The 93,140-nt window shown below is 60.5% G+C and carries 86 protein-coding genes, 8 tRNA genes and 1 pseudogene (1 of these 95 only partly in view); 55 read left to right on the top strand and 40 right to left on the bottom strand.

Features of this window, described 5'->3' with window-relative positions; all coding sequences use genetic code 11:
* The 5 genes from A7D21_RS36045 to A7D21_RS10465 all read left to right on the top strand — a co-directional run.
* A partial coding sequence (locus tag A7D21_RS36045) for a hypothetical protein (protein WP_218188678.1) occupies nucleotides 1-229 on the top strand: 229 nt, incomplete at its 5' end.
* 19 nt (nucleotides 230-248) lie between these two features.
* The gene (gene rhtA, locus A7D21_RS10480) at nucleotides 249-1,136 is read left to right on the top strand and encodes a threonine/homoserine exporter RhtA (protein WP_069551663.1); all 888 of its coding nucleotides are present in this window, start codon (nucleotides 249-251) and stop codon (nucleotides 1,134-1,136) included.
* Nucleotides 1,137-1,301: 165 nt separating this feature from the next.
* Complete coding sequence (locus tag A7D21_RS10475; protein WP_053255332.1) at nucleotides 1,302-1,583, top strand: hypothetical protein; 282 nt, start codon at nucleotides 1,302-1,304, stop codon at nucleotides 1,581-1,583.
* Between the two features lie 114 nt (nucleotides 1,584-1,697).
* The gene (locus tag A7D21_RS10470; protein ID WP_069551662.1) at nucleotides 1,698-2,429 is read left to right on the top strand and encodes an SDR family oxidoreductase; all 732 of its coding nucleotides are present in this window, start codon (nucleotides 1,698-1,700) and stop codon (nucleotides 2,427-2,429) included.
* Nucleotides 2,430-2,465: 36 nt separating this feature from the next.
* Complete coding sequence (locus A7D21_RS10465) at nucleotides 2,466-3,056, top strand: 2-hydroxychromene-2-carboxylate isomerase (RefSeq protein ID WP_069551661.1); 591 nt, start codon at nucleotides 2,466-2,468, stop codon at nucleotides 3,054-3,056.
* A gap of 62 nt (nucleotides 3,057-3,118) precedes the next feature.
* Here the strand turns inward: A7D21_RS10465 and A7D21_RS10460 are convergent, their stop codons facing one another.
* From A7D21_RS10460 to A7D21_RS10450, 3 genes are all read right to left on the bottom strand, one after another.
* Entirely contained in the window at nucleotides 3,119-4,927 is a 1,809-nt protein-coding gene (locus A7D21_RS10460; RefSeq protein ID WP_053255329.1) for an aminopeptidase P family protein, read from the bottom strand.
* 49 nt (nucleotides 4,928-4,976) lie between these two features.
* The gene (locus A7D21_RS10455; protein ID WP_053255328.1) at nucleotides 4,977-6,137 is read right to left on the bottom strand and encodes a cysteine desulfurase family protein; all 1,161 of its coding nucleotides are present in this window, start codon (nucleotides 6,135-6,137) and stop codon (nucleotides 4,977-4,979) included.
* 233 nt (nucleotides 6,138-6,370) lie between these two features.
* Nucleotides 6,371-6,640: a hypothetical protein gene (locus A7D21_RS10450; RefSeq protein WP_053255327.1), complete on the bottom strand. Its 270-nt coding sequence runs from the start codon at nucleotides 6,638-6,640 to the stop codon at nucleotides 6,371-6,373.
* Between the two features lie 398 nt (nucleotides 6,641-7,038).
* On the opposite strand from A7D21_RS10450, the gene msuE reads away from it, so the two are divergent.
* From msuE to A7D21_RS10430, 4 genes are all read left to right on the top strand, one after another.
* Nucleotides 7,039-7,602: an FMN reductase gene (msuE, locus tag A7D21_RS10445; RefSeq protein ID WP_053255368.1), complete on the top strand. Its 564-nt coding sequence runs from the start codon at nucleotides 7,039-7,041 to the stop codon at nucleotides 7,600-7,602.
* A gap of 9 nt (nucleotides 7,603-7,611) precedes the next feature.
* Nucleotides 7,612-8,754, top strand: a complete 1,143-nt coding sequence (gene ssuD, locus A7D21_RS10440) for an FMNH2-dependent alkanesulfonate monooxygenase (RefSeq protein ID WP_069551660.1) — start codon at nucleotides 7,612-7,614, stop codon at nucleotides 8,752-8,754.
* Nucleotides 8,755-8,902: 148 nt separating this feature from the next.
* Nucleotides 8,903-10,090: an acyl-CoA dehydrogenase family protein gene (locus A7D21_RS10435; RefSeq protein WP_053255325.1), complete on the top strand. Its 1,188-nt coding sequence runs from the start codon at nucleotides 8,903-8,905 to the stop codon at nucleotides 10,088-10,090.
* An 11-nt stretch (nucleotides 10,091-10,101) separates the two neighbouring features.
* On the top strand, nucleotides 10,102-11,205 hold the full coding sequence (locus A7D21_RS10430) for a sigma-54-dependent Fis family transcriptional regulator (RefSeq protein ID WP_053255324.1): 1,104 nt from the start codon (nucleotides 10,102-10,104) through the stop codon (nucleotides 11,203-11,205).
* On the opposite strand, the gene A7D21_RS10425 is transcribed toward A7D21_RS10430, so the two are convergent.
* Entirely contained in the window at nucleotides 11,194-11,559 is a 366-nt protein-coding gene (locus A7D21_RS10425) for an antibiotic biosynthesis monooxygenase (RefSeq protein WP_053255323.1), read from the bottom strand. The two genes, A7D21_RS10430 and A7D21_RS10425, sit on opposite strands and share 12 nt — an antisense overlap.
* 100 nt (nucleotides 11,560-11,659) lie before the next feature.
* Here A7D21_RS10425 and soxR point away from each other — a divergent pair, with 100 nt between their 5' ends.
* On the top strand, nucleotides 11,660-12,109 hold the full coding sequence (gene soxR, locus A7D21_RS10420) for a redox-sensitive transcriptional activator SoxR (RefSeq protein WP_069551659.1): 450 nt from the start codon (nucleotides 11,660-11,662) through the stop codon (nucleotides 12,107-12,109).
* Between the two features lie 124 nt (nucleotides 12,110-12,233).
* Here soxR and A7D21_RS10415 read toward each other — a convergent pair whose 3' ends face one another.
* From A7D21_RS10415 to A7D21_RS10405, 3 genes are read right to left on the bottom strand one after another with little or no spacing between them, the layout of a single operon-like run.
* Entirely contained in the window at nucleotides 12,234-13,004 is a 771-nt protein-coding gene (locus A7D21_RS10415; protein WP_069551658.1) for a MetQ/NlpA family ABC transporter substrate-binding protein, read from the bottom strand.
* A 28-nt stretch (nucleotides 13,005-13,032) separates the two neighbouring features.
* Complete coding sequence (locus A7D21_RS10410) at nucleotides 13,033-13,698, bottom strand: methionine ABC transporter permease (RefSeq protein WP_064451693.1); 666 nt, start codon at nucleotides 13,696-13,698, stop codon at nucleotides 13,033-13,035.
* A gap of 3 nt (nucleotides 13,699-13,701) precedes the next feature.
* Nucleotides 13,702-14,925 carry an SfnB family sulfur acquisition oxidoreductase gene (locus tag A7D21_RS10405; protein WP_069551657.1) on the bottom strand — a complete coding sequence of 408 codons (1,224 nt, stop codon included), beginning with the start codon at nucleotides 14,923-14,925 and terminating at the stop codon, nucleotides 13,702-13,704.
* Between the two features lie 225 nt (nucleotides 14,926-15,150).
* Between A7D21_RS10405 and A7D21_RS10400 the strand changes: the two genes are divergently transcribed.
* From A7D21_RS10400 to A7D21_RS10385, 4 genes are all read left to right on the top strand, one after another.
* A complete protein-coding gene (locus tag A7D21_RS10400; RefSeq protein ID WP_053255321.1) occupies nucleotides 15,151-15,609 on the top strand; it encodes a VOC family protein in 459 nt (152 codons plus the stop codon).
* Nucleotides 15,610-15,845: 236 nt separating this feature from the next.
* Nucleotides 15,846-16,721 carry an alpha/beta fold hydrolase gene (locus A7D21_RS10395; RefSeq protein ID WP_069551656.1) on the top strand — a complete coding sequence of 292 codons (876 nt, stop codon included), beginning with the start codon at nucleotides 15,846-15,848 and terminating at the stop codon, nucleotides 16,719-16,721.
* Between the two features lie 97 nt (nucleotides 16,722-16,818).
* Nucleotides 16,819-18,120, top strand: coding sequence for a dicarboxylate/amino acid:cation symporter (locus A7D21_RS10390; protein WP_053255319.1), 1,302 nt, complete (start codon nucleotides 16,819-16,821; stop codon nucleotides 18,118-18,120).
* Nucleotides 18,121-18,199: 79 nt separating this feature from the next.
* A complete protein-coding gene (locus tag A7D21_RS10385) occupies nucleotides 18,200-19,114 on the top strand; it encodes a LysR substrate-binding domain-containing protein (RefSeq protein WP_053255318.1) in 915 nt (304 codons plus the stop codon).
* Here A7D21_RS10385 and A7D21_RS10380 read toward each other — a convergent pair.
* The 3 genes from A7D21_RS10380 to leuC form a co-directional block, all read right to left on the bottom strand.
* Nucleotides 19,095-20,336 (bottom strand): MFS transporter, encoded by a 1,242-nt coding sequence (locus tag A7D21_RS10380; RefSeq protein WP_069551655.1) that lies wholly within the window; start codon nucleotides 20,334-20,336, stop codon nucleotides 19,095-19,097. The genes A7D21_RS10385 and A7D21_RS10380 overlap by 20 nt on opposite strands.
* Before the next feature lie 73 nt (nucleotides 20,337-20,409).
* Nucleotides 20,410-21,024: a 3-isopropylmalate dehydratase small subunit gene (leuD, locus tag A7D21_RS10375; RefSeq protein ID WP_053255316.1), complete on the bottom strand. Its 615-nt coding sequence runs from the start codon at nucleotides 21,022-21,024 to the stop codon at nucleotides 20,410-20,412.
* Nucleotides 21,021-22,439 (bottom strand): 3-isopropylmalate dehydratase large subunit, encoded by a 1,419-nt coding sequence (gene leuC / locus A7D21_RS10370; protein WP_069551654.1) that lies wholly within the window; start codon nucleotides 22,437-22,439, stop codon nucleotides 21,021-21,023. Before leuC ends, leuD begins: the two co-directional genes overlap by 4 nt.
* Nucleotides 22,440-22,715: 276 nt before the next feature.
* On the opposite strand from leuC, the gene A7D21_RS10365 reads away from it, so the two are divergent.
* The 8 genes from A7D21_RS10365 to A7D21_RS10330 are packed head-to-tail and all read left to right on the top strand — an operon-like array spanning nucleotide 22,716 to nucleotide 28,890.
* Nucleotides 22,716-23,933: a PepSY domain-containing protein gene (locus A7D21_RS10365; RefSeq protein WP_069551653.1), complete on the top strand. Its 1,218-nt coding sequence runs from the start codon at nucleotides 22,716-22,718 to the stop codon at nucleotides 23,931-23,933.
* Nucleotides 23,930-24,469 (top strand): thiamine pyrophosphate-binding protein, encoded by a 540-nt coding sequence (locus A7D21_RS10360; protein WP_069551652.1) that lies wholly within the window; start codon nucleotides 23,930-23,932, stop codon nucleotides 24,467-24,469. Before A7D21_RS10365 ends, A7D21_RS10360 begins: the two co-directional genes overlap by 4 nt.
* A complete protein-coding gene (locus A7D21_RS10355; protein ID WP_069551651.1) occupies nucleotides 24,466-24,795 on the top strand; it encodes a hypothetical protein in 330 nt (109 codons plus the stop codon). Before A7D21_RS10360 ends, A7D21_RS10355 begins: the two co-directional genes overlap by 4 nt.
* Nucleotides 24,792-25,352, top strand: a complete 561-nt coding sequence (locus A7D21_RS10350; protein WP_069551650.1) for a DUF6162 family protein — start codon at nucleotides 24,792-24,794, stop codon at nucleotides 25,350-25,352. The genes A7D21_RS10355 and A7D21_RS10350 overlap by 4 nt, the downstream gene beginning before the upstream one ends.
* A gap of 19 nt (nucleotides 25,353-25,371) precedes the next feature.
* Nucleotides 25,372-26,292, top strand: coding sequence for a metal ABC transporter substrate-binding protein (locus A7D21_RS10345; protein WP_069551667.1), 921 nt, complete (start codon nucleotides 25,372-25,374; stop codon nucleotides 26,290-26,292).
* Entirely contained in the window at nucleotides 26,289-27,035 is a 747-nt protein-coding gene (locus A7D21_RS10340; protein WP_053255309.1) for a metal ABC transporter ATP-binding protein, read from the top strand. The genes A7D21_RS10345 and A7D21_RS10340 overlap by 4 nt, the downstream gene beginning before the upstream one ends.
* The gene (locus A7D21_RS10335; protein WP_053255308.1) at nucleotides 27,032-27,931 is read left to right on the top strand and encodes a metal ABC transporter permease; all 900 of its coding nucleotides are present in this window, start codon (nucleotides 27,032-27,034) and stop codon (nucleotides 27,929-27,931) included. The genes A7D21_RS10340 and A7D21_RS10335 overlap by 4 nt, the downstream gene beginning before the upstream one ends.
* Nucleotides 27,931-28,890, top strand: a complete 960-nt coding sequence (locus A7D21_RS10330; protein ID WP_053255307.1) for a metal ABC transporter solute-binding protein, Zn/Mn family — start codon at nucleotides 27,931-27,933, stop codon at nucleotides 28,888-28,890. Before A7D21_RS10335 ends, A7D21_RS10330 begins: the two co-directional genes overlap by 1 nt.
* A 39-nt stretch (nucleotides 28,891-28,929) precedes the next feature.
* On the opposite strand, the gene A7D21_RS10325 is transcribed toward A7D21_RS10330, so the two are convergent.
* Nucleotides 28,930-29,643 (bottom strand): UTRA domain-containing protein, encoded by a 714-nt coding sequence (locus A7D21_RS10325; protein ID WP_053255367.1) that lies wholly within the window; start codon nucleotides 29,641-29,643, stop codon nucleotides 28,930-28,932.
* A 353-nt stretch (nucleotides 29,644-29,996) separates the two neighbouring features.
* Between A7D21_RS10325 and A7D21_RS10320 the strand changes: the two genes are divergently transcribed.
* From A7D21_RS10320 to A7D21_RS10295, 6 genes are all read left to right on the top strand, one after another.
* Nucleotides 29,997-31,064 (top strand): ABC transporter substrate-binding protein, encoded by a 1,068-nt coding sequence (locus A7D21_RS10320; RefSeq protein WP_053255306.1) that lies wholly within the window; start codon nucleotides 29,997-29,999, stop codon nucleotides 31,062-31,064.
* Between the two features lie 132 nt (nucleotides 31,065-31,196).
* On the top strand, nucleotides 31,197-32,003 hold the full coding sequence (locus A7D21_RS10315; RefSeq protein WP_053255305.1) for an alkaline phosphatase family protein: 807 nt from the start codon (nucleotides 31,197-31,199) through the stop codon (nucleotides 32,001-32,003).
* Nucleotides 32,000-32,845, top strand: a complete 846-nt coding sequence (locus A7D21_RS10310) for an ABC transporter permease subunit (RefSeq protein ID WP_053255304.1) — start codon at nucleotides 32,000-32,002, stop codon at nucleotides 32,843-32,845. The genes A7D21_RS10315 and A7D21_RS10310 overlap by 4 nt, the downstream gene beginning before the upstream one ends.
* Entirely contained in the window at nucleotides 32,832-33,632 is an 801-nt protein-coding gene (locus tag A7D21_RS10305; RefSeq protein ID WP_053255303.1) for an ABC transporter permease, read from the top strand. The genes A7D21_RS10310 and A7D21_RS10305 overlap by 14 nt, the downstream gene beginning before the upstream one ends.
* Nucleotides 33,629-34,618, top strand: a complete 990-nt coding sequence (locus tag A7D21_RS10300) for an ABC transporter ATP-binding protein (RefSeq protein WP_053255302.1) — start codon at nucleotides 33,629-33,631, stop codon at nucleotides 34,616-34,618. Before A7D21_RS10305 ends, A7D21_RS10300 begins: the two co-directional genes overlap by 4 nt.
* Nucleotides 34,619-34,648: 30 nt before the next feature.
* Complete coding sequence (locus A7D21_RS10295; protein ID WP_053255301.1) at nucleotides 34,649-35,302, top strand: HAD family phosphatase; 654 nt, start codon at nucleotides 34,649-34,651, stop codon at nucleotides 35,300-35,302.
* Nucleotides 35,303-35,446: 144 nt separating this feature from the next.
* Here A7D21_RS10295 and A7D21_RS10290 read toward each other — a convergent pair whose 3' ends face one another.
* Nucleotides 35,447-36,409: a zinc-binding dehydrogenase gene (locus A7D21_RS10290; RefSeq protein WP_069551649.1), complete on the bottom strand. Its 963-nt coding sequence runs from the start codon at nucleotides 36,407-36,409 to the stop codon at nucleotides 35,447-35,449.
* 138 nt (nucleotides 36,410-36,547) lie between these two features.
* On the opposite strand from A7D21_RS10290, the gene A7D21_RS10285 reads away from it, so the two are divergent.
* Nucleotides 36,548-38,629, top strand: coding sequence for a carboxy terminal-processing peptidase (locus A7D21_RS10285; RefSeq protein ID WP_242486522.1), 2,082 nt, complete (start codon nucleotides 36,548-36,550; stop codon nucleotides 38,627-38,629).
* Nucleotides 38,630-38,747: 118 nt separating this feature from the next.
* Entirely contained in the window at nucleotides 38,748-40,517 is a 1,770-nt protein-coding gene (locus tag A7D21_RS10280; RefSeq protein ID WP_053255366.1) for a bifunctional diguanylate cyclase/phosphodiesterase, read from the top strand.
* Here A7D21_RS10280 and A7D21_RS10275 read toward each other — a convergent pair.
* From A7D21_RS10275 to A7D21_RS10260, 4 genes are all read right to left on the bottom strand, one after another.
* Nucleotides 40,514-40,885, bottom strand: coding sequence for a hypothetical protein (locus A7D21_RS10275; RefSeq protein WP_005786715.1), 372 nt, complete (start codon nucleotides 40,883-40,885; stop codon nucleotides 40,514-40,516). The two genes, A7D21_RS10280 and A7D21_RS10275, sit on opposite strands and share 4 nt — an antisense overlap.
* Nucleotides 40,882-41,220 carry a helix-turn-helix transcriptional regulator gene (locus A7D21_RS10270; RefSeq protein WP_053255298.1) on the bottom strand — a complete coding sequence of 113 codons (339 nt, stop codon included), beginning with the start codon at nucleotides 41,218-41,220 and terminating at the stop codon, nucleotides 40,882-40,884. The genes A7D21_RS10275 and A7D21_RS10270 overlap by 4 nt, the downstream gene beginning before the upstream one ends.
* A 95-nt stretch (nucleotides 41,221-41,315) precedes the next feature.
* Complete coding sequence (locus tag A7D21_RS10265; RefSeq protein WP_053255297.1) at nucleotides 41,316-41,771, bottom strand: YkvA family protein; 456 nt, start codon at nucleotides 41,769-41,771, stop codon at nucleotides 41,316-41,318.
* Between the two features lie 323 nt (nucleotides 41,772-42,094).
* Nucleotides 42,095-42,835 carry an FKBP-type peptidyl-prolyl cis-trans isomerase gene (locus tag A7D21_RS10260; RefSeq protein ID WP_053255296.1) on the bottom strand — a complete coding sequence of 247 codons (741 nt, stop codon included), beginning with the start codon at nucleotides 42,833-42,835 and terminating at the stop codon, nucleotides 42,095-42,097.
* 246 nt (nucleotides 42,836-43,081) lie between these two features.
* Here A7D21_RS10260 and A7D21_RS10255 point away from each other — a divergent pair, with 246 nt between their 5' ends.
* The 9 genes from A7D21_RS10255 to A7D21_RS10215 all read left to right on the top strand — a co-directional run bounded on the left by A7D21_RS10255 (nucleotide 43,082) and on the right by A7D21_RS10215 (nucleotide 56,230).
* Nucleotides 43,082-44,893, top strand: a complete 1,812-nt coding sequence (locus A7D21_RS10255; protein WP_069551647.1) for a di-heme-cytochrome C peroxidase — start codon at nucleotides 43,082-43,084, stop codon at nucleotides 44,891-44,893.
* On the top strand, nucleotides 44,890-46,053 hold the full coding sequence (locus A7D21_RS10250) for a catalase family protein (RefSeq protein ID WP_083272180.1): 1,164 nt from the start codon (nucleotides 44,890-44,892) through the stop codon (nucleotides 46,051-46,053). Before A7D21_RS10255 ends, A7D21_RS10250 begins: the two co-directional genes overlap by 4 nt.
* Before the next feature lie 552 nt (nucleotides 46,054-46,605).
* Nucleotides 46,606-46,704, top strand: coding sequence for a K(+)-transporting ATPase subunit F (kdpF, locus tag A7D21_RS10245; protein WP_053255293.1), 99 nt, complete (start codon nucleotides 46,606-46,608; stop codon nucleotides 46,702-46,704).
* 107 nt (nucleotides 46,705-46,811) lie between these two features.
* On the top strand, nucleotides 46,812-48,518 hold the full coding sequence (gene kdpA, locus A7D21_RS10240) for a potassium-transporting ATPase subunit KdpA (protein ID WP_069551646.1): 1,707 nt from the start codon (nucleotides 46,812-46,814) through the stop codon (nucleotides 48,516-48,518).
* A 10-nt stretch (nucleotides 48,519-48,528) separates the two neighbouring features.
* A complete protein-coding gene (gene kdpC / locus A7D21_RS10235; RefSeq protein WP_069551645.1) occupies nucleotides 48,529-49,176 on the top strand; it encodes a K(+)-transporting ATPase subunit C in 648 nt (215 codons plus the stop codon).
* A 12-nt stretch (nucleotides 49,177-49,188) separates the two neighbouring features.
* Nucleotides 49,189-51,258: a potassium-transporting ATPase subunit KdpB gene (kdpB, locus tag A7D21_RS10230; RefSeq protein WP_141718214.1), complete on the top strand. Its 2,070-nt coding sequence runs from the start codon at nucleotides 49,189-49,191 to the stop codon at nucleotides 51,256-51,258.
* 64 nt (nucleotides 51,259-51,322) lie between these two features.
* The gene (locus A7D21_RS10225; protein WP_069551643.1) at nucleotides 51,323-53,974 is read left to right on the top strand and encodes a sensor histidine kinase KdpD; all 2,652 of its coding nucleotides are present in this window, start codon (nucleotides 51,323-51,325) and stop codon (nucleotides 53,972-53,974) included.
* Nucleotides 53,971-54,663 (top strand): response regulator, encoded by a 693-nt coding sequence (locus A7D21_RS10220; protein ID WP_069551642.1) that lies wholly within the window; start codon nucleotides 53,971-53,973, stop codon nucleotides 54,661-54,663. Before A7D21_RS10225 ends, A7D21_RS10220 begins: the two co-directional genes overlap by 4 nt.
* A gap of 235 nt (nucleotides 54,664-54,898) precedes the next feature.
* A complete protein-coding gene (locus A7D21_RS10215) occupies nucleotides 54,899-56,230 on the top strand; it encodes a M10 family metallopeptidase C-terminal domain-containing protein (protein ID WP_069551641.1) in 1,332 nt (443 codons plus the stop codon).
* Between the two features lie 160 nt (nucleotides 56,231-56,390).
* Here the strand turns inward: A7D21_RS10215 and A7D21_RS10210 are convergent.
* The 4 genes from A7D21_RS10210 to A7D21_RS10195 all read right to left on the bottom strand — a co-directional run bounded on the left by A7D21_RS10210 (nucleotide 56,391) and on the right by A7D21_RS10195 (nucleotide 56,910).
* A tRNA-Asp gene (locus A7D21_RS10210) sits at nucleotides 56,391-56,467 on the bottom strand.
* Between the two features lie 19 nt (nucleotides 56,468-56,486).
* Nucleotides 56,487-56,562, bottom strand: a tRNA-Val gene (locus tag A7D21_RS10205).
* A 176-nt stretch (nucleotides 56,563-56,738) separates the two neighbouring features.
* A tRNA-Asp gene (locus A7D21_RS10200) sits at nucleotides 56,739-56,815 on the bottom strand.
* A gap of 19 nt (nucleotides 56,816-56,834) precedes the next feature.
* Nucleotides 56,835-56,910 (bottom strand) — tRNA-Val (locus A7D21_RS10195).
* A 159-nt stretch (nucleotides 56,911-57,069) separates the two neighbouring features.
* Here A7D21_RS10195 and rdgC point away from each other — a divergent pair.
* The 3 genes from rdgC to sugE all read left to right on the top strand — a co-directional run bounded on the left by rdgC (nucleotide 57,070) and on the right by sugE (nucleotide 59,532).
* Complete coding sequence (gene rdgC, locus A7D21_RS10190) at nucleotides 57,070-57,990, top strand: recombination-associated protein RdgC (protein WP_003172886.1); 921 nt, start codon at nucleotides 57,070-57,072, stop codon at nucleotides 57,988-57,990.
* A 155-nt stretch (nucleotides 57,991-58,145) separates the two neighbouring features.
* Nucleotides 58,146-59,093, top strand: a complete 948-nt coding sequence (locus tag A7D21_RS10185; RefSeq protein WP_069551640.1) for a bile acid:sodium symporter family protein — start codon at nucleotides 58,146-58,148, stop codon at nucleotides 59,091-59,093.
* A gap of 124 nt (nucleotides 59,094-59,217) precedes the next feature.
* Nucleotides 59,218-59,532 carry a quaternary ammonium compound efflux SMR transporter SugE gene (sugE, locus tag A7D21_RS10180; protein ID WP_017136389.1) on the top strand — a complete coding sequence of 105 codons (315 nt, stop codon included), beginning with the start codon at nucleotides 59,218-59,220 and terminating at the stop codon, nucleotides 59,530-59,532.
* A gap of 117 nt (nucleotides 59,533-59,649) precedes the next feature.
* Here the strand turns inward: sugE and A7D21_RS10175 are convergent, their stop codons facing one another.
* The 3 genes from A7D21_RS10175 to A7D21_RS10165 form a co-directional block, all read right to left on the bottom strand.
* Nucleotides 59,650-61,524, bottom strand: coding sequence for an MFS transporter (locus A7D21_RS10175; RefSeq protein WP_053255284.1), 1,875 nt, complete (start codon nucleotides 61,522-61,524; stop codon nucleotides 59,650-59,652).
* Between the two features lie 63 nt (nucleotides 61,525-61,587).
* On the bottom strand, nucleotides 61,588-62,736 hold the full coding sequence (locus A7D21_RS10170) for a TDT family transporter (RefSeq protein ID WP_069551665.1): 1,149 nt from the start codon (nucleotides 62,734-62,736) through the stop codon (nucleotides 61,588-61,590).
* A 113-nt stretch (nucleotides 62,737-62,849) separates the two neighbouring features.
* Nucleotides 62,850-64,037: an MFS transporter gene (locus A7D21_RS10165; RefSeq protein WP_069551639.1), complete on the bottom strand. Its 1,188-nt coding sequence runs from the start codon at nucleotides 64,035-64,037 to the stop codon at nucleotides 62,850-62,852.
* Nucleotides 64,038-64,128: 91 nt separating this feature from the next.
* On the opposite strand from A7D21_RS10165, the gene A7D21_RS10160 reads away from it, so the two are divergent.
* Nucleotides 64,129-64,674 carry a TetR/AcrR family transcriptional regulator gene (locus A7D21_RS10160; RefSeq protein WP_053255282.1) on the top strand — a complete coding sequence of 182 codons (546 nt, stop codon included), beginning with the start codon at nucleotides 64,129-64,131 and terminating at the stop codon, nucleotides 64,672-64,674.
* A 134-nt stretch (nucleotides 64,675-64,808) separates the two neighbouring features.
* Here the strand turns inward: A7D21_RS10160 and A7D21_RS10155 are convergent, their stop codons facing one another.
* From A7D21_RS10155 to A7D21_RS10140, 4 genes are all read right to left on the bottom strand, one after another.
* Nucleotides 64,809-65,588 (bottom strand): ABC transporter permease, encoded by a 780-nt coding sequence (locus A7D21_RS10155; protein WP_053255281.1) that lies wholly within the window; start codon nucleotides 65,586-65,588, stop codon nucleotides 64,809-64,811.
* Nucleotides 65,585-66,517 carry an ABC transporter ATP-binding protein gene (locus A7D21_RS10150; protein WP_053255280.1) on the bottom strand — a complete coding sequence of 311 codons (933 nt, stop codon included), beginning with the start codon at nucleotides 66,515-66,517 and terminating at the stop codon, nucleotides 65,585-65,587. Before A7D21_RS10150 ends, A7D21_RS10155 begins: the two co-directional genes overlap by 4 nt.
* A gap of 134 nt (nucleotides 66,518-66,651) precedes the next feature.
* Nucleotides 66,652-67,269: a glutathione S-transferase family protein gene (locus A7D21_RS10145; protein WP_069551638.1), complete on the bottom strand. Its 618-nt coding sequence runs from the start codon at nucleotides 67,267-67,269 to the stop codon at nucleotides 66,652-66,654.
* Nucleotides 67,270-67,325: 56 nt separating this feature from the next.
* A complete protein-coding gene (locus A7D21_RS10140) occupies nucleotides 67,326-67,985 on the bottom strand; it encodes a transglutaminase family protein (protein WP_069551637.1) in 660 nt (219 codons plus the stop codon).
* Nucleotides 67,986-68,175: 190 nt separating this feature from the next.
* Between A7D21_RS10140 and A7D21_RS10135 the strand changes: the two genes are divergently transcribed.
* Together A7D21_RS10135 and A7D21_RS10130 are read left to right on the top strand one after the other, a co-directional pair.
* Nucleotides 68,176-70,623 (top strand): acyl-CoA dehydrogenase, encoded by a 2,448-nt coding sequence (locus A7D21_RS10135; RefSeq protein WP_069551636.1) that lies wholly within the window; start codon nucleotides 68,176-68,178, stop codon nucleotides 70,621-70,623.
* Between the two features lie 75 nt (nucleotides 70,624-70,698).
* Complete coding sequence (locus A7D21_RS10130) at nucleotides 70,699-71,106, top strand: PA2817 family protein (protein WP_053255276.1); 408 nt, start codon at nucleotides 70,699-70,701, stop codon at nucleotides 71,104-71,106.
* A gap of 127 nt (nucleotides 71,107-71,233) precedes the next feature.
* Here A7D21_RS10130 and A7D21_RS10125 read toward each other — a convergent pair whose 3' ends face one another.
* Nucleotides 71,234-72,166, bottom strand: a complete 933-nt coding sequence (locus A7D21_RS10125; protein ID WP_069551635.1) for a LysR family transcriptional regulator — start codon at nucleotides 72,164-72,166, stop codon at nucleotides 71,234-71,236.
* Between the two features lie 89 nt (nucleotides 72,167-72,255).
* Between A7D21_RS10125 and A7D21_RS10120 the strand changes: the two genes are divergently transcribed.
* Nucleotides 72,256-72,882, top strand: coding sequence for a hypothetical protein (locus tag A7D21_RS10120; protein ID WP_069551634.1), 627 nt, complete (start codon nucleotides 72,256-72,258; stop codon nucleotides 72,880-72,882).
* Nucleotides 72,883-72,918: 36 nt separating this feature from the next.
* Here the strand turns inward: A7D21_RS10120 and A7D21_RS10115 are convergent, their stop codons facing one another.
* The 3 genes from A7D21_RS10115 to A7D21_RS10105 all read right to left on the bottom strand — a co-directional run bounded on the left by A7D21_RS10115 (nucleotide 72,919) and on the right by A7D21_RS10105 (nucleotide 76,468).
* Entirely contained in the window at nucleotides 72,919-74,238 is a 1,320-nt protein-coding gene (locus A7D21_RS10115) for an MATE family efflux transporter (protein ID WP_218188677.1), read from the bottom strand.
* Between the two features lie 104 nt (nucleotides 74,239-74,342).
* Nucleotides 74,343-75,917, bottom strand: a complete 1,575-nt coding sequence (locus tag A7D21_RS10110) for an alkaline phosphatase (RefSeq protein WP_069551633.1) — start codon at nucleotides 75,915-75,917, stop codon at nucleotides 74,343-74,345.
* Nucleotides 75,914-76,468, bottom strand: a complete 555-nt coding sequence (locus tag A7D21_RS10105; RefSeq protein ID WP_053255271.1) for a GNAT family N-acetyltransferase — start codon at nucleotides 76,466-76,468, stop codon at nucleotides 75,914-75,916. The genes A7D21_RS10110 and A7D21_RS10105 overlap by 4 nt, the downstream gene beginning before the upstream one ends.
* Before the next feature lie 190 nt (nucleotides 76,469-76,658).
* Here A7D21_RS10105 and A7D21_RS10100 point away from each other — a divergent pair, with 190 nt between their 5' ends.
* From A7D21_RS10100 to A7D21_RS10075, 6 genes are all read left to right on the top strand, one after another.
* Nucleotides 76,659-77,066 (top strand): biopolymer transporter ExbD, encoded by a 408-nt coding sequence (locus tag A7D21_RS10100; protein WP_053255270.1) that lies wholly within the window; start codon nucleotides 76,659-76,661, stop codon nucleotides 77,064-77,066.
* Nucleotides 77,067-77,068: 2 nt separating this feature from the next.
* Nucleotides 77,069-77,809 carry an energy transducer TonB gene (locus A7D21_RS10095; RefSeq protein ID WP_069551632.1) on the top strand — a complete coding sequence of 247 codons (741 nt, stop codon included), beginning with the start codon at nucleotides 77,069-77,071 and terminating at the stop codon, nucleotides 77,807-77,809.
* 24 nt (nucleotides 77,810-77,833) lie between these two features.
* Nucleotides 77,834-80,116 carry a TonB-dependent receptor gene (locus tag A7D21_RS10090; protein ID WP_053255268.1) on the top strand — a complete coding sequence of 761 codons (2,283 nt, stop codon included), beginning with the start codon at nucleotides 77,834-77,836 and terminating at the stop codon, nucleotides 80,114-80,116.
* A 25-nt stretch (nucleotides 80,117-80,141) separates the two neighbouring features.
* A complete protein-coding gene (locus A7D21_RS10085) occupies nucleotides 80,142-80,789 on the top strand; it encodes a MotA/TolQ/ExbB proton channel family protein (protein ID WP_053255267.1) in 648 nt (215 codons plus the stop codon).
* A gap of 55 nt (nucleotides 80,790-80,844) precedes the next feature.
* Nucleotides 80,845-82,062, top strand: a complete 1,218-nt coding sequence (locus tag A7D21_RS10080) for a phospholipase D-like domain-containing protein (RefSeq protein ID WP_053255266.1) — start codon at nucleotides 80,845-80,847, stop codon at nucleotides 82,060-82,062.
* Nucleotides 82,063-82,332: 270 nt separating this feature from the next.
* The gene (locus tag A7D21_RS10075) at nucleotides 82,333-84,072 is read left to right on the top strand and encodes a dipeptidase (RefSeq protein ID WP_053255265.1); all 1,740 of its coding nucleotides are present in this window, start codon (nucleotides 82,333-82,335) and stop codon (nucleotides 84,070-84,072) included.
* Between the two features lie 257 nt (nucleotides 84,073-84,329).
* On the opposite strand, the gene A7D21_RS10070 is transcribed toward A7D21_RS10075, so the two are convergent.
* From A7D21_RS10070 to A7D21_RS10055, 4 genes are all read right to left on the bottom strand, one after another.
* Nucleotides 84,330-84,405: transfer RNA gene (locus tag A7D21_RS10070), tRNA-Gly, on the bottom strand.
* A gap of 3 nt (nucleotides 84,406-84,408) precedes the next feature.
* A tRNA-Glu gene (locus A7D21_RS10065) sits at nucleotides 84,409-84,484 on the bottom strand.
* 105 nt (nucleotides 84,485-84,589) lie between these two features.
* Nucleotides 84,590-84,665 (bottom strand) — tRNA-Gly (locus A7D21_RS10060).
* A 3-nt stretch (nucleotides 84,666-84,668) separates the two neighbouring features.
* Nucleotides 84,669-84,744, bottom strand: a tRNA-Glu gene (locus A7D21_RS10055).
* A gap of 357 nt (nucleotides 84,745-85,101) precedes the next feature.
* On the opposite strand from A7D21_RS10055, the gene A7D21_RS10050 reads away from it, so the two are divergent.
* Both A7D21_RS10050 and A7D21_RS10045 read left to right on the top strand, forming a co-directional pair.
* A complete protein-coding gene (locus A7D21_RS10050) occupies nucleotides 85,102-85,872 on the top strand; it encodes a hypothetical protein (protein WP_053255264.1) in 771 nt (256 codons plus the stop codon).
* A gap of 116 nt (nucleotides 85,873-85,988) precedes the next feature.
* Nucleotides 85,989-86,801, top strand: coding sequence for an alpha/beta fold hydrolase (locus A7D21_RS10045; RefSeq protein WP_069551631.1), 813 nt, complete (start codon nucleotides 85,989-85,991; stop codon nucleotides 86,799-86,801).
* Nucleotides 86,802-86,840: 39 nt separating this feature from the next.
* Here A7D21_RS10045 and A7D21_RS36605 read toward each other — a convergent pair whose 3' ends face one another.
* The 4 genes and pseudogenes from A7D21_RS36605 to A7D21_RS10030 all read right to left on the bottom strand — a co-directional run bounded on the left by A7D21_RS36605 (nucleotide 86,841) and on the right by A7D21_RS10030 (nucleotide 91,298).
* Entirely contained in the window at nucleotides 86,841-87,683 is an 843-nt protein-coding gene (locus A7D21_RS36605) for a methyl-accepting chemotaxis protein (RefSeq protein ID WP_371850839.1), read from the bottom strand.
* 15 nt (nucleotides 87,684-87,698) lie between these two features.
* Nucleotides 87,699-87,926, bottom strand: a pseudogene (locus tag A7D21_RS36600) (HAMP domain-containing protein); the annotation flags it as partial.
* Between the two features lie 996 nt (nucleotides 87,927-88,922).
* Complete coding sequence (locus A7D21_RS10035) at nucleotides 88,923-90,335, bottom strand: PLP-dependent aminotransferase family protein (RefSeq protein WP_053255261.1); 1,413 nt, start codon at nucleotides 90,333-90,335, stop codon at nucleotides 88,923-88,925.
* A 201-nt stretch (nucleotides 90,336-90,536) separates the two neighbouring features.
* The gene (locus tag A7D21_RS10030; protein ID WP_053255260.1) at nucleotides 90,537-91,298 is read right to left on the bottom strand and encodes an SDR family oxidoreductase; all 762 of its coding nucleotides are present in this window, start codon (nucleotides 91,296-91,298) and stop codon (nucleotides 90,537-90,539) included.
* A 229-nt stretch (nucleotides 91,299-91,527) separates the two neighbouring features.
* Between A7D21_RS10030 and A7D21_RS10025 the strand changes: the two genes are divergently transcribed.
* On the top strand, nucleotides 91,528-92,535 hold the full coding sequence (locus A7D21_RS10025; protein WP_069551630.1) for an NADP-dependent oxidoreductase: 1,008 nt from the start codon (nucleotides 91,528-91,530) through the stop codon (nucleotides 92,533-92,535).
* A gap of 136 nt (nucleotides 92,536-92,671) precedes the next feature.
* On the opposite strand, the gene pyrF is transcribed toward A7D21_RS10025, so the two are convergent.
* Nucleotides 92,672-93,140, bottom strand: partial view of an orotidine-5'-phosphate decarboxylase gene (gene pyrF, locus A7D21_RS10020; protein WP_053255258.1) — the 3' portion only. The gene runs 230 nt beyond the window's last position; only the last 469 of its 699 coding nucleotides appear in the window; the start codon falls outside the window, past its right edge; its stop codon occupies nucleotides 92,672-92,674.

Raw genomic sequence — 93,140 nt, 5'->3', positions numbered from 1 at the left:
CTCGCATAACTCTTTGTTTACCAAGGAGTTTTACGTTTCGACTGCGCCGGAAGTGGGGCGAATTATAGACGTCCAGAATCTGCCGTCAACCGTTTATTTGGATTCTCTATCAAACAATCGAAAATCTACAAACCGCTTCTATGAAGAACGCCAAAACCCATCAGCTGAGCAATATATTGCTCAAACCCAGCCAGTTAAGCATCATATGCGTTCTGCTTCTCTACTATGACTTCGGACGAACACCCCCAATGACCACCCCACCGCGCAGCCTGGCCTCGGCATTGTTTCCTGTCGGCCTGCTGTTGATCGCCATGGCTTCCATCCAGTCCGGTGCCTCGCTGGCCAAAAGCATGTTTCCCATCGTCGGCGCACAGGGCACCACCACCCTGCGCCTGATTTTTGCCAGCGTAATCATGCTGCTTCTATTACGCCCATGGCGCGCCAGGCTGACGGCAAAGTCCCTGCGCACAGTCATCGTCTATGGAATGGCGTTGGGCGGCATGAACTTCCTCTTCTATATGTCATTGCGCACAGTCCCTTTGGGCATCGCGGTAGCGCTGGAATTCACAGGCCCCCTCGCCGTGGCTATCTACGCCTCACGCAGAGCTGTGGATTTTTTATGGATTGGCCTTGCGATTGCGGGCCTTCTGTTGCTGATCCCGACGGGCGAAGCCAGCAGCGGTATCGACTTGACCGGCGCCGCCTACGCATTGGGCGCAGGGGTGTGCTGGGCACTCTATATTTTGTTCGGCCAGAAAGCCGGCAATGACAATGGCGTGCAAACTGCGGCACTCGGGGTAATGATCGCTGCCTTGTTCGTAGCACCGATCGGCATCGTGCATGCCGGCAGCGCATTACTGACGCCTGCGCTGATTCCCGTCGCGCTGGGTGTTGCCATTCTATCCACTGCCCTGCCCTACACCCTGGAAATGGTCGCCCTCACTCGCCTTCCTGCCCGCACCTTCGGTACGTTGATGAGCATCGAGCCCGCATTCGGCGCGCTCTCCGGCCTGTTTTTCCTGCAAGAACACTTGTCCCTCGCGCAATGGATGGCGATCTCTTGCATCATTCTGGCCTCCGTCGGCGCCACGCTGACCATGCGCAATGAATCCAAACCACTGGTGCCAGCCGATTGATCGTCATCGCAGGTAGCTCTGGTATTTGCCGCTCATTTAGGCCATGTTTAGGCCGTAAGCGAATGTCTTTCATGGAGAATTTCGACACGGACAGCTGAACGCTACAATCGAGAGCGCGTAAAGCCTGCATCGAGCCTTTTTGCGAAGCGGCTATTAAGGATAGTGATGAAAAGAATTTTGATACTGTTAATGGTCGTGGGCATAGCAGGCTGCGCTGCGACCACCAAGACAGAAGTGAAACGCGGCAAAAAAGGGCTACATATCAACTGTTCTGGCCTGTCCTCCTCCTGGGACCAGTGCTACACCAGTGCAACCAATTCCTGCGGTGCCAAGGGCTACCGGGTTATCGCCAAGTCCGGCGACAACTCCGAAGAGCCGGGGGACTATCCTTTCGGCATCAACCCGGCCGGCTACACCAGCCGCAGCATGATCGTCATCTGTAAATGACCGCCCGAGCAGTCCCCCCCCGACTGCTCCGCCCTTCTTAAATTCCCACCCCAACCGGCCATTCGCGACGCCACGGCTACACTCCAGCTCGACAATCGAGCCAATGGAGTTGCCATGACACATAACAAGAAAATCGTATTGGTAGTGGGTGCCGGTGATGCTACCGGCGGCGCCATTGCCAAGCGCTTTGCCCGCGAAGGTTACGTGGCCTGCGTCACCCGTCGCAGTGCCGACAAGTTGCAGCCCCTTGTGGACAGTATCCAATCGACGGGGGGTGAAGCTCATGGCTTTGCCTGTGATGCACGTAAAGAGGAAGACGTGATCGCACTGATTGAACAGATCGAAACCGAGCTGGGGCCCATCGAAGCGTTCGTGTTTAACATCGGCGCCAATGTGCCATGCAGCATCCTGGAAGAGACCGCCCGCAAATACTTCAAGATATGGGAGATGGCCTGCTTCTCCGGTTTCCTGAATGCTCGCGAAGTTGCCAAACGTATGGTGACCCGCAATAGAGGCACGATCCTGTTCACCGGCGCCACCGCCGGTTTGCGCGGAGCAGCCGGATTTGCCGCATTCGCCGGCGCCAAGCACGGCATCCGCGCCCTCGCGCAAAGCATGGCGCGAGAACTGGGCCCCAGGAATATCCACGTGGCCCATGTGGTGGTCGACGGTGCAATCGACACTGACTTCATTCGCGACAATTTTCCGCAGAAATACGCCCTGAAAGATCAGGACGGCATCCTCAATCCGGAACACGTCGCCGACAACTATTGGTACCTGCACAGCCAACCACGTGACGCCTGGACCTTTGAGCTGGACCTGCGTCCCTGGAATGAAGCCTGGTAAGCGCTATCCCCCCAATAATAAGCAGCGAGTATCGCCATGAGTAAAACCCTGGAGTTCTTCTTTGACCTCGGCAGCCCGGCCACTTACCTGGCCTATACCCAATTGCCTGCCTTATGCGCCGAAACCGGCACGCAACTGGTCTATCAGCCGATGTTGCTGGGTGGCGTGTTCAAGGCCACAGGCAACGCCTCGCCAATCACCGTGCCGGCCAAAGGTCGTTACATGTTCAATGACTTGGCGCGGTACGCAAAACGCTACAACGTGACGCTCAAGTTCAACCCGCACTTCCCCATCAACACCTTGGTGCTGATGCGCGCCGTTACCGGTATTCAACTACGTCAGCCAGAACGCTTCCAGGCGTTTATTGACTGCCTGTTCCGCGCCATCTGGGTTGAAGGCCGCAACCTGGGCGATCCCGCGGGGGTGGCTGCGGTTCTGACCGAAGCAGGCTTCGACCCTGACGAAGTGCTGGCCCTGGCCAATGATGAACGCACAAAAACAGCGCTCAAGGACAAAACCGAAGAGGCTATTCAGCGCGGCGTTTTCGGTGCGCCCAGCATGTTTGTAGGCAATGACATGTTCTTCGGTCAGGACCGTCTGGATTTTGTGCGCGAAGCGCTCAGCTAGGCGTTGAACGCCCACCGCCCTTGAACGCCGCTTGCGAGCACTTCGCAAGCGGCGCATGCCGATCAAATAGCCGCGGTACGCACCTGCAGCCACTCCAATGCAGCACCGTTGAGCAACGGGCTTAAACGCTCACGCACTTCGGCGTGGTAGGCGTTGAACCACGCGCGTTCGTCCACCGTCAGCAACGATGGCTCCAGGCAACGCGTGTCGATTGGGCACAAGGTCAGCGTTTCAAACTTGAGGAACTCACCGAACTCGGTCTTGCCGGCTTCACGGTTCAATACCAGGTTCTCAATACGCACACCCCAGCGACCTGGGCGATAAGTGCCCGGTTCAATCGAAGTAATCATTCCCGGCTGCATCGCGGTCTGTGGCGCAGTGGCGGCCTGGTAGGCGATCACCTGCGGGCCTTCATGCACATTCAGGAAATAGCCTACGCCGTGGCCCGTACCATGGCCGTAGTCCACACCTTCAGCCCAGATCGGCGCACGCGCAATCGCATCCAGCAACGGCGACAGAATGCCCTTGGGGAAGTGTGCACGAGACAGCGCAATCACGCCCTTAAGGACCCGCGTGCAGTCGCGCTTCTGCTCCTCACTCGGCGTACCGATCGGCACCATCCGCGTGATATCGGTGGTGCCGCCGAGGTACTGGCCGCCCGAGTCGATCAACAGCAAACCATCGCCCTCGATCAGCGCATGCTCTTCTTCAGTGGCGTGGTAATGCGGCATCGCGCCATTGGCATTGAATGCAGCAATGGTGTTGAAACTCAGCGATACATAATCGGGGCGACGGGTGCGTGCCGCCGTCAGGTGTTCGTCGATAGTCAGCTCGGTGATGCGCTCGCGGCCCAACGCACCGTCCAACCAAGCGAAGAATTCGCACAGCGCCGCACCATCCTGCTCCATGGCCCGGCGAATATGCTCCGCGTCAGCCAGGCTTTTGCGGGATTTGGCCAGCGTAGTCGGGTTCAGCCCCTCGACCAGCTTGACCCCCGCATCGAGATTCTCCAGCAACCCTGTGGTCACGCGAGCCGGGTCAACTTGCAAGCTGGCACCCGACGGCACGGCACGCAGCGCATCAGCCACTTCGCTGTAGTCGCGCAAGGTCACACCATCCTGCTCCAGGATTGCGCGCAGTTGCGCGTCGACCTTGCTCAGCGCGACAAACAAAGTGGCCTGCTGCTGATTGATCAGGGCAAAGGACACGAACACCGGGTTGAACGACACATCACCGCCACGCAGGTTGAACAACCAGGCGATGTCATCCAGGGTGGCGATGAAATGCCAGTCGGCGCCCTTCTCTTTCAAGCTGGCGCGCAGCGCGCTGAGTTTTTCGCCGCGGCTGACGGTGGCCTGCGGAGGCAGGTGTTGGTAAATCGGCTGGGACGGTAACGCGGGACGGTCGTGCCAGACTTCATTCAGCACATCGATATCGGTACGCAAGCGCGCGCCGCGCTCCGTCAGCTTGCCGCCCAGGGTACGCGCCGAGGCCACGGCCATCACCGCACCATCCACCGCCACCACAGCGCCTTGCGGAGTGTTTTCAGCCAGCCACTCCAGCGGGCCAGGTTGGCCCGGTTGCAACTTCACCAACTCGATACCACTGCCCTTGAGTTCCTTGGTCGCCTGCTCCCAATAACGGCTGTCGGCCCAGACACCGGCGAAATCTGCGGTGACAATCAACGTCCCCACCGAGCCATAAAACCCGGACAACCACTGCCGCCCCTGCCAGTAACCCGGCAAATACTCGGACAAATGCGGGTCGGCCGACGGCACCAGCAGGGCGTGGATACCCTCGCGGCTCATCAGTTCGCGGGTCAGCGCCAGGCGCTGGGGAACGGATCCATGGGTCAAAGGCTGAGTACTCATTGTGTCTCCTGCTAACCACTAATAATTGTTATGTGCTGCGAATGAAAAATCAGACGGACCAGAATGCCGGTGCACTGGCGAGTGCGGCCTTGATCAATTGCACGGCTTGGTCGATGTCCTGTTCGGTGGTAAACCGACCCAGGCTCAAGCGAATGGTGCGGCCCGCGCTGCGTGCGTCATGGCCCAGGGCCAGAAGCACGTGGGACGGCGCATTGCTCGCCGAGTTGCACGCCGAGGTTGCCGAAAAGGCGATGCCTGCGCTCAATGCGGCGGAATTGAACTCACCTTCACTGAACGTGAGGCTGAGCGTATGGGGAATGCGTTGTGTAGGGCTGCCATTGAGGCGCACACCCGCCACCGATTCCAACTGATCCAACAGGCGCTGACGCAAGGCGACGATCGTGGCCTTTTCTGCAGAGAACGACGCTGCCGCCAGGGCGAACGCGGTGCCCATACCCGCAATCTGGTGGGTCGCCAGCGTCCCGGAGCGCAACCCACCCTCGTGACCACCGCCGTGAATCTGCGCCAACACTTTCTGTTGCGCACGCGGGCCGACATACAGCGCGCCAATGCCCTTGGGACCGTAAAGCTTGTGGGCGGAAAACGACATCAAATCCACTGGCCACTCAGCCAGGTCGATCGCTACCTTGCCCGCACCTTGCGCCGCATCCACGTGCAGCAGCGCGCCATGCTCACGCACCCGCGCGCCGATGGCGGGGATATCGTTCAGGGTGCCCAGCTCATTGTTCACCAGCATCAAGGACACCAGAAAGGTGTCTTCGCGCAGCGCCTCGCTGACCGCTTCGGCGCTGATCAGCCCTTCGGCATCAGGCACCAGGTAGGTCACGGCCACCCCGGCTTCCTGCAGTTGCCGCGCGGTGTCCAGCGTGGCTTTGTGCTCGATCTGGCTGGTGATGATATGCCCACCCGCCACCCCACGCGCCTGGGCCACACCCTTGATCGCGAGGTTGTTGGACTCCGTAGCGCCGGAGGTCCAGACGATCTGCTCGGGTTGGGCACCGACCAACTCGGCCACCTGACGGCGCGACTGTTCTACCGTTTGCCGGGCGGCTTGGCCGAACGCATGGGAACTGGACGCAGGGTTACCAAAGTTGGCATTGAAGCCCAGGCACTCGACCATCACCTGGATGACCCGCTCATCCACCGGCGTGGTGGCGGCGTAGTCGAAATACAACGGACGTTTATTCATGACGTTTAAGACTCGCAGAGCGTATTCCCAAGAGCAGTGTCTCAGGGGCATCGACCGGAACAGAGGTCGTCAGGTTTAACCGATCGAATGCCATTAAAGAAGGACCACTTTATTTAAATGTGCGTAGGAACGCTCCTGAAATCCAGCTTAACAGGCTGAAGTAACCCCATGGCAAACAAAAAGCCCGAGGTTCCTTAAGGGAATCCTCGGGCTTTTTACCGCTCGGCGCGAACTCAACTGGGACGACCATGCAACACCACACTGCGTTCAGCGTTCATTTCACCCTGGTGATCAAAGCCGAAGGGCTTCGGTGGCTGGCCGGTGAGTGCAGCACGCTGCTGCTGATACTCATCAAACGACAGGCCGCGACGGCCCAAGGCTTCCAACGCCAACTGCTTGGTTTCTTCTGCGGTGTAGGGGCGCGATTCGGGCGATGGATGGGTCGCACAACCGGCGAGGACGGAGCTGACAACTATTAAGGAAACAGCCAGAAAATGCTTCATGGTGGAGGCCCTGCGAAGGAGGTTTCGAGTCAATGAACACAGGCTACTCCCGCCCTCGCACGGTGAAAAATCACCCGCCGTGATAGTCGCTATCAACCATTAAGGCATCCTCGATAGCAGGCAATACATATTCCTTTAAGATCTATAAATATGGAAATACGTTCATTTACGGAATAAACGTAACCCTCTATAACTGCCTGCACAGCGAACGACACTGTTCGCCCTGCAACTGTTGCTCACGCAACAGTCATTCAACAAAACACCAGGTCGACAACAGCAACTTTCTCAGCAGTGAGCGCGCAGCCTATGTAAATCAAGGCTTGCAGCCGTTGGTACGGCGCTTGCTCAAGACGTTTCACTTCTCTTGCAATGAACCACTGTTGAAAAAGGAACTGTTTATGACCCGTCCCCTGAATGTTGTTGCCCTCTCCGGCGGAACCTGGCGCCCATCCCGCACATTGGTGCTGACCCAAGCCGTACTGGCCGAACTGGCGAGCCTGCTGCCAATCCAGACCACGCTGATCGAACTGGGTGACATCGCCCGGCCTTTGGGCGGTGCCCTGTCCCGTGATGAACTGCCGGCCGAGGTCGAAGCCCAACTGTTGGCCATCGAACAGGCCGACCTGCTAGTCGTTGCCGCACCGGTCTATCGCGGTTCCTACCCGGGCTTGCTCAAGCACCTGTTCGATCTGGTCGGCCTGAACGCGCTGATCAACACACCGGTGTTGCTCGCGGCCACTGGCGGTAGCGAACGCCACGCACTGGTCCTTGATCACCAACTGCGCCCGCTGTTCAGCTTCTTCCAAGCGCTGACCCTGCCGATCGGCGTGTACGCCACTGAAGCCGATTTCACCGATTACCACATAACCAGTGAGCCCTTGAAGGGCCGTATCCGCCTTGCCGCAGAACGCGCAGCGCCACTGTTTGCTGCGCACTCTCCTTCTCTGCTGAAAATCGCTTAAGGATTTGTCATGGATGTTTTCTGGTTTCTGCCAACCCACGGCGACGGTCATTACCTGGGCACCACCCAAGGCGCACGGCCGGTCACCCTCCACTATCTGAAACAAGTCGCACAAGCAGCTGACAGCCTCGGTTACTACGGCGTGTTGATTCCTACCGGCCGCTCGTGCGAAGACTCCTGGGTTATCGCCTCGGCGCTGGTACCGCTGACTGAACGCCTGCGTTATCTGGTAGCGATCCGCCCGGGCATTATCTCGCCCACGGTCTCGGCACGCATGGCCGCTACCCTGGATCGCCTGTCCAACGGCCGCTTGCTGATCAACGTGGTGACCGGCGGCGACCCCGACGAAAACCGAGGCGACGGCAGTTTCCTCGACCACAGCGAACGCTACGAAGTCTCCGACGAGTTCCTGCAGATCTGGCGTCGTGTGTTGCAGGGCGAATCGGTGGACTTCGAAGGCAAGCACTTGCGCGTACAGAACGCCAAGGCCCTTTACCCGCCGGTGCAGAAGCCGTATCCGCCGCTGTACTTCGGCGGTTCTTCCGACGCCGCCCACGACCTTGCCGCCGAACAGGTGGACGTGTACCTGACCTGGGGCGAGCCGCCCGCCGCCGTTGCGGAAAAACTCGCGGATGTCCGCGAGCGTGCCGCGCGTAAAGGCCGCACCGTGAAGTTCGGTATCCGCCTGCACGTGATCGTGCGCGAGACCGAAGAAGACGCCTGGAAAGCCGCCGACAAACTGATCGAGCACATCAGCGACGACACCATCGCAGCGGCGCAAAAATCCTTCTCGCGCTTTGACTCCGAAGGCCAGCGCCGCATGGCCGCCTTGCACGACGGGCGCCGCGACAACCTGGAAATCGCCCCCAACCTGTGGGCCGGCGTCGGCCTGGTACGCGGCGGTGCTGGTACGGCACTGGTCGGTAACCCGCAGCAGGTCGCCGAGCGCATCAAAGAGTACGCCGACTTGGGCATCGAGAGCTTCATCTTCTCCGGCTACCCGCACCTGGAAGAAGCCTATCGCTTTGCTGAGTTGGTGTTCCCGCTGTTGCCGGAACCCTACGCCAGCCTTGCCGGGCGTGGTGTCACCAACCTCACGGGCCCGTTTGGCGAAATGATTGCCAACGATGTGTTGCCCACAACCAAGGCCTGAGCGCGCTGAGTCTGCTTGATGTGGGAGCGGGCTTGCTCGCGAATGCGTCCGTTCAGTCAATTCATTTGCGATCTGACACACCGCTTTCGCGAGCAAGCCCGCGTCCACCTTTGGCCTTCTTTGCCCAACCGATATTGAGGAACATCGTGTGACAGCCAAACCCCACAGCGTGCTGCCATCGCCATTGCAGACCGCCAAACTGCTGGCCGCCGAATTTGCCCTCACCGCCGTCGAACGTGATGAGCGTGGCGGCACCCCGAAAGCCGAACGAGACGCCCTGCGCCAAAGCGGCCTGCTGGCCCTGAGCATTCCCACCCAATACGGTGGCCTCGGCGCACGCTGGAGTGAAACCCTGGGTATCGTTCGCGAGTTCGCCAAGGTCGACAGCTCCCTCGCGCACGTTTTCGGTTTCCACCACTTGATGCTCGCCACCGTGCGCCTGTTTGCGCGCCCGGATCAATGGCAACCCTGGTTCGAACAAACCGCCCGCAAAAACTGGTTCTGGGGCAATGCCCTCAACCCGCTGGACACACGCACGGTGGTCAAGGATTTTGGTGGCTGGCGTGAATTCTCCGGCAAGAAGAGCTTCTGCTCCGGCGCCAGCGATTCGGAAATGCTGATTGCCTCTGCCGTGGATGACAGCGCTGGCGGCAAACTGCTGATTGCTGCCATCCCCAGCGGTCGCAGCGGCATCACCCTGCACAATGACTGGAACAATATCGGCCAGCGCCAGACTGACAGCGGCAGCGCCAGCTTCGAACGGGTACGCGTCGAGGAGTCGGAATTGCTGCTCGACCCAGGCCCACTGAGTACGCCGTTCGCCTGCCTGCGCCCACTGATCGCACAGCTGACCTTCACGCATATGTTTCTCGGCATTGCCGAGGGCGCGTTTGAAGAAGCGCGCAACTACACCCTGACCGAAACCCGTTCATGGCATAAATCCTCGGCCGACGACGTACGCCAGGACCCTTATGTTCTGCACCATTACGGCGAGTTCTGGGTGGCCTTGGAAGGCGTGCGCCTGCTGGTGGAACGCGCTGCCGATCTGCTCGATCAGGCCTGGGCCAAAGGCCCTAACCTCAGTGAACACCAACGCGGCCAACTGGCCATTGCGATCGCCACCGCGAAAGTCGCCGCCACGCGCCAAGGCCTGGAGTTGTGCAGCCGCCTGTTTGAAGTCACCGGCGCGCGCTCCACCCACGCCTCGCTGCGCCTGGACCGCCACTGGCGCAACCTGCGCACACAAACCTTGCACGATCCGGTGGACTACAAGCTCCACGAACTCGGGGACTGGGCGTTGAACCATTCCCTGCCAATACCGACGTTCTACTCTTAAGAGAGGTGCCCATGCAGCTTTTAACCTTACCGCCCTCGCCCGCCCTCGCGACGTCGATTCGCGCCACGGCCCAAGTCTTCGAAGACCCGAAATCCCAGGCGCTGCTCGACCACATCCAGCAAGTGGCGCCCAGCGAGGCCAGCGTGCTGATCATCGGCGAGACCGGCACCGGTAAAGAGCTGGTAGCGCGTCACATTCATAACCTCAGCGCACGGCGCAACCGACCGTTCGTGGCGGTGAACTGCGGGGCGTTTTCCGAATCGCTGGTGGAGGCCGAGCTGTTCGGCCATGAAAAAGGCGCCTTTACCGGCGCGCTCAGTGCCAAGGCCGGTTGGTTCGAAGAAGCCGACGGCGGCACGTTGTTCCTGGATGAGATCGGCGACTTGCCGATGGCGATCCAAGTCAAACTGTTGCGTGTATTACAGGAACGCGAGGTGGTGCGCCTGGGCTCGCGCAAGAGCATCCCCATCGACGTGCGCGTGCTGGCCGCGACCAACGTGCAACTGGAAAAGGCGATTAATGCCGGGCATTTTCGCGAAGACCTCTACTACCGCCTTGACGTCGTCAGCCTTGAGCTCAGCCCGCTGCGCGAGCGCCCCGGCGACATCCTGCCGCTGACCCGGCATTTCATTGAAGCTTACAGCCAGCGCCTGGGCTATGGCCCCATCACCATCAGCCGCGAGGCCGAACACAAGCTCAAAAGCTACAGCTGGCCAGGCAATATTCGCGAGCTGGAAAACGTGATTCACCACACCCTGCTGATCTGCCGCAACGGCGTGATCGAACGCGATGATCTGCGCCTGTCGAACCTGCGCATCGAGCGTCAGGACGACAGCCAGCACACCAGCGATAACAGCGCAGAAGCGTTGCTGGCGCGCGCGTTTCAAAAGCTGTTCGAGGAACAGGCCGGCGCCCTGCACGAAAAGGTCGAGGACGCGTTATTGCGCGCCGCCTACCGCTTCAGCCATTACAACCAGGTGCACACCGCCAGCCTGCTGGGCTTGAGCCGCAACGTCACGCGCACACGCCTGATCAAGATCGGCGAGCTGGCGGTGAACAAGCGCCGCCCTGGGGAAAACGTGCAAGGTGAGCGGATGCTGCACCTATCCATTTAGGCGGCAGTGCAAGGCGTTGTCATGGCTGCGCTCAAAGCTGCGCAGCACCTGGAACGAACCAAACGTCACCGCCGTGGCCTGGTGAGCGCGGATCAGCGTCCAGAAATCTTCCTCGCCGTGCTCAAAACATTCAAACGCCGCCTCACCGTCCTCACGGGAACGCCATTGCAGGTAATTGAGCACCCGCCGCCCGTCCTCGCTGACCTGCACACTCGCATTGATAAAGCCGCCATGGCCTTGGGCCAGGCGCTCGCTTTGGATGGACAAGGCCGCCACCAGGGCAGACTGCTGCCGGGGCTCGATCTGAAACTCGATCAATTGAGTGAAGCTGCGACTCTTCTCTGATACCTGCATGAACACTCCCCTTTCTCTGTAGGCAGAATCTTGCGATTCGATGCCACGCAGGGTAAAACCTCTAGTTAAGTCAAGGTCAAGCATTGATTCGGAGTTTTTCATGCTCAACAAAGCACTCACCGTCGGCCAACTGGCCGCCCGCAGTGGCGTAGCGGTCACGGCGCTGCACTTCTATGAGTCCAAGGGGCTGATCAAGAGCAACCGCAATGCGGGCAACCAGCGCCGCTACCCACGGGATGTGTTGCGGCGGGTGGTGGTGATCAAGATTGCCCAACGCTTGGGGATTCCGCTGGCGACCATTGGCGAAGCATTGCAGACCTTGCCGAATGAGCGCACGCCTACGAAGCAGGATTGGGAACGTCTGTCCGCGCTGTGGCGAGAGGACCTGGACGATCGCATCAACAAATTGTTGCTGCTGCGCGACAAACTCAGTGGGTGCATTGGGTGTGGGTGCCTGTCGTTGGACGCGTGCCCTTTGCGTAATCAGGATGATCAACTCGGCGAGCGTGGGCCGGGTGCCCATTTGCTGGACCCCACCACCGCATCTTGACTTGGGAATGCGATCAATGTGGGAGCGGGCTTGCTCGCGAATGCGTTGTATCAGTAACAAAATTGTTGGCTGACACTCCGCATTCGCGAGCAAGCCCGCTCCCACATTTAGTGATTTGCCAGGCTCAGAAGCCTGGGGCAATCTGGCCTTTGTAGCGCGCCAAAATGAACTGGCGCACTGCCTCGGAATTCAACGCCTTGGCCAACTTCTGAATACCCGGGTCGTTGATATTGTCCGGTCGCGCAACCAGGTACTCGACGTACAGCGATTTACCCTTCTCCACAATCAACGCGCTGTTGGTATCGATCCCCGCTTCCAACGCGTAATTGGCAAACACAAACGCCAAGTCCACCTGGCTCACCGAGCGCGCCAGCAAGGCGCCTTCCAGTTCGCGGATTTTCAGGTGCTTGGGGTTCTGCGCGATATCGCGCGGTGTGCTCAAGGTGTTGCTTGGATCCTTGAGTTTGATCAGCCCGGCTTCATCCAGCAGCACCAGCGCGCGCCCGGTGTTGACCGGGTCGTTGGGGATCGACACAGTGGCGCCGTCCTTGAGCTCAGCAATGTTTTTGATCCGCGTCGAGTAAGCACCAAACGGTTCGATATGCACACCCACCACCGGCACCAGGTCGGTGTGGCGAGTCTTGTTGTAATCATCCAGAAACGGGCGGTACTGGTAATAGTTGGCGTCGATGTTTTTCAGCGCCAATTGCTGGTTGGGCTGGATAAAGTCGGTGAAGACTTTGATTTGCAAATCCACACCTTCCTTGGCCAATACCGGTTTGACGAACTCGAGGATTTCCGCGTGAGGTACAGGGGTCGCGCCCACCACCAATTTCTCGTTGGCGAACGCATTGAACGACAGGACAGCAGCCAAAATGGCCAGGGACTTTTTCATGCATGCTCCAAGGTTAGCTTTATAAGAATTAACGGCGGCTATAACGCGCTACCAAACGGTCACCCGTCATCTGAAGGGCCTGCACCAGCACCAGCAAAAGCACCACGGTGACCACCATCACGTCGGTCTGGAAACGCTGATAGCCATAGCGAATCGCCAGGTCACCGAGGCCACCGCCACCGATCACCCCGGCCATGGCGGTGTAGTCCACCAGCACAATTGCGGTCACGGTCACCGCCGCCAGCAACCCGCCGCGAGCCTCCGGCAACAGCGTGTGGCGGACCACCTGCCAGGTACTGGCGCCCATGGACTGGGTTGCCTCCACCACACCGCGGTCCACCTCGCGCAACGCGGTTTCCACCAGCCGCGCAAAAAACGGGGTGCAGCCCACCACCAGCGGCGGGATGGTGCCCGGCACGCCGAGGGACGTGCCGACCAGCAACGTGGTCAGCGGGATCAACACAATCAGCAGGATGATGAACGGCAGCGACCGCAGCACGTTGACCACCACTGACAGCAACCGATACACCACCAGCGCTTCGTGCAACTGGCGCTTGCCGGTGAGAAACAGCAGCACGCCGAGCGGCAACCCCAGCAGCACGGTAAAACCCAGCGCGGCGCCGAGCATGCTCAGGGTTTCCAGGCAGGCTTGGCCGATGTCAGCCCAATAGATGTTTTTAAATAACTCGGCCATGCGTTATGACCAGTCGTGACGTGGCGGCTTGACGCCATTGAGCAACCAGTTGCCCACCACGTGGTATTTCCAGCGCACCGGGTCGTGCAGGGTGTGCACCCGCGCGTTGCGCCAGTGGCGGTCGAAGTTGTGCTTCTTCAGCGTCGAACGAGTACCGCCAAGTTCGAACAGTTTGTTGCTGGCTTCTATGGCGATTTCAGTCGTCAACACCTTGGCCCGAGCCACGGCCAGAGACGCGTGGGCGACGTTGTCTTCATTCGGTGCCGGGCGTGCGGCGTCCAGGGCAAAACCAGCGCGTTGCAACAGGGCTTCGGCGGCTTCCAGGCGAATATCCAGGGCGCCGACCTGGATGATGGTCAGCGGGTCTTCACTGGCTTTTTGCACCCCTGCGTCGATCCACGGCCGGGCAAATTGCTGCACGAACTGCACAGTGTCGCGCAACGCGGCACGGGCAATTCCGGCGTCGATGGCGGCGGTGGTCAGTTGTGCGAAAGGACCGGCCAGAGTCGGGGAATCGTAGGATTTATGCGTAGGAAACAGATTGAAAGCCGGCACCCGCAGGTTTTCCGCGAGCACGCTGCCGCTGCTGGTGGTGCGCTGGCCCATGCTGTCCCAGTCGTCGACCACCACCAGCCCTTTCGTGCCACGCTTGACGAAGGCCAGTTGCGCATTTTGCTGCTCATCCAGCGCCAGCACCGCCAGCCAGTGGGCGTACAGCGAACCGGTGCAATAGCCTTTGCGGCCGTTGATCACATAACCGTCGCCTTCGCGTCGAACAGTGGCCTGGATGTCCTGCACGTGCTTGCCGCCGGTTTCCGACAGCGCATTGGCAAAACGATGGCCTTGCAGCGCCAGGCCGAAGAAATGCGCCTGCTGCTCGGGCGTGCCTTGCAGGCGAATATCCTCCAGCAGGCAGTAGTGGTTCTGCGGGATCTGCCCCAGCGATGGGTCGGCCGCCGAGATAATCGCAATCACCTGGGCCAGCACCGCATAGGAGACTTGGGCGCCACCAAACTCGCGCGGCACGCTGATGCCCCACAGGCCGCTGTTGGAATACAGGTCGACCACCTCGGCGGGGACCTGGCGGGTGCGGTCGCGTTCGGCGTCCTGCTCCAGCAGCACGGCGGCGACGCGATGGGCGACGGCAATCGCCTGGGCTTCATCGCGGATCAGTTCGGCATGGGGTGCGTGAATGGGGTAATCGGCAGACACAGGCAGTACAGACATACAACGCTCTTGGGCGAATGGTTTGTCTGCTCTATTGCAGCTTCTGTGCCGTGCCCCGAAACAGGCGGCCTGGCCACCAAACCGAGATCGAAAACCGCCTTTGGCGCAGCAATCTGCCGGTTCACTGTTGCCGGGCCAACACCTCGTCGGCTACCCGCAAGGCGCGCGATACGTGGCCTATAGTGAATAACCCGTACCTCCATAACCCCAATCAAGGAGAACGACATGAGTGCCAAACCTATCCCCGAGGGTTATCACAGCGTTACGCCTTATATGGGCATCGACAACGCCGCCGAAGCCATCGCGTTCTACAAGAAAGCCTTCGGCGCCACGCAAGTCATGCGCCTGGACATGCCCGACGGCAAGGTCGGCCACGCCGAACTGCGCATCGGTGACTCGGCGCTCATGCTGGGCTCGCCCTGCGCTGAAATGGCATTGCGCAATCCGGATGAACACACCAGTGTCGGTCTGCACCTGTATGTGCACGACGTGGATGCGCAATTCGAACGCGCCGTTGCGGCCGGCGCCAGTGTAGTGTCAGAGCCCAAGGATCAGTTCTACGGCGACCGGTCGGCGAGCGTAAAAGATCCATTCGGCCACCTGTGGTTCCTGGCCACACGCAAAGAAGACCTGACCGAAGCACAGATCCGCCAGCGCGCCGAAGCGATGTTCACGCAAGGCTGAGATCGCGCCTGCCCCCCATCTGGTTTGCCTGCGATGCAGATACCTCGGCGTATCCGGGTCTATCGCGTCGATACCATCGCCGGCAAGCCCGCGCCCACAGGGGCCTCGTTGTTTGAACAATAGAGCCTGGCCGGCAGGCTCCTACACACTTCATGAACAACCCCTACACGCTTTCCCCCTTGCCCCAAATGCTGCGTGATTCCAGGATGCAGGCAATCATCACGAGGAGTCATTCCATGTTCGCCGGATTCCAAAAAGACCAGTGCCACGTCAACGGCGTGGACATCAGCTACCGCAAAGGCGGTACAGGTCCGGGTCTGCTCCTGCTGCACGGGCACCCGCAAACCCACGTCATCTGGCACAAAGTCGCCGAACAGTTGGCCGAGCATTTCAGCGTGGTGGCAGCCGACCTGCGCGGCTATGGCGACAGCAGCAAGCCGCCGGCCAACGATCACCACAGCAACTACTCGAAGCGGGAAATGGCCCGCGACGGCGTCGAACTGATGAAGGCGCTGGGCTTTGACACGTTCTCGGTACTGGCCCACGACCGTGGTGCCCGGGTCGCCCATCGCCTGGCGCTGGACCATCCCAAGGCCGTGCAACGCATGGTGCTGCTGGATATTGCGCCAACCCTGGCGATGTACGCCCAAACCGACGAGACCTTCGCCCGCGCCTACTGGCACTGGTTCTTCCTGATCCGCCCGGCGCCGCTGCCGGAGGCGTTGATCGAGAGCAACCCGCAACTCTACCTGCGCAGCGTGATGGGCAGCCGCAGTGCCGGGCTCAAGCCGTTTACCGATGAAGCCTTCGCCGAGTACCTGCGCTGCCTGCAACTGCCAGGTACGGCTCGCGGTATCTGCGAAGACTACCGCGCTGCCGCCGGTATCGACCTTGAGCACGACCAGGCGGATATCGACGCCGGCCACCACCTGAACCTGCCGTTGCTGGTGATGTGGGGCGCCGAAGGCACTGTCGGCCGCTGTTTCGAACCGCTTGAGGAATGGCAGAAAGTCGCCACCGATGTCCGTGGCAAAGCCCTGCCCGCCGGCCACTACATCGCCGAAGAAGTGCCTGAACTGTTGCTTGGCGAAGTCCTCGACTTCCTGCGCTGAGCCGTATGCCCCCGTGACCTGACGGACCCGCCTCGCCGGCTGAAAATGCCTGCGACGGGTTCGCTTTGCCCAAAAAAAGCCCCTCGAGATAATAACAATGACAATCCGAAAACTGCTGGGAACCCTCTACGTACAGGTGCTCATCGCGATCGCGCTGGGTGTATTGATCGGCCACGTATGGCCGCAAATCGGTATCGACCTCAAGCCGCTGGGCGACGGGTTTATCAAGCTGATCAAGATGATCATCGGCCCGATCATCTTCTGCACGGTGGTTTCCGGCATCACCAGCATGCACGATGTAAAACAGGTCGGCCGCGTGGGCGGCAAAGCGCTGCTGTACTTCGAGATCGTTTCGACCATCGCGCTGCTGATCGGCATTCTCGCTGCACACCTGCTGCACCCCGGCGTGGGTTTCAATATCGACGTGAAGACCCTCGACAGTTCAGCCATCGCCGGCTTTGTCGGCCAGGCGCAGCACAGTGAGGGCGTGACCGGGTTTCTGCTGAATGTCATCCCCGGGACCTTTTTCGATGCCTTCGCCAAAGGTGAAATTCTGCCGGTGCTGTTTATTTCCGTGCTGTTCGGCCTCGGCCTGGTGATGGTCGGTGAGAAAGCGCGGCCGCTGGTGAGTGTCATCAACCAGGCCAGCGAGGTGTTTTTCCGCATCGTGGCGATGATCAGCCGAGTAGCGCCTATCGGTGCCTTCGGCGCGATTGCGTTCACCATCGGCAAGTACGGCGTGGGCTCATTGCTGCCGCTGCTGAAGCTGGTCGGCACCTTCTATATCACCGCGTTGTTTTTTGTCGCGGTGGTACTGGGCAGCATCGCCCGTTACGCCGGCTTCAGCATTTTCAAGTTGATGGGTTACATCAAGTCGGAACTGCTGATCGTGCTCGGCACCAGCTCGTCGGAGTCGGCGCTGCCGCAACTGATCCAGAAACTCGAAAGCCTCGGCGCGTCCAAAGGCGTGGTGGGTATCGTGGTGCCGACCGGCTACACCTTCAACCTGGACGGCACCAACATCTATATGACCTTGGCGGTGTTGTTCCTGGCCCAGGCCACCAATATCGACCTGCCGCTGGAGCAACAATTGACGTTGCTGGCCGTGGCCATGCTCACCTCCAAAGGCGCCGGTGCCGTCGTCGGTGCCGGCTTTGTGGCATTGGCGGCGAGCCTGGCGGTGGTGCCGACCGTACCGGTGGCAGCGATGGTGCTGATCCTCGGTGTCGACCGCTTCATGGCTGAATGCCGCTCGCTGACCAATATCATCGGTAACGCCGTCGCCACGCTGGTGGTGGCCGCCTGGGAAGGTGAACTGGATCGCGACAAGATGGCGCCGATTGCCCTCAAACATGGCCGGCATGCGCGTGCCGCGCAAGCGAAGATTGCTGCCGAATAGGCATTCACGCCCAGCCGCGCCGGAAGGTGCGCGCATCCGGTGCTATGCTGGCGGCTCATGCCGCCACGCTTGTTTTCTGATGACTAACAAGAAAGATAACGTGCCCCTACCCGAAGACCTGCGGGTGTTCCTGACCGTGATTCGCAAGGCGGGTTTCGCCGCCGCTGCCGATGAGTTGGGGCTGTCGCCTGCGTATGTCAGCAAGCGCATCCAGATCCTCGAAACCACCCTGGCCACTCGCCTGCTGCACCGCACCAGCCGGCGCATCGCCCTCACCGAAGACGGTGAACGGGTGCAGCGCTGGGCCGTGCGCATCCTCGAAGACTTCCAGCAACTTTCCGATGAACTCTGCGACGCCCACGACAGCCCCCGTGGGCATCTGCATATGTGCAGCAGCTTCGGCTTTGGGCGCAACCATGTGGCGCCGGCCCTGTCGTTGCTGGCCGAACAATACCCGGACCTGGAAATCCGCCTGGACCTGTTCGACCGCGTGGTGGACATCGTCAGCGAAGGCTTCGACCTGGAAATTCGCGTGGGCGATGACATTCCCGGTCAACACATCGGCCGACGCTTGGTGAGCAACCGCCGAGTGCTGTGCGCGGCGCCGGCTTACCTGAAGCGTCGGGGCACCCCGCAACAGTTGAGTGACCTGGAGCAGCACGACTGCCTGGTGCTCAAGGAGCGTGACAACGCCTTTGGCATCTGGAACCTGGAGCGTGATGGCAGCGCGCAAAGTGTTCGCGTACGCGGGCCGCTGTCCTCCAACAATGGCGAGATCGTGTTGCAGTGGGCCCTGGACGGACGCGGGGTGTTGCTGCGCTCGATGTGGGATGTGAAGCCGCTGCTCGAACAAGGCAAGCTGGTACAGGTGTTGCACGGCTACACCCAGAGCGCCAACGTGTGGGCGGTATACCCGACGCGGTTGGCCTACTCCGGGAAATTAAGAGCGTGTGTGGAATTTTTGCAGGAGCACTTCAAGGGGTTGTCGATCTGACGCCCCGATTGGCGCTGTAACCCAGCCATAGGCCCATGACCACCAGGGCGGTCAACGGCAGCCCGTGGAACAACACAATCACTTGGGCCGGCGCCCACGTCAGGTAGAACGGCCCGACCACGAGCATGCCTACGCCAAAGCCGGCCATCTGGATCAGGGTCAATAAACTGAACAGCGGCAGGCGCAGGCTATCCGGTTCACTCTGCGCGCGGGAAACCAAGGCCACCTCGGAAATACCATCTCCCAACCCCGCCCACACCACCCACACCAGCGCCAGCCACAGTTCGCTTTGTTGGAAGGTCAGGATAAAGCCGCTGGACATCAGCGCCACACCGGCCATAAACAGGCGCTCCATGCCTGCGGTACCACGATTTTTCAACACGGCACTGGCCAGCCGCGCGCCCACGAACTTGCCACAGGCCCAAACCGCCAGCAGGTAGCCCATCACGGTTTTTGCCGTATCGGGCGAAATGTACTGGGACAACACCGGCCAGCCGACGTTATGCGCAGCGCTGCCAAGGGTGTCGAGCAGGCTGATCAATAACATCGCGGCCAGCACCGGCGCGCTCCGCAGGCCTTTCTTCAGTTCATGCCATTCAGCCGCGAGGCCTCGATGCACGGACATCGCACCTGAGTACAACGCCCGCAACGGCAGGATCAGGCAGGCGGCAACGATATAGGTGCCGATGTTCACGGCAAACACGGCTTCGAATCCCGCCGTGGCAATCAGCCCCCCGGACAACAAGCTGCCAAACACCGCACCGGTGGCGGCTGCAGAAGTAATCCATGCATTGGTGGAAACCCGCTGCTCCAGCGCTACCCAGGTGGGCAACTGACTGTTCAGGCCAATCGCAAACAACGAATTGCACAAGCCGATGCCAAACGCGATGAAGGGCAGCACGCTGAGCTGCTGTGTCGGTATCAACACCAGCAGCGGCACCAGCAATAAGGCTCGGGCAAGGTCCAGCCCGGCCAACGTGCCTCGTCCGGCAAAGCGCCTGAAAAAAGCAATCCCGAACAGGCTCGCAAGGATTCCACCGGTAACGCGGCACGCCAGGAAGACACTGACAAACATCACGCTGTGGCTGAGCCAATACACGTAAGTGGACAACGCCACCATGTTGAGGAACGCGCCGAAATCCGACACCCCGCGCGCGAAGATGATCAAGCGTGCATTGCGGGTCGAGCGCGTTGATTCAGGCTCAACGTTCAGCACGTGCATGGCAGAGACTTCCTTTTCTTATAATGAGCCGACGTCCTTGTCGGTCCCACTTAAGTCTACGGCGCCCGGTGTGTCAACCAAGCCAGGGGTTGGCCGCCAGGTGCCTGCGCTCGAACGCCTGGATCTGGTCACTGCGCTGCAAAGTGCTGCCAATCGCATCCAGGCCGAGCAGCAGCGCGGTCTTGCGCAAGGTGTCGATCTGGAAGGGGATCACCTGGCCGTCCGCGAGGCGAATCTGCTGCGCCTGCAGATCCACACTGATCTGCGCCTGTTCAGGCTGGCTTACGGTCTGCCCGAGCGCCTGCAGCAGCGCATCGTCCAGAGTGATCAACAACACGCCGTTACGCTGGCAGTTGTCATAAAAAATCCCGGCAAAGCGGCTGCCGATCAGCGCGCGAATCCCCATTTGCTTCAAGCCCCACACCGCATGCTCACGGCTGGAGCCACAGCCGAAGTTCGGCCCGACCACCATAAAGCACGCGCCCTGCCAGGCCGGCTGGTTGAGCACGAATGCCGGGTTGGGCTCGCCTGACGCGAGGAAGCGCAGGTCGAAGAACAACCCTCGGTCGAGACCGCTGCGGTCGATGCCCTTGAGAAATTGCTTGGGCATGATCACGTCGGTGTCGATATTCGCTGCAAGCATCGGCGCAGCCTTGCCGGTGACCTGGGTGAACGGTTGCAGGCTCATGCGCGGTCTCCAAAGTGACGAATATCGGTGAGGCGGCCGGTGATGGCGGCGGCGGCGACCATGGCCGGGCTCATCAGGTGAGTGCGGGCGCCGGCGCCCTGGCGCCCTTCGAAGTTGCGGTTGGTGCTGGACGCGCAGCGGTCGCCGGGGGCCAGCACATCGTCGTTCATCGCCAGGCACATCGAGCAGCCGGACTGGCGCCATTCGAAGCCGGCGTCGATAAAGATCGCCGCGAGCCCTTCGGCTTCGGCCTGGTCGCGCACGGCGGTGGAGCCGGGGACAATCATCGCCCGTACGTGGTCGGCCACGTGTTTGCCGCGCACCACACTGGCAGCGTCGCGCAGGTCCTCGATGCGGGCATTGGTGCAAGAGCCGATAAACGCATGGCTGATCACGATATCGCTCAGCGGCATGCCGGCCTCCAGGCCCATGTAATTCAGCGCGCGGCGCATGTCCTGGCGCAGGATCAGGTCGCTCACCTCTTGCGGGTCGGGCACGCGGGCGCCGATGGGGGCGGCCTGGTCGGGGCTGGTGCCCCAAGTGACCATGGGTTCCAGGGTGCTGGCATCGAGCTGCACTTCTTGATCAAACACGGCGTCGGCATCCGAATGCAGCTGGCGCCAGCCGACCAGTGCCTGTTCCCACAACGCGCCTTTCGGCGCGCGAGGCTTGCCCTTGAGGTAGGCGAAAACTTTTTCGTCCGGCGCCATGAATGCGCCGCGCGCACCGGCTTCCACGGCCATGTTGCAGATGGTCATGCGCGCTTCGACACTCAGCGCATCCACGGTGGAACCGCGAAACTCAATGGCGTAGCCGGTGGCACCGGACGCGCCGATCTTGCCGATCAGCGCCATGATCACGTCCTTGGAGGTCAGGCCGCGCGCCAGTTTGCCGTCGACGGTCACACGCATGCTTTTCAGGCGCTTGTAGACCAGGGTCTGCGAGGCCAGCAGGTGCTCGATTTCGGAGGTGCCGATGCCAAACCCGAACGCGCCCAATGCGCCGTAGGTGGTGGTGTGGCTATCACCGGCGGCGATCACCATGCCCGGCAAAATGAAGCCCTGCTCCGGCGCAATCACGTGTTCGATGCCTTGGCGCTTGTCGAGGATATCCAGCAGCTCGATGCCGAAATCCTGGCAGTTTTCCGCCAGGTACGACACCTGCCGCGCGCCGCCCGCATCGGGCATCGCCGCGATACGCGTGGGCGTGGTGGGGTTTACATGGTCAACCACCGCCAGCGCCGTGCCAGGGCGCCAAACCTTACGCCCGGCCTCGCGCAAGCCGCTGAACGCCTGGGGGCTGGTGTATTCGTTGATCACCTGGCGGTCAATGTACAGAAGGACATGGCCCTGGTCGTCCAGGGGGCACACCGTATGGGAATCGATGTGTTTGTCGTAGAGGGTTCTGGCAGTCATTTTTTCTTCGGGCTCACTCAACGGTGTGCCCCCATCCTACGCAGCCCCCCGGCCCCATCAATGGCACCTGGGTGATGGCTTGGAACATGTTTCGTGTTCGATCAAGGCGCGAAAAGCCCAGTGAATGCGAACCTGAAACATTTTCTTTCATTTGCGGCTTGGGGATTTCTCATGCTCATCCGTCTTAACTTAGATACAGCCCGTCGCGTCAGCAAAAGCTACGACCGGCCTTTTCCGGGCCTCCATCGCCCTCCTTCGTTCAAGACCCGTATTCACATGTCTAACGTTCACACGTCAAAGAAGTCACGTTCAAAACTCTGGTTTCTGGTGCACAGCTGGCTGGCGTTACCCATCTGGTTTTTTGTGCTGATCGTCTGCGTGACCGGCACCCTGGCGGTGGTCAGCCAGGAAATCGTGTGGCTGGCCAACCCGGATATCCGTGCAAGCAAGCCGTCGGAAGATGCCCGGATGCTGAGCTTTGACCAGGTGATCGCCGCGATCAAACGCGAAGAGCCCCAAGTGATTGTGCAGTCGATCATCCGCCCGGACGAAACGCACTTCGCCCTCAGTGTCGACCTCAGCTACCCGGATGGGCGCTCCGTCGAGGCCTACGTCAACCCCTACACCGGGGCGATCCAGGGCATCAGCCCAGCCTTCGATTTCAAGCAATTTACCCGCGCCCTGCACGGCTGGTGGCTGGTGCCGTTCACGAATGGCTTCAGTTGGGGCTGGTACCTGGTCTCGGCGCTCGGCCTGCCGTTGCTGGCGTCACTGGTGACCGGGCTGGTGGTCTACAAGCGTTTCTGGAAGGGTTTTCTGCGACCGACCCTGCGTATCCGTCACGGTGCGCGAATCTTCTGGGGGGACTTCCATCGCCTGAGCGGGATCTGGTCAATCTGGTTTATCGCGGTGATTTCCATCACCGGCACCTGGTTCCTGATCCAGGCGATCCTGGGGGACAACCAGATTTCCATCTCCAGCGAACCGATCGTCCCCGTGATCGCCCGTGAGAAGGTGCCGATGTCCACGCCGGGTGTGCCGGCACCGATGATCCCACTGGACGACGCCATCGAGATTGCCAGCCAACGCATTCCCGGGCTGGATGCGACGTTTGTGTTCCTGCCGCTCAACGCCTATAGCCACCTGCAAATCGGCGGGCGCGGCTGGTACCCGCTGATGTTCCAGACGGCCCAACTCAACCCGTACAGCGGCGAGATCGCGGTGTCGCACTTGCTGTCCGACCGCTCAACGCTGGAGTTCGTCACCGAATCCATGCGCCCGCTGCACACCGGCGACTTTGGCGGGCTGTGGATCAAGCTGATCTGGGCGTTCTTCGGCCTGGTGCTGAGCATGATGGTGTTGAGTGGCCTGCTGATCTGGACCAAGCGCACCGCCCTGGCCACCCTCAATGCACTCAAGCGCAGCAATAAGGCCTCGCGCCAACCGGCCGCCCTCCCCGCCAGGCAGGCTGAAACCTCGGAGGCCAACGGATGAGCAAGGTCACTGCTGCTACACCGCCTTCGAGGCTGCGCGCTGTTTGGCTGAAATGGCGGTTCCATATCAACATCCTGCTGTTGCTGGTACCCCTGGGGTTCATGCCCAAATACTTCGCCGATTCCGCACTGTTTCGCGGTGACACCGGGATTGGCGAGCGGGTCGTCGGCGACGTGCAGGTCGGGCCCTGGAGCCTGACACTCGCCGAATTCCGCAACGAAGGCCCGAGCCCGGACCCGGCCGGCCCGATGAAATTCTTCAACGCCGCCCTGTGTGACACCTGTGCCGCGCAGGTCAAGGCCACCTACCTGCGTATCGGCAAACCACGCAGCTTGCGCGCCGCCGGGGTGATCTTCTTTGGTACGCCTTACCGCATGGGCGCCGCATTGCCGGTGCCTGAGCGCACGCCGGTCGATGCCGAACTGTGGGTCACCATGGAAGGCTGGGACGGCACGATGCACCAGGGTTCCATCCCGCTAAGCCAGGCCTCGCCTGCCACCATTGCCTGGCTGAACAAGCAAGGAGTTAAACCATGACGTTCAAGCACCTGACCCACTCCGCTGCGGCGCTATTGCTTTGCGCAGGTTTCAGTACCACCGCCCTGGCCCACAACCCGATGTGCGAATGCAAGGAAATCCCCGGCGAGCAGATCCAGTGCACCGGCGGTTTCTCCGACGGCAGCGGCGCCCCGGGCGTGACCCTGGACGTCATCGGCTACGACGAAACCATCCTGCTGCCCGGCAAACTCGGCCAGGACTCGACCCTGACCTTCAAAAAGCCCGCCGCCGAGTTCTATGTGCTGTTTGATGCGGGCCCCGGCCACGTCGTTGAAATCGACCAAGCGGATATCCAGCCTCAATGAGCACGACGCAGGTTGTACGCCCCGCCGGTGCCGGCCACGAAACCCTCTACGTGTTGCTGCTGTGCCTGATCATCCTCGCGGTGGCCGGTTCGGTGGTGGCCCTGCACAGTGAAACCCAGGAAGTCGCGGCGCTGCCCAGCCACCAGTTGGACGCCCGTCGCGACCTCAGCGCATCCGAACAAGGCATCTACGCCGACCTGCGGGTGACCCTGGATGAAATCCAGCTGCTGCAACAGGAGCACAGTGCCCTGCCGACGCCTGCGCAACTGGCCGAAGCAGGTTTTGCACCGTTTGCCCAGGACGCCAGTTCGGTCAGCCGTGGCGGCCACCGCTGGACGTTGCTGGCGCCTGCTGCCTATTTGGGCCTGAGCCAGACGCCGAGCGCCAGCGGCTCGCTGCTGATGCGCGTGCACGGTGCCGAGGCGGATATCTGGCTCAACCGCCAAGCCCATCTCGCCCCCCCTTCCGACCTCACTGACCAGGCGCTGATCGCCGCCGGCTGGCAACAGGTGGTCGCGCAATTCGATGCCGGCGTTACGCGCCAGCACCGTCACTGAACGAGAAGACCGAGTGCCCATGTCTATTTCATCTCCCCTGTTGCGCCTGTTGCTGGTTAGCCTGTTCAGCCTGATGCTGGCGCCCTTGGCAAATGCCGAGGCGGCCAAACGCTTGCGTATCGGCATCACCCTGCACCCTTATTACAGTTACGTGGCTAACATTGTCGGCGACAAAGCCGACGTGGTCCCGCTGATTCCGGCAGGCTTCAACCCGCATGCCTACGAGCCTCGCGCCGAAGACATCAAGCGCATCGGCACCCTCGATGTGATCGTGCTCAACGGCGTCGGGCATGACGATTTCGCCGACCGCATGATCGCCACCAGCGAGCGCCCGCACATCCCGGTGATCGAGGCCAACGCCAACGTGCCGTTGCTCGCCGCCACGGGGAATGCCGCGCGTGGCGCGGGCAAGGTGGTCAACCCGCACACCTTCCTGTCGATCAGCGCGTCGATTGCCCAGGTCAACAACATCGCCCGCGAGTTGGGCAAGCTTGACCCGGACAATGCCAAGGCCTACACCCAGAATGCCCGCGCCTACGGCAAGCGCCTGCGCCAGATGCGCGCCGACGCCCTGGCTAAGCTGACCAGCGCGCCCAACCCCGACCTGCGCGTGGCCACCGTGCACGCCGCCTACGACTACCTGCTGCGCGAATTCGGCCTGGAAGTCACCGCCGTAGTCGAGCCCGCCCACGGTATCGAGCCAAGCCCCAGCCAGTTGAAAAAAACCATCGACGAACTGCGCGCCCTGGATGTGAAGGTGATCTTCTCGGAGATGGATTTCCCGTCCACCTACGTCGAGACCATCCAGCGTGAATCCGGGGTCAAGCTGTACCCGCTGTCGCATATTTCCTACGGCGAATACACACCTGAAAAATACGAAGTGGAAATGACCGGCAACCTCAACACCGTGGTGCGGGCGATTCAGGAGTCGGGGGCATGACAGCGGCGGAGCAACTCAAAGCGGCCAGCGTCGGCCCAACCCTGGACTTCGATAACGTGTCACTGACCCTGGGTCGCACGGTGATTCTTGACGCTGTCAGTTTCCAGGTAGAACCGGGCAGCATTCATGCGTTGGTCGGCCCGAACGGCGGCGGCAAAAGTTCGCTGATCAAGACGCTGTTGGGGCAAACGCCGCACCACGGTCAATTGCGCCTGCAATGGCCAACGACGCCCGGCACCATCGGGTACGTGCCCCAGGCGCTGGAATTCGACCGGGGCTTGCCGATGACGGTGGACGACTTCATGGCCGCCATGTGTCAACGCCGCCCGGCGTTTCTGGGCCTGTCCAAACACTACGCCGCCGCGATTGGCGAGGCGCTGGAACGGGTGGGTATGCAGGACAAGCGCAAACGCCGCATGGGCGCGTTATCCGGTGGTGAGCGTCAGCGTGTGTTACTGGCCCAGGGCCTGATCCCGTCGCCCCACCTGCTGGTGCTGGATGAACCGATGTCGGCCCTCGACGAGGCGGGTATCCAGGTGTTCGAACGGCTGCTGAATGACTGGCGGCTGGCCGGGATCACCGTGCTGTGGATCGAACACGACCTGGAAGCCGTCGGCCGTCTCGCCGACCGCGTCACCGGCCTGAACCGCCGCGTGCTGTTCGACGCCACCCCCAACGCGGCGCTGACCCCGGACCGCCTGCTGACCCTGTTCTCCACCCACCCGCGGAGCTCGGCGCCATGAGTTATGAAGCGTTTCGTTTGATGGTCCAGGGCTGGGCCTCGTCCGGGTACCTGCCGGAAGCGTTGGCCTATGGGTTTGTGGTCAATGCCTTGCTCGCCGGTTTGCTGATCGGCCCGGTACTCGGCGGCCTGGGGACGCTGGTGGTGGTCAAACGCTTTGCGTTTTTCTCCGAGGCTGTCGGGCATGCCGCGCTGACCGGCGTGGCCGTGGGCATTCTGCTCGGCGAACCCTATACCGGGCCCTATGGCGCGCTGTTCGGCTACTGCCTGCTGTTCGGCATCCTGCTCAATTACCTGCGCAACCGCACCGGCCTGGCGCCGGACACCTTGATCGGCGTGTTCCTGTCGGTGTCACTGGCATTGGGCGCCAGCCTGCTGTTGATCCTGGCAGGCAAGATCAACGTGCATATCCTGGAAAACGTGCTGTTTGGCTCAGTGTTGACGGTGAACGCCAATGACTTGCTGGTGCTGGGCGTGGTTGGCTCGCTGGTGATGGCCCTGGCGCTGCCACTGTATAACCGCATCATGCTGGCCAGCTTCAACCCGCAACTGGCAGCGGTGCGCGGTGTGGCGGTGAAGACGCTGGACTACTTGTTCGTGATCCTCGTGACACTGATCACCGTGGCGGCCGTCAAGGTGATCGGCGCCATCCTGGTGGGCGCGCTGCTGGTGATTCCGGCCGCCGCGGCGCGCCTGCTGAGCCAGTCGCTCAAAGGGTTTTTCTGGGTATCGGTGGTGATTGCCACACTCAGCACGCTGTGCGGCATCCTGCTGCCGATCATCTTCGACCTGCCCATCCCCTCCGGCGCCGCGATCATTCTGGTCGCCGGTATCGCCTTCGCCTTCGCCGCCATCGCGCGCGGCACCGTGCCCAGCCTCAAAGGGAATCTTGGATAATGCGCCCTGTCGTTCGCCCACTGGCCCTGGCCATCGCTTGTTTGCTCAGCACCTCGGCGCTGGCCGTCGACGGCCTCGACCCCAAGGCATTCAAAGTCAACCAAGGCCTCGGCCATGCCGCCCTGACCCAAACCAAAAAAACGGTCAAGGTCCTGGCTTCTTTGCCCATCACCTACGGGCTGGCCGAGGTGCTGCTCAAGGGCACCGACGTGCAGCTTGAGCGGGCTGCGCCGGCCAACCTGCCCGGCTCGCGCCAGGTGTCCTACTTCACGGGCCGTGGCGCCCCGGCGCTGAATACCCTGGCGCAGGATGCCGACGCCGCCATCGGCCTGCGCTCGCTGTGGGCAGACGACCCGCTGTACCCGGTGGCGCGGCGCAGCAATATCCGTATCGTCGAAGTCGACGCCGCGCGCCCGGTGGACGGCGGTTTGCCAGGCATCGCCGTGCAACCTGGCAGTGCTGATGGCTTGAACAGCCAGCCCTGGCAGTCGGGCAACAATATGGGACGCATGGCCGATGTGATGGCCGCCGACCTTGGCCGCCTGGCGCCCAGCGCCAAACCGAAGATCGACGCCAACCTGGCGGCCCTCAAGCAACGCCTGCTCAAGCTCAGCGCCCACAGCGAGGCGCGGCTGGCCAAGGCGGACAACCTGAGTGTGGTCAGCCTGAGCGATCACTTCGCGTATCTGGTCAGCAGCTTGAACCTGGACGTGGTCGCTACCGATGCACGGCCGGATGCGGACTGGACGCCACAAGCGTTGCAGGCATTCAGTGCGCGCTTGAAGGACAACGACGTGGCAGTGGTGCTGCAGCATCGTCAGCCGAGTGAAGCGGTTAAAGCGGCGGTGACGGCAGGTGGTGCGCAACTGCTGGTGTTGAATGTCGACGGCGCGGACCCGGTGGCAGAGCTGGAAACCAATGTGGATCAGCTCATTAAAACCCTCACCCCTGATACCTGACCGCCAGAGTTTTCGTGGCGAGCGGGCTCGCCACGGGCGTTAAACCACATCAACGCCGACATGAATCGCATCATGCCGCCAGAACTCCAGGTCGCAGTCGATCAAGCGCTGGTGCTGGTCATAGTTGACCCGGGCGATGCGCAAGCCCGGGCTACCCACCGACACGCGCAACGCGCCGGCGGCCTCCACCGGCAATGACGTCGGCACAATTTCGAAGCGCACGCGGCCGTACTGCAAGTCGTACTTGCGCGCATACAGCTCGGTCATTGATTGATTCAGGTCGCATTCCAGAATCCCCGGAAAATACTGCGGGTTCAGGTAGTGCTCCACATACAGCACCAGGCGCCCATCAATCCGTCGGCCCCGGCAAATCTGGATCACCCTCGACAACGCCGGCAACTGCAGCCACGCACACACCGCTGCCGACGCCGGTTGCAGGCGTGCAGAAATCACCTCGGTGGACGCCACGCGGCCCTGGTCGCTGACCATCGCGTGAAAGTGGCTGCGTTGCATCAGGTTGTAAGCCAGCCGTGGCGGCGAGACAAACCACCCACGGCGCTCCTCGCGATAAATCTGGCCTTGGGCCTCCAGTTGTAACAAGGCTTCCCGCACCGTAATTCGAGTGGTACCAAACAACTCGCTGAGCTTGCGCTCGGCGGGCAATTTACTCGCCGGCGGCAACAGGCCGTGGTCGATCTGCTCTTGCAGCGCCAGGCCGATGGAGGTCACCGCCTTGATTGCCTCATCACGCATCAACATTACCTATCTGGACTAGACCAGCACCGTTCAAGTGCACAAACCGCGCTTTATTTGGGCTTCTGCTATTGCCTGCCAGCCTAGGCATTACAGATGACCGACAGATGACAGTCCCTGTCCAGGCCCTGCACCACACCCTGCAATACATCGGCCAAGTCCAGGGCCTGCGGGTACTTGAGCATGGTCTACGCTGAGTCTGCACTGAGCGACAAAAGCGATTTAAAAACGACACAGACATGAAACTGTCATCCATCGAGCCTAGATTGGCTCAGGTATTGCTCTGACCTAGTCCAACACCACCGCAAACGTTCTTAAAAACGCCGCGTTGAAAACGCCCAAAGGAGCTTCGGATGAAAAAGCTTTTCCTGGCATCACTGTTAGGCTCGACCATTGCCATGTGCACCGCTGCCATGGCCGCTGATACCGATCTGAAAACGCTGGAAGCCGCCGCGAAAGCGGAAGGCGCCGTCAACAGCGTCGGCATGCCCGATGACTGGGCCAACTGGAAAGGCACCTGGGAAGACCTGGCCAAGACCTATGGCCTCAAGCACATCGATACCGACATGAGCTCGGCCCAGGAAATCGCCAAGTTCGCTGCCGAAAAAGACAACGCCAGCGCCGATATCGGTGACGTCGGCGCAGCCTTCGGCCCGATCGCGGTGAAACAGGGCGTTGCGCAACCGTACAAGCCAAGCACCTGGGCACAAGTCCCGGATTGGGCGAAAGACAAAGATGGCAACTGGGCCCTGGCCTACACCGGCACCATCGCGTTTATCGTCAACAAAAAGCTGCTGCACGGCTCCGACGCCCCAAAAAGCTGGGCTGACCTGAAGACCGGCAAATACAAGGTTTCCATCGGTGACGTGAGCACTGCCGCACAAGCCGCCAACGGCGTGCTGGCAGCAGCGCTGGCCAATGGTGGCGACGAGAAGAACATTCAGCCGGCACTGCTGATGTTCGCCGAGATCGCCAAGCAAGGCCGCCTGTCACTGGCCAACCCAACCATCGCCACCATGGAAAAAGGCGAAGTGGAAGTGGGCGTGGTCTGGGACTTCAACGGCTTGAGCTACAAAGCCAAGATGGCCAACCCGGATGACTACGTCGTGCTGATCCCATCGGACGGCTCGGTGATTTCCGGCTACACCACCATCATCAACAAATACGCCAAGCACCCGAACGCCGCCAAGCTGACCCGCGAATACATCTTCAGCGACGCCGGCCAGACCAACCTGGCGCGCGGCAACGCCCGTCCGATCCGTGCCGAGCACTTGACCTTGCCTGCCGACGTCCAGGCCAAGCTGCTGCCTAACGAGCAGTACAAGAAAGTCACGCCGATCAAAGATGCCGACGCGTGGGAAAAGACCTCCAAGGCACTGCCGCAGAAGTGGCAGGAAGAAGTCATCATCAATATGCAGTAAGGCTGTAGCCCACATTGGAGATCCAATGTGGGCGCGGGCTTGTGTGGGAGCGGGCTTGCCCGCGCCCACAGTTTTGACCCCGTTCCTCAAGTGAAATTGAGTCAAGCCTATCGTTGCGGAGCGTCTCCCCTTATGAAGCACAACGTCATCCTTGTGGTGCTCGACGGCCTGAACTACGAGGTTGCCCGACACGCCATGGGGCATCTCCAGGCCTATATCGGCGCAGGACGCGCAGCGCTTTACAAACTGGACTGTGAACTGCCGGCCCTGTCCCGGCCGTTGTATGAATGCATCCTCACCGGCGTGCCACCGATCGACAGCGGCATCGTCCACAACAATGTCTCGCGCCTGTCCAACCAGCGCAGCATTTTCCATTACGCCACCGACGCAGGGCTCACTACCGCGGCGGCGGCCTATCACTGGGTCAGCGAGTTGTATAACCGCACGCCCTTTATTGCCGCGCGTGATCGTCATACCGACGACAAGGCGCTGGCGATCCAGCACGGGCATTTCTACTGGAATGACCACTACCCGGATTCGCACCTGTTCGCTGATGCCGAAAGCCTGCGCCGCCAACACGCGCCGAACTTCCTGGTGGTGCACCCGATGAACATTGATGACGCCGGCCACAAGCATGGCCTCGACACGCCGCAATACCGCAACAGCGCACGCTCGGCCGACATCATCCTCGCCGACTACCTGCAAGGCTGGCTCGACGCCGGCTACCAGGTGCTGGTGACTGCGGACCACGGCATGAACAATGATCGCTCCCACAACGGCCTGCTGCCGGAAGAACGTGAAGTGCCACTGTTCGTGCTGGGCTCGGCCTTCACCTTCGACCCTTGCGCCAGCCCCAAGCAAACCGAACTGTGCGGCACTGTCTGCGAACTGCTAGGTGTGCCCCACGACAAACCTGTATGCCGGGAGCTGCTGAAGTGAGCGCCATCATCCGTGGCAAATGGCTGGCGATCCTCTGCCTGCTGCCGTTTGCGCTGTTCTTCATCGTGTTTGAAATCGCCCCGCTGGTGTGGGTGATGATCAACAGCCTGCAATCGGAGGAGTTCGGCTGGGGCCTGGCCAACTTCACCAGGATCTTCAGTTCGAAGTTCTACCTGCAAGCCATCCAGTACAGCCTGGAGATCAGCTTCTATTCCAGCGTGTTCGGCATCATCATTTCAGTGCTCGGCAGCTACTCATTGCGCCGTGTGGATGGGCCGCTGCGCAACTTCGTGACCGCCTTTGCCAACATGACCAGCAACTTTGCCGGCGTGCCCCTGGCCTTCGCGTTCATCATCCTGCTGGGTTTCAACGGCAGCATCACCATCATGCTCAAGCAGGCCGGGATCATTCAGGACTTCAACCTGTATTCCAAGACCGGGCTGATCATTCTCTATACCTACTTCCAGATTCCGCTGGGCGTGCTGCTGCTGTACCCGGCCTTCGATGCGTTGCGTGAAGACTGGCGCGAATCGGCCTCGCTGCTCGGCGCCAGCGGCTGGCAGTTCTGGCGGCACATCGGCCTGCCGGTGCTCACCCCTGCCCTGCTCGGCACCTTCGTGATCCTGCTGGCCAACGCCCTCGGCGCCTATGCCACGGTCTACGCGCTGACCACCGGCAACTTCAACGTCTTGCCGATTCGCATCGCAGCGATGGTCTCCGGCGACATCTCCCTGGACCCGAACATGGCCAGTGCCCTGGCCGTGGTGCTGGTGGCGCTGATGACGGTGGTCACCGTGGTCCATCAACTGCTGCTCAAGAGGAGCTACCATGTCTCGCGCTGAAGCCGGCTCGGCCTCCCTCTACCATCGGATAGTGGTGTGTGTGTTATTCGCGATCCTGGTGTTGCCGCTGGTGGGCACCTTTGTCTACTCCATTGCCAGCAGTTGGTCGGCGACGATCTTGCCCGCCGGCTTCACCTTCAAATGGTACGTGCAGCTCTGGAGCGACCCGCGCTTCCTGGCGGCCTTCGGCCAGTCGCTGCTGGTGTGCGTGGGCGCGCTGATCCTGTCGGTGGTGCTGATCTTGCCGCTGCTGTTCGTGGTGCATTACCACTTCCCCAAACTCGACGCGCTGATGAACATTTTGATCCTGCTGCCCTTCGCGGTGCCGCCGGTGGTGTCATCGGTGGGCTTGCTGCAGTTATATGGCTCCGGGCCATTTGCGATGGTGGGCACGCCGTGGATTCTGATCGGCTGCTACTTCACCGTGGCTCTGCCCTTCATGTACCGCGCGATCACCAACAACCTTCAAGCGATCAACCTGCGCGACCTGATGGACGCCTCGCAACTGCTGGGTGCCAGCACCTGGCAGGCAGCGATCCTGGTGGTGCTGCCAAACCTGCGCAAAGGCCTGATGGTGGCGCTGCTGCTGTCGTTCTCGTTCCTGTTCGGTGAGTTCGTGTTCGCCAATATTCTGGTCGGCACCCGCTACGAAACCCTGCAGGTCTACCTGAACAACATGCGCAACACGAGCGGCCACTTCACCAGCGCCATCGTCATTTCCTATTTCTTCTTTGTGCTGGTGCTGACCTGGGCCGCCAATATCTTGAACAAGGACAAAAGCCAATGAGCTTCGTCAGCGTCCAACACCTGCAAAAAGGCTACGCCGGCACCCCGGTGTTCAGTGACATCAACTGCGAGATCGCCAAGGGCGAGTTCGTCACCCTGCTTGGCCCTTCCGGTTGTGGCAAGTCGACCTTGCTGCGCTGCATCGCTGGGCTGACGTCGGTGGACAGTGGGAAAATTCTGCTGGATGGCCAGGACATCGTCCCCCTCAGCCCGCAGAAACGGCATATCGGCATGGTGTTCCAAAGTTATGCGCTGTTCCCCAACATGACCGTGGAACAGAACGTCGCCTTCGGCCTGCGCATGCAGAAGGTCAACGCCGACGACAGCCACAAGCGTGTGCAGGAAGTGCTGCAACTGGTGGAACTCAAGGAGCTCGCCGGTCGTTACCCGCACCAGATGTCCGGCGGCCAGTGCCAGCGGGTGGCACTCGCCCGCTCGCTGGTGACCCGCCCGCGCCTGTTGCTGCTGGATGAGCCGCTGTCGGCGCTGGACGCCCGGATTCGCAAGCACTTGCGCGAACAGATCCGCCAGATCCAGCGTGAACTGGGGCTGACCACGATCTTCGTGACCCATGACCAGGAAGAAGCCCTGACCATGTCGGACCGCATCTTCCTGATGAACCAGGGCAAGATTGTGCAGAGCGGCGATGCCGAGACCCTCTACACCGCGCCGGTGGATGTATTCGCCGCGGGGTTTATCGGCAACTACAACCTGCTCGACGCCGACAAGGCCAGCCAGTTGCTGCAACGCCCGATCAACGGGCGCATCGCAATTCGCCCGGAAGCCATCGAACTGAGCCGCAGCGGCGAGCTGGATGCGTTGGTGCGCAGCCACAGCTTGCTGGGCAATGTGATTCGCTATCGCATCGAAGCGCGCGGTGTGGAGTTGGTGGTCGACGTGCTCAACCGGTCCGCCGACGACTTGCACCCGGATGGGCAGCGCCTGGCACTTTCCATCGACCCAAGTGCGTTGTGTGAAGTAGCCTGACGCAACGAATTAATTCAGAGAGCATGACGGATGGCATTGGTAATTTTTGATCTGGACGACACCTTGATCCACGGCGACTGCGCCACGTTGTGGAGCGAGCAGATGGGCCGCCTGGGCTGGGTCGACCCTGAGTCGTTCATGCGCAAGAACAACGAACTGATGGACGCCTACAGCCAGGGCAAGCTGTTGATGGAAGACTTCATGGACTTCAGCCTGGAGCCCATGATCGGGCGCACGCAGGAGGAAATCGACCACCTGGTAGAGCCATGGGTCGAGGATGTGATTGAGCCACTGATCTACAGCGACGCCACCAAAACCATCGCCCGGCACCGTGCAAATGGCGATCGGATTCTGGTGATTTCCGCCTCGGGTACGCACTTGGTCACACCGATTGCCGCACGTATCGGTATTGATGAAGTGCTGGGGATTGATCTGGAAGTCAGCCATGGCGCTTACAGCGGCCGAACCGTGGGCGTACTGACTTACCGTGAAGGCAAGATCACCCGGTTGCTGGAATGGCTGGAGCAGGAAGGTGAATCACTGGAAGGGGCGTACTTTTACTCGGATTCGCGCAATGATTTGCCATTGCTGCTGAAGGTCGATCACCCGCAGGTGGTGAACCCCGACCCGGTGTTGCGCGAGCATGCTGAAAAAGCCGGCTGGCCGATCCACAACTGGGTCTGACCCCAACCTCTTTGAATTGAATCCAATCAAAATGTGGGAGGGGGCTTGCTCCCGATAGCGGTATGACAGTGAAGAATTCTTCATCTGACACACTGCGATCGGGAGCAAGCCCCCTCCCACACCGGGTTACATTTCAACTTGAGATCAGACCAAGCGCTCGTCAATCACCAACACCAATTTCCCGGAAATCTGGTTGCTCGCCAATTCGGCAAAGGCCGCCTCGGCATCCCTGATCAAGAAAGTCTTGGCCAGTTGCGGACTCAAACGGCCCTCAACAAAAAGCGGCCACACCTGCTGGCTCAAATCACTCAACAGGCCCGCCTTGAACTCATCACTGCGGCTGCGCAAGGTCGAGCCGAGCAACTGAATGCGCTTGCCCAGCACCTGCGCCAGGTCGAGCTGAGCATCACGCCCACCCATCAAGCCGATCAGCACCCAACGACCATCCAGGGCCAACAGCTTCAGGTCCAGGCCAGCATAGTTGCCGCCGACCGGGTCGAGGATCACATCGAACGGCCCAAAATCGCGCAGCCCTTCAATGCCGTCGGTGCGTACCACGCCGCCCTGGGCGCCAAGTGCCTCGCAGTAGGCCAGCCGTTCCGCCGAGCCGACACTGACCCAGCACGGGCTGCCAAATGCCTTGCACAACTGGATCGCCGCCGAGCCGACGCCACTGGCGCCGGCATGCAACAAGACTTTTTCGCCGGGTTTGAGGCCCGCCAACTGGAACAGATTCAGCCACGCCGTGCTGTACACCTCTGGCAGCGCCGCGGCTTCAGCCAGCGACAAACCTTCCGGCACCGGCAGCACGTGGCGCGCGTCCACCACCACTTCTTCGGCCATGCCGCCACCGGCCAGCAGCGCGCAGACGCGATCGCCGACTTGCCAGGACGAACCTGCGCCCACTTCGCTGATCACCCCGGAACACTCCAGGCCGAGCACATGGCTAGCCCCCGGAGGCGGCGGATAGAGCCCGGCGCGCTGTAACAAATCAGCGCGATTAAGGCCAGCGGCCGCCACACGAATGCGAACTTGGCCTACATCGCAGGTAGGACTGGGCTCTTCCAACCACTCCACATGACCTTCAACGCCTTGCAATGCTTTCACAGTGCCTCCATAGTGAGTCTGGACTGAGCCCGTAGCTGTAGCGCCGGGCTTTTTGCATTATGCGACCGGATCATATGGAACCGGCTCCCTCAAAGACGGCCTAATATGCGTTATCAATTGCCCCCGCGTCGAATCAGCATGAAGCATCTGTTCCCCAGCACCGCCCTCGCTTTTTTCATTGGTCTCGGCTTCGCGTCGATGTCGACCAATACGTTCGCAGCCAATAGCTGGGACAATCTTCAGCCTGATCGCGATGAGGTGATTGCCAGCCTTAACGTCGTCGAGTTGCTCAAGCGCCATCACTACAGCAAGCCGCCGCTGGACGACGCTCGCTCGGTGATCATTTACGACAGCTACCTCAAGCTGTTGGACCCGTCGCGCAGCTACTTCCTGGCCAGCGATATCGCTGAGTTCGACAAGTGGAAGACACAGTTCGACGACCTCCTCAAAAGCGGCGACCTGCAGCCTGCGTTCACCATCTACAAGCGTTACCTGGACCGCGTCAAAGCGCGTCTGGACTTCGCCTTGGGTGAGTTGAACAAGGGCGTCGACAAGCTCGACTTCACGCAGAAGGAAACCCTTCTGGTGGACCGCAAGGACGCCCCTTGGCTGACCAGCACCGCCGCGCTGGATGACCTGTGGCGCAAACGCGTCAAGGACGAAGTGCTGCGCTTGAAGATCGCCGGCAAAGAGCCGAAGGCCATTCAAGAGCTGTTGACCAAGCGCTACAAGAATCAGTTGGCGCGTCTGGACCAGACCCGTGCCGAAGATATCTTCCAGGCCTACATCAACACCTTCGCGATGTCCTACGACCCGCACACCAATTATCTGTCGCCAGATAACGCGGAAAACTTTGATATCAACATGAGTCTGTCGCTGGAAGGCATTGGTGCCGTCCTGCAAAGCGACAATGACCAGGTGAAGATCGTGCGTCTGGTGCCGGCAGGTCCTGCCGACAAGACCAAGCAGGTCGCCCCGGCGGACAAGATCATCGGCGTGGCCCAGGGCGACAAAGAGATGGTCGATGTGGTCGGCTGGCGTCTGGACGAAGTGGTCAAGCTGATCCGTGGTCCGAAAGGCAGCGTGGTGCGCCTGGAAGTGATTCCGCACACCAATGCGCCGAACGACCAGACCAGCAAGATCGTGTCCATCACCCGTGAAGCGGTGAAGCTCGAAGATCAGGCCGTGCAGAAGCAAGTCCTCAAGCTCAAGCAGGATGGCAAGGATTACAAACTGGGCGTGGTGGTGATCCCGGCGTTCTATCTGGACTTCAAGGCGTTCCGCGCCGGTGACCCGGACTACAAGAGCACCACCCGCGACGTTAAGAAAATCCTGACAGAGCTGCAGAAGGAAAAAGTCGACGGCGTGGTCATCGACCTGCGCAACAACGGCGGCGGCTCCCTGCAGGAAGCCACCGAGCTGACCAGCCTGTTTATCGACAAGGGCCCGACCGTGTTGGTCCGCAACGCTGACGGCCGTGTCGACGTGCTCGAAGACGAGAACCCTGGCGCCTTCTACAAAGGTCCGATGGCGTTGCTGGTCAACCGCCTCTCGGCCTCGGCTTCGGAGATTTTCGCTGGCGCCATGCAGGACTACCACCGCGCGTTGATCGTCGGCGGCCAGACCTTCGGTAAAGGCACCGTGCAGACCATTCAGCCGCTCAACCATGGCGAACTGAAGCTGACCATTGCCAAGTTCTACCGGGTTTCCGGGCAGAGCACCCAGCATCAGGGCGTACTGCCGGATGTTGATTTCCCGTCGATCATCGACACCAAGGAAATCGGCGAAAGCGCGCTGCCTGAAGCGATGCCGTGGGACACCATTCGCCCTGCGATCAAACCTGCTTCGGACCCGTTCAAGCCGTACCTGGCGCAGCTCAAAGCTGACCATGACACTCGCTCCGCCAAGGATGCCGAGTTCGTGTTTATCCGTGACAAACTGGCCTTGGCCAAGAAGCTGATGGAAGAAAAAACCGTCAGCCTCAATGAAGCGGATCGCCGTGCGCAGCACACCGACATCGAGAATCAGCAGCTTGTGCTGGAAAACGCCCGCCGCAAGGCCAAGGGCGAAGACCCGCTCAAAGAGCTGAAGAAAGAAGATGAAGATGCACTGCCAACCGAGCCTGAAAAAACCAAGCCGGAAGACGACGCCTACCTGTCCGAGACTGGCCGGGTCCTGCTGGACTACCTGAAAATCAGCAAGCAGGTGGCCAAGCAGTAAATGATGACAATTTAATGTGAGCGCTCCCTGGAGTGTCATCATATAGACATCATTCTGTCGTGAAATGAAGGACCGCAGGCTTAATGCCTGCGGTCCTTTTTTTTCGATCGAGATCGCCATGACCATGACCGAACAGCTGAATGCATTGGGCTCAATCCTGGCTCAAGGCAGTTTGCACAGCTTGTTCCAACCGATCATTTGCCTGTCCGAGCGGCGCATCCTCGGCTACGAAGCCCTCAGCCGTGGCCCGTCCAACAGCCCACTGCACTCCCCCGTCGCCCTGTTCTCGGTGGCCAGCCATGCCGGGCGCCTCAGTGAACTGGAAATCGCCTGCCGTGAAAGCGCATGCCGGCGCTTCAGTGAACAGAAACTGCCGGGCAAACTGTTCTTGAACATCTCGCCGGAATCCTTGATGGAGACGGCGCATCAGCCGGGTCGCACGCTGCAACTGTTGCGCGACTTCGGTATCCCACCCAGCCAGGTGGTGATCGAACTCACCGAGCAGACGCCCACCGACGATTTCGACTTGCTGCAAACTGCGCTGCATCATTACCGCGACATGGGCTTCGCCATCGCGCTGGATGACTTGGGCGCCGGCTATTCCAGCCTGCGTTTATGGTCGGAACTGCGCCCGGATTACGTGAAGATCGACCGGCATTTTATCGACGGCATCCACCAGGACGCGCTCAAGCGTGAGTTTGTCGGCTCAATCCTGCAAATCGCCCGCGCCTCGCGTGCGCAGGTGATTGCAGAGGGCATTGAGCTGCCGGAAGAACTGGCGGTGTTAACCGAGATGGGCGTTGATCTGGTCCAGGGCTACCTGCTTTGCCGTCCGCAGGAACAGCCGCCCCAGGAAGCACGCCTGATGCTGCCCAAGCAAGACAATGCCAACCTCGCCCTCAGCGAAGAAGGCAGCGACCTCAGCGCCCTGCTCAACGAGCAACCGGCGGTGGATCAGGACACCGCCACTGCGTTGGTCCTGGAATCCTTCCGTCGCCAGGCCAACCTCAACTCCCTGGCCGTGCTGGATGGCCGCGGCCACCCGGTCGGCATCGTGCACCGGCATTCCTTGTCGGACGCGCTGCTCAAGCCGTTCGCCACCGACCTGTTCGCGCGCAAACCCATCAGCCGCTTGATGAGCGATGACTTTCTGGCCGTGGAATTGAGCCAGTCCCTGCAGCAAGTCAGCCGCTTGTTGACCAGCCGCGCACGCCAGCGAATTGAAGAAGATTTCATCATCACCCTCAACGGCGATTACCTCGGCCTGGGTCGGGTCATTGATGTGCTTAAGCTGATCACCGAGCTGAAGATCCAACAAGCGCGTTACGCCAACCCACTGACGCTGCTACCCGGCAATGTGCCGATTCAGCAATGCCTGACGCGCTTGCTGCAACAACGGCGCGAGTCAGTGATCTGCTACGTCGATATCGACAGTTTCAAGCCGTTCAACGATATCTATGGCTACGGGCGCGGGGATGAAGTGTTGCTGTGCCTGGCGCAGTGCCTGAACGACCGGGTCGACCCGAGCCGCGACTTTGTCGGCCATATCGGCGGGGATGATTTTTTACTGGTGCTGGGCCCGCAGGATTGGCGCAAGCGGCTCAACCAGTTATTGGACGATTTCCACACCCAATGCCGGCGCTTCTATCGCACCGAACACATCGACGCCGGCTGCTTCGTGGCGTTGAACCGCCAGGGCGTGCGCCAGGAGTTCGCCTTGTTGTCGCTGTCGATCGGTGTGGTGCATTTGTATCCACAGGCCTGTGGACAACTGGATGCCAGCCAGTTGGCGGAGCTGGCCTCACAGGCCAAGCACCACGCCAAGGATGTGGCCGGTTACAGCATTCATGTCATCGACAGCATGGACAGCGTGCCGCAGCCGCTTTAAGCCTCGGCGGATTCCGGGTACTCGTATTCGAACACTCGCACCACTTCCGAGGCATGCCAGGATGCCGCCGCCACACCATCGGATGGCCCACTGAAACGCCCCAGGCGCTCCACACACTCAAAGAAGCCGGTACGCGGCAAGCGGCTGGCGCCCTGGCTGATGACCAGCGAGCTGCGCAATGGCTGCTCGGCCTTGGCGTCCAGTGCGGCCAGGTGTTCAAGGGCCGCGGCCAGCGTCTGCATCGCCGGCGTGGGGAACTGCAGGCGCTCCAGCAGCGCGCGGTAGGTCAGCAGATGGCGCTGGCGGCGCGCCTGGTCCAGTTCGTTGAGTAACCCATCCCAGTGTTGACGACTGATTCGTAGGCTCAAGATTCATCCCTCCAACCTGCAACGCCCAATTCCCAGGCCAGGCTGCGGCGTATGGCGGCATCCGGCTGGCGTTCACCACGTTCAATCAATCCAAGATAGGACGGGCTGATACCCACCGTGCGGGCCAGGGTTTCGATGGCCAGGCCCTTGGCTTCACGCAGGCTGCTCAGGTCTGCGAGCGGGCGCAGGCCCTGGTCAATCGCGAGGGGTGCGGCGGGGGAAGAAGCGAGCGTGGGTTGCGGCTGACCGGCAGCTTTTAGCAGCGCCTGGTACTGATCCCATGGCAACACCGCATACTCGGGCTCGCCATTGCGTGAAATTATCTGAATATCCATGACTGCCCCGTAGGATTACAACACTTACTAAGTAAGTTCTTTCCTTAGAAGTGTAATCCTAACAGCCGCAAAGGTCGCAGGGGATATAAGAGTCATCAATTTTTTTGTGGGTTTTCCTGGGTCAGCAGCGCAGCCGTCGCAGGCAGTCGCTCAACCACGGCGAGTTTTTCCGGGCGCTGGGCGTCGCGCCAGGCGCGAAAGGCGCTCAGCTCGCCGTTCAAGGTCTTCATGACCCATGCCAGCACAGCGATGTCATCGAGCATGCCGAACATAGGGATAAAGTCCGGGATCGCATCGATCGGGCTGAGGAAATACATCAACCCCGCCACCACCGAGATCAGCGCCTTGGGGCTGATCGCCCGGTACTCTCCGCGCCAGTAAGCCAGGCACAGGGCCTGGAGCAACTTGAGGTCATCCTTGAGATTACCCAGCCGGTTGCCTTGGCTTGAGCCTTTGGCGGCAACCGCGAACAGCAGGGTCGGTAAACGCCCACGGCCCAACAAGCGCGCAGCCATGGGCAGGAAGCGGGTGAAATTGAAAGGTGGTTTCATGCGTCACTCCAGTTCCAGGCGACATAAAAGGTTATCCACACAAATTGTGGATAACCTTGTGAACAGAGCCTGTTTTATCGGCTGAAAGCCACGGACTACAAGGCTTTCAGTCAGATCGGGCGTTTTTTGCGCACATAAAAAAAACCCAAGATTTCATTGACTTGGCGCTTCGGTGCGGCTACCCGTGCTCGAGTCTTATATCAGACTGTTTCAGATTGCAGGGGTTCGTTTGGATTTGCATCAGGTTTGATTGGCGCAATTTTGCCATACGCCAGATACGACAACGCCCCGTCGAAACGGGGCGTCGTGTGTTCAGGTGCCGATTACTTCTTGGCAGCCGGAGCAGCAGGCGCGTCAGGGGCTTCAGCCTTGGCTGGGTCCTTGATGCCGAGCAGTTCCAGATCGAATACCAGCACGGAGTTGGCTGGAATCGCCGGGCTCGGGCTCTGCGCGCCGTAGGCCAGATCGGACGGGATGTACAACTCGACCTTCTCGCCCACGTGCATCAGTTGCAGGCCTTCGACCCAACCCGGGATCACGCCGCTGACCGGCAGGTCAATCGGGCTACCGCGATCCACGGAGCTGTCAAAGGTAGTGCCGTTGGTGAGCTTGCCGGTGTAGTGAACAGTCACCACGTCGGTCGGCTTAGGCTGAGCGCCATCAGCCTTCTTCACGATCTTGTACTGCAGACCGGAAGCTGTGGTCACTACGCCGTCTTTCTTGGCGTTTTCTTCAAGGAATTTCTTGCCGGCGGCTGCCGACTCTTCGCTCATTTTGGTCATGCGTTCTTCAGCACGCTTTTGCAGTGCGGCAAACGCTTCAACCAGCTCGTCGTCTTTGAGCTTCTGTTCTTTCTTGCCAACGGCATCTTCGATGCCCTGAGCTACCGCTTTGGAGTCCAGGTCATCCATGCCTTCTTGAGCAAGGCTTTTGCCCATGTTCAGGCCGATGCCGTAGGAAGCTTTCTGCGCCGGGGTTTTCAGCTCTACGCTGGTCTGCGAATCACAACCCGCAAGTACCAGGCTAACCAGGGCCACCGCCGCCGCCAACCGATGCTGTTTCATGCTATTTCCTTGTTCGTGCGCCAAAAGGGCATTCGAGTAAAGTCGCGAGCTTATCAGGCGGCCACGACCAATGGCTACCGGCATCTGAGCAGGAAACTTCTGATAAGTTCACGTGTTTAAAAGCATTTTCATTCATTATGGTGTTCCGCGAAGGATCGCGGACGACCTGCAACCAGCCTACTGGCCACTTGCCGCACCTGAGGCGCAATGGCATAAGAACGCTACAACTCGACAAGGATAGTTATCTTGCGCATTTTTTCCCGTGTTTTACTCCTGATACTGGCGGTGCTGGGCATAGCCCTCACCGTGGTGCTCTATTACACCGTCAACCCCAAGCTGCCGGACTACGTGCCCGTGGAGCAGGTGCACTACCAGGATCAATGGAGTGCGGCTGATCGCCAGACGTATTACTTCACGCCCCAGGGCACCCAGGTAAAAGGCCTGCATTACGACTGGTTTACCGCACTGGAACTGCCGTTTTCGGCGCAGCGGTTTGCCACGCCCGAATACCTCGCGCGCTTCGGTTTCCTGGTCGACCCCAAGCAAGTTCCTACCGCGCAGAACCCCGGCAACCTGCCGGTAGGTTTCGCGCGGCACCAGAACGCCGGCAGTCGTGTTGAATACCTGGATATCACCTGCGCCGCCTGCCACACCGGCGAATTGCACGTCAACAACCAGGCCCTGCGCATCGACGGTGGCTCCGCTCAGCACGTGCTGCCCTCCAGCGTGCCGACCCTGCGTGGCGGCAGTTTCGGTCAAGCCCTGGTGGCCAGTCTTGCCGCCACCTATTACCTGCCGTGGAAGTTCGACCGCTTCGCCCACAGCGTGCTCGGTCACGACTATGACGAGCACAACAAGCAACAATTGCGTCAGGACTTCAAAGCATCGCTGAACCAATTCCTGCGCGTTGCCTGGAACGACACACACCGCGGCCTCTACCCCACCGAAGAAGGACCAGGGCGCACCGATGCGTTTGGCCGCATCGCCAATGCCAGTTTCGGCGACGCCATTTCAGCGGAAAACTATCGCGTCGCCAATGCGCCGGTGGACTACCCACACTTGTGGGATATCTGGACCTTCGACTGGGTGCAGTGGAACGGCTCAGCCCAGCAACCCATGGCGCGCAATATCGGTGAAGCCCTTGGTGTGGGCGCCACCCTGGATTTCTTCGACAGCGCCGGCCAGCCTCTTCAGGGCGACGCGCGCTACCCGTCAAGCGTACGGGTGCGTGACCTCAACCGAATCGAGGAGACCCTGCAACGCCTCAAACCACCCACCTGGCCGGAGGACCTGTTCGGGGCCATCGACAAGCCCCTCGCCGCCCAAGGCCGTGCATTGTTCGCCGAGAACTGCGCCGGTTGCCATGTGCCCGCCGTCAGTCAGGTCAATGGTCGCCCGGTGCAGCAACTGAAGATGCTGCCTGTGGACTACATTGGCACCGACCCCGGCGCCGCCAATAACATCGCCGATCAACGCTACGACCTCAGCGCCCTGCAATGGGACGCGGCGGAATTGGCCACACTCAACGTCGAGTTGCACCCCAAGCCAAGCGCCCCGCTGGACCTGCACAAAATGTCGGTTGCCCAGGGCCTCGCCTACGTCACCGCCTTTGTCGAGGACCACGCCTACCGCGCGGCCGGAGTGACCCCGGCCGAGCGCCCCAGCCTGGACGGGTTCGGCCTGCCCATTGGCGTGCGCGAATTGCGCGCGTACAAGGCGCGGCCATTGGCCGGCGTGTGGGCCACCCCGCCGTTCCTGCATAACGGCTCGGTGCCGACGATTTTCCAATTGCTCTCGCCTCAGGACGAGCGCAGCACCACCTTTTATAAAGGCACGTTCAACTACGACCCGCGCCACCTGGGCTTTGAGACCGGGGCGTTCAAAAATGCCTTTGTGTTCGACACCACCATCACCGGCAACCACAACAGCGGTCACGAATTCCGTGACGGCAAGCGTGGCAATGGCGTGATCGGCCGCACCTTGCTGCCGCAGGAACGCTGGGCGCTGCTGGAATACCTCAAAGTGCTGGGCGGCCCGCTGGAGCAACAACTGCCATGATGATCCGATCTGAATACAAACAACCTTCAATGCTTGCGCGTCTGTGGCTGCGCCTCGGCGCTTTTCTGGGTAAAACCCTGTCGTGGCTGGTGGGCCTGGGGCTGTTGGGCTGGCTGCTGGCAACGGCCTGGTTTGCCTGGCAACACAGTGGCCCGGTGTCACCCGACGAGCAGGTCCCGCCCGGTGAAGCGGCCATGAGCCAGGGCATCATTCAGACGGCGGTGCGTATCGTCGACCAGCACCGCGAAGGCACCCGCTACCTGCGTGACGCCCACGCCAAGGCGCATGGCTGCGTGAAGGCCGAAGTCAGTGTGCTGAAGGACCTTGATCCGGCCTTGCGCCAGGGCGTTTTCGCCGAACCGGGCAAGACCTGGCAGGCGCTCATGCGCTTGTCCAACGGCAACGCCTATCCGCAGTTCGACAGCATCCGTGATGCGCGCGGCATGGCAATCAAACTGTTGGATGTGCCGGGCAAACAGCTGATGGCGGACCAGCAAACACGCACCGAGCAAGACTTTGTGATGTTCAGCCACCCGAACTTCTTTGTCAGCGACGTAGCGGAGTATGCGCAGAACATTGGCGCCCAGGCCGATGGCAAGAAAGTCCTCGCGTTCTTCCCCCACCTCGACCCACGCAGCTGGCAGGTGCGCCACTTGTTTATTGCCCTGGCGACCCTGGCGCCCCCCCCGGCCAGCCCGACGCAGACCACCTACTTTTCAGTTTCGCCCTACAAGTTTGGCGCGGCGAATGCCAAGTTCCGCGTGGCACCCGATCCGCAAAACTGCCCGGACTATGTGCTGCCAAAGCAGAATCAGGACCTGCCGAATTTCCTGCGCAGCGCCTTGAATCAGCAACTGTCCACCGACCGAGTGCCGGCGTGTTTTGTGTTGCAGATTCAGCGGCAGAACCCGCAGAAATTCATGCCAATCGAAGACACCAGTATCGAATGGAAGGAAAGCGACGCGCCTTATGAAACGGTGGCCAAGATAAACATCCCCGCACAGGATTTCGACACGCCGGCCTTGAACCTCGCTTGCGACAACCAATCGTTCAACCCTTGGTTCGGGCTGGAGGCGCATCGACCGATTGGCGGTATCAACCGGCTGCGCAAGGCCGTGTATGAGGCTGTCAGCGACTATCGGCATAGTCGTAACTTGTAAGGTGGGCGCTGGCTTGCCGGCAATGCTGGCACCTCGGTGTGTCAGCCACGCTGAGTGGCTGCCATCCCTGGCAAGCCAGCTCCCGCTGCTGGACCGCGTTCGATATAAAAGATGCGGTGACCGATTTCGCGTAAAGAATACGTATAGATTGCCCATTCGCCATAACGATTACGTCGTCCCTATTGAGCAACTAAGGCCGCACACTTTACCGTCACTTCCTACCCCCAAAACCCGTAGGAAGTCATCGTGGAAAGTTCAACTTTAGGCATGCTCGTCCTGTCAATGATTGCACTCTTCGGCACCGCCGCGTTTTGCTTCGAACACCTTGCCACCCGCGGCGAGAAGAAAAAGAAAGCCAAATAAGCTGATCATTGAAATCAGCAGAACCCCAGACTTTCAAGGGATACCCCGGCATCGGGCTATCCCTTGTTTTCGTTCGTCCACGCAAAAACCTTCTATATACCGTCTTAATACCGCCGCCTGTAATCAGTGCCCGAGCTTGATACGCCAACGCTTAACCTCGCCGGCTTATTCAACAAGGGGAGTTACACCGTGCTCACACTGACCTTCATCTATGTCGCCAGCGGTTTATGTGCCGTCGGGCTGTTCGCTTACTTGGGCTACGCCCTCATTCGCGCTGAAAAGTTCTAGGGAGTTCGCCATGTACGACGTGATGTTCATGGGGCTTTCCCTGGTGTTTTTTGTTGCGACTGCCATGGCCATTGTTGCCATGGGCAAGATTTGAACGGAGCCACGACATGTTAAGCACTTTGCTGGAATTTGCGCTGGTCCTGGGGTTGATGACCGCGCTTGCCGTGCTGATGGGCAAGTGGCTGGCCCGGGTGTTCACCGGAGCCCGCCATGCCTTGCCGGAACGGTTGACCTATCGCCTGCTGGGCGTCGATCCACTGGAGACCATGGGCTGGGCCCGCTATGGTTCGGCCCTGCTGCTGTCGAACGCGGCGATGATGTTGCTGGGCTATATCGTCCTGCGCTGGCAGGCGGTGATGCCGCTCAACCCACTGGGGTTGGCCGCGCAAACCCCGGACCTGGCGTTCAACACTGCCGCCTCCTTTATTACCAATACCAACTGGCAGGCGTACTCGGGTGAAACCAGCCTGTCGAACTTCAGCCAGATGGCCGTCATCACCTTTCTGATGTTTGTCGGCGCCACTTCGGGCGTCGTTGCCGCCGCAGGCTTTATTCGCGGGTTGAGCCGCTCAAGCACCGCCAATATCGGTAACTTCTGGGTCGACTTCACGCGCACGCTGTACCGGGTAATGCTGCCGCTGTGCGTGGGCATGGCGCTGGTATATGTATGGCAAGGCATGCCGCAGACCTTCGCCTCCCAAGCCTTGGCCACCACGCTGGAAGGTGCGCAGCAACAGTTGATTGTGGGCGCGGTCGCCAGCTTTGAATCAATCAAGCATATCGGCACCAACGGCGGCGGTTTCTTCAGCATGAATGCTGCGCATCCGTTCGAAAACCCGACACCACTGACCAACATCCTGCACATCCTCAGCATGCTGTTGATCCCCTCGGCGCTGACCTACACCTTCGGCAGCATGTTGCTGCAACGCCGTCAGGGCTGGGTGTTTTTCGGCACGTTCCTGGTGATGTTCATCAGCTTCCTGGCGCTGGTGTATGGCGCCGAACAGACCGGCAACCCGCTGCTGACCCAGGCCGGCGCCAACCAGACACTGTCGATTGAGCAAAGCGGCGGCAATATGGAGGGCAAGGAACTGCGCTTCGGCATCGCCGACAGCAGCCTGTTCATCGCCACCACCACGGCGGCGACCACCGGCTCCGTCAACACCATGCATGACTCGCTGACCCCCATGGGCGGCTTCGTGCCCCTGGCGCAGATGATGCTCAACTGCGTATTCGGCGGTGACGGCGTGGGCTTCATCAACCTGATCCAGTACGCGCTGCTCACAGTGTTCCTGGTAGGCATGATGATCGGCCGCAGCCCGGAATTCCTCGGTAAGAAAATCGAGGCCCGTGAGATGAAACTGGTGATGCTCTCGGTGCTCGCACACCCGATCAGCATTCTGGGTTTCACCGCCCTCGCCGCCCTGTGGCCAGACACGATGGCCAGCCTGAACAACCTCGGCCCCCACGGTTTCAGCGAGGTGCTGTACGCCTACACCTCCGGCACCGCCAACAACGGTTCGGCCTTCGCCGGCCTGAACGCCAACACGCCGTTTTTCAACACCACCATTGGTCTGGCGATGCTGATCGGACGCTTCTTCACCATGCTGCCGATGCTCGCTGTGGCCGGCTCCCTGGCGATGAAAAAGACCGTGCCTGCCGGCGCCGGCACCATCCCTACTGCGACCCCGCTGTTCATGCTGCTGGTGGTGTTCGTGGTGCTGGTGGTGGGTGGCCTGACCTTCTTGCCGGCGCTCGCGCTCGGCCCGCTGGTGGAGCAACTGCAGTTGCTGTCCGGCCAGACGTACAACTGAGGACATGTTGATGACGACTCAATCGATATTCAAAGGGCTGCTGCGCCCGGTACTGGTTTCGGCGGTGTTTTTCATGCTGCTGACAGGGTTGGCGTACCCAGCTTTCACCACACTGGCGGCGCAATTGTTGTTCCCGTTTCAGGCACAGGGTTCATTGATTGAACGCGACGGGCTGGTGATCGGCTCCGCGCTGATCGGCCAGGATTTCAGCAAGCCCACGTACTTCCATGGGCGCCCGAGCATGACCCTTGGCGCCGACCCGCAAGACCCGAGCAAAAGCGTGTCGCAGCCCTATAACGCAGGCGCCAGCGGCGCCAGCAACCTGGGCCCGACCAGCCAGAAACTGGTGGACCAGGTCAGCGCACGCGCCAACGCCTATCGCCAGGATAACGACCTGCCCGCCGGTGCACCGGTACCGGTGGACGCAGTCACCGCATCCGCATCGGGCCTGGACCCGCACATCTCGGTGGCCAACGCCCGGTTGCAACTGGCGCGGGTGGCGCGCTTGCGGCAGGTCCCCGAAACCGAACTGCTGCAACTGCTCAACGACCACACCGCCGCCCGCACCCTCGGTTTGCTCGGCGAGCCACGGGTGAATGTGCTGCAACTCAACTTGGCGCTGGATGCGCGTCAGCCCTCTATTGCGGTCAGTGAGTAAGAAATGTCCCTCATGAAGAATGCTCGTTTACCTCTGTTTGATCGGCGCATCGTGCTCACTGCCGGCGTCGATGCGCTAAAGAAATTACTGCCCCAGGCCCAGTGGAAAAACCCGGTGATGTTCGTCGTGTACCTGGGCAGCATCCTCACGACCTTGCTGTGGTTCCAGTCCCTGGGTGGCAAGGGTGAGGCGCCCAGCGGCTTTATCCTCAGCATCACCTTGTGGCTGTGGTTCACCGTGCTGTTCGCCAACTTCGCCGAAGCCCTGGCCGAAGGTCGCAGCCGCGCCCAGGCCGCGAGCCTGCGCGGCATGAAACGCCAGACCCTGGCCAAGCTGCTGCAACAACCGCGTCATGGCGCGGCCTGGTTGCCAATGGAAGCCAGCTTATTGCGCAAGGACAACGTGGTGCTGATCGAAGCCGGCGATCTGGTGCCGCTCGACGGTGTGGTGATTGAAGGCGTGGCCTCGGTGGATGAGAGCGCAATCACCGGTGAATCGGCGCCGGTGATTCGCGAGGCCGGTGGCGATTTCTCCTCGGTTACCGGCGGCACGCGAGTGCTGTCCGATTGGTTGGTGGTGCGCATCAGCGTCAACCCGGGCGAGTCGTTCCTGGACCGCATGATCTCGATGGTCGAATCGGCCAAGCGCCAGAAGACGCCCAATGAAGTCGCACTGACGATTTTACTGGTGGGCCTGACCCTGCTGTTCCTGCTGGTGATTGCCACCCTGAGCCCGTACTCGATCTTCGCCGTGGCCATGAGCGGCAGCGGCAGCGTAATCAGCGCCACGGTGTTGGTGGCGTTGCTGGTCTGCCTGATCCCCACCACCATCGGCGGCCTGCTTTCGGCGATCGGCGTGGCGGGCATGAGCCGGATGATGTCGGCCAATGTCATTGCCACCTCCGGCCGTGCCGTCGAGGCGGCAGGCGATGTGGATGTGTTGCTGCTGGACAAGACCGGCACCATCACGCTGGGCAATCGCCAGGCCAGCAGCTTTTTACCGGCGCCGGGCGTGAAGGAAGCCGAGTTGGCCGATGCCGCGCAGTTGGCGTCCCTGGCCGACGAAACCCCGGAAGGTCGCAGCATCGTGGTGCTGGCCAAGCAGAAGTTCGACATCCGCGCCGGCGACATCAACGCCCTGGGCGCCAGTTTTGTGCACTTCACCGCGCAAACACGCATGAGCGGCGTCGATCTGCCCGAAGGTCGGGCGATTCGCAAGGGCGCAGCGGATGCGATTCGCAGCCACATCGAAGCCCTGGGCGGCAGCTTCCCGGCCGCGCTGCAGGCCAAAGTCGATGAAGTGTCGCGGCGTGGCAGCACACCGCTGGTGGTGTCCGACGGAGCCAAAGCCTTGGGCGTGGTGGAGCTTAAGGACGTCGTCAAAGGCGGCATCAAGGAACGCTTCGCCGAGCTGCGGCGCATGGGCATCAAGACCGTGATGATCACTGGCGACAACCGCCTGACAGCCGCTGCGATTGCAGTGGAAGCCGGGGTGGATGACTTCCTCGCCGAGGCGCGCCCGGAAGACAAGCTACAACTGATCCGCGACTACCAGGCCCAGGGCAAGCTCGTGGCCATGACCGGCGACGGCACCAACGACGCCCCGGCGCTGGCCCAGGCAGACGTCGCGGTGGCGATGAACAGCGGCACCCAGGCCGCCAAAGAAGCCGGCAACATGGTTGACCTCGACAGCAACCCGACCAAGTTGATCGAAGTGGTCGAGGTCGGCAAACAGATGCTGATGACCCGCGGCGCCCTCACCACGTTCAGCGTGGCGAATGACGTGGCCAAGTATTTCGCGATCATCCCCGCCGCGTTTGTCGCGACCTACCCTCAGCTCGGCGCCTTGAACGTGATGCACCTGAGCAGCCCCAACTCGGCGATTCTCAGCGCGGTGATTTTTAATGCGCTGATCATTGTCGCGTTGATCCCGTTGGCCTTGCGCGGCGTGACTTACCGGGCCATCGGCGCGGCGGCGTTGCTCAATCGCAACCTGTTGATCTATGGCCTGGGCGGTGTGTTGGTGCCGTTTGCCGGGATCAAGTTGATCGACATGCTGCTCAGCGGCTTGGGTCTGGTGTAGCACCCTAAACCTCATGTGGGAGCTGGCCTGGCGCCAGCTCCCACAGGCATTTATCAGGAAGACTATGCCCGCATTCAACGACGAACGCCCCGACCCCGACGCCCTATTGGCCCGGGTACAGCTGGAAGAACAGGCCGCCTTGCGCGGCAAATTGCGTATCTACTTCGGCTCAAACGCCGGGGTGGGCAAGACCTGTGCGATGCTCGCTGCGGCGCAACGCGAAGTCGCGTTGGGCCGTGACGTGCTCGCCGGCGTCGTGGAAACCCATGGCCGCGCGGAGACCGCCGCGCTGCTCGACGGCCTCGAACAACTGCCCCGCGCCGCCCTGCTGCACCGCGACTTCGCGCTCAGCGAATTCGACCTCGACGCCGCCTTGCACAGGCGCCCTGCCGTGGTGCTGGTGGACGAACTGGCCCACAGCAACGTGCCCGGCTCGCGTCACCCCAAACGCTGGCAAGATGTAGAGGAATTGCTCAGCGCCGGGATCGACGTATGGACCAGCCTCAACGTCCAGCATCTGGAAAGCCTGAATGATCTGGTCAGTGAAATCATCGGCATCCGCGTGCGCGAAACCGTCCCCGATCACGTCTTCGATAACGCCCACGAAGTGGTGGTGATCGACTTGCCGCCCGATGATCTGCTGCAACGCCTCAAGGACGGCAAGGTCTACCTCGGCCCACACGCCGAACGGGCCTCAAAACATTTCTTCCGCAAGGGCAACCTGCTGGCCTTGCGTGAACTGACGCTGCGGCGCACAGCAGACCGGGTCGACACGCAAATGCGCGTCTACCGCCGCGAACAGTCGATAAAGGCCTTATGGCCGGCGCGCGAACGGCTGCTGGTCGGTGTGGCGGGCGACGCGGGCGATGAGCGCCTGGTGCGCGAAGCTGCGCGCCTGGCGCAAAAACTCGAAGCGGACTGGATCGTGGTGCATGTCGCATCAGCTCAGGGCCGCGGCGCCAAGCGCTATCTGAGCGCCATGAAAACCCTGACCCTGGCCAGCGAGTTTGGCGCCGACACGGCAACGCTGCCGGGCATGGACGTCGCCGACGCGCTGGTCGCCTGTGCCCGCGAGCACAACGCCAATCGCCTGGTGCTCGGTCACCATCCGCGCCAGGCGTGGCGGTTCTGGCATCAGTCGGTCAGTGACCGGATCAGCCGCCATCACCCGCAGATTGATCAGATCGTGATAGCCCACGGAGCAGTGCCGGGGCCTGCGCCTGTGATCGAAAAACCGACGCCTGCACCGGGCAGAGCCCTGGCCTATCTGTGGGCCACACTCGCCTGTTTCGCCGCCAGCGCCATTGCGGCATTGCTGCTGCAGGTGTTCGACCTGGCCAACGTCGTCATGTTGTTTTTGCTCACCGTGGTGCTGGTGGCCCTGCGTTACGGACGCGGCCCGGGCGTCTGGGCCGCGATGCTGGCGGTGCTGTGTTTCGACTTCTTTTTCGTGCAGCCGCGCTACTCGTTTACCGTCACTGACACCCAGTATTTCTTCACCTTTGCGCTGATGCTCGGCATCGCCCTGATCACCGGGCAACTCACCGCACGCCTGCGCCACGAAGCACGTACCGCCGCCGCACGCGAACGGCGCGCCACCTCATTGGCGCGACTGGCGCGCGACCTGTCGGCCGCGCTGACCGTGGAGCAAATCAGTGAAGTCGCGCTGCGCACCTTCAGCGGTGTATTCGAAGCACGCGTCGGCCTGGCGCTGCCGGACGCCGCCGATGGCGTGCACAGCGTCGGCGCGGGCGGGTTGCCGATTGACGAGAGCATCGCCCAATGGACCTACGACCACGGCCGGGCCGCCGGCCACGGCACCGACACCTTGTCGGCGGCCAAAGGGTGCTACTTGCCGCTCAAGGCACCGATGCGCGTGCGCGGCGTGCTGGTGCTGGAATTGGCCCAGAGCGAACGCTTGAGCGACCCGCAGGAACGCCGTCTGCTGGAAGCCTGCATGAGCCAGCTGGCGATTGCGCTGGAGCGCGTGCACTTCGTCGAAGTCGCGCAAAGCACGCTGGTGCAGATGGAAGGCGAGAAGATGCGCAACACCTTGCTCGCGGCAATATCCCACGACCTGCGCACCCCGTTGACCACCCTGATCGGTGCCGCCGACACCGCCCTGCCCCACGCCCCACCCGGCCCGCTGACCGAGTTGCTGCACGGCATCCATGAACAGGCCACCTCAATGCAGCGGCTGATCGAAAACCTGCTGGACATGGCGCGCATGCAGGAGCGCGGCGTGCGCCTGAACCGGCAGTGGCATTCGCTGGAAGAAGTCGTCGGCAGCGCACTGCGCCAGCTACGTGAACCCCTGGCGCGACACAGCGTGCATACCGCGCTGGACCCGCGCTTGCCGCTGGTGGACATTGACGCGCTATTGATCGAACGGGTGCTGGTCAACCTGTTGGACAACGCCGCCAAGTACACCCCGCCAGGCAGCAGCATTACCGTCGCCGCCCGTTCCACGGCGGGCGCCATTGTGCTGGACGTCAGCGACAACGGCCCGGGTCGGGCCCCCGCCAACCTGTTCGAACCCTTCACGCGCGGCCAGCAGGAATCCTCCGTCGCCGGCATCGGCCTGGGCCTGGCACTGGCCAAACGCATCGTCGAAGCCCACGGCGGGCACATCGAAGCCAACGCCGTTGAGGCGTGCGGCATGCACTTCATCATCACTTTACCGGCGGGCACACCCCCGTCCATGGAAGCCTTATGAGCACCGCACGCATTTTGATTGTTGAAGACGAAGCCAATATCCGCCGCTTCGTCGGGATCGCCCTGCAAGATGAAGGTTTTCAGGTGTTCGAGGCCGACAGCGTCAAGCGCGCGCTGATCCATGCGGCCAGCCGTCAACCGGACCTGGTGATCGTCGATCTCGGCCTGCCGGATGGCGATGGCAAACACTTGATCAGCGAACTGCGCGGTTGGTTGGCGGTACCGATTCTGGTGTTGTCGGCGCGTGATCGCGAAGAAGAGAAAGTCGCCGCCCTCGACGCCGGCGCCGATGATTACCTGACCAAGCCGTTTGGTGTGCCCGAGCTGCTCGCACGCATCCGCGCCCAACTGCGCAGGCACGGGCAGACCGGCACCGTGGCAGCCACCAGCAAGGTCGCGTTTGGCGAGATTGAAATCGACCTGTCGACCCACGAGGTATGGCGCCAGGGCCAGCCTGTGCATCTCACGCCCATCGAGTACCGCCTGCTCTGCGCGATGATTCGCGGCCAGAGCCGGGTGCTGACCCATCGGCAATTATTGCTGGAGGTGTGGGGCCTGGATTACGTGGACCGCGCCCACTATTTGCGGGTGCACATGGCGCACTTACGGCAAAAGCTGGAAGCAGACCCGGCGCAGCCGCAGCATTTTATTACCGAATTACAGGTGGGGTATCGGTTGATGGGGCTATGAGGAGGCGCAAGCCTGCGCAGGACTTTAACTTTCAATGGCTACTATGAACACGTCAAGCTGAACATAGGAATAACACCCAATCAGCAGTCTATCGCCAAGTAATTTATTTCGAAACCACACAACTCTAACCAAGAAATACTTTATTACCTGAGCACCCTTTCATTGTGCAGCGGTTAATTTATAAACTCTGGCCACCTTGAGTTTAATTGATATAAACCAGCGTAGGATAATGACCATGATTGTTGCCACCTCAGCTTCTGTTCCTCTCGCCGTCGCCCCCCAACATGCTAATTCTTCGCCCACCCCAGCTGACACTAATACACCCGCAGCCGCCGACACTTACTACAACGGCGTCGCTAACCTGGGCCGCAACCCCGTGCGCTGGATCGACAAGGATGGGAATGGAAAAATAGATATCGAAGTGGATTTTTCCGCAGGCCCTGGCAAATATTTCAGGAAACTGGGCTTAACCGGATACTCGCAGCTAAGCCCCGAACAAAAGCGAGAACTCCTCGATCAAATGGCGGACCTCAGCTTCGATACAAACTTGGTTTTTCATGAAAAAGGCGCCATAAAGAACCCGGACGGGAAGATAAATTTTGGTAACTATGCTCACGTGCCATCAAATGGAAAAAACCTGGTACAAGTCGATTTTCCAGACAACACGTCAGACCCACAGAATCCTGACAAGGTAGACGAGCCTGCGGAAGCCTATGTCAGGGGCGATGCCCGCCACTTAAAGGCCAACGCGCGTAATCGGGGCGGTAACGTGCTTGCTCATGCCTTGCTGCATGCGCTGGGTTTGTCTCATACGAACCCTGAGGCTAAGAGCAATAGACCCGCGAGTGCCACAGACTCTCTCGGCTACAGTCTTCTCAGTACCCAGTCGGAAACTACAACGGGCCATGATTTTAAAGGCCACTATGTCACACGTGCGCAAATGCATGATCTAGGCTTACTGACTCAACGCTACGGACATAACAGTCAGTACAGTAACGAAACCACTCGCGTGGTCTACGATTTGAACGGAATGGACGAAGATGACGCGCCCGTCACAACAAGTATTTCAACTGTCCGCGCACACGAAACGCTCAATATCGAAGATGACACCCATGATCAAAATATCAACTTGAACCACGGCACGTTCTCCAGCATTGCAGGATTCAAGAATAATATTTCTATTTTGCGAGGCACGCACGTTGAGGACGTTCTAACAGGTTCCGGCACCAATACTGTCATCGCGAACTTCAAGGCCAATAAAATCACCTTGGGCAGTGGTGCCAACACGGTCACGTTCAATAACTCATGGGACTCTACGCCGAAAGAAACCGACCACCTTGTTGGCTTTAAAAGCGGCATCGACAAAGTCGATATCAGCGGCTTTTCTCAGAAAACCAATGAAGGCACCTTTCTGAAGGGGAACCCTCACCTGGATACCCATACGACACCGGATGGTAAGACCTACGTGAGATATTGGACGTACTTTGATGGTAAAGGTCTTTCAGTGCCCGATTTCTTGTTACGTGCAGATGGAATAAAAATGAGTGACATCATCACACGCACGTAACGTTTTGCAGCGCCGGCGCTGAGTGTGAAGTCACCGGCTTACCCTCTGAAGGGAATGGTTAGATGCCGCACCGCGCCCTGAATGCTGGGCAAAAAAAAGCCCGCTCAATGAGCGGGCTTCTTGTGGTGACCTGGCGTTCAGTGTTCCAGGTTACCGAATATGGCGCAGCGGACGGGACTCGAACCCGCGACCCCCGGCGTGACAGGCCGGTATTCTAACCGACTGAACTACCGCTGCGCGTAACACTTAAAACGAATGGTGGGTGATGACGGGATCGAACCGCCGACATTCTGCTTGTAAGGCAGACGCTCTCCCAGCTGAGCTAATCACCCTTCGTTTCGGTGTGGGCGCATCATACAACAAAAAATCGTAATGTGTTGATTTAAATGCAATTTATTTAAAAAAACTTCATCGTTTGATTATTTGCCGTATTTCGGACAAAAAAAACCCGCTCAATGAGCGGGCTTTCTGTGGTGACCTGGCGTTCAGTGTTCCAGGTTACCGAATATGGCGCAGCGGACGGGACTCGAACCCGCGACCCCCGGCGTGACAGGCCGGTATTCTAACCGACTGAACTACCGCTGCGCGTAACACGTGAAACGAATGGTGGGTGATGACGGGATCGAACCGCCGACATTCTGCTTGTAAGGCAGACGCTCTCCCAGCTGAGCTAATCACCCTTCGCTTCGGTGTGGCGCGCATTCTACGGAGCGACCCTACGTCTGGCAAGCACTTTCTTAAATCTTTTTTTTGAGGCCTTCCAATGGCTTAGGCAGGGTTGGCCTCAGCCCTGATCAAGACAATAATGCCCCCCTTTGTATAAAGGAGAGACTCACCCCATGTGGTTCAAGAACCTGCTTATCTATCGCCTGACCCAAGATCTGCCTGTTGATGCCGAGGCGTTGGAAGCGGCCATGGCCACCAAACTGGCGCGCCCTTGTGCAAGCCAGGAGTTGACCACTTACGGTTTCGTCGCACCGTTCGGTAAAGGTGAAGACGCTCCCCTGGTTCACGTCAGCGGTGATTTCCTGCTGATCGCCGCGCGCAAGGAAGAACGCATCCTGCCGGGTAGCGTGGTGCGTGACGCACTGAAAGAGAAAGTCGAAGAGATCGAGGCCGAGCAAATGCGCAAGGTCTATAAAAAGGAACGGGACCAGATCAAGGATGAAATCATCCAGGCCTTCCTGCCGCGTGCATTTATTCGTCGCTCGTCGACCTTCGCCGCCATCGCGCCGAAACAGGGCCTGATCCTGGTCAACTCGGCCAGCCCGAAACGCGCCGAAGACTTGCTGTCGACCCTGCGCGAAGTGATCGGCACCCTGCCGGTACGCCCGCTGACGGTTAAAACCGCACCGACGGCAATCATGACCGACTGGGTCACCACCCAGAAACCGGCCGATGATTTCTTCGTCCTCGACGAATGCGAACTGCGTGACACCCACGAAGACGGCGGCATTGTGCGCTGCAAGCGCCAGGACCTGACCGGCGAAGAAATCCAGCTGCACCTGACCACCGGCAAAGTCGTGACCCAATTGTCCCTGGCCTGGCAGGACAAGTTGTCCTTCATGCTCGACGACAAAATGACCGTCAAGCGCCTGAAATTCGAAGACCTGCTGCAGGATCAGGCAGAGCAAGACGGCGGCGACGAAGCCTTGGGCCAACTGGACGCCAGCTTTACCCTGATGATGCTGACGTTCGGCGAGTTCCTGCCGGCGCTGGTTGAGGCACTGGGCGGCGAAGAGACTCCACAAGGTATCTAAAGCCATGTGAAGATTAAAATGTGGGAGCGGGCTTGCTCGCGAATGCAGTGGAGCAGTCACCCGATGTATTGACTGACACACCGCATTCGCGAGCAAGCCCGCTCCCATATTTGATGGCATTTGCACTTCCGAAATCTAATAACAAGGACATCCCCATGCGCGCACTCGCCGCCTTGAGCCGCTTCGTCGGCAATACCTTCGCCTACTGGGTGTTGATTTTCGCGGTGCTCGCCTTCCTTGAGCCGGGCTGGTTCATCGGCCTCAAAGGCGCCATCGTGCCGCTGCTGGGCCTGGTGATGTTCGGCATGGGGCTGACCCTCAAACTTGAAGACTTCGCCGAGGTCGCTCGCCATCCGTGGCGAGTGGCCTTGGGCGTGGTCGCGCACTTTGTGATCATGCCGGGCGTGGCCTGGCTGCTGTGCCAGGCGTTCCACCTGCCACCGGAAATTGCCGTCGGCGTGATTCTGGTCGGCTGCTGCCCAAGCGGCACCTCGTCCAACGTGATGACCTGGCTGGCCCGGGGCGATCTGGCGCTGTCGGTGGCCATCGCCGCCGTCACCACCCTCCTCGCCCCACTGCTGACGCCGGCGTTGATCTGGCTGCTGGCGTCAGCCTGGCTGCCGGTGTCGTTCATGGAGTTGTTCTGGTCGATCCTGCAAGTGGTGCTGCTGCCAATCGTGCTCGGCGTGGTGGCGCAACGTGTGCTCGGCGAGCGGGTCCGCCATGCCGTGGAAGTGTTGCCGCTGGTGTCGGTGGTCAGCATCGTGATCATTGTCGCGGCGGTCGTCGCGGCCAGCCAGGCGAAGATCGCCGAGTCCGGCCTGCTGATCATGGCCGTGGTGATGTTGCACAACAGCTTTGGCTATCTGCTGGGCTACTTCACCGGTCGCTTGTTCAAGCTGCCATTGGCACAGCGCAAATCGCTGGCACTGGAAGTGGGCATGCAGAACTCCGGGTTGGGCGCTGCACTGGCCAGCGCGCACTTCTCGCCGCTGGCGGCGGTGCCGAGTGCGCTGTTCAGCGTCTGGCACAATATTTCCGGGGCTTTGCTGTCGACTTACTTCCGCAGAATGAGCGAAAAGGAAGACCGTCGCGCGTTGTAGGACGCGCCAAAAACTTGATCGTCTGATCAATATTCGGCACTCTACCGAACTTCGCGGGGACGACCTCGCGACGCTTTCAAGCGCTAAATCCGGGGACGACCCCAGCTATAGTTTGGAGGTCATCATGTCCTGGATCATTCTGTTTTTTGCCGGGCTGTTTGAAGTCGGCTGGGCGGTCGGCCTGAAGTACACCGACGGGTTCAGCAAACCGCTGCCGACAGCCCTGACCATTGCCGCCATGGCCATCAGCCTCGGCCTGCTGGGGCTGGCCATGAAGGAACTGCCGCTGGGCACCGCGTATGCCATCTGGACGGGTGTGGGTGCGGTGGGCACGGTGATCGCCGGGATTATCCTGTTTGGGGAATCCATGGCGTTGTTTCGATTGGCGAGTGTGGCGTTGATCATTTGCGGGTTGGTAGGCCTCAAGATCAGCGCCTGAGCCACTACCGCTTTCGCGAGCAAGCCCGTTCCCACACTAAACCGCGCTCGATTGAACACCTCGGTCAACTGTAGGAGCGGGCTTGCTCGCGAAGGAGCCCTGACAGGCAACAAAAAACTACCTGACACTCCCCCGCAACACCGCTACTCGCTCCTGCAACTGCGCAGGCGTCGCCGCCTCCACCGCAACAGGCTCACCCGCCACCAACGTGACATGCGACCAGATCCGATGAAACAACCCCTTGTTCGGATCGCGGCTGAAGAAACTCCCCCACAACCCCTGCAACGCCATCGGAATCACCGGCACCGGTGTCTCTTCGAGAATGCGCGTCACACCACCACGGAAGTCATTCATCTCACCGTCGGCCGTCAATTTGCCTTCCGGAAAGATGCACACCAACTCGCCTTCTTTCAGGTACTCGGCAATCCGTGTGAACGCTTTTTCGTAGATCTGGATATCTTCGTTACGCCCGGCAATCGGAATCGCCCCGGCCGTACGGAAGATAAAGTTCAGCACCGGCAAACGGTAGATTTTGTAGTACATCACAAAGCGAATCGGCCGACGCACCGCGCCACCGATCAACAGCGCATCGACGAACGACACGTGGTTGCACACCAGCAAGGCTGCGCCTTCATCCGGAATCAGCTGCAGATTGCGATGCTCCACCCGGTACATGGAATGGCTGAGCAGCCAGATCATGAAACGCATGGTGAACTCGGGGACGATCTTGAAGATGTAGGTGTTGACCGCAATGTTGAGCAGCGACACCACCAGGAACAGTTCGGGGATCGACAGCTTGGCCACACTCAGCAACAGGATCGACACGATGGCCGAGACCACCATGAACAACGCGTTGAGAATATTGTTCGCCGCGATCACCCGCGCGCGCTCGTTCTCGGCGGTGCGCGACTGAATCAGCGCATACAGCGGCACGATATAAAAGCCGCCGAACACGCCCAGCCCAAGGATATCGAACAGCACCCACCAGGCCTGGCCATAACCGAGCACTGCCAGCCAATCGTTCGCCTGGACGTTCTGCGGGAAGCCGCCAGAGTGCCACCACAGCAGCAGGCCGAACACGGTCAGGCCAAATGAACCGAACGGCACCAGGCCGATTTCCACCTTGCGACCTGAGAGTTTTTCACAGAGCATCGAGCCCAGCGCGATCCCCACCGAGAACACCGTGAGGATCAGTGTCACCACGGTTTCGTCGCCGTACAGCCATTCCTTGGCGTAGGCCGGGATCTGCGTCAGGTAGATCGCGCCGACAAACCAGAACCACGAGTTGCCGACAATCGAGCGCGACACTGCCGGCGTCTGCCCCAGGCCCAAACGCAGGGTGGCCCAGGACTCGCTGAAAATATTCCAGTTCAACCGCAGCTCGGGTGTAGACGCCGCCGCACGCGGAATGCTGCGGCTGGCCAGGTAACCCAGCACCGCCACACCGACAATCGCCGCCGCCACGATCGGCGCGTAATGGGTGGACGACATCATGATGCCGGCGCCAATGGTGCCGGCCAGGATTGCCAGGAACGTGCCCATTTCCACCAGGCCGTTACCGCCCACCAGCTCATCGTCGTGCAGGGCCTGGGGCATGATCGAGTACTTGACCGGGCCGAACAGCGCCGAGTGAGTACCCATGGCGAACAGCGCCAGCAGCATCAATTCCAGGTGATTGGACAGGAAGCCCGTGGCGCCTACCGCCATGATCACGATCTCACCGATCTTGATCGCACGGATCAACGCGTCCTTGTTGAATTTCTCGCCAAATTGCCCGGCCAGCGCCGAGAACAGGAAAAACGGCAGGATAAACAGCAGGGCGCACAGGTTGACCCAGATGGAGCGGTCACCGTCGATGGTGAGCTTGTAGAGAATCGCCAGGATCAGCGATTGCTTGAAAATATTGTCGTTGAAGGCGCCCAGTAACTGGGTGACGAAAAACGGCAGGAAACGCCGTGTTCGCAGCAAGGTGAATTGTGAGGGGTGGCTCATCGTCCGTGTTCCTGCGTGGCCTGAAGGCTTGGATTGTCAGGCCACGACTTTACCTAATCCGGCTTACTTATTCGCTAGCCCCGCAATACAAGGCGAAACAAAAAGCTCACCTTTGTAGGCGCCCTGCACGGTGCGCTTGGCGACGATCAGCCACATCAGCGCCAGAGCCACCACCAGCACAGTGCCAAACACGCTGAAAAAACCCAAGTGCAATTGGCTCGCAAGCTTCAGCGTAGCCAAGGCGTACACCCCCAACGGGAAGGTAAAACCCCACCAACCGAGGTTGAATGGAATGCCCGCACGCAGGTAACGCAAGGTGATCAACACGGCGATCAGCATCCACCACAAGCCGAACCCCCACAGGGTGATGCCCGCCACCAGGCCAAGGCCGCTGGCCATCTCGCCGACACCGGGCAAGCCGTTGGCCGAGAAGATTGCCGGTGCATCGCCGCCCAGCAGCAACATGCCGAGGGCACCGGTGCCAATAGGGCCAAGCGCCAACCAGCTCGACGCAGCCATATTAGCGTGGGGCAGTTTGTGCAGGGCCATGCGCAACATCAAGATGGTGAGGATGCTGAACGCCACCGGCAGGGAAAACGCCCACAACACGTAGCTGGTCACCAGCATCACCAGTTGCGAATGGGCGTCGACCAGGTGCGGCGCCAGCAGGCCACCGCTGGCGGCAGCGACTTCGGCCGCGACCACCGGTAACAGCCAGACGGCGGTCATCTGGTCGATGCTGTGTTCCTGGCGGGTGAACATCATGAACGGGATCAGGACCCCGCACGCCATGGCCATCGCCACATCCAACCACCACAGGGTTTGAGCCAACGCGATGACATCGCTGCCCCAGCGTGGCAGGCCGAACAGCAGCAGGCCATTGAGAATCGTCGCCAGCCCCATCGGGATGGTGCCGAAGAACATCGAAACCGTGGAGTGCCCGAAAATCCGTCGTGCCTCGTCGAAGAACATCACCCAGCGGGCGGCATAAAGAAGACTGAACAGCACAAACAAGCCAATGGTGAACAGCCACAGCCCTTCGGCAATGGCATGCGAGCCGGGCACACTCACGGGCAATTGCGCCAAGGCCAGCGCCAGCACGCCGGTGCCCATGGTCGCGGCAAACCAGTTGGGGGTGAACTGGCGAATCACTTCCCGAGGACGGGTCAAGTGACTGAAGGGTTTATAGCTGATGGTATTGGAGCAGGTCATGATGGTCATCCTCTTCCTCGCATGAGGTTGAAGCCATCATAGAACCTGAACGAATATCTATATAACGGGTAATATCTCTAACTGTTATCTGTTTTACCAATATAGAAACTGACCTACACCGCCGTTCTGGCTCGCCCTGAATCCTGCAGCAGCAAACCGACCAGCGCACTGAGGGCCAGCACAATCAGCACGGCGCCGTAGCCATCGGTGGTGGCGATGAGGCCGAACACCCGGCTAAGGTTGCCCGCCAGCAATGCCGGCACGCAGAACGCCAGGTAGCTCAAGGCATAAAACGCAGACATCAAACCGGCGCGTTCATGGGGCAGCGCCAGGCCCACGATACTGCGCACACTGCCCATGAACCCGCCGCCAAAACCCAAGCCTGCGATCACACTGGCGACAAAGAACAGCCACAGACTGGCACTCTGCACAGCGACCAGCAGCAACGCCACACCCGCCGCCAACAGGACCGCCGATAGCCGCATGATCCTGTCTGCCGCACGCGCGCGCAGGCTGTAAATCATCACCGCGCCACTCAGGGTCACGACTGCCACCAGGCCGCCGCCAATCAGATGCGAGGTCGAACCGGTCGCAGCCCGCACAAGCGACGGGGCCAGGGATGAAAAGAACCCGCCCAGCGACCACACCGCCACATTCAGCGGCATCGCCAGCCACAAGGCACGGCGCGCTTGCTGCGGCACATGCAGGGTCGGCGCCAACGACTTCAAGGCCCCGGGTATGCGGCTGACGGTTTCGGGCAAGCGCAACATGCAGACCGCCTGAAGCGCCATCAACCCCAACAGGGTGAAGTAAATCAATTGAGTCGGACGGGGTGCGAACTCCACGAGCAAGCCGCTGCCCAGGCCACCACTGGCCATGCCCAAGAGTGGCGCCAGGCTATTGAGCATGGGGCCGCGCAAACGGTCGGTGTCCAGCAGCGTGGCACTCAGCACTGCGGTTGCCATGCCTGTCGCGAAACCTTGCAGCGCGCGAGCGGCAATCAAGTAGGCGGTGCTGTCAGCGTTGATAAACAGCAGCATCGCCACCATATTCAGGATCAGCGCGACGAAGATCACCGGCTTGCGCCCCAGGTAATCCGAGAGAGAACCCACGGTCAACAACGCGGCCAACAGGCTCACCGCATAAACGCCGAAAATCACCGTCAGCATGGCCGCAGAAAAATGCAGGCTGTCCTGGTAAACCTGATACAGCGGCGTCGGCGCGCTGGACGCAGCGAGGAAGGTCAACATGGTGATGACCAGGAACGCCAGGCTGGAACGTTGAGACATGACGCTAGACATAAGCACACCCCGCTAAAGCTAATATTTTGCTTTTGCAGAGTGTGCTACCGCCGAGCGCTTAAAGCAAATTCTTTGTGTTAAGGTTTTACGCATGGCGATTAAAGAAGGCCTTCGCCCGGGGGGCCGCAGTGCCCGGGTTCAAGAATCAGTGCATAACGCCGCGCGCGAACTGCTGGAAGCCCATGAGCGTTCCAGCGTTACCGTGCCGATGATTGCTGCGCGCGCAGGCGTGACGCCCTCGACGATCTACCGACGCTGGGGCGACTTGTCCGCCCTGCTCGCCGACGTGGCCTTGGAACGCCTGCGCCCGGACAGCGAGCCCGCCAACACCGGCACCCTGCGCGGTGACTTGCGGGCGTGGGGCGAGCAATACCTGGATGAAATGAGCTCCGAGCTGGGGCGCAACATGATGCGTGACGTGCAGTGCAATCGTCCCAGGGACTATTGCAGCAGCATCCTGATGGGCCAGATGCAGGTTATTCTCGACCGCTACCAGGGCAGCGTCGACGTGCTGCCGAGCCTGGACCGGTTGCTGAATCTGATTGCGGCGCCCACGGTGTACCGCAGCCTGTTCGCCAGTGCGCCGCTGCCGGTCGAAGAACTGCATGAATTGATCGAGCTGGCGCTGCAGGGATAAAGCCAAACACACAACCCAATGTGGGAGCGGGCTTGCTCGCGAATACGGAGTGTCAGTCAATACACACTTGACTGATCCACCGCTTTCGCGAGCAAGCCCGCTCCCACATTTTTTTGACTGTGTGTAATCGCTGCTTACGTACGCATGCCGCGCCCGCTCACCAGCAGCCGTGCACAGCCGACATACAGCACCACGGTGGCCACCAGCATAAAGGTGATCGCCACGCTGATCTTGATATCCGATACGCCCAGGATGCCGTAGCGGAAGGCGTTGACCATGTGCAACACCGGGTTGGCCAGCGACACGGTCTGCCAGAACGGCGGCAGCAAGGTGATGGAGTAGAACACCCCGCCCAGGTACGTCAGCGGCGTCAGCACGAATGTCGGGATGATCGAAATATCATCGAAATTGCGCGCAAATACGGCGTTGATAAACCCCAGCAGCGAGAAGATCGTCGCCGTCAGTACCACCACCAGCAGGGTGACCCCAAGGTGATGCACTTGCAGGTGGGTGAAGAACAGCGACAGCAAGGTCACGATCACGCCGACCATCAAGCCACGCAACACGCCACCCAGGGTGTAGCCGATCAGAATGGTGTGGGGTGACACCGGCGACACCATCAATTCTTCGATGGAGCGCTGAAACTTGCTGCCGAAGAAACTGGAGACCACGTTGCCGTAGGAGTTAGTGATCACCGACATCATGATCAGGCCCGGCACGATGTACTCCATGTACGTGAAGCCACCCATGTCGCCGATCTGGCGGCCGATCAGGTTACCGAAGATCACGAAGTACAGGACCATGGTGATCGCCGGCGGCAGCAGGGTCTGCGGCCAGATCCGGGTGAAGCGCTTCACTTCGCGGTAAACGATCGTCTGCAGCGCGACAATGTTGGGTTGCAGTTCGGAACTCATACCGCCACCTTCGCCAGATTTTTCTCCACCAGGGACACGAACAACTCCTCAAGGCGATTGGTTTTATTACGCAGGCTCAGCACTTCAATGTTCTGGGCCGCCAACTGGGTAAACAGCGCAGTGATGCCCATGGCCTTGTCCACCTGGACTTCCAGGGTGTGGTCGTCCACCAGGCGGCTCGGGTAGCCGAGCAAATGCGGCGCCACCGACAGGTTGTTTTTCAGATCAAGCAGGAAGGTTTCCACATGCAACTGGCCCAGCAGGTTACGCATGCTGGTGTTCTCGACGATGGTGCCGTGGTCGATGATGCCGATGTTGCGGCACAGTTGCTCCGCCTCTTCCAGGTAATGGGTGGTGAGGATGATGGTGATGCCCTTCTCGTTCAGCTCGGTGAGGAAGGCCCACATCGATCGACGCAGTTCAATGTCCACGCCTGCGGTCGGTTCATCGAGGATCAGCAGGCGCGGCTCATGCACCAGCGCGCGGGCGATCATCAAGCGGCGCTTCATGCCGCCGGACAGCGAGCGCGAAGGCACATCACGTTTGTCCCACAGGCCCAGTTGAGTGAGGTACTGCTCGGCGCGTTCCTTGGCGATTTTCGCCGGGATGCCGTAGTAGCCCGCCTGGGTCACAACGATGTCGAAGGTCTTTTCGAACTGGTTGAAGTTGAACTCCTGGGGCACCACGCCGATCGAGCGTTTCAGCGCCGCCGGGGATTTGTCCAGGTCATGCCCGAAGATATTCACCGTGCCGCTGGTCTTGTTGACCAGGGTCGAGAGGATACCAATGGTGGTGGATTTGCCGGCACCGTTGGGGCCGAGCAAGGCGAAAAAGTCACCTTCGGCCACGTCCAGATCGATACCACTCAGGGCCTGGAAACCGTTGCCGTAGGTTTTGGTTAGCTGCCGGATGGACAGAGCGGAACTCATATCGGAATACGCACCAAAGAAGGGAATAGAAACAATAGATGAGGGCGCAGCCCAGGTAGTTCAACGGCGGCGCATGACAGGCATGGTGCTTGCCTGCGCCGCACAAGTACAGTCACCCGTATTAATAGTAGGTATTAAGTCAACGCAGTCATCACGGCTTTGCGGTAGGCCGGGCGTTCTTTGAGGCGCTGGTACCAGGCCTCTAGATGGGGCATTGCAGGCCGTTCGATAGGCATTTCAAACCAGGCGTAGATAAAGCTGCCCAACGGGATATCGCCCATGCCGATCGCATTGCCCGACAGGTAAGGCTGCGTCGCCAGCGCTTTGTCCACGGTGCTCAAGGCCTCGATACAGGCCTGGCGCCCGGCATTGATGCTGTCCCAGTTCTGCTTTTCTGCCGGGGTGCGCAGGATGCCCCAGAACACCGCTTTGAAGGGCTCAGCGAGGGTCGAAGTGGTCCAGTCCATCCATTTTTCGGCATTGGCCCGCGCTTTCAGGTCGCTCGGGTACCAGCTCGACGCCTGCTTGGCGCAGAGGTAACGCACGATGGTGTTGGACTCCCACAGCACAAAGTCGCCGTCTTCGATCATCGGCACCCGGCCATTGGGGTTCAACGCTCGGTACTGCGGCGTGTCGACCACACCAAAAGCTCCGCCCGCATCAATTGCCTCATAGTCCAGGCCGAGTTCCTCGGCGCACCAGAGTGCTTTCCTGACATTTGATGAATTTTTACGACCCCAGATTTTCAGCATGACCGCGCCTTATCGTGAATGAACATGGCTTGATGAACGCAGCAGCATACGCCGCTTCACGCGCGGCTTAAATCAGTGTGCAGGTCACCCAATACGATCGGCTTATCCGCGGCGAACAGGTGCGGGTAACACTGCTGAATATGCGCGAAGAAAAAACCCTCGGGCACGTCTGAAAACTGCCCGTGGTCAAGCACATACTCCATCGAGCGCTGCCCCTGGCGATTGAACGCATGGAAGACGCTGTCATGGATCCCATCGAATTCCAGCGGCGGCACATCGAAGACGTCGCACAGTTGCTGATTGAACGCCGGGGTCGCCTTGACCCAACGGCCGCGCAAGTAAAACTCGGTGTAGCCGTGCATGGCGAACACATCACTCTTGAGCAACGCAATCAGGCGTGGCGTCGACAGGTGATTACGCACGTCCGCCAGGCCGATGCGCGCCGGTATCCCGCAATGGCGGGCACAGGCAGCAAGCAAGGTGGCCTTGGGCACACAGTAACTTTCACCGGCCGCCAGCGCGAAGCTGGCGCGCAAGCTGCCGGGGTCGCGGCTGAAGGTGTAAGGGTTGTAGCGAATCGCCTCACGTACGGCGTAATAAAGACTGACTGCCTGGTCACTTGAGTCAGCACTGGGACCCCGGTGTTTTTCGGCGAACTCCACCACCGCAGGGTGGTCACTATCGATGAAGCGGCTGGGATTCAGGTACGTATCCATGAGCTTTATCTCCGAAGGAAGCCTGGAGTGTAACGACAGGTCTGCCAGGGAGATAACGACGAATCGGCCAAATGTCGGCGCCTGGTGATGGTGCGCCCAGTACAACTCGTTACACCCTGATCACCGCGCTTTTTCGGATGCCGACTAAGCTCCATGGTGGTTTCGCCCCTGGTTTCACGGAGGATTGAATATGCTGTTGTTGTGGATACTGGTTCTGGTGGTCGGCATTGCCTACCTGGCACACCGCCGCACCGCGCCCCTGCCCGCCCTGGGCGTGGTCGCCGTTTACCTGCTGGCGATGGGCGCCTGGAGCCATGCACCGGGTTGGCTGCTGCTGATCTTCTGGGTGATGATCGCCGTCGTTGCCTTGCCCTTGCTGCTGCCGGACCTGCGCCGGCAATACTTCACCAAGCCGCTGTTCAGCTGGTTTCAGAAAGTGCTGCCGCCGATGTCCGAAACCGAGCGCGACGCGATCGATGCCGGCACCGTGTGGTGGGACGGCGAACTGTTCAGTGGCCGCCCCGACTGGGACAAGTTGCTGGCCTACCCCAAGGCGCAACTGACTGAAGAAGAGCAGGCATTCATCGATGGCCCCACCGAAGAACTCTGCGCGATGGTCAGCGACTGGGAAATCGGCCAGGCCATGGACCTGCCGCCCGCTGCCTGGGAACACATCAAGACCCATGGCTTCTTCGCGCTGATCATTCCCAAGGAATACGGCGGCAAAGGCTTCTCGGCCTACGCCCACTCCCAGGTTGCGATGAAGCTCGCCACGCGCAGCGGCGACCTGGCCTCCACCGTGATGGTGCCCAACTCCCTCGGCCCGGCCGAACTGCTGCTGCATTACGGCACCGATGAACAACGCAACCACTACCTGCCCCGCCTGGCCCGTGGCGATGATATCCCGTGCTTTGCGCTGACGGGCCCACTGGCCGGCTCCGACGCCGGTGCCATGCCAGACACCGGCGTAATCTGCAAAGGTGAGTGGGAAGGCAAGGAAACCCTCGGCCTGCGCCTGAACTGGGAAAAACGCTACATCACCCTCGGCCCGGTGGCGACGTTGCTCGGCCTGGCCTTCAAGGCCCATGACCCGGATCACCTGCTGGGCGACCAGGAAGACCTGGGTATCAGCCTTGCGCTGATCCCGACCGACACCCCCGGCGTCGAAATCGGCCGGCGTCACCTGCCCCTGGGCGCCGCGTTCATGAACGGCCCCAACTCCGGCAAAGACGTGTTCATCCCCCTGGAATTCCTCATCGGCGGCCAGGAGATGCTCGGCAAGGGCTGGATGATGCTGATGAATTGCCTGTCGGTAGGCCGTTCGATCTCCCTGCCCGCCGTCGGCACCGGCGCTGCCAAGTTCACCAGCCTGGTGACAGGCCAATACGCCCAGGTACGTGAACAGTTCAACGTACCGCTGTCGGCCTTCGAAGGTATTCAGGAAGCCCTCGCGCGCATCGGCGGCAACGCCTGGCTGATGGACAGTGCGCGCATGCTCACCGCCAACGCCGTGGACCTGGGGGAGAAACCCTCGGTGCTGTCGGCGATCCTCAAGTACCACCTGACCGAACGCGGCCGCGAGTGCATCAGCCACGCCATGGATGTACACGGCGGCAAGGGCATCATCATGGGCCCGAACAACTACCTGGGTCGCAGCTGGCAAGGTGCGCCGATCTTCATCACCGTGGAAGGCGCGAATATTCTCTCGCGCAACCTGATGATCTTTGGCCAGGGCGCGATTCGCTGCCATCCGTTCGTGCTCAAGGAAATGGCCCTGGCCGGTCGTGAAGACCATGACCAGGCGCTGAAGGAGTTCGACGGCCTGCTGATGCAGCATATCGGTTTTGCCGTGAGCAATGCCGCCAGCACGCTGGTGCTGAACCTGGGCGTTGGCCACTTTGAGCAAGCCCCGGGCAACCGCTTGAGCCAGGGTTACTTCCGTGCACTGAACCGTCAGGCCGCCGCGTTCGCCCTGCTCGCCGACCTGAGCATGATGCTGCTGGGCGGTGAATTGAAACGTCGCGAACGCCTCTCGGCGCGCCTGGGCGATGTGCTGAGCCATATGTACCTGGCGTCGGCGGCGCTCAAGCGCTATCACGACCTCGACTCACCCGACCATTTGGAACCGCTGTTCGCCTGGGCCATGGAAGAAAGCCTCGGCGAGTCGGAGCGCGCGCTGGATGAACTGCTGAGCAACTTCCCGAACAAGGTGCTCGGCTGCCTGCTGCGGGTCATCGTGTTCCCGTTCGGGCGTCGTCATACCGGGCCGTCGGATGCACTGGACGCCGAAGTGGCCGCGGTGATCGGTCGCGCCAAAGGCGACCCGACCCTTGAAGAGTTGCTGGCCGGCTGCTATCGCCCGCAATCGGCGGAAGATCCGGTCGGTGCCCTGCAACATGCCTACGACCTGCTCGGCGCCAGCCATCCGCTGCAGAAAAAACTGCATGCCGCGTTGAAAAGCGGCCAGGTCAAACCGACTGCCGGCGAGCATGCCATCGACGCCGCCCTGCACGCCGGGGTGCTGCAACCGGGCGAAGCGCAAACCTTGCGCGATGCCGAAGCGGCGCGGCGCAAGGTGATTGATGTGGATGATTTCAGTAAGGAAGAACTGACCCAGGCTGAGGGTAAAGTCCGCTGATACCAGCGGTCATATAAAAACGGGCGCGAGAGGCATATACTCTCGCGCCCGTTTTTGCTTTAGAGGACTTATCTCGTGTCCAACGTCGTTGCCGATCATCTCGTCTTGCTCGACCACCTGCGCAGCATCCTGGTTGCCGTCGGCGAAGCCGAACAGGTGCCCGAGGAAAGCCACACCTTGTTCCTGGAGCGTTTCGACGAGTTGCGTGCCCTGCTGCCGATCGATCCGATTGAAAGCCAATACCTGGGCCAGGACCTGATGAGCCAGGTCATCTTGCGCTACCCGCAAATTGCCCACCTGGTGCCACGCGACCTGCTGTGGTTCTTCGGCGGCGACTGCCTGCACTTCATGCCGGACGAAGAACTGGACCTGTACCAGGCCCTGGAAGAGCGCCGCTTTGAAGCCGAACAGAACGACGAACCGTTCGACTGGAACCAGGAAAAGCAGCTGCTGGCGATGCCGCAAGACCAGAGCACCCACTGATCTCGGCTAAAACGCTGTTTTTCTGTGGAAGCTGGCTTGCCTGCGATGCAGGCGACTCGGTCGGTCATTCAAACCGAGGCGATGTCATCGCAGGCAAGCCAGCTCCCACACAAGCCAGCACCCAGCACTAACGTCGGCGCAATGTCGGCTCACGCGCCATGCACGCCACCAGGTAATCAATGAACACCCGCAGCTTCGGCGGCAGATAGCGCGTGGGCGAGTGCAGCAACCACGCCTCGCCATGGTAGGACGCAATAAAATCCCACTCCGGTAATACCTGCACCAAACGCCCCTCCTCCAACGCATGGCGCGCGGTGAAATACGGCAAACTGCCAATCCCCACATGCTGCAACACCGCATCCAGCCGCACCCCGGTGTGGTTCGCCGCATACCGCCCACGCACGCCGACCGTCACCGCCTTGCCCGCCTGGCGGAATTTCCAGCGAGCATCGCCCGGAGTTTCGCCGAGGTAGATGCAACTATGCTTCAGCAAGTCATGGGGATGGCCTGGCGTGCCATGCTCGGCCAGGTACTGCGGCGTCGCACACAGCAAGTGTTCAATGGGCAATAACTGGCGGCCGACCAATCCGGGCGGAGGGCTATCGGTGATGCGGATGCTCAGGTCGACATTGTCGTCGATCAGGTCCACATGCCGATCCTCAAGGATCAGTTGCACATCGACCTTGGGATAGCGCCGCAAGAACTCCGGCATATGCGGGTGCACCACGAACCGCCCGACGGCCTTGGGCACGCTGACCCGCACCAGGCCCTCGGCTTCATGGGTGAACTGGCCGCTGACTTCCATCACCGAACGCGCCGCGTTGACCATCTCCTGGCAGCGCTTGAACACCTCTTCACCCCCCTCGCTCAAGCGTAACTTGCGCGTGGTGCGTTGCAGCAACCGTGTGGCAAGGGCGTGCTCCAGGCGCGAGATACTGCGGCTTACCGCCGAGGGTGAAACGCTCAGTTGCCGGGCGGCTTCGGAAAAACTGCCGGTTTCCACCACTTTGACGAAAATCGCCATTTCACCCAGCAGCGGCAAAGGTAGATTGATGCTCATGACGCACAGGTCCATTGATAATTGAACGGATTATCACCCACTTGCGCACTATTTATACTGCCCGTAGAACCCTGATGCGGATGTAAATAATGACCGAGCGCCTGTTTTTTACCCACGACCACCTGACGGCCGAGCTGGAAGTGCTCAGTTGTACACCCCACGAAGACCAGTTTGCCGTCGTCCTGCAGTCGACGATTTTCCACCCGCAGGGCGGCGGGCAACCGTTCGACACCGGCTGGCTCGGTGACAGCCAGGTCGTGCGCGTTACCCAAGAAGTCGACCGCGTGGTGCACTACGTCGACCAACCGGCGCAGCCCGGCCCGATCACCGCACGGGTCGATGCACAACGCCGCGCCCTGTACACGCGTCTGCACTCCGCCGGGCATCTGATTGGCAATGCCGGTGAACGCCTGGGCTGGATGCCGATCAAGGCTCATCACTGGCCGGGCGAATGCAAAATCACCTTTATTCGCGGGCAAGCGGCGCAGGCCATAGACGCCGAGACGCTGCAAGCGCAAATCAACCAATGGATCGCCGCCGACTACCCGCGCTATACCGCCTTGGACGACGGCAGCCGCGAAGTCGGCTTCGGCGACCTGCCGGCCTACGCCTGTGGCGGCACCCATGTGCAAACATTGAGCGAGCTGGGCCAGGTGACGATCCTCGCCCTGTCGGAGAAAAAAGGCGCGCTGTCGGTGCGTTACAGTCTCGACTGAGAAGGGGAAACAGCCTTCGTCAGGAGACGAGGGCTGTTATGAAAGCGCCAACCCATCAACACCATCGCGATACCCAGCGCGGTGATCAGGCCCACCCACATCCCTTGCGACCCCCAACCAAGCCCCAACCCCAGCCAGGCCCCCAGGGGCATGCCGATTCCCCAGTAGGAAAACACCGCGATCATCATCGGGACACGGGTATCCTGCAGCCCTCGCAACGCCCCGGACGCGAGCATTTGCAAGCCATCCGGCAATTGCAACAGCGCGGCATACAGCACCGCTCGAAGCCAATGCGATGACCGCAGCATCACGGGTGTACAACTGCGCGATCTCGGCATGGGCAAACAACAATACCGCTGCCGAGAACAACTGAGTGACGCAGACAATGCCGTAACCTGCCATCGTCGCGCGGCGGATACCCGTGCAGTCACCCCGCCCAAGCGCGTGCCCTACCCGCACCGTGGTCGCTTCGGCCACCGCCACCGGCACCATGAAACAGACCTGCGCCACATTGACTGCAATCTGGTGCGCAGCAAGCGGTATGGCACCCAATTGGCCGATCAACAATGAGCTGGCAATGAATAAACCGCCTTGCATCAGAATCGCGACACCTATCGGCATCCCAATACCCAGCAAGCGTTGAAGCTGCGCAAGGTCTGGCCAGTCAAAACGCTGAAACAGGCGCAGATGCGCAAACCGTGGGGTGCGCCACAAGTAGAGCGCGAAGAGGATCGCTTGCAGCCACATCAGGGTGGCCGAGGCAATTCCCAACCCCTGCGCGCCCAGCTCCGGAAGCCCCCACTGACCATGGGTCAACCCGTACCCCAAGGGTGCCAGCACGCACAACCCGCCAAAACCGAACACCATGGTCGGGCGCATCCAGCGCATGCCTTCGCTCAAATAGCGCATGCAAAAAAACACCGTCAGCGCCGGGCTACCCCAGCGCACGGCGGCCAGGAACGCTTGCGTCTGCGGAATGACTTCAGCGGCGATACCGGCGGCTTCAAGCCCAAGCGGCACCAGGCTGAGGAACAGGAACATCAACCCGCCCATTCCCACGGCAAGCCACACTGCCTGGCGAAACACGGCGCCTATTTCAGACTCGCGCCCCGCACCGGACAACGTTGCCACCTGGGCCGTCAACGCGATCAGCGTGCCGATCGGAATCAGCATCGGCAACCACATCAGCGCTGTCCCCAACGTCACGGCTGCGAGGGTGACGGTGCCGTGATGGCCGGCAATCACGTTGTCGACCAAGGCAATCAGCCCCACCGAAACATGCCCCACCAACAACGGCAGCACCAACCTGCCAGTGCTGCTCACTTCCTGAAAATACGCACGACGATAGGCTGACATAAAAGCCGGACTTCCTTGCAGAGTCTTGAGAGGCGAGCATTTATCAATACGCCCCTAGCACCCGGCAAGTCAGACGCTTCCGGTTCTACACGTTGAAATATCCGCTAGAGAGCCATCGCCCCCGGCCGACCCGGTTCCACCGCAAACGACTTGAGCGTCGACACGGTGGCCTGTGGATCACGCGGGTCGGTAATCACCCGGAAGTGGGTGAGCATCCTCGCAGCTGCAAGCTCCACCGACACATAGCCGCGCTGGCGACTGTCGAAAAACTTCACATGCGGGTTGAGCGGCAGGATCTGGCTGAACGCCTCAAAGGGCGGGCCATCGGAGGTCACTGAGCTGCCGACGAACTCGGTGGCGACAATGCGCGAGTCCGGGTTGTTGGCGTCGGCATGCAGGTCGTTAGTCCAGAACGAATGGATATCACCGCCCCAGAACACCGGGTTCTTCACCTGATGACGCTCGATGGACGCCAACATGCGTGAGCGGTTCGCCATGTAGCCGTCCCAGCCGTCTGTCCAGCGGCCCACCTTGTGGCGGGTCAAATCGCGCTGGGTCAGTGGCGCGACCAGCAAGTCCTGAGCGATCACATTCCACTGCGCCTTCGACTGCGCAAACCCCTGGTCAAGCCAGGCTTCCTGCTGCCAGCCGAGCATCGTGCGACGGGGGTCGCGCAGGTCGGCGCAGGTGTTGGCAGCAATATGCCCTTGGTGACTGCCATTGGCCTGGATACAGGGTTGTTCGGAGCGGTACTGTCGGCCATCCAACACATGGAAACGCGCCAGCCGGCCGTAGTCCAGGCGTCGGTAAACGCGCATGTCCGGACCTTTGGGCATGCTGCTGGCGCGCAGCGGCATGTGTTCGTAAAAGGCCTGGTACGCGGCGGCGCGTTGTTGGAGAAATTGGCCTACCGGAATCTTCGGGTCCTGGGACCAACGGTTGGCGTAGTCATTCTGCACCTCGTGGTCATCCCAGGTCACCATGCTCGGTGCTGCGGCATGCAGGGCTTGCAAGTCCGGGTCGGTTTTGTACAGCGCATAACGGTTGCGGTAGTCGCGCAAGCTCACGGCATTGCCGCTGCCATGGGGGCGAATGATCTTGCCCGAGTCCGCGGCATAGGAACTGTCGTAGATGTAGTCGCCAAGGAAGAACACCAGGTCGGGTTGCTCCGCTGCCAGGTGACGATAGGCACTGAAGTAACCCCGCTCCCAATGTGAGCAGGAGACAAACCCCAGCCGTGCCGACGCCATGGCCTGCGGCGGCGGCGTCGTGCGTGCCAGGCCCACCGCGCTCTGTGCGCCAAGGCCGTCAAACTGGTACCAATACGGCCGGCCCGCCTCCAGCCCCGCCACCTCGACATGCACCGAATGGGCGAAACGTTCGGTTGCCATGACCTCACCCTGTTTGACGATGCGCTGCATCGCCGCATCGCTGGCCACCCGCCAGCGCACTGGCACGGCGCGGTTCAAGCCGCCCCGCCCGTCCGCGGCGTTAAACAACGGCGCCAGGCGCGTCCAGATCACAAAGCCATCGGGCAGCGGGTCACCGGATGCGACGCCGAGGGTAAACGGATAATCAACCCCGGCACTGCGCGCAAAGGGGCTGAGAATCGAAAACGCGGTGGCGACTGCAAGACCACTGAGGACCCGCCGCCGATCATGGTCCACTGCGCCACTCACAGGCGGCGCTCCCAGTCGTCACGCACGGTGGCGAAGCCGAGCAAGTCCTCATACACCCCATTTTTCAGAAACGCTTGGCGCATACAGCCCTCGTAACGCAGGCCGATTTTCTCCATGACCCGCGCCGATTCCTTATTGCGCCCAAAACACTGGCTGCCCACCCGCTGCAACCCCAGTTCGGTAAAGCCGAAAGCCATCACTGCGCTCGCCGCTTCAGCCGCGTAACCCTGGTTGCGACAGTGCGCCGCGACCCAGCCACCGAGATGGCCATAGTGATGACGCAGGTTAAGCCGCAGGCTGACGATGCCGATCAACGCAGCAGTTTCAGGCAGGTGCATACCCAAGTTCAACAACTCCCCCGCGCGGTATTTTTCGGCGTTTCCGGCAATAAACCCCTGCGCCGTTTCCAGGGTGTAGGGCGACGGAATATTCGCCGTGTTGTCGGCGATTTTCGGCCCGTTGGCGAGGTGGAACAGTGTTTCGGCCTGGTCCATTTCCAGCGCCCGCAAGAGTAGCCGCGCGGTGGATAGATGAGGCAATGCAGTCGACATACGCGCGGGCTCTCGAGATAAATTCCTCAAGAATGTACGCCCTGCGTGTCAGTTTCATTACGTCATAAAACCGCAAACTGAAACGCCTGTAAGACGTGTCCTAGAGCCTTTAAAACGTAAATTAAAGTTAACCATTCGGTCATTTTTGACTGTTAGCGTGTCGCCCCTAATTCAATGACGGGGTAACAGAATGAGAACCTGGGATGAACCCAAAAAACGCAAGGCGCACATTGAGTTGATCCCAATGATCGACGTGATGATGTTCCTCCTGGTGTTTTTCGTACTGGTAAGCCTGAACGTGATTCCAGCACTCGGCATGAAGACTCAATTGCCCAGCGCGAGCAGCTCACAACAACTCAAGCCACAGAACAAATTCATCCTGACCCTGGGCCTGGGAGGCCAGTTGCAGCTCGACGGCAAGGACCTCGCGGTTGACGCGCTGGTGCCAGCACTGAAGGCCGCAGAAAAGCCTGACACCAAATCGACAATCATCGTCAACAGCGACAAAGGTGTGGAGGTTTCGCGCCTGGTGGAAGTCATGGACACCCTGCGCCTGGGTGGCTTTACCTCCGTGTCCATCGCCACGCGTAAGTCCTGATCATGTATGCACTGTTTCGTACGCGTCGGCTGCTGGGCAGTGTCCCGGCCCTGATCGCCCTGGTGCTGATTGCACTGGGTATCCAGTCCCAACCCTTGAAAATCCAGCCGCAGTACGACGAGTCGGCGGTTGAACTGGCCTTGGTCGAGCCCGAGCCCGAGGTGGTTCCCGAACCCGTGGTGGAGCAAGAGCCGCCACCGCCGGTCATCGAGGATGAAGAGGCCGAACCGGCCCCGCCACCGCCGCCGCCCAAGCCATTGCCAAAACCTGAACCCAAGCCCAAGCCCAAGCCGGTCCCCAAGCCCAAGCCCGTCGTTGCTGCCAAGCCGACACCCACGCCGACGCCGGCACCTGCGGTCGCGGCAAAACCGGTACCGGCTGCTGTGGCACCAACGCCTGCCCCGCCCGCCCCGCCGGCACCGCCCAAAGTGGATGGCCAGGCGTTGGAAGGCGGCTACCTCAAGGGGCTGCGCAACGAGCTGGACACTTACAAGCAATACCCCACCGGGCGCCAGGCGTCCCTCGAACGCCCCAGTGGCGAGGTGGTGGTCTGGTTGATGGTGGATCGACAAGGCCGCGTCCTCGACGCCGGGATTCAGACCCCGGCGCCCAGCATGCTGCTCAATCGGGCCGCTACCAATAGCCTGCGCCGCATCAAGCAGGTCAAGCCGTTCCCCGAACAAGCCTTCGGTGGACGTAACGAGCAACGCTTCACCGCCACCTTCAACTACAGCGTGCAATAAGCACCCGACACCAGGACGACAGTGATGAGGTTCACCCGCATTCATCTGGCACTCGTTGCCGCTACGAGCATGACCCACGGAGTGGTCATGGCAGAGACCAGCGACAGTGACGTCGGCACGATTGGCGTACAGGGCAAGGCAACCGCTGGGGGCGGTTACATGGTCCAGGAAGAGAGTGCCAAAGGCCGCTCGACCATTACCAAGGAAGCGTTGGATAAGCAGGCCGCCACCGGCAACGCCATCGACAAGCTCAAGTACACGCCGGGGCTGAACATCTCCAGCGAGGACAACACCGGCCTTTCGGGCTTTCGCTTCACCATGCGCGGGATGAACTCCGACCAGGTGGGTATGTCGGTCGATGGCATGCCGATCAACGACTCCGGCAACTACGCGCTGTATTCCAACCTGCTGGGCGACCCGGAAAACATCGATCAGATTTTTGTCACCCAGGGCTCATCGGAAGCCGACGGCCCGCACATCGGTTCCAGCGGCGGCAACATCGGCATTGTGACGACTCGTCCAACCAAGGAAACCGGAGCCTTCGTTAAACAGGTGGTGGGCAGCAACGCCACCCGCAAGACATTTGCCCGACTTAACACCGGTGAAGTCAACGGCTTGAGCAACTGGCTGTCGGCCTCCCATACCGAAGGCCAGATGTGGCGCGGCTCGGGTGCGGTGCGCGCCGACAAGGTGGAGTGGAACAGCTTCTTCGACGCCGGCAACGGCAATACGGCCAACCTGATCCTCAAGTACCACGAGCAAGATAACAACAGTTACAGCCAACTGACCAAGGCGCAGTTCCAGCAATTCGGCCGCAAATACGACCCGTACCCGGCAACGCCGGCAGTGGGCTCCAACGGCAAGATCAGCAGCTACTACGACCTGGCGCAGAACCCGTTCCAAACCTTTACCGCCGTGCTCAACACCCAGTACAAGCTGCGCGACAACCTGTCCCTCTCGGTGATCCCGTATTACTACTACGGTAACGGCAGCGGCGTAGGCTCCTCCGCGTATGCGCTGAACAGCGGCTCGAACAAGGGTGGGGTTTTCGACCTCGGCAACCTGCCGACGGCGGCCCAATATAACGCCGACGGCTCCGCCACCACGGGCGTCTACTACCGCCCTTCGCGCACCCAGACCTGGCGCCCGGGCATCACCACCAAACTGAACTGGGACCTGGGCGACCACAGCCTGCAATTCGGCTACTGGTACGAGCGCGCGCGCCAAAGCCAGACCCAACCGTTCATTGCCCTCAAAAACAGCGGCAAACCAAGCGACACCTGGCCGGACGGCAGTTCCGTGGTCGATGCGAACGGCAACACCGTACAGGGTCGCGACCGCTACACCGTGACGCCTGCGCAAAAAGTCTGGACCCAGGACACCTGGTACATCAACTCGGACTGGACGCTGATCGCCGGCATCGCCTACATGAACGTCGAACGTGAAGGCACCAACCACGGCAGCCTCACCGAACAACCGGGCAAAGCCAACCAGACCTACAACAAATTGCTGCCCAACGCCGGCCTGAAATACCAGCTCGACGAGCGTGACCAGTTATTCTACAGCCTGTCGCGCAATATGCGTATTCCGCAGAACTACGTACTGTACGACAAAGGCGTGGGCTCCCTGGACTCCAAGCCGGAACTGAGCTGGAACCAGGAACTGGGCTGGCGCTACACCGGCGAAGACACGACCCTCGCCGCCACCTTGTTCTACATGCAGTTCAAAAATCGCCAGCTCACCTCCCTGGACAGCAACGGGGATTCCGCTGACATCAACGCCGGCACCGTGATCAACAAAGGCCTGGAACTGGAGTGGAGCGGCAAACTGCCCAACCATTTCAACTACTACACCTCCTACACCTACACCAGCTCCAAGCAGCAGGATGACTTGACCGTCTTCAGCGCCGGCAAACCGATCGTGCTGCCCACCAGCGGCAAGCAATTCGCCAACGTGCCGACCAACATGCTGGCGGCCAACCTCGGCTATGACGATGGGCGCTTCTACGGCACGTTCGGTGGCAAGTTCACCAGCAAGCTCTATGGCGACCTGACCAATGACGAAGCCATCTCCGCGCGCACCGTTTTCAACCTCGGCGCCGGTATCTACCTGCCGGTCGACAAGAAAGTGGTCAAGGACGCAACCCTGCGCCTGAACGTCGACAACCTGTTCGACAAGAAGTACCTGGACGGCGTGTACACCACCAAGACCAACTCGGCGAGCTACAGCGGTTTCCGCGATGGCGACCCGGCGTACATCGTTGGCCTGGACCGTACCGTCACGGTTTCGCTGGAAGCGAATTTCTGATTAACCACCTGAGAGGAAAACACTCATGGACATGGACCTGCTTCACCAAATCACCTTTTATGTGATGTATGCCGCGATGGCGATTGCGATCTTTATCACCATCGAACGTGGCATTTACTTCGCCTACGTACGCCGCCAGGCGCGGGCCTTGACCGACGTGCTGGGCGCCAACGTGCACAGCGAGCGCGACCTGCCGCAAGCGCTGACCCGCCGTGACAGCCTGCCGCTGAACATGGTGCTGCCGATCCTGGCACAGAAGGCGTCCCATGGTTCGCGCAAAGACCTGGATGACGAAATCGAAACCCAGTACCTGAAGACCCGCGCACCGCTGTCGCGCAGCCTGTGGATCATCGAAACCATCACCACCGCCGCGCCGTTGCTGGGCCTGTTGGGCACCATCCTTGGCATCATCGACACCTTCAAGGCGCTGGCCAGTGCCGGCGTGTCCGACCCAGGCCAGATTTCCGGTGGCATCGGCACGGCCTTGTTCGCCACGGGTTTGGGTATCGCCATCGCACTGTTCTGCGTGGTGTTCCACAACTTCTTCCAGGACAGCCTGGAGCGCATCAACGATCAGCTGAAAATCCTGCTGATCCGCGCCGCCACCGGGGCCCGTGTACAGGGTGAAGTGCCGCACCTGGTGCCGACCCCGTTGCACACCCGCACTGCATGACCTGCTGGGCGGGCGCAGCAGGCGCCCGCCCTTCTTTTTGCCTGTCGAGACACCTATGTCCCTATCGATGAAGTTGCGTATCGCAGGCCTCGCCGGCCTATTCCTCAGTCCGCTTGCCCAAGCGGACTTTTCGATTCCAGGGTTTGAACTGGTGCACACCGTACCGGTGGACACCGCGTTGGGCACCGCCGATTTGCGCCAGCCTGGCCCGGTGTGGATCGAGTTGTTTGACGGTGCGAAAAGCACCCTTGATATCGCCCAGTTCTACGCGGCCGACCATCCCGGCTCAGTGATGGACAAGGTCATCGAACACCTGGAAGCTGCCGGCAAACGCGGGGTGAAAATTCGCTTCTTGCTCGAAGAAAAAGGCATTCGGCTGTCGGAAGCCTCCACCCTGGAACGCTTGCGGGCGATCCCCAACCTGACCTTCCGCGTGCTGTCGTACGCGCAACTGAGCGGTGGGATCATCCACGCCAAATACATGGTGGTGGATGGCAAGCAGGCGTTTGTCGGCAGCCAGAATTTCGATTGGCGTTCGCTGGAACATATCCACGAGACCGGGCTGCGCATCAGCGATGCCAGCGTGGTCAGCCAGGTTCAGGCGATCTTCAACCAGGACTGGCAAGCCCAGGCCGCCCTTGCGGATAAACAACCGGTGCCACTGCCTGCCGCAAGCCAGGCACCGGCGCGCACCGGCAACTACCTGGTGGCCAGCCCGCAACGCTACAACCCGCCGGGCGTGGGCGACTCACAGCTGGAACTGCCGCGCCTGCTCAGCGAAGCCAAGCACGAAGTGCGTGTGCAATTGCTCGACTACGCGCCACTGTCCTACGGACCGGACAGGACCCGTCCGTACTACGCGGTGATCGACAACGCCGTGCGTGCTGCGGCAGCGCGTGGGGTGTCGATCAAGCTGATGGTGTCCAACTGGAACACCGACACGTTGGAGCTGCCCTACCTCAAAAGCCTGGCCGTGCTGCCCAACGTAGAGATCAAAATCGTCACCCTGCCCGAGGCCAGGCAAGGGTTTATTCCTTATGCGCGGGTGATCCACAGCAAGACGATGGCGATCGACGGGCAAGTCGCCTGGGTCGGCACCAGCAACTGGCTGGGTGGGTATCTGGATAACTCGCGCAACCTGGAAGTGGTGATGCACGACCCGGCGATGGCCAAGCGTGTCGCAGAGCTGCATGAACAGTTGTGGGACGGGCCCTATGCCAAGCCTTTGGACGTAGCGGCGCAGTATCCCGAGCCTCATCCTGGCAAACCCTGATGTGAAACGTGCTTCAACCCCCGCCCCCCTGGGGGCGCGGGCTTGCCCGTGATAGCGATGCACCCGTCAACGCCGGCTTCGACTGACACACCGCCTTCGCGAGCACGCCCGCGCGCACATTTGGATCTGTATATAGTTGGCATTTAAGTACGACATTTCCCACGCCAAGGTCTCCCTCTCCCGTGCTTGGTGATGGTAGTGTGTGGAAATGTTTCTGACAGTTTGATCAGAAACACCTTACTTACTACCTGCAAAGGAATGCCTCCAGCAATGCACTTTCCCCTTAAAAAACTGGTTGCCGCCACGCTGTTCGCCGCCAGCCTTTCGGCCGTCGCCACACCGGCTTCCGCCAACATCAGCGCCGAACAAAGCGCGGCGATCATCAAGCACTTCAACGAAACATCTGTCAGCGATTTTCGTGGTTTCCTCGGCACCCTGGCCAAGGGCGACCTGGCGAAAACCGATGACGTCGGGCCAGCCATCAATGCCTTCCTGGCCAATAAAACCCTGACCGCCGACCAGCAAAATGAAATCAACCGCCTGCTGGGTATTTATACGCGCGTGAAGTACGGCAAAGCCGCCCTCGAAACCCTGCGCGAGCTGGTGGAAATCCCGACCTTTAATGTCGACGGCCTGCCGCAGTACAAGAACCCGGAATTCCTCAAGATCGCCGACAAGATTCAGAGCCTGGCCAAGGCCTTCAACCTGAATTTCCGTAACATCGATAACCGCGTGTACGAAATCTCCCTGGAAGGCAGCGGCGATGAAGTGGTCGGCATTCACGCCCATGCTGATGTGGTACCGGTCACGCCGGAAAACTGGGTGCTCAAGGACGGCACCAAACTCGACCCGTTCAAGGTCACGCTGATCGGCGATCGCATGTATGGCCGTGGCACTGAGGATGACAAAAACGGCATCGTAGTGGCCATGTATGCCATGAAGGTCATCAAGGAAGAGAAGCTGCCGCTGGCGCGCAACTTCAAGCTGCTGGTGGACACCACCGAGGAAACCTCCGGCGACGCGATTCCTTACTACTTCGAACATAACCCGACGCCGCAATACAACCTGGCGCTGGACGGCGGCTACCCGGTGGTGATTGCCGAGAAAGGCTACGGTACGGTCATGGCGACGTTCCCGGTGCGCAAAGGTGAAGGCCACGGCGCGGAAATCATCGCGATGACCGGCGGCATGGCCACCAACCAGATTCCTTCGGTGTCGGTGGCCACCCTGGTCAGCGACACGCCCGCAGAACTTGCCGCCAGCCTGCAAAAAGCCGGCTCGGAATACGCCAAGCGCAATGGCGGCGACTTTGAGGTCAACGCCAAGGTCGATGGCAAGCAGGTCAAACTGACGGTCACCGGCGTGTCCGCTCACTCGTCTGAACCGCAATCGGGCGTCAACCCGGTCGCGCGCATGTTGGAACTGATCCACAGCATCGACGGCAAAATCGCTCTCAAGCACAACCACATCACCGACGCCGCACGTTACGCCGCTGACAACTGGGGCCTGGATTACCTGGGTGGCAAACTGGGCGTTGGCTTCTCCGATGCGTTCATGGGGCCGCTGACCACCTCGCTGACCTTTGTCGGTCTGGATGACAAAGCCTTCAAGCTGGCGGTGAACCTGCGCGTACCAAAGGGCAAATCCCCGGCAGTGCTCAAGGCAGAAATTGCCGACAAACTCAGCGCCTGGGACAAGCAAACCAACGTAGCCGTGAGCTTTACCTACTCGGTCGCCGAGCCAATGTACCGCAACCCTGAAGGGGAATGGGTGAAGGCCTTGTTGGCCGTGGCCAGCGAAAACCTGGGCATGGAACACACGTTCGGCACGTCGGCCGGCGCCACCTCCGTGCATGAACTGCCCAATGGCGTGCAATTCGGTCTGGCGCGGCCGGAGGTCAAATACACCGGGCATACTGACGGTGAATTCAAGACAGTCGACCAGTTCCTGCTGGACTTGCAGATTGTCACTGAAATGATGGGACGTGTCGGGCAATTGCCGAAGCTCTGACTGGCATAGCACCTGCTGTCGCCGTCATCACAACAACGCCGATCATCGCTGATCGGCGTTGTTGTTAAAGAGCCCTGCCAGTGAGCGCATTGCAGGCAGGGTTCAGCACTGCGATGCCACGATGCAGTGGTCAGCGTCGGGCGGGATCAATTCTTGATGCTCACCCAACCCTTGGGTGAAGCGAAGTAGGTGTGCGAGGATAAAATTCAGCACACACAAAAACGCCGATCATCACTGATCGGCGTTTTCGTTAAATATGGAGCGGGAAACGAGACTCGAACTCGCGACCCCGACCTTGGCAAGGTCGTGCTCTACCAACTGAGCTATTCCCGCAAATGGCGTCCCCTAGGGGACTCGAACCCCTGTTACCGCCGTGAAAGGGCGGTGTCCTAGGCCACTAGACGAAGGGGACACGCTACTGAAACACATGGTGTGTATTTCAGTGCCCAGAGGCCTCATCCGAAGACTTGGTCCTGGTTTCACTCAGTGCCGCCCGAAAGCCACACTGCTTGTAAATTGGAGCGGGAAACGAGACTCGAACTCGCGACCCCGACCTTGGCAAGGTCGTGCTCTACCAACTGAGCTATTCCCGCATATGGCGTCCCCTAGGGGACTCGAACCCCTGTTACCGCCGTGAAAGGGCGGTGTCCTAGGCCACTAGACGAAGGGGACACACGTACAACATTCACTCCCTACCGCGTTTCGCTGTGTGCTTTACGCTGTAAGTGGCGCGCATTCTATGGATGGATTGAAAGGTCGTCAACCCCCAAGGATAAATTTATTTAAATCAATGACTTCGCCCTGCTTTCCAGGGCTTTGCGGGCAATCTGCCCGTCCGGGCTTTGACGCCTATATTCTGGCGCCCGACAAGGCGCTATAGTTCGCCCCAGCAAATGATGGCAATGTGCATCTATACAGCGCGCCTTTGCCTATATAGAAGAAACTACCTGGCAACTGGTCGAACAGTCCTATCCGCCGGATGGTCCAGTCACTACACTCCACAGTAAACCCCATAAAGAGGTCACACCGGTGACACCACTCATGATCACCCTGCTGGTAGTAGCCGGGATCGCAATACTGATCGCCATTGGCTACATGAACCACGTGGTGGAAAACAACAAACTGGAAAAGAAACGCACCGAGATCGAACTCAACGACCGGCTGCGTCGTTGCGGTGAAATCACCGAGACCTTCCCCGGCCAGTTGATGACCCCGAAGCTCAAGCTGTTGCTGACCCGCCTGGAGCTCAACGTCAACCAGCGTCTGTTGAACCTCAATAAGTCCAGCGCGCCGCTTAAAGCGCGTATCACTGAGTTGAACGCGCTGATCGGCCAGGGCGAATCCATTCCGGTGACCAACCCGCCGGCGCCGATCCAGACCGAAGCCAAGGCCAAGGACGTGCGTTTCCTGTTGGAAGCCTTGCATGGTCAAGTCACTCGCGCCGCCCAGGACGGTTTCCTGCCGACCAACGAGGCGAAGTACTGGATCAAGGAAATTCGCCATATTCTTGTGCTGCTGCACATCGAGTTCTTCAACAACCTCGGCCAGCATGCCCTGCAACAAGGCCAGCCCGGCCAGGCACGCCTGGCGTTCGAGCGTGGCGTACAGTACTTGCGCAAACAGCCGGAGCCGGTGCTCTATAGCGCGCAGTTGCAATTGCTCGAGAGTCAACTGGCCCGCGCCAACTCTACGGTGCTGACCAACAGCGCGCCCGCCGAGGATGAAGTCAACGAGTTGACGGAAGGCCTGAAAGTAGTCGATGCCGACGCGGAGTGGAAAAAGAAAGCCATCTACGATTGATCGTCCTGCCTGGCATGTGGCGAGTTACTCGGCACATGCCATCACTTTGCACCTATCCCCCCGCCCCCGACTAGCGTAAAAAAGTGCCCCTCACTCCGTGAAGTTAGAGGCCTGCTATGCCTGTTGCCGTGATTGATGGACAACCGCTGCACTATGTCGACCAGGGCACCGGCCCCGTCGTCCTCCTTGGTTCGAGCTACCTGTGGGACCGCGACATGTGGGCACCGCAGATTGACGCCTTGTCGCAACAATACCGCGTCATCGTCCCCGAGTTGTGGGGCCACGGTGAGTCAGGCCCGCTACCGGCCCAGACCCACTCTCTGGATGACCTGGCGCGCCAGGCCCTGGCCCTGCTGGACCAACTGGACATTGCTCAGGTCAACCTGGTGGGCCTGTCGGTCGGTGGCATGTGGGGCGCACGCCTGGCATTGCGGGCACCTGAGCGCATCAACAGCCTGATACTGATGGACACCTACCTGGGCGCCGAGCCCGAGACCACGCGTCAGTATTATTTCTCGCTGTTCAAGATGATCGAAGACGCTGGCGCCATCCCCGAACCGTTGCTGGATGTGGTCGCACCGATCTTCTTCCGCCCGGGTATCGATCGTGAGTCGGCGCTGTATCAGGATTTCCGCAAGGCCCTGCAAGCGTTTTCCAAAGAACGCCTGCTGCAGAGCATCGTGCCCCTGGGGCGCCTGATCTTCAGCCGTGCCGACGTGCTGGATCAACTGCCACACCTGAACGCTGAGACGACCCTGGTGATGTGCGGCGAACAGGACAAGCCTCGGCCACCCGCCGAGTCCCAGGAAATGGCCGAGCTGATCGGTTGCAGCCTGATCCTGATTCCAGAGGCCGGGCATATCTGCGCTCGGGAAAACCCGGACTTCGTCAACGAAGCGCTGCTGACCTTCCTCGCCAACAACGCCTGATCGCCCTTGCGCCCTTTGATCGCGGCCAACACGGCACGATCAAAGGCGGAAGTGCCCCACCATGCCCTTGAGCTCAGCCCCCAACTGCGCGAGCTGAATGCTCGACGCGGCATTACCTTGCATGCTCAGCGCCGATTGATCGGCGCTCGCGCGAATACTGGTGACGCTGCGATTGATCTCCTCAGCCACCGAGCTTTGTTCTTCGGCCGCCGCTGCAATTTGCTGGTTCATTTGCTGAATCAATGACACCGCCACAGCGATGCTGCCCAACGCACTTTCGGTTTCCAGGGCATCACTGACCGCCAACTTGACCAATTCGCCACTCTGCTGGATCTGCTGCACCGATGACTGCGCCGCACTGCGCAAGGTGCTGACCAGCCGCTCGATCTCCTCGGTCGATTGCTGAGTACGCTTGGCCAGCGCCCTCACCTCATCAGCCACCACCGCAAAGCCGCGGCCTTGCTCGCCTGCGCGGGCGGCCTCGATGGCGGCGTTGAGCGCCAGCAGGTTGGTCTGCTCGGCCACGCTTTTGATCACGCCCAAGACGGTGCCGATGTGGTGGATTTCCGCACTCAGGCTCTCGATACTGGCGCTGGCACTGGTGCTCGACGTTGCCAGCAATTCAATGCGCTGCAGGCTCTGGCGCACCACCTGCTGACCGCTTTCAACCTTGTCATCGGCGGTCTGCGCGGCTTGCGCAGCCTCTTCGGCATTGCGCGCCACGTCATGCACCGTGGCTGTCATCTGGTTCATCGCCGTGGCGACCTGTTCGGTCTCTTCCTTCTGGCTGCTGACTTCAACATTGGTTTGTTCGGTGACGCTGGAGAGTGAATGCGCCGAGCTGGCCAATTGCTCGATCCCCGCCTGCAACCCGCTGACCATTTGGCTCAGGCCGTTACCCATCTGCTGCATCGCCTGCATCAACTGGCCGATCTCATCACGACGGCTGACTTCCATGCGCCCACTCAGGTCCCCGGCGGCAATCTGCCGGGCCACGGCGATCACACTGCGCAGGGGCGCGACGATCAACCGGGTAATCACCCATGCGGCAATCAACCCCACCAGCAAGGCCAAGGCCGAGGAACCGATGATCAGCACCGCGCTTTTTTTCAACTGTGCCTGCATCGACTGGTCTTCGGCGTCGTAGGCCTGGTTGACCCGGCTGACCACCTGATCGGCGCGGTCATGCAACTGCTTGTAGACGACTTTTTCCTGGGCCAGCAGCCCGGTGTACTCGCCGAGTTTTTCGCTGAACGCGGCAATATGTCCGGACACTTCGTTGAGCACGGTCTGGTAACCCGGATCCTTGACCGCCGTTTTCAACTGTTCGACCTGAGCCAGGGCCTCGTCGGCCTGCTCGATCTTGCCTTGCTCGGCGTTGTCGGCATCCGCCTTGCGGCTCTGATCCAGGCGCACCCGCGCTTCATTCATGGCTTGCAGCATCAACCGCGACACCTGGCTGACTTGCCCAGCCTGTGCGATAAACTCGGCGCCGTCCTTACCCTGGCTTTCCTTGAGGCCATAGGCCCCATCATCGGCCAAACCGGCCTGCAGCACGTCAAGGTTATTGGCCACACTGGACACCGACCAACTGGCCATCTCCAAGGCCAGGTCCTTGGTCTGGGTCAACTCGACAAATTCGTCGAACGCCTTGCGATAAGCGGCCAATGCCTGCTCAACATCGCTCATCGCCGGCACGTTGGCGGCGGACTGCGCCTTTAGCGTGGCCGCCATGGCCGCCAGGGCATCGACGCTTTCATGCAGGGCATCGACAGCCTTGGGGTCAGCGTGCAGCGCGTAGTCCTGCTCGATCAAGCGCACCTTGAGCAAGCCACTGTTGAGCGAAGACATCGCCTTGAGGCCTTCAAAACGTTGCCCCACGGTTTGCAGGGACCACACGCCAATGGCCGCCACCAGTGCAGTCAACAGCAGCACCAGAGCGAAGCCCAAGCCCAGTTTTTTCGCCATACCGAGGTTGGCAAAACGTCGTTGCACGGCCGAAATCATTGCACTTGAATCCTCTTGGAATGGCAAATGCCATCAAGCCTGGTTTCCATGCTGGGAGATTCGCAACGACGAGCCACCGGCACAAGACGTTGGCGCCACAATAATGGCAAAAAGCTACATGCTCGTCGTTTTCAGAATGGTCGAGGTCGATCCTGCAGGCCCCATGGCGCGGAACAACGCCAGCGCGCGCTGATCATCAGCATAGGCCACATTGATGCGCAGCCAGTCACTGGCTTCACCTTTTGGGTTAAATAGCGCGCCGGGCGACAACAACACGCCGAGTCGCCGGGCACAGGCCTGCAACCGTGAGCGATCGCCTATGCCAGGCCGCGCCCACACAAACATACCGCCGGCGGGCACAGCAAACACTTCCCACTCTTCATCCTCCAGCACCTGCAGGGTCGCGGCCATTTGCGTGTTCAAGCGCTTGCGCAGGCGCTGCACCCACTTGCGGTAGGTGCCATTGGTCAGCAGCGTGGCGACCACCGCTTCGGCAAAACGCGAGGTGCCGATGCCGGTCAGCGTCTTGAGGCTGGCCATTTGCGCAATGATCGCCGCGCCGGCACTGACGTAACCCACGCGCAACGCACTGCTGAGGGTCTTGGAAAAACTCGAGACATAGATCACCCGGCCATCGTGGGGTAACGCCGACAGGCGCGTGCAACTGGCGTGCTGCAAGTCGCCGTAGACGTCCTCTTCAATGATCAGGAAGTCTTCGCTACGCGCCAGTTGCAGCAGCCGCTCGGCTATCGCACGGCACAGGCTGGTACCGGTGGGGTTGTGGTACAGGCAATTGATGAACAGGCACCGCGGGCGATGGCGTTGCAGCAGCGTTTCGAGCACCGGAATATCCGGGCCACCCACGGTGCGCGGGACTTCCAGCAACGTAACGCCGTGGCGCTCCAACTGCCGATAGAGGTTGGCATAGCCCGGCGTCTCGACCACCACGGTGTCGCCGGCCTTGAGCAGTGTGCGTATCAACAGGTCCTGGGCGTGGCCGGCGCCGTGGGTCGTCAGGATGCAATCGAGGTGAGTGGCGACTTTTATCTGCGTCAGGCGCTTGAGCAGTTGCTCACGCAACGCCGGCAGCCCCAGTGGCGTGCTGTAGTTGAAGAGGCCGGCGGTGTCGGTACGGCTGATTTCACGTAGCGCATAACAGAGGTCGTCGCTTTCGCGCCACGCGTCCGGCAACCAGCCGCATCCCAGCTTCAACTCGCCCAACGGGCCTTCGACGAAGGCGCCCCACGTCAGCTCCGCGCCCTCGTACCACTGGCGTTCAAGGGAAACAGGCGGCTGGGCCACCACAAATCCCGAGCCATGCCTTGAGGCCAATAACCCCTGGGCCACCATTCGCTCGAATGCCTCGACCACGCTGGACTGGCTGAGCAGGTTATCGAGGGCCACTTGCCGGATGGATGGCAGGCGCGTGCCGGGGCTCGCGCCGCTCTGGCGTATCCATTGCGCCACCGCGCTGACGATTTGCTGCACCACCGGTACAAGGGCTTGTCGATCGATCCCTAAATCCATGAGCCACTCACTTCAACTGTCTGTTATTACCCCAAACAGTTAAGCACAGAAGCCCGGTAAAACCGGTCGCAAACATTTATTAAAGTATTGATTTTATTGACTTATTTACCTACTGATACACATTCTGACGAGGCCTTGTGCCAGCCATGGAAACGCCCCACAGCGTCCCTGGCCTTTTCGAAGAGTGCGTGACGTTGAGTCCTAGATAGCCGTCGCGCCGCCATCCACCGCCAACGCTTGGCCAGTGGTAAACGCGGCCCCATCGCTGCACAGGTACAGCACGGCGCTGGCGATTTCCTCGACTTTGCCAATGCGCCCGACCGGGTGCATGGCGGCGGCAAAGTCTGCCTTGCGCGGGTCGGCTTCATAGGCACGGCGGAACATGTCGGTGTCGATCACCGCAGGGCACACCGCGTTCACGCGAATTTTCTTCTTCGCGTACTCAATGGCTGCCGACTTGGTCAGGCCGATCACGGCATGCTTGGACGCGGCATAGATGCTCATCTTCGGTGCCGCCCCCAACCCCGCCACTGATGCGGTGTTGACGATCGCCCCGCCGCCCTGCGCCAGCAACAACGGCAGCTGATACTTCATGCACAACCACACGCCCTTGACGTTGACGCCCATGATTGCATCGAACTCGTCCAGTGTGCCGTCGGCCAACTTGCCCTTCTCGATCTCGATCCCGGCGTTGTTGAAGGCATAGTCAAGGCGCCCATAAGCGGCGACGGTCTGCGCCATCAATTGCTGCACGTCCGCATCAAGGGTGACGTTGCAGCGCACGAACAGCGCCTCGCCCCCTGACCGTTGGATCAACGCAACCGTGCCCTCACCGCCCGCCACGTCCAGATCGGCGACCACTACCTTCAAGCCTTCTGCGGCGAACGCCAGCGCGGTAGCGCGGCCAATACCGGCGGCGGCGCCGGTCACCAGGGCGACCTGGCCGGAAAACGTCATGCTCATGGGGGATGTCCTATGCAAGAAATAGCCGTCAGCCGAGTCTAGCCAACGGCGCGGCGGGCGCGTCAGCACTATCAGAAGGCCGGTTGGGGCTGCATGAATCGCAGTGATAAGACCGCAGGCGCCACTATCATCAACGCCTATCGGCAGGCATTCGCCCGCCTCTAACAACCTTGCCCCCAGGCCGTTCAAGGTCTATCAATCAAGATCCACTTCTTGAAGAGTTCTTGCCATGACTGCCCAGACCAACCGCCAGTTCCTGCTCGCCAAACGCCCGGTCGGCGCGGCCACGCGGGAAACCTTCACCTACCAGCAAGTGCCCGTCGGCACGCCGGGAGACGGGCAAGTGCTGGTGCACAACGAATACCTGTCCCTGGACCCGGCCATGCGTGGCTGGATGAATGAGGGCAAATCCTACATTCCGCCGGTAGGCATTGGTGAAGTGATGCGGGCGCTGGGCGTAGGCAAGGTGATTGCTTCAAACCATCCGAACTTTTCAGTCGGCGACTATGTGAATGGCGCGCTGGGCGTACAGGATTATTTCCTGGGCGAGCCACGGGGTTTCTATAAGGTCGACCCGACACTCGCCCCTCTGCCCCGCTACCTGTCAGCCCTCGGCATGACCGGCATGACCGCCTACTTCGCCCTGCTCGATACCGGTGCCCCCAAGGCCGGCGAAACGGTGGTGATTTCCGGCGCCGCCGGTGCGGTCGGCAGCATTGCCGGGCAAATTGCCAAGATCAAAGGCTGCCGCGTGGTGGGCATCGCCGGTGGCACCGACAAGTGCAAGTTCCTGGTGGATGAACTGGGCTTCGACGCCGCCATCGACTACAAAAACGAAGATGTGCCTGCCGCCCTCAAGCGCGAATGCCCCAAAGGCGTGGACGTGTATTTCGATAACGTCGGCGGCGACATTCTCGACGCCGTGCTCAGCCGCCTGGCATTGAAGGCGCGGGTGGTGATCTGCGGTGCGATCAGCCAGTACAACAATAAAGAAGCCGTGAAAGGCCCGGCCAACTATTTGTCGTTGCTGGTTAATCGCGCGCGCATGGAAGGCTTTGTGGTGATGGACCATGCGGCGAACTTTGCTGCGGCCGGCCAGGAAATGGCCGGCTGGATGGCGCAGGGCAAGCTCAAGAGCAAGGAAGATATTGTCGAGGGGCTGGAAACGTTCCCGGAGACGTTGATGAAGCTGTTCAACGGCGAGAACTTTGGGAAGCTGGTGTTGAAGGTCAGCTGACAGACCCCGGAACCGGGTCTGGGCAAGGTCGATGCGCACGCTGGCTTGCCAGCAATAGCATCAACTCAATAGCACTGTAGGACCGAGCTGCCTGCATCGCAGGCAAGCCCGGCGCCCACAGTTGACCGCAAACCGGTCAGGCGATTTCGGCAACCACTGCCGCCAGCGCCTTCGCCGGGTCCGCAGCCTGGCTGATCGGGCGACCGATCACCAGGTAGTCAGAACCTGCATCCAGTGCCTGGCGTGGCGTCAGAATACGACGCTGGTCATCCTGCGCACTGCCCGCCGGACGAATCCCCGGGGTTACCAGTTGCAGCGACGGGTGAGCCGTCTTCAATGCCTCGGCTTCCAGCGCCGAGCACACCAGACCATCAAGGCCGGCTTTCTGCGCCAGGGCCGCCAAGCGCAATACTTGCTCCTGAGGCTCGATATCCAGGCCGATACCGGCCAGGTCTTCGCGCTCCATGCTGGTCAGCACGGTGACACCAATCAACAGCGGTTTAGGGCCGCTGCGCTGCTCCAGCACTTCGCGGCAGGCGGTCATCATGCGCAGGCCGCCGGAGCAGTGCACATTGACCATCCACACGCCCATTTCGGCAGCGGCC

Source organism: Pseudomonas sp. AP19, assembly GCF_001728855.1.
In the GTDB taxonomy this organism is placed as follows: Bacteria; Pseudomonadota; Gammaproteobacteria; order Pseudomonadales; family Pseudomonadaceae; genus Aquipseudomonas; species Aquipseudomonas fluorescens.
Note: the sequence above shows the minus strand (reverse complement) of the source record. Positions and strands in the feature narration are given on the sequence as shown.

Bases quoted from the DNA above. Each gene is read 5' to 3' on its own strand.
- rhtA (WP_069551663.1), top strand. From the start codon at position 249: ATGACCACCCCACCGCGCAGCCTGGCCTCGGCATTGTTTCCTGTCGGC.
- A7D21_RS10475 (WP_053255332.1), top strand. From the start codon at position 1,302: ATGAAAAGAATTTTGATACTGTTAATGGTCGTGGGCATAGCAGGCTGC.
- A7D21_RS10470 (WP_069551662.1), top strand. From the start codon at position 1,698: ATGACACATAACAAGAAAATCGTATTGGTAGTGGGTGCCGGTGATGCT.
- A7D21_RS10465 (WP_069551661.1), top strand. From the start codon at position 2,466: ATGAGTAAAACCCTGGAGTTCTTCTTTGACCTCGGCAGCCCGGCCACT.
- A7D21_RS10460 (WP_053255329.1), bottom strand. From the start codon at position 4,927: ATGAGTACTCAGCCTTTGACCCATGGATCCGTTCCCCAGCGCCTGGCG.
- A7D21_RS10455 (WP_053255328.1), bottom strand. From the start codon at position 6,137: ATGAATAAACGTCCGTTGTATTTCGACTACGCCGCCACCACGCCGGTG.
- A7D21_RS10450 (WP_053255327.1), bottom strand. From the start codon at position 6,640: ATGAAGCATTTTCTGGCTGTTTCCTTAATAGTTGTCAGCTCCGTCCTC.
- msuE (WP_053255368.1), top strand. From the start codon at position 7,039: ATGACCCGTCCCCTGAATGTTGTTGCCCTCTCCGGCGGAACCTGGCGC.
- ssuD (WP_069551660.1), top strand. From the start codon at position 7,612: ATGGATGTTTTCTGGTTTCTGCCAACCCACGGCGACGGTCATTACCTG.
- A7D21_RS10430 (WP_053255324.1), top strand. From the start codon at position 10,102: ATGCAGCTTTTAACCTTACCGCCCTCGCCCGCCCTCGCGACGTCGATT.
- A7D21_RS10425 (WP_053255323.1), bottom strand. From the start codon at position 11,559: ATGCAGGTATCAGAGAAGAGTCGCAGCTTCACTCAATTGATCGAGTTT.
- soxR (WP_069551659.1), top strand. From the start codon at position 11,660: ATGCTCAACAAAGCACTCACCGTCGGCCAACTGGCCGCCCGCAGTGGC.
- A7D21_RS10415 (WP_069551658.1), bottom strand. From the start codon at position 13,004: ATGAAAAAGTCCCTGGCCATTTTGGCTGCTGTCCTGTCGTTCAATGCG.
- A7D21_RS10410 (WP_064451693.1), bottom strand. From the start codon at position 13,698: ATGGCCGAGTTATTTAAAAACATCTATTGGGCTGACATCGGCCAAGCC.
- A7D21_RS10405 (WP_069551657.1), bottom strand. From the start codon at position 14,925: ATGTCTGTACTGCCTGTGTCTGCCGATTACCCCATTCACGCACCCCAT.
- A7D21_RS10400 (WP_053255321.1), top strand. From the start codon at position 15,151: ATGAGTGCCAAACCTATCCCCGAGGGTTATCACAGCGTTACGCCTTAT.
- A7D21_RS10395 (WP_069551656.1), top strand. From the start codon at position 15,846: ATGTTCGCCGGATTCCAAAAAGACCAGTGCCACGTCAACGGCGTGGAC.
- A7D21_RS10390 (WP_053255319.1), top strand. From the start codon at position 16,819: ATGACAATCCGAAAACTGCTGGGAACCCTCTACGTACAGGTGCTCATC.
- A7D21_RS10385 (WP_053255318.1), top strand. From the start codon at position 18,200: ATGACTAACAAGAAAGATAACGTGCCCCTACCCGAAGACCTGCGGGTG.
- A7D21_RS10380 (WP_069551655.1), bottom strand. From the start codon at position 20,336: ATGCACGTGCTGAACGTTGAGCCTGAATCAACGCGCTCGACCCGCAAT.
- leuD (WP_053255316.1), bottom strand. From the start codon at position 21,024: ATGAGCCTGCAACCGTTCACCCAGGTCACCGGCAAGGCTGCGCCGATG.
- leuC (WP_069551654.1), bottom strand. From the start codon at position 22,439: ATGACTGCCAGAACCCTCTACGACAAACACATCGATTCCCATACGGTG.
- A7D21_RS10365 (WP_069551653.1), top strand. From the start codon at position 22,716: ATGTCTAACGTTCACACGTCAAAGAAGTCACGTTCAAAACTCTGGTTT.
- A7D21_RS10360 (WP_069551652.1), top strand. From the start codon at position 23,930: ATGAGCAAGGTCACTGCTGCTACACCGCCTTCGAGGCTGCGCGCTGTT.
- A7D21_RS10355 (WP_069551651.1), top strand. From the start codon at position 24,466: ATGACGTTCAAGCACCTGACCCACTCCGCTGCGGCGCTATTGCTTTGC.
- A7D21_RS10350 (WP_069551650.1), top strand. From the start codon at position 24,792: ATGAGCACGACGCAGGTTGTACGCCCCGCCGGTGCCGGCCACGAAACC.
- A7D21_RS10345 (WP_069551667.1), top strand. From the start codon at position 25,372: ATGTCTATTTCATCTCCCCTGTTGCGCCTGTTGCTGGTTAGCCTGTTC.
- A7D21_RS10340 (WP_053255309.1), top strand. From the start codon at position 26,289: ATGACAGCGGCGGAGCAACTCAAAGCGGCCAGCGTCGGCCCAACCCTG.
- A7D21_RS10335 (WP_053255308.1), top strand. From the start codon at position 27,032: ATGAGTTATGAAGCGTTTCGTTTGATGGTCCAGGGCTGGGCCTCGTCC.
- A7D21_RS10330 (WP_053255307.1), top strand. From the start codon at position 27,931: ATGCGCCCTGTCGTTCGCCCACTGGCCCTGGCCATCGCTTGTTTGCTC.
- A7D21_RS10325 (WP_053255367.1), bottom strand. From the start codon at position 29,643: ATGCGTGATGAGGCAATCAAGGCGGTGACCTCCATCGGCCTGGCGCTG.
- A7D21_RS10320 (WP_053255306.1), top strand. From the start codon at position 29,997: ATGAAAAAGCTTTTCCTGGCATCACTGTTAGGCTCGACCATTGCCATG.
- A7D21_RS10315 (WP_053255305.1), top strand. From the start codon at position 31,197: ATGAAGCACAACGTCATCCTTGTGGTGCTCGACGGCCTGAACTACGAG.
- A7D21_RS10305 (WP_053255303.1), top strand. From the start codon at position 32,832: ATGTCTCGCGCTGAAGCCGGCTCGGCCTCCCTCTACCATCGGATAGTG.
- A7D21_RS10300 (WP_053255302.1), top strand. From the start codon at position 33,629: ATGAGCTTCGTCAGCGTCCAACACCTGCAAAAAGGCTACGCCGGCACC.
- A7D21_RS10295 (WP_053255301.1), top strand. From the start codon at position 34,649: ATGGCATTGGTAATTTTTGATCTGGACGACACCTTGATCCACGGCGAC.
- A7D21_RS10285 (WP_242486522.1), top strand. From the start codon at position 36,548: ATGAAGCATCTGTTCCCCAGCACCGCCCTCGCTTTTTTCATTGGTCTC.
- A7D21_RS10280 (WP_053255366.1), top strand. From the start codon at position 38,748: ATGACCATGACCGAACAGCTGAATGCATTGGGCTCAATCCTGGCTCAA.
- A7D21_RS10270 (WP_053255298.1), bottom strand. From the start codon at position 41,220: ATGGATATTCAGATAATTTCACGCAATGGCGAGCCCGAGTATGCGGTG.
- A7D21_RS10265 (WP_053255297.1), bottom strand. From the start codon at position 41,771: ATGAAACCACCTTTCAATTTCACCCGCTTCCTGCCCATGGCTGCGCGC.
- A7D21_RS10260 (WP_053255296.1), bottom strand. From the start codon at position 42,835: ATGAAACAGCATCGGTTGGCGGCGGCGGTGGCCCTGGTTAGCCTGGTA.
- A7D21_RS10250 (WP_083272180.1), top strand. From the start codon at position 44,890: ATGATGATCCGATCTGAATACAAACAACCTTCAATGCTTGCGCGTCTG.
- kdpA (WP_069551646.1), top strand. From the start codon at position 46,812: ATGTTAAGCACTTTGCTGGAATTTGCGCTGGTCCTGGGGTTGATGACC.
- kdpC (WP_069551645.1), top strand. From the start codon at position 48,529: ATGACGACTCAATCGATATTCAAAGGGCTGCTGCGCCCGGTACTGGTT.
- kdpB (WP_141718214.1), top strand. From the start codon at position 49,189: ATGAAGAATGCTCGTTTACCTCTGTTTGATCGGCGCATCGTGCTCACT.
- A7D21_RS10225 (WP_069551643.1), top strand. From the start codon at position 51,323: ATGCCCGCATTCAACGACGAACGCCCCGACCCCGACGCCCTATTGGCC.
- A7D21_RS10220 (WP_069551642.1), top strand. From the start codon at position 53,971: ATGAGCACCGCACGCATTTTGATTGTTGAAGACGAAGCCAATATCCGC.
- A7D21_RS10215 (WP_069551641.1), top strand. From the start codon at position 54,899: ATGATTGTTGCCACCTCAGCTTCTGTTCCTCTCGCCGTCGCCCCCCAA.
- rdgC (WP_003172886.1), top strand. From the start codon at position 57,070: ATGTGGTTCAAGAACCTGCTTATCTATCGCCTGACCCAAGATCTGCCT.
- A7D21_RS10185 (WP_069551640.1), top strand. From the start codon at position 58,146: ATGCGCGCACTCGCCGCCTTGAGCCGCTTCGTCGGCAATACCTTCGCC.
- sugE (WP_017136389.1), top strand. From the start codon at position 59,218: ATGTCCTGGATCATTCTGTTTTTTGCCGGGCTGTTTGAAGTCGGCTGG.
- A7D21_RS10175 (WP_053255284.1), bottom strand. From the start codon at position 61,524: ATGAGCCACCCCTCACAATTCACCTTGCTGCGAACACGGCGTTTCCTG.
- A7D21_RS10170 (WP_069551665.1), bottom strand. From the start codon at position 62,736: ATGACCTGCTCCAATACCATCAGCTATAAACCCTTCAGTCACTTGACC.
- A7D21_RS10165 (WP_069551639.1), bottom strand. From the start codon at position 64,037: ATGTCTAGCGTCATGTCTCAACGTTCCAGCCTGGCGTTCCTGGTCATC.
- A7D21_RS10160 (WP_053255282.1), top strand. From the start codon at position 64,129: ATGGCGATTAAAGAAGGCCTTCGCCCGGGGGGCCGCAGTGCCCGGGTT.
- A7D21_RS10155 (WP_053255281.1), bottom strand. From the start codon at position 65,588: ATGAGTTCCGAACTGCAACCCAACATTGTCGCGCTGCAGACGATCGTT.
- A7D21_RS10150 (WP_053255280.1), bottom strand. From the start codon at position 66,517: ATGAGTTCCGCTCTGTCCATCCGGCAGCTAACCAAAACCTACGGCAAC.
- A7D21_RS10145 (WP_069551638.1), bottom strand. From the start codon at position 67,269: ATGCTGAAAATCTGGGGTCGTAAAAATTCATCAAATGTCAGGAAAGCA.
- A7D21_RS10140 (WP_069551637.1), bottom strand. From the start codon at position 67,985: ATGGATACGTACCTGAATCCCAGCCGCTTCATCGATAGTGACCACCCT.
- A7D21_RS10135 (WP_069551636.1), top strand. From the start codon at position 68,176: ATGCTGTTGTTGTGGATACTGGTTCTGGTGGTCGGCATTGCCTACCTG.
- A7D21_RS10125 (WP_069551635.1), bottom strand. From the start codon at position 72,166: ATGAGCATCAATCTACCTTTGCCGCTGCTGGGTGAAATGGCGATTTTC.
- A7D21_RS10120 (WP_069551634.1), top strand. From the start codon at position 72,256: ATGACCGAGCGCCTGTTTTTTACCCACGACCACCTGACGGCCGAGCTG.
- A7D21_RS10115 (WP_218188677.1), bottom strand. From the start codon at position 74,238: ATGTCAGCCTATCGTCGTGCGTATTTTCAGGAAGTGAGCAGCACTGGC.
- A7D21_RS10105 (WP_053255271.1), bottom strand. From the start codon at position 76,468: ATGTCGACTGCATTGCCTCATCTATCCACCGCGCGGCTACTCTTGCGG.
- A7D21_RS10100 (WP_053255270.1), top strand. From the start codon at position 76,659: ATGAGAACCTGGGATGAACCCAAAAAACGCAAGGCGCACATTGAGTTG.
- A7D21_RS10095 (WP_069551632.1), top strand. From the start codon at position 77,069: ATGTATGCACTGTTTCGTACGCGTCGGCTGCTGGGCAGTGTCCCGGCC.
- A7D21_RS10090 (WP_053255268.1), top strand. From the start codon at position 77,834: ATGAGGTTCACCCGCATTCATCTGGCACTCGTTGCCGCTACGAGCATG.
- A7D21_RS10085 (WP_053255267.1), top strand. From the start codon at position 80,142: ATGGACATGGACCTGCTTCACCAAATCACCTTTTATGTGATGTATGCC.
- A7D21_RS10080 (WP_053255266.1), top strand. From the start codon at position 80,845: ATGTCCCTATCGATGAAGTTGCGTATCGCAGGCCTCGCCGGCCTATTC.
- A7D21_RS10075 (WP_053255265.1), top strand. From the start codon at position 82,333: ATGCACTTTCCCCTTAAAAAACTGGTTGCCGCCACGCTGTTCGCCGCC.
- A7D21_RS10045 (WP_069551631.1), top strand. From the start codon at position 85,989: ATGCCTGTTGCCGTGATTGATGGACAACCGCTGCACTATGTCGACCAG.
- A7D21_RS36605 (WP_371850839.1), bottom strand. From the start codon at position 87,683: ATGGTCAGCGGGTTGCAGGCGGGGATCGAGCAATTGGCCAGCTCGGCG.
- A7D21_RS10035 (WP_053255261.1), bottom strand. From the start codon at position 90,335: ATGGATTTAGGGATCGATCGACAAGCCCTTGTACCGGTGGTGCAGCAA.
- A7D21_RS10030 (WP_053255260.1), bottom strand. From the start codon at position 91,298: ATGAGCATGACGTTTTCCGGCCAGGTCGCCCTGGTGACCGGCGCCGCC.
- A7D21_RS10025 (WP_069551630.1), top strand. From the start codon at position 91,528: ATGACTGCCCAGACCAACCGCCAGTTCCTGCTCGCCAAACGCCCGGTC.